The sequence below is a fragment of the Citrobacter freundii complex sp. CFNIH9 genome (genome assembly GCF_002903305.1).
Lineage (GTDB): Bacteria > Pseudomonadota > Gammaproteobacteria > Enterobacterales > Enterobacteriaceae > Citrobacter > Citrobacter portucalensis.
The window spans coordinates 4,820,954-4,936,296 of the sequence record NZ_CP026238.1; the positions used below are offsets into that span (position 1 = coordinate 4,820,954).

96 protein-coding genes, 6 tRNA genes, 3 rRNA genes, 1 pseudogene and 2 riboswitches (2 of these 108 running past the window's edge) are annotated in these 115,343 nt (G+C 52.6%); of the genes and pseudogenes, 44 read left to right on the forward strand and 62 right to left on the reverse strand.

Features of this window, described 5'->3' with window-relative positions:
- The 3 genes in view from nfi to nudC are tightly spaced (at most 50 nt apart) and all read right to left on the reverse strand, a layout consistent with a single transcriptional unit that may run on beyond the window.
- Nucleotides 1-409, reverse strand: the 5' portion of a protein-coding gene (gene nfi, locus C2U43_RS24325; protein ID WP_103285907.1) for a deoxyribonuclease V. It extends 272 nt beyond the left edge of the window; 409 of the gene's 681 nt are visible here — the first part of the coding sequence; it begins with the start codon at nt 407-409; its stop codon lies off the left edge, out of view.
- Between the two features lie 9 nt (nt 410-418).
- Nucleotides 419-1,483: a uroporphyrinogen decarboxylase gene (hemE, locus tag C2U43_RS24330; protein WP_003826889.1), complete on the reverse strand. Its 1,065-nt coding sequence runs from the start codon at nt 1,481-1,483 to the stop codon at nt 419-421.
- A 50-nt stretch (nt 1,484-1,533) separates the two neighbouring features.
- Nucleotides 1,534-2,307: an NAD(+) diphosphatase gene (gene nudC, locus C2U43_RS24335; RefSeq protein WP_103285908.1), complete on the reverse strand. Its 774-nt coding sequence runs from the start codon at nt 2,305-2,307 to the stop codon at nt 1,534-1,536.
- A gap of 96 nt (nt 2,308-2,403) precedes the next feature.
- Here nudC and C2U43_RS24340 point away from each other — a divergent pair, with 96 nt between their 5' ends.
- The 7 genes from C2U43_RS24340 to thiH all read left to right on the forward strand — a co-directional run bounded on the left by C2U43_RS24340 (nt 2,404) and on the right by thiH (nt 8,516).
- Nucleotides 2,404-2,892 (forward strand): Rsd/AlgQ family anti-sigma factor, encoded by a 489-nt coding sequence (locus C2U43_RS24340; RefSeq protein ID WP_032945654.1) that lies wholly within the window; start codon nt 2,404-2,406, stop codon nt 2,890-2,892.
- Between the two features lie 50 nt (nt 2,893-2,942).
- Nucleotides 2,943-3,065, forward strand: a riboswitch (TPP riboswitch).
- 83 nt (nt 3,066-3,148) lie between these two features.
- Nucleotides 3,149-5,047 (forward strand): phosphomethylpyrimidine synthase ThiC, encoded by a 1,899-nt coding sequence (gene thiC, locus C2U43_RS24345; RefSeq protein ID WP_103285909.1) that lies wholly within the window; start codon nt 3,149-3,151, stop codon nt 5,045-5,047.
- Entirely contained in the window at nt 5,047-5,682 is a 636-nt protein-coding gene (gene thiE / locus C2U43_RS24350; protein ID WP_103285910.1) for a thiamine phosphate synthase, read from the forward strand. Before thiC ends, thiE begins: the two co-directional genes overlap by 1 nt.
- Entirely contained in the window at nt 5,675-6,433 is a 759-nt protein-coding gene (locus C2U43_RS24355; protein ID WP_003826902.1) for a HesA/MoeB/ThiF family protein, read from the forward strand. Before thiE ends, C2U43_RS24355 begins: the two co-directional genes overlap by 8 nt.
- Complete coding sequence (gene thiS / locus C2U43_RS24360; protein ID WP_016155307.1) at nt 6,414-6,614, forward strand: sulfur carrier protein ThiS; 201 nt, start codon at nt 6,414-6,416, stop codon at nt 6,612-6,614. The genes C2U43_RS24355 and thiS overlap by 20 nt, the downstream gene beginning before the upstream one ends.
- 1 nt (nt 6,615) lies before the next feature.
- Nucleotides 6,616-7,386: a thiazole synthase gene (gene thiG / locus C2U43_RS24365; RefSeq protein WP_103285911.1), complete on the forward strand. Its 771-nt coding sequence runs from the start codon at nt 6,616-6,618 to the stop codon at nt 7,384-7,386.
- Nucleotides 7,383-8,516: a 2-iminoacetate synthase ThiH gene (thiH, locus tag C2U43_RS24370; RefSeq protein WP_103285912.1), complete on the forward strand. Its 1,134-nt coding sequence runs from the start codon at nt 7,383-7,385 to the stop codon at nt 8,514-8,516. Before thiG ends, thiH begins: the two co-directional genes overlap by 4 nt.
- Nucleotides 8,517-8,635: 119 nt before the next feature.
- On the opposite strand, the gene cspG is transcribed toward thiH, so the two are convergent.
- Entirely contained in the window at nt 8,636-8,848 is a 213-nt protein-coding gene (gene cspG, locus C2U43_RS24375; protein ID WP_003033098.1) for a cold shock protein CspG, read from the reverse strand.
- 1,093 nt (nt 8,849-9,941) lie between these two features.
- Between cspG and C2U43_RS24380 the strand changes: the two genes are divergently transcribed.
- Together C2U43_RS24380 and C2U43_RS24385 are read left to right on the forward strand one after the other, a co-directional pair.
- Nucleotides 9,942-10,247: a PTS sugar transporter subunit IIB gene (locus tag C2U43_RS24380; RefSeq protein WP_003033102.1), complete on the forward strand. Its 306-nt coding sequence runs from the start codon at nt 9,942-9,944 to the stop codon at nt 10,245-10,247.
- Nucleotides 10,248-10,251: 4 nt separating this feature from the next.
- Nucleotides 10,252-10,569 carry a PTS lactose/cellobiose transporter subunit IIA gene (locus tag C2U43_RS24385; RefSeq protein ID WP_003033104.1) on the forward strand — a complete coding sequence of 106 codons (318 nt, stop codon included), beginning with the start codon at nt 10,252-10,254 and terminating at the stop codon, nt 10,567-10,569.
- A 102-nt stretch (nt 10,570-10,671) separates the two neighbouring features.
- Here C2U43_RS24385 and rpoC read toward each other — a convergent pair whose 3' ends face one another.
- The 13 genes from rpoC to C2U43_RS24455 form a co-directional block, all read right to left on the reverse strand.
- Nucleotides 10,672-14,895, reverse strand: coding sequence for a DNA-directed RNA polymerase subunit beta' (gene rpoC / locus C2U43_RS24390; RefSeq protein WP_003826919.1), 4,224 nt, complete (start codon nt 14,893-14,895; stop codon nt 10,672-10,674).
- Between the two features lie 76 nt (nt 14,896-14,971).
- Nucleotides 14,972-19,000 (reverse strand): DNA-directed RNA polymerase subunit beta, encoded by a 4,029-nt coding sequence (rpoB, locus tag C2U43_RS24395; RefSeq protein WP_003033111.1) that lies wholly within the window; start codon nt 18,998-19,000, stop codon nt 14,972-14,974.
- A 320-nt stretch (nt 19,001-19,320) separates the two neighbouring features.
- Nucleotides 19,321-19,686, reverse strand: coding sequence for a 50S ribosomal protein L7/L12 (gene rplL / locus C2U43_RS24400; RefSeq protein ID WP_003033114.1), 366 nt, complete (start codon nt 19,684-19,686; stop codon nt 19,321-19,323).
- A gap of 66 nt (nt 19,687-19,752) precedes the next feature.
- Nucleotides 19,753-20,250, reverse strand: coding sequence for a 50S ribosomal protein L10 (gene rplJ / locus C2U43_RS24405; RefSeq protein WP_001207203.1), 498 nt, complete (start codon nt 20,248-20,250; stop codon nt 19,753-19,755).
- A gap of 414 nt (nt 20,251-20,664) precedes the next feature.
- Nucleotides 20,665-21,372 carry a 50S ribosomal protein L1 gene (gene rplA, locus C2U43_RS24415; RefSeq protein ID WP_003033119.1) on the reverse strand — a complete coding sequence of 236 codons (708 nt, stop codon included), beginning with the start codon at nt 21,370-21,372 and terminating at the stop codon, nt 20,665-20,667.
- Between the two features lie 3 nt (nt 21,373-21,375).
- Nucleotides 21,376-21,804, reverse strand: a complete 429-nt coding sequence (gene rplK / locus C2U43_RS24420) for a 50S ribosomal protein L11 (protein ID WP_003033122.1) — start codon at nt 21,802-21,804, stop codon at nt 21,376-21,378.
- Between the two features lie 154 nt (nt 21,805-21,958).
- A complete protein-coding gene (gene nusG, locus C2U43_RS24425) occupies nt 21,959-22,504 on the reverse strand; it encodes a transcription termination/antitermination protein NusG (RefSeq protein WP_003033125.1) in 546 nt (181 codons plus the stop codon).
- A gap of 1 nt (nt 22,505) precedes the next feature.
- The gene (gene secE / locus C2U43_RS24430; protein WP_003033128.1) at nt 22,506-22,889 is read right to left on the reverse strand and encodes a preprotein translocase subunit SecE; all 384 of its coding nucleotides are present in this window, start codon (nt 22,887-22,889) and stop codon (nt 22,506-22,508) included.
- Nucleotides 22,890-23,119: 230 nt separating this feature from the next.
- On the reverse strand, nt 23,120-24,304 hold the full coding sequence (tuf, locus tag C2U43_RS24435; protein ID WP_003031109.1) for an elongation factor Tu: 1,185 nt from the start codon (nt 24,302-24,304) through the stop codon (nt 23,120-23,122).
- A 118-nt stretch (nt 24,305-24,422) separates the two neighbouring features.
- Nucleotides 24,423-24,498 (reverse strand) — tRNA-Thr (locus C2U43_RS24440).
- A 5-nt stretch (nt 24,499-24,503) separates the two neighbouring features.
- Nucleotides 24,504-24,578 (reverse strand) — tRNA-Gly (locus C2U43_RS24445).
- 114 nt (nt 24,579-24,692) lie between these two features.
- Nucleotides 24,693-24,777: transfer RNA gene (locus C2U43_RS24450), tRNA-Tyr, on the reverse strand.
- A gap of 8 nt (nt 24,778-24,785) precedes the next feature.
- Nucleotides 24,786-24,861, reverse strand: a tRNA-Thr gene (locus C2U43_RS24455).
- Between the two features lie 19 nt (nt 24,862-24,880).
- On the opposite strand from C2U43_RS24455, the pseudogene C2U43_RS29880 reads away from it, so the two are divergent.
- Nucleotides 24,881-24,961, forward strand: a pseudogene (locus tag C2U43_RS29880) (hypothetical protein); the annotation flags it as partial.
- 289 nt (nt 24,962-25,250) lie between these two features.
- Nucleotides 25,251-26,201: a type I pantothenate kinase gene (gene coaA, locus C2U43_RS24460; RefSeq protein ID WP_003031107.1), complete on the forward strand. Its 951-nt coding sequence runs from the start codon at nt 25,251-25,253 to the stop codon at nt 26,199-26,201.
- Nucleotides 26,202-26,233: 32 nt separating this feature from the next.
- On the opposite strand, the gene birA is transcribed toward coaA, so the two are convergent.
- The 9 genes from birA to btuB form a co-directional block, all read right to left on the reverse strand.
- Entirely contained in the window at nt 26,234-27,196 is a 963-nt protein-coding gene (birA, locus tag C2U43_RS24465; protein ID WP_003826969.1) for a bifunctional biotin--[acetyl-CoA-carboxylase] ligase/biotin operon repressor BirA, read from the reverse strand.
- A complete protein-coding gene (gene murB / locus C2U43_RS24470; protein ID WP_071446737.1) occupies nt 27,193-28,221 on the reverse strand; it encodes a UDP-N-acetylmuramate dehydrogenase in 1,029 nt (342 codons plus the stop codon). The genes birA and murB overlap by 4 nt, the downstream gene beginning before the upstream one ends.
- A 433-nt stretch (nt 28,222-28,654) precedes the next feature.
- Nucleotides 28,655-28,770: ribosomal RNA gene (rrf, locus tag C2U43_RS24475) — 5S ribosomal RNA — on the reverse strand.
- 91 nt (nt 28,771-28,861) lie between these two features.
- Nucleotides 28,862-31,768, reverse strand: a 23S ribosomal RNA gene (locus C2U43_RS24480).
- Between the two features lie 208 nt (nt 31,769-31,976).
- Nucleotides 31,977-32,052 (reverse strand) — tRNA-Ala (locus C2U43_RS24485).
- A gap of 108 nt (nt 32,053-32,160) precedes the next feature.
- Nucleotides 32,161-32,237 (reverse strand) — tRNA-Ile (locus C2U43_RS24490).
- A gap of 71 nt (nt 32,238-32,308) precedes the next feature.
- Nucleotides 32,309-33,850, reverse strand: a 16S ribosomal RNA gene (locus C2U43_RS24495).
- Together the 16S, 23S and 5S rRNA genes with 2 tRNA genes alongside form the textbook arrangement of a ribosomal RNA operon.
- 380 nt (nt 33,851-34,230) lie before the next feature.
- On the reverse strand, nt 34,231-35,082 hold the full coding sequence (gene murI / locus C2U43_RS24500) for a glutamate racemase (protein ID WP_003847829.1): 852 nt from the start codon (nt 35,080-35,082) through the stop codon (nt 34,231-34,233).
- Nucleotides 35,027-36,883 (reverse strand): TonB-dependent vitamin B12 receptor BtuB, encoded by a 1,857-nt coding sequence (gene btuB, locus C2U43_RS24505; RefSeq protein ID WP_032945649.1) that lies wholly within the window; start codon nt 36,881-36,883, stop codon nt 35,027-35,029. Before btuB ends, murI begins: the two co-directional genes overlap by 56 nt.
- 65 nt (nt 36,884-36,948) lie before the next feature.
- A riboswitch (cobalamin riboswitch) is annotated at nt 36,949-37,135 on the reverse strand.
- 115 nt (nt 37,136-37,250) lie between these two features.
- On the opposite strand from btuB, the gene trmA reads away from it, so the two are divergent.
- Entirely contained in the window at nt 37,251-38,351 is a 1,101-nt protein-coding gene (trmA, locus tag C2U43_RS24510; RefSeq protein ID WP_103285913.1) for a tRNA (uridine(54)-C5)-methyltransferase TrmA, read from the forward strand.
- Between the two features lie 82 nt (nt 38,352-38,433).
- Here the strand turns inward: trmA and C2U43_RS24515 are convergent, their stop codons facing one another.
- Together C2U43_RS24515 and fabR are read right to left on the reverse strand one after the other, a co-directional pair.
- Nucleotides 38,434-38,793 carry a YijD family membrane protein gene (locus tag C2U43_RS24515; protein ID WP_003825114.1) on the reverse strand — a complete coding sequence of 120 codons (360 nt, stop codon included), beginning with the start codon at nt 38,791-38,793 and terminating at the stop codon, nt 38,434-38,436.
- 15 nt (nt 38,794-38,808) lie between these two features.
- Nucleotides 38,809-39,444, reverse strand: coding sequence for an HTH-type transcriptional repressor FabR (gene fabR / locus C2U43_RS24520; RefSeq protein WP_003028862.1), 636 nt, complete (start codon nt 39,442-39,444; stop codon nt 38,809-38,811).
- A 191-nt stretch (nt 39,445-39,635) separates the two neighbouring features.
- Here fabR and sthA point away from each other — a divergent pair, with 191 nt between their 5' ends.
- Nucleotides 39,636-41,036 (forward strand): Si-specific NAD(P)(+) transhydrogenase, encoded by a 1,401-nt coding sequence (sthA, locus tag C2U43_RS24525; RefSeq protein ID WP_003028860.1) that lies wholly within the window; start codon nt 39,636-39,638, stop codon nt 41,034-41,036.
- On the opposite strand, the gene oxyR is transcribed toward sthA, so the two are convergent.
- From oxyR to argC, 4 genes are all read right to left on the reverse strand, one after another.
- Nucleotides 41,019-41,936 carry a DNA-binding transcriptional regulator OxyR gene (oxyR, locus tag C2U43_RS24530; RefSeq protein ID WP_008787060.1) on the reverse strand — a complete coding sequence of 306 codons (918 nt, stop codon included), beginning with the start codon at nt 41,934-41,936 and terminating at the stop codon, nt 41,019-41,021. The genes sthA and oxyR overlap by 18 nt on opposite strands.
- A 332-nt stretch (nt 41,937-42,268) precedes the next feature.
- On the reverse strand, nt 42,269-43,639 hold the full coding sequence (gene argH / locus C2U43_RS24540; RefSeq protein WP_103285914.1) for an argininosuccinate lyase: 1,371 nt from the start codon (nt 43,637-43,639) through the stop codon (nt 42,269-42,271).
- 108 nt (nt 43,640-43,747) lie between these two features.
- Nucleotides 43,748-44,521, reverse strand: a complete 774-nt coding sequence (gene argB, locus C2U43_RS24545; RefSeq protein WP_003028854.1) for an acetylglutamate kinase — start codon at nt 44,519-44,521, stop codon at nt 43,748-43,750.
- Nucleotides 44,522-44,531: 10 nt separating this feature from the next.
- Nucleotides 44,532-45,536, reverse strand: coding sequence for an N-acetyl-gamma-glutamyl-phosphate reductase (argC, locus tag C2U43_RS24550; RefSeq protein ID WP_071444524.1), 1,005 nt, complete (start codon nt 45,534-45,536; stop codon nt 44,532-44,534).
- A gap of 155 nt (nt 45,537-45,691) precedes the next feature.
- Between argC and argE the strand changes: the two genes are divergently transcribed.
- The 4 genes from argE to C2U43_RS24570 all read left to right on the forward strand — a co-directional run bounded on the left by argE (nt 45,692) and on the right by C2U43_RS24570 (nt 52,721).
- Nucleotides 45,692-46,843, forward strand: a complete 1,152-nt coding sequence (gene argE, locus C2U43_RS24555; protein WP_003825137.1) for an acetylornithine deacetylase — start codon at nt 45,692-45,694, stop codon at nt 46,841-46,843.
- Nucleotides 46,844-47,112: 269 nt separating this feature from the next.
- Nucleotides 47,113-49,764: a phosphoenolpyruvate carboxylase gene (gene ppc / locus C2U43_RS24560; RefSeq protein WP_103285915.1), complete on the forward strand. Its 2,652-nt coding sequence runs from the start codon at nt 47,113-47,115 to the stop codon at nt 49,762-49,764.
- Nucleotides 49,765-49,975: 211 nt separating this feature from the next.
- Nucleotides 49,976-51,709, forward strand: coding sequence for a phosphoethanolamine transferase CptA (locus C2U43_RS24565; RefSeq protein ID WP_048237073.1), 1,734 nt, complete (start codon nt 49,976-49,978; stop codon nt 51,707-51,709).
- A 151-nt stretch (nt 51,710-51,860) separates the two neighbouring features.
- Complete coding sequence (locus C2U43_RS24570; RefSeq protein ID WP_103286025.1) at nt 51,861-52,721, forward strand: helix-turn-helix transcriptional regulator; 861 nt, start codon at nt 51,861-51,863, stop codon at nt 52,719-52,721.
- On the opposite strand, the gene C2U43_RS24575 is transcribed toward C2U43_RS24570, so the two are convergent.
- The 5 genes from C2U43_RS24575 to C2U43_RS24595 all read right to left on the reverse strand — a co-directional run bounded on the left by C2U43_RS24575 (nt 52,708) and on the right by C2U43_RS24595 (nt 57,723).
- Entirely contained in the window at nt 52,708-53,064 is a 357-nt protein-coding gene (locus C2U43_RS24575; RefSeq protein ID WP_008787052.1) for a PTS fructose-like transporter subunit IIB, read from the reverse strand. The two genes, C2U43_RS24570 and C2U43_RS24575, sit on opposite strands and share 14 nt — an antisense overlap.
- A 1-nt stretch (nt 53,065) precedes the next feature.
- Nucleotides 53,066-53,944 carry a [formate-C-acetyltransferase]-activating enzyme gene (locus tag C2U43_RS24580; RefSeq protein WP_103285916.1) on the reverse strand — a complete coding sequence of 293 codons (879 nt, stop codon included), beginning with the start codon at nt 53,942-53,944 and terminating at the stop codon, nt 53,066-53,068.
- Complete coding sequence (locus C2U43_RS24585; protein ID WP_103285917.1) at nt 53,910-56,207, reverse strand: formate C-acetyltransferase; 2,298 nt, start codon at nt 56,205-56,207, stop codon at nt 53,910-53,912. The genes C2U43_RS24580 and C2U43_RS24585 overlap by 35 nt, the downstream gene beginning before the upstream one ends.
- A 101-nt stretch (nt 56,208-56,308) precedes the next feature.
- Nucleotides 56,309-56,629 (reverse strand): PTS fructose-like transporter subunit IIB, encoded by a 321-nt coding sequence (locus tag C2U43_RS24590; protein ID WP_003825151.1) that lies wholly within the window; start codon nt 56,627-56,629, stop codon nt 56,309-56,311.
- A 14-nt stretch (nt 56,630-56,643) separates the two neighbouring features.
- On the reverse strand, nt 56,644-57,723 hold the full coding sequence (locus tag C2U43_RS24595) for a PTS fructose transporter subunit EIIC (RefSeq protein ID WP_103285918.1): 1,080 nt from the start codon (nt 57,721-57,723) through the stop codon (nt 56,644-56,646).
- A 308-nt stretch (nt 57,724-58,031) separates the two neighbouring features.
- On the opposite strand from C2U43_RS24595, the gene ptsP reads away from it, so the two are divergent.
- Genes ptsP through gldA form a run of 3 tightly spaced genes read left to right on the forward strand, consistent with a single transcriptional unit; the run spans nt 58,032 to nt 62,327 of the window.
- Nucleotides 58,032-60,533 (forward strand): phosphoenolpyruvate--protein phosphotransferase, encoded by a 2,502-nt coding sequence (gene ptsP / locus C2U43_RS24600; RefSeq protein WP_048227754.1) that lies wholly within the window; start codon nt 58,032-58,034, stop codon nt 60,531-60,533.
- A 15-nt stretch (nt 60,534-60,548) separates the two neighbouring features.
- Complete coding sequence (fsa, locus tag C2U43_RS24605) at nt 60,549-61,211, forward strand: fructose-6-phosphate aldolase (RefSeq protein ID WP_020996106.1); 663 nt, start codon at nt 60,549-60,551, stop codon at nt 61,209-61,211.
- Nucleotides 61,212-61,223: 12 nt separating this feature from the next.
- Complete coding sequence (gldA, locus tag C2U43_RS24610; RefSeq protein WP_103285919.1) at nt 61,224-62,327, forward strand: bifunctional L-1,2-propanediol dehydrogenase/glycerol dehydrogenase; 1,104 nt, start codon at nt 61,224-61,226, stop codon at nt 62,325-62,327.
- Between the two features lie 86 nt (nt 62,328-62,413).
- Here the strand turns inward: gldA and katG are convergent, their stop codons facing one another.
- The 4 genes from katG to metB all read right to left on the reverse strand — a co-directional run bounded on the left by katG (nt 62,414) and on the right by metB (nt 69,620).
- Complete coding sequence (gene katG, locus C2U43_RS24615) at nt 62,414-64,594, reverse strand: catalase/peroxidase HPI (RefSeq protein ID WP_103285920.1); 2,181 nt, start codon at nt 64,592-64,594, stop codon at nt 62,414-62,416.
- A 168-nt stretch (nt 64,595-64,762) separates the two neighbouring features.
- Nucleotides 64,763-65,650, reverse strand: a complete 888-nt coding sequence (gene metF / locus C2U43_RS24620; protein ID WP_003825161.1) for a methylenetetrahydrofolate reductase — start codon at nt 65,648-65,650, stop codon at nt 64,763-64,765.
- Between the two features lie 374 nt (nt 65,651-66,024).
- Nucleotides 66,025-68,457 (reverse strand): bifunctional aspartate kinase/homoserine dehydrogenase II, encoded by a 2,433-nt coding sequence (locus tag C2U43_RS24630; protein ID WP_103285922.1) that lies wholly within the window; start codon nt 68,455-68,457, stop codon nt 66,025-66,027.
- Between the two features lie 2 nt (nt 68,458-68,459).
- Entirely contained in the window at nt 68,460-69,620 is a 1,161-nt protein-coding gene (gene metB / locus C2U43_RS24635; RefSeq protein WP_103285923.1) for a cystathionine gamma-synthase, read from the reverse strand.
- 265 nt (nt 69,621-69,885) lie between these two features.
- Here metB and metJ point away from each other — a divergent pair, with 265 nt between their 5' ends.
- Nucleotides 69,886-70,203 (forward strand): met regulon transcriptional regulator MetJ, encoded by a 318-nt coding sequence (gene metJ, locus C2U43_RS24640; RefSeq protein WP_003825168.1) that lies wholly within the window; start codon nt 69,886-69,888, stop codon nt 70,201-70,203.
- A 58-nt stretch (nt 70,204-70,261) separates the two neighbouring features.
- On the opposite strand, the gene C2U43_RS24645 is transcribed toward metJ, so the two are convergent.
- The 3 genes from C2U43_RS24645 to rpmE form a co-directional block, all read right to left on the reverse strand.
- Nucleotides 70,262-71,686, reverse strand: coding sequence for an MFS transporter (locus C2U43_RS24645; RefSeq protein ID WP_032945626.1), 1,425 nt, complete (start codon nt 71,684-71,686; stop codon nt 70,262-70,264).
- A gap of 78 nt (nt 71,687-71,764) precedes the next feature.
- Nucleotides 71,765-72,445, reverse strand: coding sequence for an oligogalacturonate-specific porin KdgM family protein (locus tag C2U43_RS24650; RefSeq protein WP_003825173.1), 681 nt, complete (start codon nt 72,443-72,445; stop codon nt 71,765-71,767).
- Between the two features lie 338 nt (nt 72,446-72,783).
- Complete coding sequence (rpmE, locus tag C2U43_RS24655) at nt 72,784-72,996, reverse strand: 50S ribosomal protein L31 (protein WP_008787040.1); 213 nt, start codon at nt 72,994-72,996, stop codon at nt 72,784-72,786.
- A 257-nt stretch (nt 72,997-73,253) separates the two neighbouring features.
- Here rpmE and priA point away from each other — a divergent pair, with 257 nt between their 5' ends.
- The 7 genes from priA to rraA all read left to right on the forward strand — a co-directional run bounded on the left by priA (nt 73,254) and on the right by rraA (nt 81,240).
- Nucleotides 73,254-75,452, forward strand: coding sequence for a primosomal protein N' (priA, locus tag C2U43_RS24660; protein WP_103285924.1), 2,199 nt, complete (start codon nt 73,254-73,256; stop codon nt 75,450-75,452).
- Between the two features lie 156 nt (nt 75,453-75,608).
- Entirely contained in the window at nt 75,609-76,634 is a 1,026-nt protein-coding gene (gene cytR, locus C2U43_RS24665) for a DNA-binding transcriptional regulator CytR (protein WP_003825179.1), read from the forward strand.
- 93 nt (nt 76,635-76,727) lie between these two features.
- Entirely contained in the window at nt 76,728-77,702 is a 975-nt protein-coding gene (ftsN, locus tag C2U43_RS24675; protein WP_079935063.1) for a cell division protein FtsN, read from the forward strand.
- A gap of 91 nt (nt 77,703-77,793) precedes the next feature.
- On the forward strand, nt 77,794-78,324 hold the full coding sequence (gene hslV, locus C2U43_RS24680) for an ATP-dependent protease subunit HslV (RefSeq protein WP_003028805.1): 531 nt from the start codon (nt 77,794-77,796) through the stop codon (nt 78,322-78,324).
- A gap of 9 nt (nt 78,325-78,333) precedes the next feature.
- Nucleotides 78,334-79,665, forward strand: coding sequence for an HslU--HslV peptidase ATPase subunit (hslU, locus tag C2U43_RS24685; protein WP_003028803.1), 1,332 nt, complete (start codon nt 78,334-78,336; stop codon nt 79,663-79,665).
- Nucleotides 79,666-79,732: 67 nt separating this feature from the next.
- Nucleotides 79,733-80,662 carry a 1,4-dihydroxy-2-naphthoate polyprenyltransferase gene (gene menA / locus C2U43_RS24690; RefSeq protein WP_103285925.1) on the forward strand — a complete coding sequence of 310 codons (930 nt, stop codon included), beginning with the start codon at nt 79,733-79,735 and terminating at the stop codon, nt 80,660-80,662.
- Between the two features lie 92 nt (nt 80,663-80,754).
- Nucleotides 80,755-81,240 (forward strand): ribonuclease E activity regulator RraA, encoded by a 486-nt coding sequence (gene rraA, locus C2U43_RS24695; protein WP_008787034.1) that lies wholly within the window; start codon nt 80,755-80,757, stop codon nt 81,238-81,240.
- 216 nt (nt 81,241-81,456) lie between these two features.
- On the opposite strand, the gene zapB is transcribed toward rraA, so the two are convergent.
- The gene (zapB, locus tag C2U43_RS24700) at nt 81,457-81,702 is read right to left on the reverse strand and encodes a septal ring assembly protein ZapB (protein ID WP_103285926.1); all 246 of its coding nucleotides are present in this window, start codon (nt 81,700-81,702) and stop codon (nt 81,457-81,459) included.
- A gap of 428 nt (nt 81,703-82,130) precedes the next feature.
- Between zapB and C2U43_RS24705 the strand changes: the two genes are divergently transcribed.
- The 4 genes from C2U43_RS24705 to fpr all read left to right on the forward strand — a co-directional run bounded on the left by C2U43_RS24705 (nt 82,131) and on the right by fpr (nt 86,495).
- Nucleotides 82,131-82,976 carry an MIP/aquaporin family protein gene (locus C2U43_RS24705; RefSeq protein ID WP_003825195.1) on the forward strand — a complete coding sequence of 282 codons (846 nt, stop codon included), beginning with the start codon at nt 82,131-82,133 and terminating at the stop codon, nt 82,974-82,976.
- A 22-nt stretch (nt 82,977-82,998) separates the two neighbouring features.
- A complete protein-coding gene (glpK, locus tag C2U43_RS24710; RefSeq protein ID WP_003028792.1) occupies nt 82,999-84,507 on the forward strand; it encodes a glycerol kinase GlpK in 1,509 nt (502 codons plus the stop codon).
- A gap of 135 nt (nt 84,508-84,642) precedes the next feature.
- Nucleotides 84,643-85,653: a class II fructose-bisphosphatase gene (gene glpX, locus C2U43_RS24715; protein ID WP_103285927.1), complete on the forward strand. Its 1,011-nt coding sequence runs from the start codon at nt 84,643-84,645 to the stop codon at nt 85,651-85,653.
- A gap of 95 nt (nt 85,654-85,748) precedes the next feature.
- Nucleotides 85,749-86,495 (forward strand): ferredoxin--NADP(+) reductase, encoded by a 747-nt coding sequence (gene fpr, locus C2U43_RS24720; protein WP_008787029.1) that lies wholly within the window; start codon nt 85,749-85,751, stop codon nt 86,493-86,495.
- Between the two features lie 57 nt (nt 86,496-86,552).
- Here the strand turns inward: fpr and C2U43_RS24725 are convergent, their stop codons facing one another.
- Entirely contained in the window at nt 86,553-86,981 is a 429-nt protein-coding gene (locus C2U43_RS24725; RefSeq protein WP_008787028.1) for a DUF805 domain-containing protein, read from the reverse strand.
- Nucleotides 86,982-87,081: 100 nt separating this feature from the next.
- On the opposite strand from C2U43_RS24725, the gene C2U43_RS24730 reads away from it, so the two are divergent.
- Both C2U43_RS24730 and tpiA read left to right on the forward strand, forming a co-directional pair.
- Nucleotides 87,082-87,681, forward strand: coding sequence for a YiiQ family protein (locus C2U43_RS24730; protein ID WP_103285928.1), 600 nt, complete (start codon nt 87,082-87,084; stop codon nt 87,679-87,681).
- Between the two features lie 108 nt (nt 87,682-87,789).
- Nucleotides 87,790-88,557: a triose-phosphate isomerase gene (tpiA, locus tag C2U43_RS24735; RefSeq protein WP_003028783.1), complete on the forward strand. Its 768-nt coding sequence runs from the start codon at nt 87,790-87,792 to the stop codon at nt 88,555-88,557.
- 39 nt (nt 88,558-88,596) lie between these two features.
- Here tpiA and C2U43_RS24740 read toward each other — a convergent pair whose 3' ends face one another.
- The 7 genes from C2U43_RS24740 to cpxP form a co-directional block, all read right to left on the reverse strand.
- Nucleotides 88,597-90,069, reverse strand: a complete 1,473-nt coding sequence (locus tag C2U43_RS24740) for a DASS family sodium-coupled anion symporter (protein WP_103285929.1) — start codon at nt 90,067-90,069, stop codon at nt 88,597-88,599.
- 113 nt (nt 90,070-90,182) lie between these two features.
- The gene (locus C2U43_RS24745; protein ID WP_103285930.1) at nt 90,183-91,487 is read right to left on the reverse strand and encodes an SLC13 family permease; all 1,305 of its coding nucleotides are present in this window, start codon (nt 91,485-91,487) and stop codon (nt 90,183-90,185) included.
- A gap of 73 nt (nt 91,488-91,560) precedes the next feature.
- A complete protein-coding gene (locus C2U43_RS24750) occupies nt 91,561-92,310 on the reverse strand; it encodes a CDP-diacylglycerol diphosphatase (RefSeq protein WP_020996109.1) in 750 nt (249 codons plus the stop codon).
- Nucleotides 92,311-92,414: 104 nt separating this feature from the next.
- Nucleotides 92,415-93,404: a sulfate/thiosulfate ABC transporter substrate-binding protein Sbp gene (gene sbp / locus C2U43_RS24755; RefSeq protein ID WP_008787024.1), complete on the reverse strand. Its 990-nt coding sequence runs from the start codon at nt 93,402-93,404 to the stop codon at nt 92,415-92,417.
- Between the two features lie 200 nt (nt 93,405-93,604).
- Nucleotides 93,605-94,567 carry a 6-phosphofructokinase gene (gene pfkA, locus C2U43_RS24760; RefSeq protein WP_003825214.1) on the reverse strand — a complete coding sequence of 321 codons (963 nt, stop codon included), beginning with the start codon at nt 94,565-94,567 and terminating at the stop codon, nt 93,605-93,607.
- A gap of 185 nt (nt 94,568-94,752) precedes the next feature.
- Complete coding sequence (gene fieF, locus C2U43_RS24765) at nt 94,753-95,655, reverse strand: CDF family cation-efflux transporter FieF (protein WP_003825216.1); 903 nt, start codon at nt 95,653-95,655, stop codon at nt 94,753-94,755.
- A 147-nt stretch (nt 95,656-95,802) separates the two neighbouring features.
- Nucleotides 95,803-96,303, reverse strand: coding sequence for a cell-envelope stress modulator CpxP (cpxP, locus tag C2U43_RS24770; RefSeq protein WP_008787022.1), 501 nt, complete (start codon nt 96,301-96,303; stop codon nt 95,803-95,805).
- A gap of 150 nt (nt 96,304-96,453) precedes the next feature.
- Between cpxP and cpxR the strand changes: the two genes are divergently transcribed.
- Both cpxR and cpxA read left to right on the forward strand, forming a co-directional pair.
- Nucleotides 96,454-97,152: an envelope stress response regulator transcription factor CpxR gene (cpxR, locus tag C2U43_RS24775; protein WP_003028763.1), complete on the forward strand. Its 699-nt coding sequence runs from the start codon at nt 96,454-96,456 to the stop codon at nt 97,150-97,152.
- On the forward strand, nt 97,149-98,522 hold the full coding sequence (cpxA, locus tag C2U43_RS24780) for an envelope stress sensor histidine kinase CpxA (RefSeq protein ID WP_003028758.1): 1,374 nt from the start codon (nt 97,149-97,151) through the stop codon (nt 98,520-98,522). The genes cpxR and cpxA overlap by 4 nt, the downstream gene beginning before the upstream one ends.
- A gap of 43 nt (nt 98,523-98,565) precedes the next feature.
- Here cpxA and C2U43_RS24785 read toward each other — a convergent pair whose 3' ends face one another.
- The 4 genes from C2U43_RS24785 to yiiM form a co-directional block, all read right to left on the reverse strand.
- Nucleotides 98,566-99,816 (reverse strand): MFS transporter, encoded by a 1,251-nt coding sequence (locus C2U43_RS24785; RefSeq protein WP_095533158.1) that lies wholly within the window; start codon nt 99,814-99,816, stop codon nt 98,566-98,568.
- A 122-nt stretch (nt 99,817-99,938) separates the two neighbouring features.
- Nucleotides 99,939-100,892, reverse strand: a complete 954-nt coding sequence (locus C2U43_RS24790; RefSeq protein ID WP_020996111.1) for a sugar phosphate isomerase/epimerase family protein — start codon at nt 100,890-100,892, stop codon at nt 99,939-99,941.
- 8 nt (nt 100,893-100,900) lie between these two features.
- A complete protein-coding gene (locus C2U43_RS24795) occupies nt 100,901-101,605 on the reverse strand; it encodes a GntR family transcriptional regulator (protein ID WP_057066669.1) in 705 nt (234 codons plus the stop codon).
- A gap of 229 nt (nt 101,606-101,834) precedes the next feature.
- Nucleotides 101,835-102,509 (reverse strand): 6-hydroxyaminopurine reductase, encoded by a 675-nt coding sequence (yiiM, locus tag C2U43_RS24800; RefSeq protein WP_020996113.1) that lies wholly within the window; start codon nt 102,507-102,509, stop codon nt 101,835-101,837.
- 152 nt (nt 102,510-102,661) lie between these two features.
- On the opposite strand from yiiM, the gene C2U43_RS24805 reads away from it, so the two are divergent.
- Nucleotides 102,662-103,558 carry a dihydrodipicolinate synthase family protein gene (locus C2U43_RS24805; RefSeq protein ID WP_103285931.1) on the forward strand — a complete coding sequence of 299 codons (897 nt, stop codon included), beginning with the start codon at nt 102,662-102,664 and terminating at the stop codon, nt 103,556-103,558.
- A 41-nt stretch (nt 103,559-103,599) separates the two neighbouring features.
- Here the strand turns inward: C2U43_RS24805 and kdgT are convergent, their stop codons facing one another.
- Both kdgT and sodA read right to left on the reverse strand, forming a co-directional pair.
- Nucleotides 103,600-104,583, reverse strand: coding sequence for a 2-keto-3-deoxygluconate transporter (gene kdgT, locus C2U43_RS24810; RefSeq protein WP_003825237.1), 984 nt, complete (start codon nt 104,581-104,583; stop codon nt 103,600-103,602).
- Nucleotides 104,584-104,816: 233 nt separating this feature from the next.
- The gene (gene sodA, locus C2U43_RS24815; protein ID WP_003825239.1) at nt 104,817-105,437 is read right to left on the reverse strand and encodes a superoxide dismutase [Mn]; all 621 of its coding nucleotides are present in this window, start codon (nt 105,435-105,437) and stop codon (nt 104,817-104,819) included.
- 289 nt (nt 105,438-105,726) lie between these two features.
- Here sodA and rhaT point away from each other — a divergent pair, with 289 nt between their 5' ends.
- Nucleotides 105,727-106,761, forward strand: coding sequence for an L-rhamnose/proton symporter RhaT (gene rhaT / locus C2U43_RS24820; RefSeq protein ID WP_003825242.1), 1,035 nt, complete (start codon nt 105,727-105,729; stop codon nt 106,759-106,761).
- Here the strand turns inward: rhaT and rhaR are convergent.
- Together rhaR and rhaS are read right to left on the reverse strand one after the other, a co-directional pair.
- Nucleotides 106,758-107,606, reverse strand: a complete 849-nt coding sequence (gene rhaR, locus C2U43_RS24825) for an HTH-type transcriptional activator RhaR (RefSeq protein WP_048215191.1) — start codon at nt 107,604-107,606, stop codon at nt 106,758-106,760. The genes rhaT and rhaR overlap by 4 nt on opposite strands.
- Before the next feature lie 147 nt (nt 107,607-107,753).
- Nucleotides 107,754-108,602, reverse strand: a complete 849-nt coding sequence (rhaS, locus tag C2U43_RS24830; RefSeq protein WP_103285932.1) for an HTH-type transcriptional activator RhaS — start codon at nt 108,600-108,602, stop codon at nt 107,754-107,756.
- Between the two features lie 303 nt (nt 108,603-108,905).
- Here rhaS and rhaB point away from each other — a divergent pair, with 303 nt between their 5' ends.
- The 5 genes from rhaB to rhaM all read left to right on the forward strand — a co-directional run bounded on the left by rhaB (nt 108,906) and on the right by rhaM (nt 114,136).
- The gene (gene rhaB / locus C2U43_RS24835) at nt 108,906-110,375 is read left to right on the forward strand and encodes a rhamnulokinase (RefSeq protein WP_048237087.1); all 1,470 of its coding nucleotides are present in this window, start codon (nt 108,906-108,908) and stop codon (nt 110,373-110,375) included.
- Nucleotides 110,372-111,631, forward strand: a complete 1,260-nt coding sequence (rhaA, locus tag C2U43_RS24840) for an L-rhamnose isomerase (RefSeq protein ID WP_008787011.1) — start codon at nt 110,372-110,374, stop codon at nt 111,629-111,631. The genes rhaB and rhaA overlap by 4 nt, the downstream gene beginning before the upstream one ends.
- A gap of 143 nt (nt 111,632-111,774) precedes the next feature.
- Nucleotides 111,775-112,602 carry a rhamnulose-1-phosphate aldolase gene (gene rhaD / locus C2U43_RS24845; protein WP_103285933.1) on the forward strand — a complete coding sequence of 276 codons (828 nt, stop codon included), beginning with the start codon at nt 111,775-111,777 and terminating at the stop codon, nt 112,600-112,602.
- Nucleotides 112,603-112,676: 74 nt separating this feature from the next.
- Nucleotides 112,677-113,825, forward strand: coding sequence for a lactaldehyde reductase (gene fucO / locus C2U43_RS24850; protein WP_020996115.1), 1,149 nt, complete (start codon nt 112,677-112,679; stop codon nt 113,823-113,825).
- Nucleotides 113,822-114,136: an L-rhamnose mutarotase gene (rhaM, locus tag C2U43_RS24855; protein ID WP_003825253.1), complete on the forward strand. Its 315-nt coding sequence runs from the start codon at nt 113,822-113,824 to the stop codon at nt 114,134-114,136. Before fucO ends, rhaM begins: the two co-directional genes overlap by 4 nt.
- Nucleotides 114,137-114,193: 57 nt before the next feature.
- On the opposite strand, the gene C2U43_RS24860 is transcribed toward rhaM, so the two are convergent.
- Entirely contained in the window at nt 114,194-114,742 is a 549-nt protein-coding gene (locus C2U43_RS24860; protein WP_003825255.1) for a helix-turn-helix domain-containing protein, read from the reverse strand.
- A gap of 101 nt (nt 114,743-114,843) precedes the next feature.
- On the opposite strand from C2U43_RS24860, the gene C2U43_RS24865 reads away from it, so the two are divergent.
- A protein-coding gene (locus tag C2U43_RS24865; RefSeq protein WP_048215195.1) for an AzlC family ABC transporter permease crosses the window boundary here: on the forward strand, nt 114,844-115,343 show its 5' portion. It continues 160 nt past the right edge of the window; only the first 500 of its 660 coding nucleotides appear in the window; the start codon lies at nt 114,844-114,846; the stop codon falls past the right edge of the window.

The window sequence follows — 115,343 nt, forward strand, 5'->3', positions numbered from 1 at the left end:
CGCACAGCCGCTTTTTCGCCACGCCGATCGTCGGGACATCCACCAGCAGGCCAAAATGGCTGGCCACGCCCAGACGACGCGGGTGAGAAATGCCATGACCGTCAACGAACAGCAGATCTGGCTTGTGCGAGAGCAGTTGCCAGGCGGCCATCAGCGCGGGAGTTTCACGAAAGGAGAGAAAACCGGGAATGTAGGGCATGGTGGTGGCGATACGCGCCACCTTGTATTCGACCAGTTCAAGCGTGGGATACTTCAGTAAGACCATCGCGGCTCGCGTCACTTCGCCACCCTGCTCAAACCCAACGTCCGCCCCGCCGATCAGATCCGGCGGATCGGTCTTCAGACGATCCTCGCGGATCACTGAAGAGGCCAGTTCAAGCTGCTGCGCGCGTAATGACGCGAGATCCATGATGACTCCTTAGCGGTGGTACTGTTCGGACAACCGATGTACCGCCTCCACAAAGACACCCGCATGTTCTGGCGGGACGTCCTGATGAATGCCGTGGCCCAGGTTAAAGACATGCCCTTCACCCTGACCGAATCCGGCCAGAATTGTCGCCACCTCTTCTTCGATGCGGGCTGGCGGCGCATACAGCATGGACGGATCCATATTGCCCTGGAGCGCCACTTTATGACCTACACGACGACGCGCATCGGCAATGTCAGTGGTCCAGTCGAGACCCAACGCATCACAGCCGGTCTCCGCCATCGCTTCCAGCCACTGACCACCGCCTTTGGTAAACAGGGTCACCGGTACGCGACGACCTTCGTTCTCGCGCAGCAGGCCATCAACGATTTTGTGCATGTAGTACAAAGAAAACTGCTGATAGTCGCGACCGGTCAGCACGCCACCCCAGGTGTCGAAAATCATCACCGACTGCGCACCCGCTTTGATCTGCGCGTTCAGGTACAGCGTGACGCTCTTCGCCAGCTTATCAAGCAGCAGATGCAGCGCTTTGGGGTCGGCGTACATCATCTTTTTAATCACGGTGAAGGCTTTGCTGCTGCCGCCTTCAACCATGTAGGTCGCCAGCGTCCACGGGCTACCGGAGAAGCCGATCAGCGGCACTTCGCCTTTCAGTTCACGGCGGATAGTGCGCACCGCGTTCATCACGTACCCCAGCCCATCTTCCGGGTCCGGGATCGGCAGTTTGTCGACATCAGCCTTGCTGGTAATCGGAGAGGTGAAGCGTGGGCCTTCTCCTGCTTCAAAATACAGCCCGAGTCCCATCGCATCCGGGATCGTCAGGATATCCGAGAAGAGGATCGCGGCATCAAGTTTATAGCGACGCAGCGGCTGCAGCGTGACTTCGCAGGCCAGCTCGGCATTTTTGCACAGCGCCATAAAATCGCCCGCTTCGGCACGGGTAGCTTTGTATTCCGGTAGATAGCGGCCTGCCTGGCGCATCATCCATACCGGAGTGACATCAACGGGCTGGCGCAGCAGCGCACGCAGATAACGATCGTTCTTCAGTTCGGTCATTTTTGCAGTTCCTTATTGCGTCAGTCCATCAGTGTATCACCACTCGCTCTTTACTCGTACTCAGCCCGACACATTGCCACAGTGTCTTCAATCAATCGACGCGCGACAGTACCCGGCGGGGGTAAGAGCGGTAAGTCGTCATAGCGATACCAGTTCGCTTCCAGCAGCTCTTTCGGGTCGATGACGATTTCGCCGCTATCATACTCCGCCATAAATGCGGTCATCAAAGACTGCGGGAACGGCCATGGCTGAGAAGTGACATAGCGCAGGTTTTTCACCTTGATGCCGCTTTCTTCCATGACTTCACGCGCCACCGCCTGTTCTAAGGTCTCACCTACTTCGACAAAACCCGCCAGTACGGTATGCACGCCGTTACGATGGCGAACATGTTGGGCAAGCAGGATGGAATCATCTCGGCGAATAGCGACGATTATGCACGGGGCAATTTGCGGGTAATAACGTTCACGGCAGTGGCTACAGAGCATCGCCCACTCCGTTTTACTCGGGTGCATGGGATGGCCGCAGTAGCCGCAGAATTTATGCGAGCGATAGAACTCCGCCAGCTGTACGCCGCGTCCGGCCAGTTGAAACAGGCCAACGTCCTGGTCAATGACCTGGCGCACCGACCCCATATCGTGTCGACGCTGCTGCTGCACCAGCCAGACAGTCTCCCCTTCCCACTCGCCTATTGGCAGCGCGCGCTGACCAATCAGATCAAAACGGACTGCGTCGCCATAAGGTAGCTCGCCATGAGGTAACCATAACTTTTGCTCATGACTGACGATCCACCAGCCGCTATCTAATTTTTCAATTATACGATCCATATCTCTTGCGCAACCTTTGCTTCACAGGCATGTTGTTTACATTATTTTTACATTTACGGGTGAGCAGTTCCTAAACACCATCTTGCGGAGTCAATCATGCTAAACCAGCTGGAAAGCCTGACGGAGCACGTCGGAGGAAGTAATAAACTGGTTGATCGCTGGCTACATGTACGTAAGCACCTGCTCGTGGCTTACTACAATCTGGTTGGCATTAAGCCTGGCAAAGAATCGTACATGCGACTCAATGAAAAGGCGCTGGATGATTTTTGTCAGAGCCTGGTCGATTACCTCTCCACCGGACACTTCAGTATTTATGAACGTATTCTCCATAAATTGGAAGGGAACGGGCAGCTTTTAAAAGCCACAAAAATTTGGCCGCTGCTGGAAGCCAATACGCAGCTGATCATGGACTACTATGACTCCAGCCTGGAAACTGCGATTGATCATGATAACTTCCTTGAATTTCAACAGGTTTTATCGGATCTCGGCGAGGCACTGGAAGCCCGATTCGTGCTGGAAGATAAGCTGATCATGCTGGTATTTGACGCAATGCACGAGAGTAACACTCTCAAACGTCATGCTTGAGATTTGCGGCATTAACGCGTAGTTTACATTCATTACCTCTTTACTGAGGTTACTTCTTGTCGGAGTGCTTATTTTCCACAGCAGCATGAGTGGAAAAGGCTGAGACCGTTAATTCGGGATCCGCGGAACCTGATCAGGTTAAAACCTGCGAAGGGAACAAGAGTCAATCTACAATAGCATCGCCTCCGGGCGAGCTTCTCTCTTGCTTCATCCGTCGTCTGACAAGCCATATCCTTACTTTTATTTGGAATGAGCTATGTCTGCCACTACTAAACCATCACGCCGCGAACAGCGCGCTCAAGCCCAACACTTTATCGATACCCTGGAAGGGACCGCCTTCCCTAACTCAAAACGCATTTATATTACCGGTTCGCAGCCGGATATCCGCATTCCGATGCGCGAAATTCAGCTCAGCCCAACGCTGACTGGCGGCACAAAAGACAACCCGCAGTTCGAAGAGAACGAAGCCGTTCCGGTATACGACACCTCCGGACCGTATGGCGATCCTGACGTGGCGATTAACGTCCAGCAGGGTCTGGCAAAGCTGCGCCAACCGTGGATTGCGGCGCGTAACGATAGCGAAGAATTAGACGACCGGAGTTCCGCTTATACCAAAGAACGTCTGGCCGACGATGGCCTGGACGAGCTGCGTTTCACCGGCCTGCTGACGCCAAAGCGCGCCAAAGCGGGTAAGCGAGTCACCCAACTGCACTACGCCCGCCAGGGAATAGTGACCCCGGAGATGGAGTTCATCGCCATCCGTGAAAACATGGGCCGCGAGCGCATTCGCAGTGAAGTGCTGCGTCACCAGCATCCGGGGATGAACTTTGGTGCACGCCTGCCGGAAAACATCACGCCGGAATTCGTGCGTGATGAAGTGGCCGCGGGCCGAGCGATTATTCCTGCCAACATCAACCACCCGGAATCCGAGCCGATGATTATCGGTCGCAACTTCCAGGTGAAGGTTAACGCCAACATTGGTAACTCTGCCGTCACCTCCTCCATTGAAGAAGAGGTAGAGAAGCTGGTGTGGTCGACGCGCTGGGGCGCTGACACGGTGATGGATCTCTCCACCGGTCGCTATATCCACGAAACCCGCGAGTGGATCCTGCGTAACAGTCCGGTACCGATCGGTACTGTGCCGATCTACCAGGCGCTGGAGAAGGTCAACGGGATCGCCGAAGATCTCACCTGGGAAGCCTTCCGCGACACGCTGCTGGAGCAGGCCGAACAGGGCGTCGACTACTTCACCATTCACGCGGGCGTGCTGCTGCGCTACGTGCCGATGACTGCCAAACGCCTGACCGGTATTGTCTCACGCGGCGGTTCAATTATGGCGAAATGGTGCCTTTCTCATCACAAAGAGAACTTCCTGTACGAACATTTCCGCGAGATTTGCGAAATCTGCGCCGCCTACGACGTCTCTTTGTCGCTGGGTGACGGCCTGCGCCCGGGTTCAATTCAGGATGCAAACGACGAAGCGCAGTTCTCCGAGCTGCATACGCTGGGCGAGCTGACCAAAATCGCCTGGGAATACGACGTGCAGGTGATGATAGAAGGCCCAGGTCATGTGCCCATGCATATGATCCAGCGCAACATGACCGAAGAGCTGGAGCACTGCCATGAAGCACCGTTCTACACTTTAGGACCGTTGACCACCGATATCGCACCGGGCTACGACCACTTTACTTCCGGGATCGGTGCGGCGATGATCGGTTGGTTTGGCTGCGCGATGCTGTGCTACGTCACGCCAAAAGAGCACCTCGGCCTGCCGAACAAAGAAGATGTTAAACAAGGGTTGATTACCTACAAGATTGCCGCCCATGCAGCTGACTTAGCAAAAGGTCATCCGGGCGCGCAGATCCGCGATAACGCCATGTCGAAAGCGCGCTTCGAATTCCGCTGGGAAGACCAGTTTAACCTCGCGCTCGACCCATTCACCGCCCGTGCCTACCACGATGAAACCCTGCCACAGGAATCCGGTAAGGTCGCCCACTTCTGCTCCATGTGCGGGCCGAAGTTCTGCTCGATGAAAATCAGCCAGGAGGTTCGCGACTACGCTGCTGCACAAACGATTGAAGTCGGCATGGCAGATATGTCGGAGAACTTCCGCGCCAAAGGCGGCGAAATCTACCTCAAAAAAGAGGAGGCGTAATGTACCAGCCTGATTTCCCGACCGTGCCGTTTCGCCTCGGGCTTTACCCGGTGGTGGACAGCGTGCAATGGATTGAACGCTTGCTGCAGGCGGGCGTACGCACGATCCAACTGCGCATTAAAGATAAGCGTGATGAAGAGGTCGAAGCCGACGTTATGGCCGCCATTGGACTGGGGCGTTGCTATGACGCCCGTCTGTTTATCAACGACTACTGGCGTCTGGCAATTAAGCACCGCGCTTACGGTGTACATCTGGGCCAGGAAGACCTTGAAACCACCGACCTGAAGGCGATTCAGGCGGCGGGGCTGCGCCTGGGGGTCTCCACTCACGATGATATGGAGATCGACGTCGCGCTCGCCGCTAAGCCTTCTTATATCGCGCTGGGTCATGTTTTTCCCACGCAAACCAAACAGATGCCTTCCGCCCCGCAGGGACTCACGCAACTGGCAAACCATATTGAACGATTAGCGGATTACCCGACCGTCGCCATTGGCGGTATCAGCCTTGAGCGCGCCCCGGCGGTACTGGCGACCGGCGTCGGCAGCATTGCCGTGGTCAGCGCCATTACCCAGGCGGCTGACTGGCAGGTCGCCACGGCCCAACTACTGGATATCGCGGGAGTGGGCGATGAATGACCGCGACTTTATGCGTTACAGCCGACAGATCCTGCTCGGCGATATCGCCATTGAAGGCCAGCAAAAGCTACTCGATAGCCATGTGCTGATTGTCGGTTTAGGCGGGTTAGGTTCGCCTGCCGCGCTGTATCTGGCGGGAGCAGGCATCGGAAAACTGACGCTGGTAGACGATGACGACATTCATCTGAGCAACCTGCAGCGCCAGATCCTGTTTACCACTGATGATATCGCACGTTCAAAATCGCAGGTTGCCCAGCAGCGCCTGACGCGGCTCAACCCGGATATCGAACTGGTATCGCTCCAGCAGCGACTGAAAGGCGATGCGCTTCGGCATGCAGTAGCGCGTGCCGATGTGGTGCTCGACTGTACCGATAACATGGCCACGCGCCAGGAAATTAACGCCGCCTGCGTAACGCTCAACACCCCGCTCGTCACCGCCAGCGCCGTCGGCTTTGGCGGCCAACTGATGGTGCTGACGCCCCCATGGGAACAAGGATGTTACCGCTGCCTGTGGCCGGATGATGTAGAGCCCGAACGCAACTGCCGTACCGCAGGTATCGTCGGACCGGTTGTGGGCGTGATGGGCACCTTGCAGGCGTTGGAAGCGATTAAATTGCTCAGCGGTATTGAGACGCCCAGCGGAGAGCTACGCCTGTTTGACGGTAAAACCAGCCAGTGGCGCAGCTTCGCACTACGACGTGCCAGCGGCTGCCCGGTATGCGGAGGGCAACATGCAGATTCAGTTCAATGATGAGCCGATGCAGTGCGCCGAAGGACAAACCGTCAGTGGGCTGCTCACTGCGCTTAATCAGCTTAAACCGGGCGCGGCGCTGGCGCTCAATCAGCAGATCCTCCCGCGCGAGCAGTGGGAGCAGCAAATCGTGCAGGAAGGCGACCAGATCCTGCTTTTTCAGGTTATTGCAGGGGGTTGATATGTTACGTATTGCCGACAAAACGTTTGATTCGCATCTGTTCACCGGCACCGGAAAGTTTGCTTCATCGCAGCTGATGGTCGAGGCGATTCGCGCCTCCGGCAGCCAACTGGTAACGCTGGCCATGAAGCGCGTGGATTTGCGTCAGCACAACGATGCCATTCTGGCGCCGCTGGTAGAAGCTGGTGTGACGCTGTTGCCCAACACTTCGGGGGCAAAAACCGCTGAAGAGGCGATTTTTGCTGCCCAGTTAGCGCGTGAAGCGCTGGGCACAAACTGGCTGAAATTAGAAATCCATCCGGACGCCCGCTGGCTGTTACCCGATCCAATCGAAACATTGAAAGCCGCAGAAGTACTGGTGAAAAAGGGCTACGTGGTACTGCCTTACTGTGGCGCAGATCCGGTGCTGTGCAAACGGCTGGAAGAAGTAGGCTGTTCTGCAGTCATGCCGCTCGGCGCGCCCATCGGTTCTAATCAGGGGCTGGAAACCAAAGCGATGCTGGAGATTATTATCCAACAGGCGACCGTGCCGGTGGTGGTTGATGCAGGCATCGGCGTCCCCAGCCACGCCACGCAGGCGCTGGAAATGGGTGCCGACGCGGTGTTGGTCAATACGGCAATCGCGGTAGCCGACAGCCCGGTGATGATGGCAACCGCCTTCCGCCTGGCCGTTGAAGCTGGCTTGCTGGCACGCCAGGCGGTACCAGGAAGCAAAAGTTCGCAGGCAAGTCCCACCAGCCCGTTAACCGGATTCCTGGAGGCCTTCGCATGAAAACGTTCAGCGACCGCTGGCGGCAGCTGGACTGGGATGACATCCGCCTGCGCATCAACGGTAAAACCGCCGCTGACGTAGAGCGCGCCCTCAACGCTTCGCATCTTAGTCGCGACGATCTGATGGCATTGCTCTCTCCTGCCGCCGCCGATTATCTGGAGCCGCTGGCGCAGCGGGCGCAGAAGCTCACCCGTCAGCGTTTTGGTAACACGGTGAGCTTTTACGTGCCGTTGTATCTCTCCAACCTTTGCGCCAACGACTGCACCTACTGCGGTTTTTCGATGAGCAACCGTATCAAACGCAAAACGCTGGACGAAGATGAGATAACACGGGAGTGTGCGGCTATCCGTGAGCTGGGTTTTGAGCATCTGCTGCTGGTCACCGGTGAACATCAGGCAAAAGTGGGGATGGATTACTTTCGTCGCCATTTGCCTGCCATTCGCCGCCAGTTCGCCTCTTTACAGATGGAGGTACAGCCGTTGTCAGAGGCTGAATATGCAGAGCTGAAGACGCTGGGGCTGGATGGCGTAATGGTGTATCAGGAGAGTTATCGTGAGGCAACTTACGCTCGTCACCATTTAAAAGGGAAAAAGCAGGATTTCTTCTGGCGCCTGGAAACGCCGGACAGGCTGGGCCGCGCAGGGATCGACAAAATCGGTCTTGGCGCGTTGATTGGTTTGTCCGACAGCTGGCGGGTTGATTGCTATATGGTGGCTGAACATCTGCTATGGATGCAGCAGCATTACTGGCAGAGCCGTTACTCTATCTCCTTCCCTCGCCTGCGCCCATGCACCGGAGGCGTTGAGCCTGCATCGATCATGGATGAGCGACAGTTGGTCCAGACCATTTGCGCGTTTCGTTTACTGGCGCCAGAAATTGAGCTGTCGCTCTCCACCCGCGAATCGCCATGGTTTCGTGACCATGTGATCCCGTTGGCGATCAACAACGTCAGCGCCTTCTCAAAAACCCAGCCCGGTGGTTATGCCGATAACCACCCCGAACTGGAACAGTTCTCCCCGCACGACGATCGTCGCCCAGAAGCCGTTGCTGAAGCACTCATGGCCCAGGGTTTACAGCCCGTGTGGAAAGACTGGGACAGCTATCTGGGGCGCGCTTCACAGGTACCGTAGGTCAGGAGCAATCGCATAAACAAAAAAACCCGCTTTCGCGGGTTTTTTCTTCACTGGCACTTAACTGCTCGGGCTCTGGCCTTCATCGCTATCGTAAGCGCTCGTGAAATTATCGGCGATTACAGCGCGACAACGTTAACAGCAGACGGGCCTTTAGCGCCATTCTCCACGGAGAACTCCACCTTTTGACCTTCGTCTAACGTTTTAAAATCGTTACTCTGGATAGCGGAGAAATGCACAAACACATCCTTGCTACCGTCCTGAGGAGTGATAAAGCCGAAGCCTTTATCAGAGTTAAACCATTTTACTAAACCAGTCATTTTGTTAGACATAGATACTTCCTTTCATGTTTTTGAGCCGCTTATGCAGCGAAGATGGCCTGTTTTGCAGAAATTAACTTATGGGGCACTTAGGGAGGAGGCTCATGAAGAAGAGTATCTGAGGATAACGCTTGAACTGAGAACTGCTTTACTAAAACTGCTTGCATAAGGTCTGTGTTCCAAACCGATGCCGCTATAGTAGACCTACTTCTAATCATTAAGCAAGCATTAATTTTTTTAATACCCACTGAGTGATGCAATGTTGAACCATCGCGGCTAAGCATCCTGGATAACAGCTTGATCTACAATGAACAAAAGCCCCGACTATTGCAGTCAGGGCTTTACGTTACTACACACTTCAAATTTAACATTAATAAACTTAACGATTTAATACTGCTGATGGTACTACTTTAAAATGTACACGTTTACTACAGATAATATTGGATATTGATACTAACTAAAGCTTTCCTCTATTTACCGTTAAACACATTCCACCCGCTTGATAATAGAACTCAAGACTGGTGACCTAAACAAGTACACTTCCCCTCGCGACATATACTCTTTGATGCGTTGCCTTATTTCCCTTGTGATAACCAGAAAAGCAGAAACCACAAACATTTACTATAAAATCATGGTGTTACATCGTCGCGCTTTACTGACTTTTTGCGATTAGATATATCAACTACGTGGCCTGAAAGCATTGTCGAAGTGAAAAAATAGCGTTTTCAGCATCGACTATCCCATACAAAAAATACTTCGTGGCCTTTATCGCAAACCCCAATCAAGCTCTACTAACACTTACTACGTTAACAGCAAACTACAATTTCTCCGCTGTTAAGTATTAACATACGGGTTTAAAAAACGCTGTCAATACTGTTTTTTATAACATGTATTTATTGACAGTAATTATATATTCCAGCATGTGATAAGCGAGTCAAAAAGCCGCTGGCCCTGGTCCAGATCGCAGGGTTCTGCCTCTTTTTGTAACCGGTTTCAGAAAAAGCGGCTTTCTTTGTGATGCCTTGCACACAATCGTTGCAAAGCAGTTGTTGCTATAGCTGGCTCGCGATAATTATCAACTCACACATGTTGATCGAGACTGCTTATGAAAAACATCGTTTTATGCTGTGCCGCCGGAATGTCCACCAGCATGCTGGTGCAAAGGATGAAAGATGCCGCCCAGAAAAAAGGCGTCGACGTCACTATCAAAGCCGTCCCGGTGGCCGAGTTTGAAGAGAATATCGCTACAGCGGATATCGTTTTGCTCGGTCCACAGGTTAAGTATGAACAGGCCAAGCTACAGGCGATCGCCGACCCACTAGGCAAAAAGGTCGCCGTTATCGACATGATGGATTACGGCATGATGAAAGGCGATGCGGTACTGGATAAGGCGCTGAAACTACTGGAGTGATGGGATGGAAGAGTTAGAAACGATCATCATGGAGTTATTGGTAAATGCTGGCGCTGCACGCAGCCAGGCCCTGACGGCATTGCAACTGGCGCGTAAAGGTGATTTCTCCGGTGCAGAACAAGCGATGACGGAATCACGCGAGTACGTCAAACAAGCGCATAAAATCCAGACCCAGCTGATCGGTATTGATGAAGGAACTGGCAAACTACCGGTTAATCTCATCACCGTCCATTCGCAGGACCACCTGATGAATGCCATGGTGATTCAGGATCTGGCCGGCGATATGATTGAGCTTTATCGGCGGTTACCGCCGGTAAATTAATGACACTGCCGGATGGCTTTGTAGACCTGATAAACGCCATCAGAAATAACATAGACATAAAAAAACCCGCCGAAGCGGGTTTTTTATTATGGTCGGCAACGATTAATCGTTGTCAGAACCGCCCAGGCCTGCGTTCAGCAGTTCTGCCAGGCTGGCAGACGCATCTTCAGCAGTTACCTGCGGTGCAGCTGGCAGTTCGCCCGCTGCGCGACGGCGCATACGATCCTGGTGGTACGCATAACCAGTACCTGCCGGGATCAGACGACCCACGATGACGTTCTCTTTCAGACCGCGCAGTTCATCACGTTTACCTGCAACAGCTGCTTCGGTCAGGACACGCGTGGTTTCCTGGAACGATGCTGCAGAGATGAAGGACTCGGTTGCCAGAGACGCTTTGGTGATACCCAGCAGATCGCGGGAGAACGTTGCACCCACTTTGCCGTTCGCTTCCAGCTCGCGGTTTGCGATCTTGACGCGGGAGTATTCAACCTGCTCGCCTTCCAGGAAGTCGGAGCTACCAGCGCTTTCGATGGTGGCTTTACGCAGCATCTGACGAACGATAACTTCGATGTGTTTATCGTTAATCTTAACACCCTGCAGACGGTATACGTCCTGAACTTCGTTAACGATGTAACGAGTTACAGCATGCACACCACGCAGACGCAGGATGTCGTGCGGCGCTTCCGGACCGTCGGAAACCACGTCACCACGTTCTACACGTTCACCTTCGAACACGTTGAGCTGACGCCATTTCGGAATCATCTCTTCGTACGGTTCGCTACCGTCTACCGGGGTGATAACCAGACGACGTTTACCTTTGGTTTCTTTACCGAAGGAAATGATGCCGCTGATTTCAGCCAGGATTGCCGGCTCTTTCGGACGACGTGCTTCGAACAGGTCCGCAACGCGCGGCAGACCACCGGTGATATCCTTGGTACCGCCGGATTCCTGCGGAACACGCGCCAGGGTGTCACCAGAGCTGATCTGTACGCCATCTTCCAGCTGAACAATCGCTTTACCCGGCAGGAAGTACTGAGCAGGCATATCGGTGCCTGGGATCAGAACGTCGTTGCCCTGAGCATCAACAATTTTCAGTGCCGGACGCAGGTCTTTACCACCCGCAGTACGCTCTGCAGAATCCAGAACCACCAGAGAAGACAGACCGGTCAGCTCGTCGGTCTGACGAGTAATGGTCTGGCCGTCGATCATGTCAGTGAAGCGGACGAAACCACTCACTTCGGTGATAACCGGCATGGTGTGCGGATCCCAGTTTGCTACGGTTTCGCCGCCAGCAACCTGTTCGCCATCACCTTTCGCCATAACGGAGCCGTAAGGCACTTTATAGCTTTCTTTGGTACGGCCGAATTCGTCGATCAGTTTCAGTTCGGTGTTACGTGAAGTGATAACCAGTTTACCGCTGGAGTTCACAACCGACTTCGCGTTGCTCAGACGGATGCTACCTTTGTTTTTCACCTGGATGCTGGATTCAGCAGCCGCACGAGATGCCGCACCACCGATGTGGAACGTACGCATCGTCAGCTGTGTACCCGGCTCACCGATGGACTGTGCCGCGATAACGCCGATTGCTTCACCTTTGTTGATGATGTGGCCACGCGCCAGGTCACGACCGTAGCAGTGCGCACATACACCAAAGTCGGTGTCACAAGATACAACGGAACGGACTTTAACGGAGTCAACGGAGTTCTCTTCCAGCAGATCACACCACTGTTCGTGCAGCAGCGTGTTGCGTGGAACCAGAATATCCGCCGTACCCGGCTTCAGAACGTCTTCAGCAGTTACACGACCCAGAACGCGATCGCGCAGCGGCTCTTTAACATCACCACCCTCGATAACCGGGGTCATGGTGATGCCTTCCAGAGTGCCGCAATCGTCTTCAGTAACAACCAGGTCCTGCGCGACGTCAACCAGACGACGAGTCAGATAACCGGAGTTCGCTGTTTTCAGTGCGGTATCCGCCAGACCTTTACGAGCACCGTGAGTAGAGATGAAGTACTGGAGTACGTTCAGACCTTCACGGAAGTTCGCGGTGATTGGCGTTTCGATGATGGAGCCATCTGGCTTCGCCATCAGACCACGCATACCGGCCAGCTGACGAATCTGTGCTGCAGAACCACGCGCACCGGAGTCGGCCATCATGTAAATGCTGTTGAAGGAAACCTGCTGCTCTTCTACGCCGTCACGGTTAATAACGGTTTCGGTTTGCAGGTTATCCATCATCGCTTTGGATACACGATCGTTCGCCGCAGCCCAGATATCGATAACTTTGTTATAGCGTTCGCCTGCGGTTACCAGACCAGACTGGAACTGCTCCTGGATCTCAGCAACTTCAGCTTCCGCTTCAGAGATGATCTCGTGTTTCTTCTCTGGGATGACCATGTCATCAATACCAACAGATGCACCTGAACGCGCTGCATATGCAAAGCCGGTGTACATTGTCTGGTCAGCGAAGATAACGGTCGGCTTCAGGCCCAGAATGCGGTAACAGGTGTTCAGCATTTTGGAGATAGCTTTCTTGCCCAGCGCCTGGTTGACGATGGAGAAAGGCAGACCTTTCGGTACGATCATCCACAGAATAGCACGGCCAACGGTCGTGTCTTTCAGGCTGGTTTTCGCAACGAATTCGCCGTTTTCATCTTTTTCGTATTCGGTGATACGCACTTTAACGCGCGCATGCAGAGAGGCCAGACCTGCGCGATAGATACGCTCAGCTTCTTTCGGGCCAGTCAGCACCATGCCTTCGCCTTTGGCGTTAACACAGTCACGGGTCATGTAGTACAGACCCAATACAACGTCCTGAGACGGAACGATGATAGGTTCGCCGTTCGCTGGAGACAGGATGTTGTTGGTAGACATCATCAGCGCACGCGCTTCGAGCTGGGCTTCCAGCGTCAGCGGTACGTGAACAGCCATCTGGTCACCATCGAAGTCGGCGTTATATGCCGCACAAACCAGCGGGTGCAGCTGGATAGCTTTACCTTCGATCAGTACCGGTTCAAATGCCTGGATACCCAGACGGTGCAGTGTTGGTGCACGGTTCAGCAGTACCGGGTGTTCGCGGATAACTTCGTCCAGGATATCCCAAACGACAGCTTCTTCACGCTCAACCATTTTCTTAGCGGCTTTGATGGTGGTGGCCAGGCCACGCAGTTCCAGCTTGCCGTAGATGAACGGTTTGAACAGTTCCAGTGCCATTTTCTTCGGCAGACCGCACTGATGCAGACGCAGGTATGGACCTACGGTGATTACAGAACGACCGGAGTAGTCAACACGCTTACCGAGCAGGTTCTGACGGAAACGACCCTGCTTACCTTTGATCATGTCGGCCAAAGATTTCAGAGGACGTTTGTTAGAACCGGTGATCGCACGACCGCGACGACCGTTATCCAGCAGGGCGTCAACCGCTTCCTGCAGCATACGTTTTTCGTTGCGTACGATGATGTCCGGCGCAGCCAGATCCAGCAGACGCTTCAGACGGTTGTTACGGTTGATAACGCGACGATACAGATCGTTCAGATCCGACGTTGCGAAACGACCACCATCCAGCGGAACCAGCGGACGCAGATCTGGCGGCAGAACCGGCAGAACGGTCAGGATCATCCACTCTGGCTTGTTGCCAGACTGTACGAAGGCTTCCAGCAGTTTGATACGCTTGGTCAGCTTCTTACGCTTGGTTTCAGAGTTGGTTTCGTTCAGCTCTTCGCGCAGAGTTTCACACTCTTGCTCCAGATCCATGCTTTTCAGCAGAGCCTGGATAGCTTCCGCACCCATCTTCGCGTCGAATTCGTCACCGAATTCTTCCAGCGCGTCCAGATACTGCTCTTCAGTCAGGATCTGTTGACGTTCCAGGTTAGTCATACCGCCTTCGATAACTACATAAGATTCGAAGTACAGCACGCGCTCGATATCGCGCAGCGGCATATCAAGCAGCAGACCGATACGGGACGGCAGCGATTTCAGGAACCAGATGTGAGCGGTCGGAGACGCCAGCTCGATGTGGCCCATACGCTCACGGCGTACTTTGGTCTGGGTCACTTCAACGCCGCACTTCTCACAGATCACACCACGGTGTTTCAGGCGCTTGTACTTACCGCACAGGCACTCATAGTCTTTTACCGGCCCAAAGATACGGGCGCAGAAAAGGCCGTCACGTTCAGGTTTGAACGTACGGTAGTTAATGGTTTCCGGCTTCTTAACTTCACCGAAAGACCATGAACGGATCATGTCTGGCGAGGCCAGAGCAATTTTGATCGCATCAAACTCTTCGGTTTTAGTCTGCGCTTTCAGAAACTTTAATAAATCTTTCACGGATTTGCTCCCGTCGGAGTTAGCACAATCTGGCGCTGGCTGTTACGCCAGCACCAGTGACCTGTTTGATCGAGAGTTACTCGTCTTCCAGCTCGATGTTGATACCCAGCGAACGAATCTCTTTCAACAGTACGTTGAAGGATTCCGGCATGCCTGGTTCCATCTGATGGTTGCCGTCCACGATGTTTTTATACATCTTAGTACGACCGTTCACGTCATCAGACTTAACGGTGAGCATTTCCTGCAGGGTGTATGCTGCGCCATATGCTTCCAGCGCCCACACTTCCATCTCCCCGAAGCGCTGACCACCGAACTGCGCCTTACCACCCAGCGGCTGCTGAGTAACCAGGCTGTAAGAACCGGTAGAACGCGCATGCATCTTGTCATCAACCAAGTGGTTCAGTTTCAGCATGTACATATAGCCAACGGTAACCTGGCGCTCGAACTGCTCACCGGTACGACCGTCGAACAGTGTGATCTGACCGGAAGTCGGCAGGCCACCCAGCTGTAACAGTTCCTTGATTTCAGACTCTTTCGCACCGTCGAATACCGGCGTTGCGATCGGCATACCTTTTTTCAGGTTTTCAGCCAGACGCAGAACTTCTTCATCGCTGAAGGTATTCAGGTCAACTTTCTGACGAACATCTGAACCCAGATCGTAAGCACGCTGGATGAATTCGCGCAGTTTCGCGACTTCCTGCTGCTGTTTCAGCATGGCGTTGATCTTATCGCCGATACCTTTTGCAGCCATACCCAAGTGGGTTTCAAGGATCTGACCGATGTTCATACGCGATGGTACGCCCAGCGGGTTCAGTACGATATCTACCGGCGTACCGTTAGCATCGTGTGGCATATCTTCGATCGGGTTGATCTTAGAGATTACACCCTTGTTACCGTGACGACCTGCCATCTTATCACCAGGCTGGATCCGACGTTTAACCGCCAGATACACCTTAACAATCTTCAGCACACCCGGTGCCAGATCGTCGCCCTGAGTGATTTTACGGCGTTTCGCTTCGAGTTTTTTCTCGAATTCGTGTTTCAGTTCGTCGTACTGCTCAGCCAGTTGTTCCAGCTGATTCTGTTTCTCTTCGTCGGTCAGGCCGAGTTCTAACCAGCGGTCGCGCGGCAGTTTGTCGAGCTTCTCAGCTTCAACACCACCGGAAACCAGCACAGCGTAGATACGGCTGAACAGGCCAGCTTCGAGGATCTGCAGTTCTTCAGACAGGTCTTTTTTCGCCTGCTTCAGCTGCATCTCTTCGATTTCCAGCGCACGTTTGTCTTTTTCTACGCCATCGCGAGTAAAGACCTGAACGTCGATAATCGTACCGGAAACACCGTTTGGCACGCGCAGAGAAGAGTCTTTAACGTCAGACGCTTTCTCACCGAAGATCGCACGCAGCAGCTTCTCTTCTGGCGTCAGCTGGGTTTCACCTTTCGGTGTTACCTTACCAACCAGAATGTCGCCACCGGTCACTTCCGCACCGATATAAACGATACCGGATTCATCCAGTTTGGAGAGCGCAGCTTCACCCACGTTCGGGATGTCAGCGGTGATCTCTTCTGGCCCCAGCTTGGTGTCACGGGACACACATGCCAGTTCCTGAATATGGATGGTGGTGAAACGGTCTTCCTGGACAACACGCTCGGATACGAGGATGGAGTCTTCGAAGTTGTAACCATTCCATGGCATGAATGCCACGCGCATGTTCTGACCCAGAGCCAGTTCACCGAGGTCGGTGGACGGACCGTCTGCCAGCACATCACCACGTTCAACCGGCTCGCCCAGAGATACGCAAGGCATCTGGTTGATACAGGTGTTCTGGTTAGAACGGGTGTATTTGGTCAGGTTATAAATGTCGATACCTGCTTCGCCCGGGTACATCTCGTCTTCGTTAACTTTGATAACGATACGGGAAGCATCCACGTACTGAACAGTACCGCCACGTTTAGCAACTGCAGTAACACCGGAGTCAACGGCAACAGCACGTTCCATACCGGTACCAACCAGCGGCTTATCAGCGCGCAGAGTCGGAACCGCCTGACGTTGCATGTTCGCACCCATCAATGCACGGTTGGCGTCATCGTGTTCCAGGAACGGGATCAGGGACGCACCGACGGATACCACCTGCTGGGTGGATACGTCCATGTAGTCAACCTGGTCGCGGCTGAACAAGCTGGATTCGCCTTTGCTACGGCAGGTAACCAGATCTTCTACAAAGTGGCCTTCGTCATCCAGGTTGGAGTTCGCCTGAGCGATAACGTAGTTGCCTTCTTCGATAGCAGACAGGTAATGAATTTCGTCAGTTACAACACCGTCGGTCACTTTACGATACGGAGTCTCGAGGAAGCCGTATTCGTTAGTCTGTGCATACACGGACAGGGAGTTGATCAGACCGATGTTCGGACCTTCAGGCGTTTCGATTGGACATACGCGACCGTAGTGAGTCGGGTGTACGTCTCGAACTTCGAAGCCTGCGCGTTCACGGGTCAGACCGCCTGGGCCGAGTGCGGAGATACGACGTTTGTGCGTAATCTCAGACAGCGGGTTGTTCTGGTCCATAAACTGAGACAGCTGGCTGGAACCAAAGAACTCTTTCACTGCTGCAGAAATCGGCTTGGCGTTGATCATATCCTGAGGCATCAGGGTATCCAGATCGCCCAGAGACAGACGCTCTTTCACCGCACGCTCAACACGTACCAGGCCAACGCGGAACTGGTTTTCCGCCATTTCGCCTACGGAACGGATACGACGGTTGCCGAGGTGGTCGATATCATCGACTTCGCCTTTACCGTTACGGATATCGATGAGCTTCTTCATCACTTCGATGATGTCGTCTTTGCTCAGGATACCGGAACCTTCGATTTCGTCGCGCAGCAGAGAACGGTTGAACTTCATACGACCAACCGCAGACAGGTCATAGCGGTCTTCGGAGAAGAACAGGTTCTCGAACAGGCTTTCAGCAGCTTCACGAGTCGGCGGCTCACCAGGACGCATCATGCGGTAGATTTCTACCAGTGCGCTCAGACGATCGTTGGTTGGGTCAACACGTACAGTTTCAGAAATGTACGGACCGTGATCCAGATCGTTAGTGAACAGCGTTTCGATACGCTTGTGACCAGACTGGCTCAGCTTAGCCAGCAGATCCAGGCTCAGCTCCATGTTAGCTGCGCAGATCAGCTCGCCAGTAGATTCGTCAACGTAGTCTTTAGCCGCAACTTTACCAGCAATGTATTCAACCGGAACTTCGATATGTTTGATATCGTCTTTTTCCAGTTGGCGAATGTGGCGCGCAGTGATGCGACGGCCTTTTTCGACGTAGACTTTGCCGTTAGCTTCAATGTCAAAGGAAGCGGTTTCACCACGCAGGCGTTCCGGCACCAGTTCCATCTGCAGCTTGTTGTCGCGAATTTCGAAAACAACTTTTTCAAAGAACAGGTCAAGGATCTGCTCAGTGGTGTAGTTCAGTGCACGCAGAATAATGGTCGCAGGCAGTTTACGGCGACGGTCAATACGTACGAACAGGTTGTCCTTCGGATCGAATTCGAAGTCCAGCCAGGAACCACGGTAAGGGATGATGCGCGCGTTATACAGCACTTTACCCGAAGAGTGGGTTTTACCTTTGTCGGAGTCAAAGAAGACGCCAGGACTACGGTGCAGCTGAGAAACGATAACACGCTCAGTACCATTGATTACAAAGGTACCGTTGTCAGTCATGAGCGGAATTTCGCCCATGTAGACTTCTTGTTCTTTAATGTCTTTTACGGTGCCTTCCGGCGCTTCGCGCTCGTAGATCACCAGACGCAGTTTTACGCGCAGCGGTGCGGAATAGGTCACGCCACGGATCTGACATTCCTGAACGTCAAACACCGGTTCGCCAAGGCGGTAGCTGACGTATTGCAGCTCGGAATTACCGCTGTAGCTCTGAATCGGGAAAACGGAACGGAAAGCTGCTTCCAGACCATACTGCCCTTCAGGATCTTGCTCGATGAACTTCTGAAACGAGTCAAGCTGGATAGAAAGGAGATAAGGTATGTCCAACACTTGTGGACGTTTACCAAAATCCTTACGAATACGTTTTTTCTCGGTATAGGAGTAAACCATTAGGGTTCCTCAGCTCGCTGACAAGTCGACCCATCTGTCCGACGAAGGGACAGTTTGTGCAACACTATTTTGTTGACCGGAAAATCGAATACTTTCCGCAATGCCTGTTGCTATCACGCTTAAACCATTTCATTGCGATTTACACAGAACTGATGCTCTGTCGCAGTATATTAAGACGTCGATAGAAACAAGCATTGAAAGGCACAGCAGTAGTCAAACAGTGTGAAATGCTACTGGCGCCTTACAGCGCAAAAAGGCTGGTGACTAAAAAGTCACCAGCCACCAGCCTAATTTCTTAGGCTGCAACCAGAAAAGTTGGCTTATTTAACTTCAACTTCAGCGCCAGCTTCTTCCAGAGATTTTTTCAGTGCTTCTGCGTCGTCTTTGCTGATGCCTTCTTTCAGGGCAGCCGGAGCAGATTCTACCAGGTCTTTAGCTTCTTTCAGACCCAGGCCAGTTGCGCCACGTACTGCTTTGATTACAGCAACTTTGTTAGCGCCAGCAGCTTTCAGAATTACGTCGAATTCAGTTTTTTCTTCAGCAGCTTCAGCAGGGCCAGCAGCTACAGCTACAGCAGCAGCAGCGGAAACACCGAATTTTTCTTCCATTGCAGAGATCAGTTCTACAACGTCCATTACGGACATAGCGGATACTGCTTCAATGATTTGATCTTTAGTGATAGACATTTAAATTGTTCCTGAAAATCAGAATAAGTTTATACGTAAGCAGATGCTTGAGAAAGATAACTGCGATTAAGCAGCTTCTTTCGCATCGCGTACAGCAGCCAGAGTACGAACCAGTTTGCCAGCCGAAGCTTCTTTCATGGTTGCCATCAGGCGTGCAATTGCTTCTTCGTAGGTCGGCAGAGTTGCCAGGCGATCGATTTGCGATGCCGGGATCAATTCACCTTCAAAGGCTGCGGCTTTGACCTCAAATTTTGCATTCGCTTTCGCGAACTCTTTGAACAGACGAGCAGCAGCGCCCGGGTGTTCCATAGAGTATGCAATCAGGGTCGGACCAACAAACGTGTCTTTCAGGCACTCGAACTGAGTACCTTCAACGACGCGGCGCAGCAGGGTGTTACGAACAACACGCATGTATACGCCAGCTTCACGACCTGCTTTACGCAGTTCAGTCATTTTATCTACAGTTACGCCACGGGAATCCGCAACTACTGCAGACAGCGCGCCTTTGGCTACTTCGCTGACTTCAGCAACAATCGCTTGTTTGTCTTGAAGATTTAAAGCCATTAGCTTTGCTCCTGGATGTTTGCCGGAACTCATGTTCCGGAACTCACTTCACTCTCCCCAACGGAAAGAGCGTCTAAATACGGTGAGCAGAAACAAGCCAGAGTATCAGAAATAATCTTAGCGTTCTGTCACCGTCTACGCAGGGCATTAAGTTTCTTACGAAACACCTGCGGTCTTCGACGGAGGCCTGGATAGGCCAGGCTCCAACGAACAAATCTTGTCTATCTGTCGCTATTCAATCTGTGACGGCGTTGACTGCCTTCGTTCACACCAGTCACATAGTTAACTATGCTCCTGGCGACTCACTCAGTTGTCGCCTTGCCACAGCCTGAATATCTCGGATATACGTCTGCAATTAGCAGAAACGTGGGGGTAAGATTGTAGACAAAATCACCGCCCACGTAAAGGCGAATATTAGTTCGCCACAGTCGCAGTCAGACCGGACTGATCAACGGCAACACCAGCACCCATGGTGGTGGAGATGCTAACTTTCTTGATGTACACGCCTTTAGCCTGAGTCGGTTTCGCTTTTTTCAGCGCAACCAGCAGAGATTCCAGGTTTTCTTTCAGTTTGTCAGCGTCAAAATCTACTTTACCGATGGTGGTGTGGATGATGCCGTTTTTGTCGTTACGGTAACGAACCTGACCTGCTTTAGCGTTCTTAACTGCTTCAGCAACGTTAGGGGTTACAGTACCAACTTTCGGGTTTGGCATCAGGCCGCGCGGGCCCAGAACCTGACCCAGCTGGCCAACAACGCGCATTGCATCCGGGGAAGCAATAACAACGTCAAAGTTCATTTCGCCTTTCTTGATCTGGTCAGCCAGATCTTCCATACCTACCAGCTCAGCGCCTGCAGCTTTAGCAGCTTCAGCGTTTGCGCCCTGGGCAAATACGGCTACGCGAACGGAACGGCCAGTACCGTGCGGCAGTACAGTTGCACCACGTACGTTCTGGTCAGATTTACGAGCGTCGATGCCGAGGTTAACGGCAACGTCTACGCTTTCTACGAATTTAGCAGTGGCCAGCTCTTTCAGCAGAGCAATAGCTTCGTTGATGTCGTACTGTTTAGTTGCATCAACTTTGTCACGGATCACGCGCATACGCTTGGTCAGTTTAGCCATTTCTTAGTCCTCCACTACCAGGCCCATGGAACGTGCAGTACCTTCAATGGAGCGAGTCATCGCTTCAATGTCGGAACCAGTCATGTCGGCAGCTTTGGTCTGCGCGATTTCCTGCAGCTGAGCGCGGGAAATTTTACCCACTTTGTCTTTGTTCGGCTTGCCGGAACCAGACTTGATACCAGCCGCTTTCTTCAGCAGAACTGCTGCCGGAGGCGTTTTGGTAACGAAAGTGAAAGAACGGTCAGCGTAAACGGTGATAACAACCGGGATCGGCAGACCTTTTTCCATGGAATCAGTTTTTGCGTTGAACGCTTTGCAGAATTCCATGATGTTCACGCCTTGTTGACCCAGTGCTGGACCTACCGGCGGACTCGGGTTAGCCATACCAGCTGCAACCTGCAGCTTGACGTAGGCCTGGACTTTCTTAGCCATTCTAAATTCCTCTAGTTGGGTTATAGCGCCTCAAGGAGGCTCCCCGTGATTAAATTCGTTTTACGGACAGGGCCCATAAAAACAAAAGGCGCGAAATTGTATTCCAATCTCGCGCCTTGTGCAACGATTAAATCGCCGCTTTTTTGATCGCTGTTTAGGCTTTTTCTACCTGGGCAAAGTCCAGTTCTACCGGGGTCGCACGACCGAAGATAGAAACAGAGACTTTCAGGCGGGACTTCTCGTAGTCCACTTCTTCAACCACGCCGTTAAAGTCAGCAAATGGACCGTCACTAACGCGAACCATTTCACCTGGCTCAAACATCGTTTTCGGACGCGGTTTATCGCCAACCTGCTGCAGACGGTTCATGATCGCATCAACTTCTTTGTCGCTGATCGGCGCCGGACGGTCAGATGTACCGCCGATAAAGCCCATCACACGCGGCACGCTGCGCACCAGGTGCCAGCTTGCGTCATTCATCACCATCTGGACCAGTACATAGCCCGGGAAGAATTTACGTTCGCTCTTGCGACGCTGGCCACCACGGATTTCGACCACTTCTTCGGTCGGCACCATGACTTCGCCAAACAGCTCTTCCATATTTTGTAACTTGATATATTCGCGCAGCGACGTGGCTACGCGGCCTTCAAAACCGGAAAACGCCTGAACGACGTACCAGCGCTTTTTAGGGGCTTCAGACATCTTAGAACCTCAGGCCAGTGATAAAGGATACCAGGCGAACCAGAATACCATCCAGTCCCCACAGGATCAGTGACATTACTGCGGTAACCGCAGCCACAATTAATGTGGTGTGCAATGTTTCCTGGCGAGTTGGCCAAATGACCTTACGGACTTCGGTTCTCGCTTCACGGGCAAAAGCAACGGTCGCTTTACCTTTTGTTGTCAACAGCGCGACACCACCCGCTGCGGCAATCAGAATCACTACGGCCAGCGCACGCAGCGGCAGCATCATGTCACGATAGAGGTAGTTGCCAACGATAGCTACAAGCAGCAATACAGCGACAACAACCCACTTCATCGCTTCCAGGCCGCGCCCGCTTCCTTGAGCTTCGGTATTCGCACTCATAAACCAACCTGTCAGAAGTATTCTACAAACATTTTCACCCCGCGTAAGCGAGGCGATCCAAACCGAAATGCTCTGGTGCGTTTCGGACTAAACGCCCTCTTCAGAGCCTGTCTCAGCAATGATTATGACAAAAAAAATCACTGATGAGCCAGGTTCTGGTGTGAAAGCGTGCAAAAAGGGCATCAAATGATGCCCTTTTATTGCGCATTGCGTCAAATGTTATTCGGCAATTAGCTCATTACTTTGGCAACAACGCCCGCACCAACAGTACGGCCGCCTTCACGGATTGCGAAACGCAGACCGTCGTCCATCGCGATTGGGTGGATCAGGGTAACAACCATTTTGATGTTGTCGCCCGGCATTACCATCTCTACGCCTTCTGGCAGTTCGATGGTACCAGTCACGTCAGTAGTACGGAAGTAGAACTGCGGACGGTAGCCTTTGAAGAACGGAGTATGACGGCCGCCTTCGTCTTTGGACAGAATGTACACTTCAGATTCGAACTTGGTGTGCGGCTTGATAGAGCCCGGCTTAGCCAGTACCTGACCACGTTCGATTTCTTCACGTTTGATACCACGCAGCAGAACACCAACGTTCTCACCAGCACGGCCTTCGTCCAGCAGTTTGCGGAACATTTCAACGCCAGTACAGGTAGACTTAGCAGTCTCTTTGATACCAACGATTTCAACTTCTTCACCAACTTTGATGATACCGCGCTCTACACGACCGGTAACAACGGTACCACGACCGGAGATGGAGAATACGTCTTCGATAGGCAGCAGGAACGGCTTGTCAATCGCACGCTCTGGTTCTGGGATGTAAGAATCCAGGAAGCCAGCCAGTTCGATGATTTTCGCTTCCCACTCTGCTTCGCCTTCCAGCGCTTTCAGAGCAGAACCACGAACGATCGGAGTGTCGTCACCCGGGAAATCGTACTGAGACAGAAGTTCACGAACTTCCATTTCTACCAGTTCCAGCAGCTCTTCGTCATCAACCATGTCGCATTTGTTCAGGAACACGATGATGTACGGAACGCCTACCTGACGACCCAGCAGGATGTGCTCACGAGTCTGCGGCATCGGGCCGTCAGTCGCAGCAACAACCAGGATCGCGCCGTCCATCTGCGCAGCACCGGTGATCATGTTTTTAACATAGTCGGCGTGGCCCGGGCAGTCTACGTGTGCGTAGTGGCGAGTCGGGGTGTCATATTCAACGTGAGAAGTGTTGATGGTGATACCACGAGCTTTTTCTTCCGGCGCGTTATCGATCTGGTCGAATGCGCGAGCAGCACCGCCGTAGGTTTTAGCCAGAACGGTAGTGATTGCAGCGGTCAGCGTTGTTTTACCATGGTCAACGTGGCCGATAGTACCGACGTTAACGTGCGGTTTAGTACGTTCAAATTTTTCTTTAGACATCGATTGTCCCTCTAAGACACGGATAAATCGGTGATATCACCACATCAACCAGGCAATATACCTGAGCTGTTGAATGCTTTTAAAAGTAAACAGAGAGAAACGGGAAGGAGAAGTGAAGTGGTGCTGATACCCAGAGTCGAACTGGGGACCTCACCCTTACCAAGGGTGCGCTCTACCAACTGAGCCATATCAGCACGTCTGGAGCGGGCAGCGGGAATCGAACCCGCATCATCAGCTTGGAAGGCTGAGGTAATAGCCATTATACGATGCCCGCATCCTGAAACTCGGCTACCCAGTTCTTTCTGCAACAAAAAAGAGATTTCTCTCTTTTCTGTTCGAGCTGATTAATTTTTTAATCAACTCAGGCGGCGATAACGCTGCCAGAAAGTGGTGGTGGGGGAAGGATTCGAACCTTCGAAGTCTGTGACGGCAGATTTACAGTCTGCTCCCTTTGGCCGCTCGGGAACCCCACCGGACTTGATGGTGCCGACTACCGGAATCGAACTGGTGACCTACTGATTACAAGTCAGTTGCTCTACCTACTGAGCTAAGTCGGCATCAAGTAGCGCGCATTTTATGGAGACATGCGCACTCATGCAACTAAAAAATTGCATAAAATGTTCTATCGCTCACATTTTGCACTATACGACCGATAAATAATCTATTTCCTCTTTGGATTGGACAAATTTCCAACGTCAGGTGCCTCCTCTGGGAGGAATTTTGCTCCGGCAGGTACGCTTTGATAGAGAGAAAGCACATCTTTATACATCTGGAATACCCGTCACATTGCATTTCAGAGGATGATTTTTTCTTATTATTCCCCCCCATCTGGTGTTACCCTCCTGCCCATTGTCCAAATTAACTGAAATGTGCGTGCCATTGCGTACCGGGATGATTTCGTTTTTTACCGCAGACCTGATATAGCAATGACAGCCAGACCATGCGTATGAGTATAAAAGAGCAAGCGTTAACGTCGCCTTACCTACAGTTTGATCGCAACCAGTGGGCTGCGCTTCGTGATTCCGTGCCGATGACCCTGACCGAGGAAGAGATTGCTCGTCTTAAAGGCATTAACGAAGACTTATCGCTGGAAGAAGTTGCCGAGATTTATTTGCCTCTCTCGCGTTTGCTAAACTTTTACATCAGTTCGAACCTGCGACGTCAGGCCGTGCTGGAGCAATTTTTAGGCACGAATGGCGAGCGTATTCCTTATATTATTAGCATTGCTGGCAGCGTCGCCGTCGGTAAAAGTACGACTGCGCGTGTTTTGCAGGCTTTGCTCAGTCGCTGGCCCGAGCATCGCAAGGTTGAGTTGATTACTACCGATGGCTTTCTCCACCCTAACCAGGTATTGAAAGATCGTGGACTGATGAAGAAGAAAGGCTTCCCCCAGTCCTATGATATGCATCGCTTGGTTAAATTCGTTTCCGATCTGAAATCAGGCGTACCTAACGTCACGGCGCCGGTCTATTCCCATCTCATCTATGATGTGATCCCTGATGGCGACAAAACCGTTGCCCAGCCCGACATATTAATACTCGAAGGGCTAAATGTATTACAGAGCGGGATGGACTATCCTCACGATCCGCATCATGTATTTGTTTCTGACTTTGTCGACTTTTCTATTTATGTTGATGCGCCAGAAGAATTACTCCAGACGTGGTATATCAACCGTTTCCTGAAATTCCGTGAAGGGGCGTTTACCAACCCGGACTCTTATTTCCATAACTATGCAAAATTATCAGAAGATGAGGCTATCAACACCGCCACATCGTTATGGAAAGAGATTAACTGGCTGAATTTAAAACAAAATATATTACCAACGCGTGAGCGAGCAAGCTTAATCATGACGAAAAGTGCCAATCATGCCGTTGAGCAAGTCAGGTTGAGAAAATAAATAAAAAAGGGGAGCAACACCTCCCCTTCTTATTACTCAGCGCTTCTTAGCGATATTTCTCCACCCATCCAGGGTTTGATCTCGCCATTTTGTTCAAGCAATAATGCACCTTGCGCGTCTATTCCACGAGAGATGCCAAATATTTCTTTATCGCCAATAATAAGTTTGACCGGGCGGTCGATAAAGTTATCCAGTCTCTTCCAGCGAGACAGATACGGCGCTAAACCTTCGTGCTCAAAGAGCACTAACGCAGCACGCAACTCACGTATCAGTCGGGCGGCAAGGGTATTGCGATCAATGTTAATGCCCGCTTCCTGCAAGTTAATCCAGCCTTGATTCACCACATTTTCTTCAACCCGGCGCATGGACATATTAATACCCGCACCGATAACAATCTGCGCGGCATCCCCTGTCTTACCGGTCAGTTCAACCAGGATCCCTGCCAGCTTACGGTCGAGCAAATAGAGGTCGTTGGGCCATTTTACACGTACCTTCTCTGCGCCCAGATCGCGTAAAACCTCAGCCATGACGATACCAATAACCAGACTCAGGCCAATCGCGGCAGCCGGTCCTTGTTCCAGCCGCCAGAACATTGAAAGGTACAGGTTGGCACCAAACGGTGAAAACCATTTGCGACCACGGCGGCCGCGCCCGGCTTGCTGATATTCAGCGACACAGGCATCCCCTGACTCCAGTTGACCTATTCGGTCCATCAGGTACTGATTGGTTGAGTCGATAACCGGCAGGACTGTGATATTTCCACCATCCAGTTGAGAATGAATAAGTGAGGCATCTAATAGTTGGATAGGCTCCGGTAAGCTGTATCCTTTACCTGGAACAGTAAAGACATCAACCCCCCAGTCGCGTAACGTCTGGACATGCTTATTGATTGCAGCACGGCTCATTCCCAACTTTTCACCGAGCTGCTCACCGGAATGAAATTCGCCATCAGCGAGTAATGAAATAAGCGTCAGAGGGACGGTATTATCCTTCATGCAATGATCTCCACAGCATTCATTTCACCCTGCGGGCCAATAAACCGGACCTCTGGTTCGAGCCAGACATTAAATTTCTCACCGACTTTTTGACGTACATGATGTGCAAGTTGCACCACATCCTGACTCGTCGCATTGTCTGCATTGATCAGCACCAGTGCCTGCTGTTGATGTACCGCTGCGCCACCAATGCGCTTACCTTTTAGCTGACACTGGTCGATAAGCCAGCCGGCTGCCAGTTTCACAGAACCATCAGCCTGCGGGTAATGAGGTGCTGTTGGGAATTTTGCCAGGAGCTCCTGCGCAATCTCTGCGCTGACAACCGGGTTTTTAAAGAAGCTTCCTGCATTACCGTTTACTTTCGGATCGGGCAGTTTTGTCGTGCGCATATGGCAGACAGAATCAAAAACCTGCTGAGGCGTCACCGTTGTAGGATCCAGGCGCGTCAGATCGCCATAGGTCAGTACCGGATGCCACTGTTTAGACAAGCGTAAACCAACAGCAATAATTGCGAAGCGATCCTGGTATTCATGTTTGAAGATGCTGTCACGATAACCAAAACGACATTCTGCTGCACCAACGCGCAGATGTTTGCCAGTCGACAGCTCAACGCAGTCTACGTATTCGCAGACGCGCTGTAGCTCTACGCCATAGGCACCAATATTCTGGATTGGCGATGAACCCACGCAGCCAGGGATAAGCGCCAGATTTTCCAGCCCAGGCATACCAAGCTGCAACGTATGCTGGACCAGATGATGCCAGTTTTCACCCGCACCTACGTGCAAATGCCACGCATCAGGTTGTTCTGTAATCTCAATACCCTTAATACGGTTGACGATCACCGTACCCTGGAAAGTATCAAGAAACAGGACGTTACTCCCTTCGCCCAGGATCAGTACTGGATGATGCGATGCATTGGCTGATTGCCAGGCATTCAGTAATTGTTGTTCATTTTCGGCGCAGACAAGTTCATTCGTTTGCTGATCGATACCGAAGGTGTTCCAGGCTTTAAGGGAGTGATTCATAGACGCTTTCCTGATGCAAAATCGCGCCTAGTTTACCGCATATACCTCAGGATGGCTTGTGTTATGGAGGTTTTGGATATTGCTTTGCACCCGATGGTGCGGTGTTGTGATGTGCCTGATGCGCTGCGCTTATCAGGCCTACAAAATACATTCAGCCCTGCCTCTGTAGGCCGGATAAGGCGGCACGCCGCATCCGGCGGTTTTTGCCCCGCACAGACGCAAAAAAGCCCATCCGTCAGGATGGGCTTCTTCACTTTAATTAATGCCTGGCAGTTTATGGCGGGCGTCCTGCCCGCCACCCTCCGGGCCGTTGCTGCGCAACGTTCAAATCCGCTCCCGGCGGATTTGTCCTCCTCAGGAGAGCGCTCACCGACAGACAACAGATAAAACAAAAGGCCCAGTCTTTCGACTGAGCCTTTCGCTTTTATTTGATGCCTGGCAGTTCCCTACTCTCGCATGGGGAGACCCCACACTACCATCGGCGCTACGGCGTTTCACTTCTGAGTTCGGCATGGGGTCAGGTGGGACCACCGCGCTACAGCCGCCAGGCAAATTCTGTTTATCAACACGCTTTTGCATGTCGATGTTATCTGTATCAGGCTGAAAATCTGTCTCTTCGCCAAAACATCTTCGGCGTTGTAAGGTTAAGCCTCACGGTTCATTAGTATCGGTTAGCTCAATGTATCGCTACACTTACACACCCGACCTATCAACGTCATCGTCTTTAACGTTCCTTCAGGACCCTTAAAGGGTCAGGGAGAACTCATCTCGGGGCAAGTTTCGTGCTTAGATGCTTTCAGCACTTATCTCTTCCGCATTTAGCTACCGGGCAATGCCATTGGCATGACAACCCGAACACCAGTGATGCGTCCACTCCGGTCCTCTCGTACTAGGAGCAGCCCCCCTCAATTCTCCAGCGCCCACGGCAGATAGGGACCGAACTGTCTCACGACGTTCTAAACCCAGCTCGCGTACCACTTTAAATGGCGAACAGCCATACCCTTGGGACCTACTTCAGCCCCAGGATGTGATGAGCCGACATCGAGGTGCCAAACACCGCCGTCGATATGAACTCTTGGGCGGTATCAGCCTGTTATCCCCGGAGTACCTTTTATCCGTTGAGCGATGGCCCTTCCATTCAGAACCACCGGATCACTAAGACCTGCTTTCGCACCTGCTCGAGCCGTCACTCTCGCAGTCAAGCTAGCTTATGCCTTTGCACTAACCTCCTGATGTCCGACCAGGATTAGCTAACCTTCGTGCTCCTCCGTTACTCTTTAGGAGGAGACCGCCCCAGTCAAACTACCCACCAGACACTGTCCGCAACCCGGATTACGGGTCTACGTTAGAACACCAGCCATTAAAGGGTGGTATTTCAAGGATGGCTCCATGCAGACTGGCGTCCACACTTCAAAGCCTCCCACCTATCCTACACATCAAGGACCAGTGTTCAGTGTCAAGCTATAGTAAAGGTTCACGGGGTCTTTCCGTCTTGCCGCGGGTACACTGCATCTTCACAGCGAGTTCAATTTCACTGAGTCTCGGGTGGAGACAGCCTGGCCATCATTACGCCATTCGTGCAGGTCGGAACTTACCCGACAAGGAATTTCGCTACCTTAGGACCGTTATAGTTACGGCCGCCGTTTACCGGGGCTTCGATCAAGAGCTTCTCCTTACGGATAACCCCATCAATTAACCTTCCGGCACCGGGCAGGCGTCACACCGTATACGTCCACTTTCGTGTTTGCACAGTGCTGTGTTTTTAATAAACAGTTGCAGCCAGCTGGTATCTTCGACTGATTTCAGCTCCATGGGTAAACCACTTCACCTACATATCAGCGTGCCTTCTCCCGAAGTTACGGCACCATTTTGCCTAGTTCCTTCACCCGAGTTCTCTCAAGCGCCTTGGTATTCTCTACCTGACCACCTGTGTCGGTTTGGGGTACGATTTCGTGTTACCTGATGCTTAGAGGCTTTTCCTGGAAGCAGGGCATTTGTTACTTCAGCACCGTAGTGCCTCGTCATCACACCTCAGCGTTAAAAGGTACCGGATTTACCTGGAACCTCCGCCTACATGCTTAAACCGGGACAACCGTCGCCCGGCTAACATAGCCTTCTCCGTCCCCCCTTCGCAGTAACACCAAGTACAGGAATATTAACCTGTTTCCCATCGACTACGCCTTTCGGCCTCGCCTTAGGGGTCGACTCACCCTGCCCCGATTAACGTTGGACAGGAACCCTTGGTCTTCCGGCGTGCGGGTTTTTCACCCGCATTATCGTTACTTATGTCAGCATTCGCACTTCTGATACCTCCAGCATACCTCACAGTACACCTTCAACGGCTTACAGAACGCTCCCCTACCCAACAACACATAGTGTCGCTGCCGCAGCTTCGGTGCATGGTTTAGCCCCGTTACATCTTCCGCGCAGGCCGACTCGACCAGTGAGCTATTACGCTTTCTTTAAATGATGGCTGCTTCTAAGCCAACATCCTGGCTGTCTGTGCCTTCCCACATCGTTTCCCACTTAACCATGACTTTGGGACCTTAGCTGGCGGTCTGGGTTGTTTCCCTCTTCACGACGGACGTTAGCACCCGCCGTGTGTCTCCCGTGATAACATTCTTCGGTATTCGCAGTTTGCATCGGGTTGGTAAGTCGGGATGACCCCCTAGCCGAAACAGTGCTCTACCCCCGAAGATGAATTCACGAGGCGCTACCTAAATAGCTTTCGGGGAGAACCAGCTATCTCCCGGTTTGATTGGCCTTTCACCCCCAGCCACAAGTCATCCGCTAATTTTTCAACATTAGTCGGTTCGGTCCTCCAGTTAGTGTTACCCAACCTTCAACCTGCCCATGGCTAGATCACCGGGTTTCGGGTCTATACCCTGCAACTTAACGCCCAGTTAAGACTCGGTTTCCCTTCGGCTCCCCTATTCGGTTAACCTTGCTACAGAATATAAGTCGCTGACCCATTATACAAAAGGTACGCAGTCACACCTCAAAGGGTGCTCCCACTGCTTGTACGTACACGGTTTCAGGTTCTTTTTCACTCCCCTCGCCGGGGTTCTTTTCGCCTTTCCCTCACGGTACTGGTTCACTATCGGTCAGTCAGGAGTATTTAGCCTTGGAGGATGGTCCCCCCATATTCAGACAGGATACCACGTGTCCCGCCCTACTCTTCGAGTTCACAACACATGCACTTTTGTGTACGGGACTTTCACCCTGTATCGTGCGACTTTCCAGACGCTTCCACTAACACACATGCTGATTCAGACTCTGGGCTGCTCCCCGTTCGCTCGCCGCTACTGGGGGAATCTCGGTTGATTTCTTTTCCTCGGGGTACTTAGATGTTTCAGTTCCCCCGGTTCGCTTCATTACGCTATGTATTCACGTAATGATAGTGTGACGAATCACACTGGGTTTCCCCATTCGGAAATCGCCGGTTATAACGGTTCATATCACCTTACCGACGCTTATCGCAGATTAGCACGTCCTTCATCGCCTCTGACTGCCAGGGCATCCACCGTGTACGCTTAGTCGCTTAACCTCACAACCCGAAGATGTTTCTTTCGATTCACCATCGACTTGCAAAAATTTGAGAGACTCGAACACACCGCTTTTCATTTCTTATTACGGAGAAATGAAACAGTGTGTCGTTTCAATTTTCAGCTTGATCCAGATTTTTAAAGAGCAAAACTTCGCAGTGAACCTTTTCAGGTACACTCTGAAGTTTTCTTGTGTTTTTGCAGTAAGGATGGTGGAGCTATGCGGGATCGAACCGCAGACCTCCTGCGTGCAAGGCAGGCGCTCTCCCAGCTGAGCTATAACCCCATCGTAAATGCTAATCTCTGTACCCTAATTCGTTTCCGGGCAAGGCGCGGTGGTGCGAAGCATACTGAAGTATGCGAGCATCGCCGTAACACAGCACGGAGGCGAATTTGGTAGGCCTGAGTGGACTTGAACCACCGACCTCACCCTTATCAGGGGTGCGCTCTAACCACCTGAGCTACAAGCCTGCAGAGATTTTCTTACTGCTAATTTTCATCAGACAATCTGTGTGAGCACTACAAAGGCAGGTTCTTTAAGGTAAGGAGGTGATCCAACCGCAGGTTCCCCTACGGTTACCTTGTTACGACTTCACCCCAGTCATGAATCACAAAGTGGTAAGCGCCCTCCCGAAGGTTAAGCTACCTACTTCTTTTGCAACCCACTCCCATGGTGTGACGGGCGGTGTGTACAAGGCCCGGGAACGTATTCACCGTGGCATTCTGATCCACGATTACTAGCGATTCCGACTTCATGGAGTCGAGTTGCAGACTCCAATCCGGACTACGACATACTTTATGAGGTCCGCTTGCTCTCGCGAGGTCGCTTCTCTTTGTATATGCCATTGTAGCACGTGTGTAGCCCTACTCGTAAGGGCCATGATGACTTGACGTCATCCCCACCTTCCTCCAGTTTATCACTGGCAGTCTCCTTTGAGTTCCCGGCCTAACCGCTGGCAACAAAGGATAAGGGTTGCGCTCGTTGCGGGACTTAACCCAACATTTCACAACACGAGCTGACGACAGCCATGCAGCACCTGTCTCAGAGTTCCCGAAGGCACCAAAGCATCTCTGCTAAGTTCTCTGGATGTCAAGAGTAGGTAAGGTTCTTCGCGTTGCATCGAATTAAACCACATGCTCCACCGCTTGTGCGGGCCCCCGTCAATTCATTTGAGTTTTAACCTTGCGGCCGTACTCCCCAGGCGGTCGACTTAACGCGTTAGCTCCGGAAGCCACGCCTCAAGGGCACAACCTCCAAGTCGACATCGTTTACGGCGTGGACTACCAGGGTATCTAATCCTGTTTGCTCCCCACGCTTTCGCACCTGAGCGTCAGTCTTTGTCCAGGGGGCCGCCTTCGCCACCGGTATTCCTCCAGATCTCTACGCATTTCACCGCTACACCTGGAATTCTACCCCCCTCTACAAGACTCTAGCCTGCCAGTTTCGGATGCAGTTCCCAGGTTGAGCCCGGGGATTTCACATCCGACTTGACAGACCGCCTGCGTGCGCTTTACGCCCAGTAATTCCGATTAACGCTTGCACCCTCCGTATTACCGCGGCTGCTGGCACGGAGTTAGCCGGTGCTTCTTCTGCGAGTAACGTCAATCGCTGCGGTTATTAACCACAACGCCTTCCTCCTCGCTGAAAGTACTTTACAACCCGAAGGCCTTCTTCATACACGCGGCATGGCTGCATCAGGCTTGCGCCCATTGTGCAATATTCCCCACTGCTGCCTCCCGTAGGAGTCTGGACCGTGTCTCAGTTCCAGTGTGGCTGGTCATCCTCTCAGACCAGCTAGGGATCGTCGCCTAGGTGAGCCGTTACCCCACCTACTAGCTAATCCCATCTGGGCACATCCGATGGCAAGAGGCCCGAAGGTCCCCCTCTTTGGTCTTGCGACGTTATGCGGTATTAGCTACCGTTTCCAGTAGTTATCCCCCTCCATCGGGCAGTTTCCCAGACATTACTCACCCGTCCGCCACTCGTCACCCAAGGAGCAAGCTCCTCTGTGCTACCGTTCGACTTGCATGTGTTAGGCCTGCCGCCAGCGTTCAATCTGAGCCATGATCAAACTCTTCAATTTAAAAGTTTGATGCTCAATGAATTAAACTTCGTAATGAATTACGTGTTCACTCGTTGAGACTTGGTATTCATTTTTCGTCTTGCGACGTTAAGAATCTGTATCTTCGAGTGCCCACACAGATTGTCTGATAAATTGTTAAAGAGCAGTTGCGACGCGCTTTAGCGCTCTGTCGCGAGGTCCCGTATATTACGTTTTCCTCATTCAGAGTCAAGCATTTATTTTTGCTTTTCTCTACGAGATTCTCAGGAGAACCCCGCTGACCCGGCGGCTTGTAATCCGTTGTTCCGTGTCAGTGGAGGCGCATTATAGGGAGTTATTTCAGGCTGACAAGGGGAAATTTAAAATAATCTTCCGAGTGCGTATTTTTTCATCAAAACCACTTAAACTGACAGTTTTTCGAGCGTTTTAAAGCCATAGCGCTGTAGCACAGGCAATAATTGTTCAGCTTCTGTCGTCATTGCCATACAAAATGCAACGTTCTCATCGGTTGATTTCGCATCTGGTGCTTCATGCTCTAACAACCAGGCCGTGCGGCGCGCTATCGCGGCACCAGAATCCACCAGTCTCGTCCCCTCGGGAAGGACCTGTAAAAGTTCTTCCTGTAATAGAGGGAAATGAGTGCAACCGAGCACTACTGTGTCAGGTGGTTCAGACATCCGCAGCCACGGACGCAGAATACGCCGCAGCTCTTCCAGAGAAACTGTTTCACCGTGCAGCTTCGCTTCCGCAAGTTCCACCAGCTCAGCAGAACCCAACATTGCAATTTGGCATTCGTTAGCGAATCGCGCAATCAGCTCATGGGTATACGACCGCTTCACCGTTGCACGTGTAGCCAGTAGCCCCACAACACCGTTCGCCGTGAGTCGCGCTGCCGGTTTAATCGCAGGCACCACGCCCACAACCGGGAATGCAAATTTCTCACGTAACGCAGGGAGCGACACCGTGCTTGCTGTATTACACGCGATGACCGCAAGAGAGAGGGGATAGCGCTGCTGGACCGCAGTCACAATCTCAACAACACGCTCGACGATAAACTCCTCGCTCTTCTCTCCATAAGGAAAAGCGACGTTGTCGAAAGCGTAGATATAGTGGAGATCCGGCAGAAGACGCCGGATCTCGTCATAGACCGACAACCCACCGACGCCGGAATCAAACACCAGCACGGTGGGACGGGGATCAGAAGGTGTAGCTGCCAGACAAGGTGTATTCCCGTCCTGCAGTTGCGTAGCCATAAACTGTCTCGTAATCTTTATCGAACAGGTTGGCGATTTTACCACGAACTGTCAGCTGTGAGGTGATTGGATATGACACTCCGATATCCCACAAGCTGACGCCGCCCAATTTAACATCACGATTATTGTCATAATCATTATCGTAACGTTCACCTATATATTGATAAGCAACGTTCCACCCCAAGTCCTGAACCTGCCCAGTTAACTCATACTTAACCTGCTGTTTTGCTCGGCGATAGAGTACCTTATTCGTATCATCATCCCGCGGGTCAACATACTGTAGCGTCAGGTGATGATCTACCGGGCCAGTCGTAACATTCCCAGTCCATTCCAGCCCTTTAATCGTGGCTGATTTAACGTTGACGTACTGGTTATTCTTGTAATCGATCAGGTTTTGAATTTCATAATGATATGCCGAAAGACGCCAATCAAGCGGCCCTGTCAATCCATCAATCCCTGCTTCCCACTGTTTAGATTCTTCCGGTTTCAAATTCGGGTTGGCTGCAATACCCGGCCCATAGGAAGAGGCAAAACGCGTAGCCCCGTATTGCTGACCAAGTGAAGGAGCCAGGAAACCTGTGCCATAAGAGAGCGTTGCACGGTAGCCATCAACAAACTCCCAGCCTGCAGCAGTCTGCCAGGTGCCATGCCAGCCGAATTGTTCATCATGATCTTCACGGCCTGAGGCTTCCAGCGTGACGCTATCAATTTGTTGTTGCCCAGTTAGATAAAGTCCGGTCGTATCACGTTTATAAGCGTCCGATTTCGTGGTACTACTGGAAGTCAGCTTTTCTTGTTTCCAGTCGACACCACCGCTAATCGCTCCATGCCCAACCTCAACGTTATTTCCCCACTGAATATAGCGCTGTTCCATATTATCCAGCGTAGCATCCCCCGCATAACGACCGAGTTGATTGCTATAGTTGTAATCTTTGAGATGCTGGTAGTTAGCAATCAGTTGGGCGGAATAGATACCTGAGCTGTAACGAAGGCCGGAATCCCAGGACTGAGTGTAATTCTGAGCTTCATCATTACCGCCAGCATAGCCATAAGAGCCCTGATCGTAATCGCTATTCGCCGTGTAGCCGTAACCACGGAAGAAACCGGAGAAGTTATCGTTAAATTTGTGCTGCAAGCCGCCCCAGAACAGTTTGTTGCGATAACCATCGCGATCGCTGTCACCGCTGTAAGGGGAATCAGGTTGAATGTTAAAACCTTTGGTCGTCTGGTAAGCGCCAGCCGCCGTCACCATCGTGTCACCAAATCGTTTATTTATCGTGCCGTCGTAGGTCTGATAACCATCAGTCCCCATACCTGCGTTGATCTGTGATTTCTCTTCATTACTCATCGTAATGATGTTCATCACACCACCGATCGCACCAGATCCGTACACAGCTGAACGCGGCCCGCGAATATATTCAACACGTTGCACCAACGATACCGGAATCTGACCAATATCAATCGCATTACCGATGCCCGCACGCGCCATCGGCACTCCATCAATCAATACCAGCACATGCCGGGACTCAGTACCGCGAACATACAGCGAGGAGCTTTTCCCCATACCGCCGCTTTGCGAAATATCTACGCCCGGCAATCGGCGCATGACATCATTGAGATCTTTTGACTGCCAGCGCTGAATATCTTCACGCGTCACCACATCAGTGGGGGCAAGGACAGTATTAACAGGCTGCTGAAAACGGTTGGCAGTAACGACGAGAGTATCTGGGCTAGTATCCTGTGCCCAACCAGAAAATGCCGTGACGGAAAGTGCCGTGCACAGCAACGATTTTTTAATCATTGTAAAGCATCCACAATATAAGAAGGATGCCGCAGGTCCCACCGATAGTACGCGATGATGAAAGCCAGATGCGACGTTAGCCGGCAGGTCTTCGGGCTTGGAGGCAACTTAAAGAGACGATGACTTCCCACGGCATGCCGCAGTGTCTGCACCAGGTGCGCTCATCCCCTACCTTCCTTACCGCTGCGCGTCAGCTCCAGATTCACACTGGATTCCCTTTTAACTCACAGGACCGGAAAACGGATGCTACAGTTTGTTACAACCCACTGTCCAGACTGCGTATCACAATATCGGAAATCATCAATGACTGGACATCTGATGAGCAATCCCTACAATCCCCGCGTACTTTTATTTTTCAGGACGCATCATGACCCCCGAACACCTTCCGACAGAACAGTACGACGCACAGTTAGCTGAAAAAATGGTGCGTCTGCAGAGCTTAATGACGCCATTTTATGCACAGGCTCCGGAAGTGTTTCGCTCACCGGTCAGCCACTACCGTATGCGCGCGGAATTCCGTTTGTGGCATGACGGTGATGATCTGTACCACATCATGTTCGACAGCCAGACCAAAAACCGTATCCGTGTCGACAGCTTCCCGGCAGCCAGTGAGCTTATCAACACGCTGATGACGGCAATGATCGAAGGCGTTCGCAGCAACCACGTCCTGCGTCACAAACTGTTTCAGATTGATTACCTCACAACTCTGAGCGGTCAGGCGGTGGTATCGATGCTGTACCATAAAAAGCTGGATGATGAATGGCGTCAGGAAGCTGAAACGCTGCGGGATGCGCTACGGGCGAAAAACCTGAATGTGCATCTGATTGGCCGGGCAACCAAAACCAAAATCGAGCTGGATCAGGACTACATTGACGAACGCTTGCCGGTTGCGGGTAAAGAGATTATCTATCGCCAGGTTGAGAACAGCTTCACCCAGCCGAACGCCGCCATGAATATTCAGATGTTGGAGTGGGCGATTGATGTCACCAGGGGCTCAAAAGGCGACCTGCTGGAGCTGTATTGCGGCAATGGCAATTTCTCGTTAGCCCTGGCACAAAACTTCAACCGCGTACTGGCGACGGAAATCGCCAAGCCATCCGTTGCTGCTGCACAGTACAACATTGCGGCTAACCAGATTGAAAACGTACAAATAATCCGCATGGCGGCCGAAGAGTTTACTCAGGCGATGAACGGCGTTCGCGAGTTCAACCGTTTGCAGGGAATCGATCTAAAGAGTTACCAGTGTGAAACTATCTTCGTTGACCCACCGCGCAGCGGTCTGGACAGCGAAACGGAGAAAATGGTGCAGGCGTATCCGCGCATTCTGTACATCTCCTGCAATCCGGAGACGCTGTGTAAAAACCTGGAAACGTTAAGCCAGACGCACAATGTTTCACGTCTGGCGCTATTCGATCAGTTCCCGTATACGCACCATATGGAGTGCGGCGTACTGTTAACCAAGAAGTAAGACAGAACGTAGGCTGGATAAGCACTACCTGTTCAGATTGCCGGATAGCGGCTTTGCCTTATCCGGCCTACCGCTACAACTGTTACTCCGCAATTTCCTGTTTACGGTTACGGACTTTAAAGCCGATCCAGAACACCAGAATCACAGACAGTACCGCCGGGAAGAAGTTAGAGCCGATATCCGGATATTCAGCGCGTACCACGGTGCTGTACAGCAAAACGCCGAGGATAAAGCAGGCGGCAGCCAGGCCCGGCAATCCCACAGGCATGGTGCGGTTCTGATAGCGTTGATGCAGACAATACACCGTCAGCACCAGCGAAATGATCGGGAATACTGAGAATGGCACAATGGAGCTAAACAGCGCCGCAAATGTACCATTGATCGATAAGCCAGCAACCAGCGCCAGCAGCAGCGTACCTTTATCTTGACCTGACTGTTTCATTGCTTGTCCTTCTCGTTACTCGGAGTGGTGCGTCATCTTCTCTTGTTCACGGCGGTACCAATAAAATGCGCCTTTCGCGATCATGCGTAGTTGCAATACCAGCCGCTCTTCCAGCTGTCGGCGCTGTTCAGCGCCAACATCCAGTGCTTCTGCCCCGGCGCTGAACACAATGGTTACCATGGCTTCGGCTTGCGCTTCAGTAAACGCACGAGGCATATGGTTTTCGAGTTCCAGATAGTCCGCAAGTTCCGCGATGAAGTGCTGAATTTCACGAGCGACCGCTGCACGAAACGCTGCGGATGTCCCCGAACGCTCGCGCAATAATAAACGGAAGGCGTTGGGATTGTTGCCGATGAACTCCATAAATGTTGAGACCGAGGTGCGGATCACACTCCCGCCCTTCGCGATACGCTGGCGCGCCTGGCGCATCAACTGACGCAGCATCAGACCGCTCTCGTCCACCATCGTCAGGCCGAGTTCATCCACATCGCGGAAATGGCGATAAAACGAGGTTGGCGCAATGCCCGCTTCACGAGCAACTTCGCGTAAACTGAGGCTGGCAAAACTACGCTCAGCGCTCAGTTGACTAAATGCGGCTTCTACCAGCGAACGCCGGGTTTTCTCTTTTTGTTGCGCTCTAACGCCCATCACGATGTCTGAATCCTTCCACATACCTTGCTGGCACTATACCAGAGATTAGGCGGTTGGCATGGCTTTGTGAATGATTGTTTACGCGCAGTTTGTGCTTCGACTTCGCAAAAAAGCACAACGATAATTGGGTTATCTCAACAACGATGTTACTATTCTGTTGCTTTTATGTATAAGAACAGGTAAGCCTGACCATGTCACATTCTTACGATTACGATGCAATAGTAATAGGTTCCGGTCCCGGCGGCGAAGGCGCGGCAATGGGTCTGGTTAAGCAAGGAGCGCGCGTCGCGGTAATTGAGCGCTATCATAACGTCGGCGGAGGTTGTACCCACTGGGGCACCATCCCGTCGAAAGCTCTCCGCCACGCCGTCAGCCGCATTATTGAATTCAATCAGAACCCACTGTACAGCGACCACTCCCGACTCCTTCGTTCTTCTTTCGCCGATATTCTCAACCACGCTGATAACGTTATTAATCAGCAAACGCGTATGCGGCAAGGATTTTACGAGCGCAACCACTGCGAAATTTTGCAGGGAAATGCTCGTTTTGTTGATGAACACACGATCGCCCTGGAATGTCACGACGGTACGGTGGAAACGCTGACTGCGGATAAGTTTGTTATTGCCTGCGGTTCGCGTCCTTATCGCCCTGTTGATGTCGACTTTTCGCATCCCCGGGTTTACGACAGTGACTCTATCCTGAGCCTGCACCACGAACCCCGTCATGTGCTGATTTATGGCGCAGGGGTCATTGGCTGTGAATATGCGTCGATCTTCCGTGGAATGGACGTCAAAGTTGATTTAATCAACACCCGCGATCGTCTGCTGGCATTCCTCGATCAGGAGATGTCCGACTCGCTCTCTTACCACTTCTGGAACAGCGGTGTGGTCATTCGCCACAACGAAGAGTATGAGAAGATTGAAGGTTGCGATGACGGCGTCATCATGCACCTGAAGTCCGGTAAGAAACTGAAGGCCGACTGCCTGCTGTACGCCAATGGCCGTACCGGTAATACCGATTCGCTGGCGCTGGAAAACATTGGTCTGAAAACCGACAGCCGCGGGCAGCTCAAAGTGAATAGCATGTACCAGACGGCGCTGCCGCATGTGTACGCCGTAGGGGATGTGATTGGTTATCCGAGCTTGGCATCGGCGGCCTACGACCAGGGACGCATTGCCGCCCAGGCATTGGTAAAAGGCGAAGCCACCGCGCATCTGATCGAAGATATCCCAACCGGGATTTATACCATTCCGGAAATCAGCTCCGTTGGTAAAACAGAACAGCAGCTCACGGCAATGAAAGTTCCATACGAGGTTGGCCGCGCCCAGTTTAAGCATCTGGCACGTGCACAAATCGTGGGTATGAGTGTCGGAACGCTGAAGATCCTGTTCCATCGCGAAACCAAAGAGATTTTGGGGATCCACTGCTTTGGGGAGCGCGCGGCCGAAATTATTCACATCGGACAAGCGATAATGGAGCAAAAAGGTGGTGGTAACACTATCGAGTACTTCGTTAACACCACCTTTAACTACCCAACCATGGCAGAAGCCTATCGGGTAGCGGCGCTAAATGGCTTAAACCGCCTGTTTTAACGCACTGTCGAAATGGCCATCCATTGATCCACGGATGGCCTCTGCCAGCTGTTCATAACGGCTGCGCAGCGGCGAACCAGGACGGTACACCAGACCAATCGTACGACGCGGTTCGGGTTTAATGCATGGCAGATAAACGACACCATCACGCTTACGCTCCGGCGGAACGGCCAGCGCAGGCAGTAAGGTAATACCACTGCCTGCCGCCACCATGTTACGCAGCGTTTCCAGACTGGTTGCCCGAAAATGGGTATCTTCATCAGCACCCGCTTCAAAGCAGAAACCCATTGCCTGATCGCGCAGACAGTGGCCATCTTCCAGCATCAGCAGTTTTTCACCCGCCAGATCGGACATCGGTACACAGTCACGGTTTGCCCATGGGTGATCTTCATAGATCGCCAGCATCATAGGCTCATCAAATAACGGTACTTCGATGAACGCCTCACTCTCTTTGACCAGCGCCAGAATGACGCAGTCGAGCTTGCCGCTATCCAGTTGCGCCAACAGCTGATGTGTCTGCGCTTCATGGAGATACATCTCCAGTTTTGGGAAGGTCTGGTGCAACATCGGAATAATATGCGGCAGCAGGTATGGCCCCACCGTTGGGATCAAACCAATATGCAGCGGGCCAGACATTGTCTCGCCTTGTTGGCTTGCCATCTCCTTGAGCACTTTGACCTCGCGCAGCACGGTGCGCGCCTGATCCACCAGCAGCAAACCGGCCTGGGTGAACAGCACCTTGCGACTCGTACGCTCCAGCAACATGACGCCAAGCTCATCTTCCAGCTTGCGGATCTGCCCGCTCAGCGTTGGTTGGCTAACGTGACAGGAGTCTGCCGCTCGTCGGAAGTGACGATGTTCGGCTAGTGCCACCAGGTATTCAAGATCACGAATATTCATTATTCATCCTCCATCGCCACGATAGTTCGTAGCGATAGGTAGCATAGCAACGAACGATTATCCCTATCAAGCTTTCTGTTTAATAATGCACCACAGAAACGGAACGGTACCCCTTTAACCCTTGAAGCTACTGTCCGTTTGAGAGTTTCTCTCATACTCGAAATAACTAAAGCCAACGTGAACTTTTGCGGACCTTGCGTCCGCATTTTTTTTGCATAAAAAAGCCCGGCGTCGCAAAGCTCGGCCGGGTTATGGTTTGGTAGGCCTGATAAGCGTAGCGCCATCAGGCAGAACGGCGCACAGTGCCGGATGGCGGCTTCGCCTTATCCGACCTACAGGCGTGCCTTCGCGTAGTCGATCGCCTGCGCAACCTGCTGCGGCGACACGCCACCTTTCGCTGCACGTTTATCCAGACACGATTGCAACGAGAGGATCGGGTAAACGTCATCGCCAATCACCTGGCTGAACTTTTGTAACTCGGCAAGCGACAGCGCTTCCAGCGGTTTGCCCTGACGAATCGCCTCGACCACCGTTTCCCCCACAATATGGTGCGCTTCGCGGAACGGGACGCCTTTCGCCACCAGATAATCCGCCAGCTCAGTGGCGTTAGCATAACCCTGCTGCGCCGCGTCCTGGCAACGCGGACGTTTCACCTGGATTCCATCCAGCACCAGCGCGGCCATATGCAGACAGTCCAGCCAGGTGTCGAGCGCGTCGAACAGCCCTTCTTTGTCTTCCTGCATATCTTTGTTGTATGCCAGTGGAAGGCCTTTTAAAGTCATCATCATGCCGGTCAGCGCACCCTGCACGCGACCGCATTTACCACGGATCAGCTCCAGCGCATCCGGGTTTTTCTTCTGCGGCATCAGAGATGAACCGGAAGTCACACGGTCGGAGAGTTCAACAAAGCCCGCTTCGCCGGTGTTAAAGAAAATCAGATCTTCAGCAAAACGCGACAGGTGTACCATGCCGATAGAGGCGTCGGAGAGTAACTCCAGCACGTGGTCACGGTCAGAAACGCTGTCCAGGCTGTTGCGCGTTGCCGAGGCAAAGCCCAACCAACCCGCCAACTGCTCGCGATCGATTTCATACGCCGTACCCGCCAGCGCGCCGCAGCCTAACGGACTGACGTCCAGGCGTTTGAGCGCATCCTGCAAACGGCTCTCGTCACGCGCCAACATTTCAACATAGGCCAGACACCAGTGAGCAAACGTCACCGGCTGCGCACGTTGCAGGTGGGTGTAACCCGGCATGACGGCGTCCTGGTTATTCTCCGCCGTCACCACCAGCGCAGTTTGCAACTGACGATTGGCCGACAGTAATTCGATAACCGTATCTTTGCACCACAGCTTGAGATCGGTCGCGACCTGGTCATTACGGCTACGCCCGGTATGCAGTTTTTTACCAAGCTGGCCGACTTTATCAATCAGCTTACCTTCCACCCAACTGTGAATATCTTCGGCATCGCTTTGCAAAATCTGCTGAGGATTCGCGCGAACCTCTTCCAGCAGGTTATTCAGCGCCTCTTCCAACTGCAGCTGTTCATCGGCAGTCAGTACACCTACCGTTACCAACGCTTTGGACCAGGCCACAGAGCCAACAATATCCTGTTCTGCCAGGCGGTAGTCAAAACGCAACGAGTCGTTGAACTGTTTGAACCGCTGATCTGCTGCCTGTGTAAAACGCCCACCCCAAAGTGCCATAACGAATTTCCTTAATATGATATTTTTGCCCGGTGGCGCTGCGCTTACCGAGCCTACAAAACCCACGTAGACCGGATAAGGCGAAGCCGCCATCCGGCACATTAATAGTTAAGCCAGAATACGCGTACCAATTGGCGTGCCGTTAAACAGCGCCGGAAGTTGCTCTGCATGACGCCAGGAGGCGATATCCACCGGACGGCCCAGCGTACGCGCGGCATCCAGCGCTGCATTCACCTTCACGATCATGCCATCGGTAATAATGCCCTGTTCAATCAGCTGTTCCGCTTTCGCCGCGGTCATTTCGGCAATGCGCTGGCCTTTGCCATCCAGAATACCGCTCACATCAGAGAGCAGGATCAGATCCGCACCCAGCGTTGCCGCCAGCGCCGTTGCAGCCTGATCGGCATTCACGTTCATCAGCAGACCATCATCAGTGACACCAATAGAGCTCACTACCGGCAGAAAACCGCTTTCCAGCAGCGTGTTAATCAGCTTAGGCGAACCCGGCTGCGCCAGTCCAACATGACCCAGTTCTTTATCGAGCGGCGTCACTTTTACGCTGTCGCCATCGCCAAGATACAGACCAACAGACGCGATGTGATGCTTTTTCGCCCAGGCCAGCAAGGTTTTATTCGCCGTTCCCGCCAGGGCACCGGTAATAATGTCAATTTGATCGGCTGGCGTGACGCGCAGACCATTTTTCTTTTTCACCGGCAGATTCAGCTGCTTCATCAGCTCGTCGACCACGCAGCCGCCACCGTGCACAATGACCAGCGGACGCTGGTGGGACTCACGATAATTCACCAGTGCGGTAAACAAGCGCTCCAGCGCCTCTTCGCTATCCAGTAAAACGCCGCCCAGCTTGATAATTAATGGATTCATTGTTGCACCCTTAAATAAGAGACTGCGTTTGGGCAAAGCCAAAACGAATATTTGCGCACTGCATCGCCTGTGCCGCCGCGCCTTTCAATAAGTTGTCTTCCGTCGCCACAACGATCAGATGCTCACCCTGCACAGCAAACCCGATATCACAGAATGGTAATCCAACCACATTCTTCAACGCTGGAACCCCTTTGTCATACAGACGCACCAGCGGTTTATCGCCATACGCCTGTTGCAGCGTCTGCGCTACCTGAGCATGCGTTACACCCGCTTTAAGGCGGCAAGTGATAGTTTCCAGAATTCCGCGCGGGAAGTTGCCCAGATGCGGGGTGAAAATCACTTCAGCCCCCAGATGAGTAGCGATTTCCGGCTGATGACGATGGGTAAACACGCCATACGGTTGCAGGCTTACTTCGCAAAAACTGTTAGAGATAGCCGCTTTACGGCCCGCGCCGCTCACGCCGCTGGTCGCATTAATTACCGGCCACTGGCTGAGATCCAACAGCCCGGCGTCAATCAGTGGTTTCAGCGAAAGCTGCGCCGCCGTCGGGTAACAACCCGGCACAGCAATCAGATTCGCTTCTTTCAGCTGGTCTTCGTTCCATTCCGCCAGCCCGTAAACTGCCTGCTCCAGCAGGTCGGGATGCTGATGGGTAAAACCATAATATTTTTCATAGAACGCGCCGTCATTTACGCGAAACGCGCCAGAGAGGTCAAACACCACGCAACCGGCCTGCAAAAACTGCGGAGCCAGGTCATGACTTACCTCATGAGCCGTTGCGAGGAACACAACATCCACCCCTGCGCTAAACTCGCTGATATCTGACATTGGCTGCAACGGTAAATCGACAATGCCTTTCAACTGCGGATGCAAATCGGAGATTAATTTTCCTGCATCATTGCTTTGCGCTGAGACGGTCAAAGCGGTTATGGTCATATCAGGATGGCGATTTACATAGGTCACAAGCTCTGCGCCGGCATAGCCACTGGCGCCCACAATCAGCGTATTCAACATCGGGGCTGCTCACCTTCTTAGATTCTGTTGCCAGGTATAAGCCTTTATCACCTCACCTTACACTTGGTGGGTTTTATTACGCTCAACGTTAATGTATTTTTATTCACAAATACTGCATGAATATTGATACTATCATGACCCGAGGTGTGTCAACAATGAAAAACAATTTACCGCCATTTATCGAGATTTACCGCGCTCTGATTGCCACACCATCGATTAGCGCTACCGAAGAAGCGCTCGATCAAAGCAATGCAGGTTTAATCACTCTGTTGGCGGGCTGGTTTAAAGATTTAGGCTTCAATGTGGAGGTCCAGCCGGTTCCCGATACGCGAAATAAATTCAATATGCTGGCGAGCATTGGACAGGGCGCTGGTGGTCTGTTGTTGGCGGGCCATACCGATACCGTACCCTTTGACGACGGACGCTGGACGCGCGATCCGTTCACCCTGACCGAGCATGACAATAAGCTCTATGGTTTGGGTACGGCGGACATGAAAGGCTTCTTCGCCTTTATCCTCGACGCGTTGCGTGATGTCGACGTCACGAAGCTGAAAAAGCCCCTCTACATTCTGGCCACTGCTGACGAAGAGACCAGCATGGCGGGAGCTCGCTACTTTTCTGAAACCACTGCTCTGCGCCCAGACTGCGCGATTATTGGCGAACCCACTTCACTGCAACCGGTTCGCGCACACAAAGGTCATATCTCTAATGCGATACGCATTCTGGGACAATCGGGTCATTCAAGCGATCCGGCACGTGGCGTTAATGCGATTGAACTGATGCATGATGCCATCGGCCATATCATGCATCTGCGCGATGACCTGAAAGCGCGCTATCACCATGATGCCTTTACCGTTCCGTATCCAACGTTAAATTTGGGCCACATCCACGGCGGCGACGCCGCCAACCGAATCTGCGCCTGCTGCGAACTGCATATGGATATTCGCCCGCTACCGGGTATGACGCTAAACGATCTCAATGGGTTACTTAACGAAGCGCTGGCCCCTGTCAGCGAACGCTGGCCGGGTCGCCTGACCATATCGGAACTGCATCCACCGATTCCAGGCTATGAGTGTCCACCTGACCATCAACTGGTAGAGGTGGTTGAGAAACTGCTGGGCGCACAGACTGAAGTGGTGAACTACTGCACCGAAGCGCCATTTATCCAGACGCTTTGCCCGACGCTGGTATTGGGTCCAGGTTCTATTAATCAGGCGCATCAGCCGGATGAATATCTGGAAACACGCTTTATTAAGCCAACTCGCGAATTAATCACCCAGGTTGTGCATCATTTCTGCTGGCATTAACTGCTTATCACCCCGCTAATCCTTTAGTGGTAAGCGGGGTGATTTTTTAACATTTCCATAAGCAACGCTTATTTGATTGGATGTGAATTAAATAACGTAAATTCACGGCATTTATTCGTTTGCTGAACCGATTTCGCAGCAATTGACGTCACGTGTTTTACGTGGCTTTATAAAAGACGGCTAAAAAGTTAAGTCCGCAAGATTTCGCGTGATAGTCAGGCGTGAAAGATACAGGACATATTCAAAATAGATGGGGTGTCTGGGTTAATATGAACGAACAATATTCCGCGTTGCGTAGTAATGTCAGTATGCTCGGCAAAGTGCTGGGAGAGACCATCAAGGATGCGCTGGGAGAGAACATTCTTGATCGCGTAGAAACAATTCGTAAGCTGTCCAAATCATCTCGCGCTGGCAATGAAGTTAATCGCCAGGAATTGCTCACCACACTGCAAAATCTGTCTAACGACGAGCTGCTGCCGGTTGCCCGCGCATTTAGCCAGTTCCTGAACCTGGCCAACACCGCCGAGCAATACCACAGCATTTCGCCAAAAGGCGAAGCAGCCAGCAACCCGGAAGTGATTGCTCGCACTCTGCGTAAACTGAAAGAGCAGCCCAACCTCAATGACGCCACCATCAAGAAAGCCGTAGAATCACTCTCTCTGGAGCTGGTACTCACCGCCCACCCGACCGAGATCACTCGTCGTACGCTGATCCATAAAATGGGTGAAGTGAATGCCTGCCTCAAGCAGCTTGATAACAAAGACCTCGTCGATTATGAACGCAACCAACTGATGCGCCGTCTGCGTCAGCTCATTGCCCAGTCCTGGCATACGGATGAGATCCGCAAGCTGCGCCCAAGCCCGGTTGATGAAGCCAAATGGGGTTTCGCGGTAGTTGAAAACAGCCTGTGGGAAGGTGTACCGAACTACCTGCGCGAGCTGAATGAACAACTGGAAGAGCATCTGGGTTATAAGCTGCCGGTTGATTTTGTCCCGGTTCGATTTACTTCCTGGATGGGCGGTGACCGTGATGGTAACCCGAACGTAACGGCAGATATCACCCGTCACGTGCTGCTGCTCAGCCGCTGGAAAGCAACAGATCTGTTCCTGAAAGACATCCAGTTTCTGATTTCTGAGCTTTCAATGGTGGATGCCACGCCGGAGCTGATGGCGCTGGTAGGCGAAGAAGGCGCAGCTGAACCTTATCGCTATCTGATGAAAACCTTGCGTTCTCGTCTGATGGCAACTCAGGCCTGGCTTGAAGCCCGTCTGAAAGGCGAGAAATTGCCGAAACCTGCGGGACTGCTCACCCAAAACGAACAGCTTTGGGACCCGCTATACGCGTGCTACCAGTCTCTGCAGGCCTGTGGCATGGGTATTATCGCCAATGGCGAATTGCTCGACACCCTTAGGCGCGTGAAGTGTTTCGGTGTGCCGCTGGTGCGTATTGATATTCGTCAGGAAAGCACCCGTCATACTGAAGCCCTGGGCGAACTGACCCGTTATCTGGGCATTGGCGACTACGAAAACTGGTCGGAAGCGGATAAACAGGCTTTCCTGATCCGCGAACTGAATTCCAAGCGTCCGCTCCTGCCGCGTAACTGGGAACCGAGCAACGACACCCGTGAAGTGCTCGACACCTGTCGGGTCATTGCCGAAGCCCCATATGGCTCCATTGCCGCCTATGTTATCTCGATGGCGAAAACTCCGTCGGATGTGCTGGCCGTGCATCTGCTGCTGAAAGAAGCCGGAATTGGTTTTGCTATGCCGGTCGCTCCGCTATTTGAAACGCTGGACGACCTCAACAATGCCGATGACGTCATGTCTCAACTTTTAAATATCGACTGGTACCGCGGCTTTATTCAGGGCAAACAGATGGTCATGATTGGCTATTCTGATTCCGCAAAAGACGCGGGCGTGATGGCGGCCTCCTGGGCGCAATACCAGGCTCAGGACGCGCTAATCAAAACCTGCGAAAAAGCCGGTATCGAACTGACGCTGTTCCACGGTCGCGGTGGTTCCATTGGTCGCGGCGGCGCGCCTGCACATGCGGCGCTACTCTCTCAACCGCCGGGCAGCCTGAAAGGCGGTCTGCGCGTAACAGAACAAGGGGAGATGATCCGCTTTAAGTACGGCCTGCCGGAAGTGACCATCAGCAGCCTGTCGCTGTATACCGGAGCAATTCTGGAGGCCAACCTGTTACCACCGCCAGAACCGAAAGATAGCTGGCGTCATATCATGGATGAGCTTTCCGATATTTCCTGCGAGCTCTATCGTGGATATGTGCGTGAAAACAAAGACTTCGTCCCTTATTTCCGCTCAGCGACACCGGAGCAGGAACTGGGTAAACTCCCGCTCGGTTCACGTCCGGCAAAACGCCGTCCGACCGGCGGGGTAGAGTCTCTGCGCGCCATTCCGTGGATCTTCGCCTGGACGCAGAACCGCCTGATGCTCCCGGCCTGGTTGGGTGCAGGTACCGCGCTGCAAAAAGTGGTTGAAGACGGCAAGCAAAGCGAACTGGAAGCCATGTGCCGCGACTGGCCATTCTTCTCCACACGCCTTGGCATGCTGGAAATGGTTTTCGCGAAAGCAGACCTGTGGCTGGCAGAGTATTACGATCAGCGCCTGGTCAAAAAAGATCTGTGGCCGCTGGGTGCAGAGCTACGCCAACGCCTGGCAGCAGATATCGATGTCGTACTGGCGATTGCCAACGACTCGCATTTGATGGCCGACCTGCCGTGGATTGCCGAGTCCATTCAGTTAAGGAATGTTTATACTGACCCACTGAACGTCTTACAGGTAGAGCTGTTACACCGCTCACGCCAGGCAGAAGAACAGGGCAATGCACCGGACCCACGCGTGGAACAAGCATTGATGGTCACAATCGCTGGTGTCGCCGCTGGTATGCGTAATACTGGCTAACGTCCCTCCCCCCGTCGCCTTCGTGCTATTGTACGAAGGCGACAGCAAAAACCACTGTTACAACCACTTCATTTTCAATATATTTCCCCTCGAACATATTCACCACGTGAATATAACAACGGCAAAACACGATCCTAAGATCGTGATGCTTCAGTTCCTCTTAATGTTTAGGTGCTAATCTTGGCGCTACAATTAAAGACAGGCTCATACTATGCAATCCTTACAACTCCAGTCTAAACCCGTATTTAGCTGGAAAGCCCTGGGTTGGGCGCTCCTCTATTTTTGGTTCTTTTCTTCGTTACTGCAGGCCGTTATCTATTTTAGCGGCTACAGCGGATCTACCGGTTTACGCGACTCCTTGCTGTTTAGCTCGCTGTGGTTGATTCCGGTATTCTTATTTCCAAACCGTATCCGCATTATTGCTGCCGTGATAGGCGTGGTGTTATGGGCGGCCTCGCTGGCTGCTCTGAGCTATTACGTCATCTACGGGCAAGAGTTCTCGCAAAGCGTTCTGTACGTAATGTTTGAAACCAATGCGAACGAAGCCAGCGAATATCTGAGCCAATATTTCAGCCTGAAGATTGTCTTAATTGCGCTGGCCTATACAGCTGTGGCAATTCTGCTATGGACACGTCTGCGTCCTGTGCATATTCCATCACCCTGGCGCTATCTGGTGTCGTTTGCACTGTTATACGGATTGATTCTGCATCCGATGACAGTGAACACGTTTATCAAACATAAGCCGTTTGAAAAAACGTTGGATGGTCTCGCCTCACGCATGGAGCCTGCCGCACCGTGGCAGTTCATCTCCGGGTATTATCAGTATCGTCAGCAGTTAACCGCGCTGAACAGCCTGCTGAATGAGAACAATGCCCTGCCGCCATTGGCCAACTTTAAAGACAGCTCAGGTGATGCGCCGCGTACGCTGGTACTGGTGATTGGCGAGTCAACGCAACGTGGCCGCATGAGCCTGTACGGTTACCCACGCGAAACAACGCCTGAACTGGATGCGCTGCATAAATCCGATCCTAACTTCACCGTGTTCAATAATGTCGTGACCTCACGTCCGTACACCATTGAAATCCTGCAGCAGGCGCTGACCTTTGCCAACGAGAAGAACCCAGATCTGTATCTGACTCAGCCGTCCCTGATGAACATGATGAAACAGGCAGGTTATAAAACCTTCTGGATCACCAATCAGCAGACGATGACCGCCCGCAACACCATGCTGACGGTGTTCTCTAAGCAGACGGATAAACAGTTCTATATGAACCAGCAGCGTACCCAAAGTGCGCGCGAATATGACAGCAACGTGCTGGCGCCATTTAAAGAAGTACTGGCTGACCCTGCACCGAAAAAGTTCATCATCGTTCACCTGCTGGGTACGCATATTAAGTACAAATTCCGTTACCCGGATGGTCAGGGTAAGTTCGACAATAATATCGACAATGTGCCCGCTGGCCTGAGTAACGATGAGCTGGAAGCTTACAACGATTACGACAGCGCGAATGTCTACAATGACCATATCATTGCCAGTCTGATCAAAGACTATAAAGCGACCGATCCGAACGGCTTCCTGCTGTACTTCTCCGATCATGGGGAAGAGGTATACGATACGCCGCCGCATAAAACGCAGGGTCGTAATGAAGACAACCCAACGCGTCATATGTATACGGTGCCGTTCCTGCTGTGGACCTCGGAAAAATGGCAGGCTGCACACCCGCGTGACTTCTCACAGGATGTGAATCGTAAATACAGCAGCTCAGAGCTTATCCACACCTGGTCTGATTTAGCGGGCTTCACCTATGATGGTTTCGATCCAACTCGTGCCATTACCAGCCCGCAGTTCAAAGAGACAACCCGCTGGATTGGCAACCCGTACAAAAAGAATGCCCTGATTGATTACGATACCCTTCCTTACGGCGATCAAATCGGTAATCAGTAACAGTCTGCCGGATGCGCTACGCTTATCCGGCCTACAGCTCGCAAAGACTTGTAGGCCGGATAAGGCATTAGCCGCCATCCGGCAATAATCACTTGAGGGCGATTGTTTTCAACGTTACTGTTTCCCTGTCTGCTGCCTGCAAGGGATTAACATGTATCACGACATCAGCCACCTGCTCTCTCGCCTGATCAACGGCCCCACACCGCTGCGGCAGATTTACTTTGCCAGCACCAGTAGCTCAACGCCGGAACTGGCGTATCAGGTCGATTTTCCCCGACTGGAGATTGTGCTGGAAGGTGAATTCACCGATAACGGTGTTGCTGGCGCATCCGCGACATTACAGCCTTGCGATGCCTTGTTCGTTCCGGCTGGTGGCTGGAACTTTCCACAGTGGCTCACACCGGTGACCACACTCAGTATCTTATTTGGCAAACAGCAACTGGGTTTTAGCATCGTTCAGTGGGACGGTAAGCAATATCAAAACCTTACCCGCCAGCACGTCGCGCGGCGTGGACCGCGTATTGGCTCATTCCTGCTGCAAACGCTCAATGAAATGCAGATGCAGCCGCAGGAGCAGCAAACCGCCAGGCTAATCGTTGCAAGCTTACTGAGCCACTGCCGCGATCTGCTCGGCAGCCAGATCCAAACCGCATCACGCAGCCAGGCGCTTTTCGAAGCCATTCGCAACTATATTGACGAACGCTACGCTTCACCGCTCACCCGAGAATCCGTCGCGCAGGCGTTCTACATCTCACCCAATTATCTTTCCCACCTTTTTCAAAAAACGGGCGCTATCGGTTTTAACGAATACCTGAACCACACGCGACTGGAACACGCAAAAACGCTGTTGAAGGGTTACGAATTGAAGATTAAAGAGGTGGCGCACATTTGTGGGTTTGTTGACAGCAACTACTTCTGCCGCCTGTTTCGCAAAAATACCGAACGTTCACCATCAGAATACCGTCGGCAGTACCACAGCCAATTGACGGAGAAAGAAACTAATCCAGAGTAAGATGTGTGTGCTGTGGCGCTGAAAGCAGCTTTCGCACGGCGCTCATCACCCGCTGCGGCTCACGCAGAAATGCGCTAATGCCCGACTGAACGTATCGGCTCTGCGTAAAACGCTCTGCTCCTGCCAGTTCAATATCAGTAATGAGCAACACCACATCAGCGCGGTTAATATCCTCTTCCGTCAGGCGATTTTCAGTTCCCAATGCCCCTTGAGTTTCGATCTTGATGCTCCATTTTTCCTGCTGGCAGAGTTTCTCCAGCCGCTCAGCTGCCATATAGGTATGGGCTACGCCGCTTACGCACGCGGTGACAGCAACCAGATATCGTACAGGTGCGATGGTCATACTATCCTCCTACTGTTACCTGAAATCCAGCGCATTCTGCCATCTTACGTATAATATCCACCTCTTGCGCAGTCGGTACGGGCACTTCTTTCATCAACCAGGGCAAACCGAGCAGGCTGTATTTGGGCTCGCCATATTGATGAAACGGTAGCAGGTGTACCTGTTTTATGCCTAGCGATGACAACATCGTCAACACATGCTGCGTGTTATCTGAATTCATCGTAAAGCCCGGGATCAGCGGCAGGCGAGGTATGACATTAACCCCTTCCTCCACCAATAGCCGTAAATTCGCCAGTACACGCGGTAGGTTCATGTTGATGACCTCACGAGCCAGATCTCCATCCATTATTTTGAGATCGAACAACACCTCATCACACTCTTTTGCCAGCGATAACAAGCGACCGGCCGGCGCATCGCCAGCCGTTTCAATTGCACAGCGCACATCCCAGCGCCGCAGACGTTGCAGGAACCGTGTGGCAAAGGGCGCTTGCATCAGCACTTCACCGCCAGAAAGCGTTACCCCCCCACCAGAAGAGCGAAAGAAAATATCATCTTTCATCACTTCACGTTCCAGCTCGTCCAACGTGATATCACGACCAATACGTTCAAACGCCCCAGAGGGACACTCGTCAGCATCACGCAGACAAGGTGTACAGTGCAGACATTTACTCTCCCGCCGTACCGTTTCAATACGTGGTGAGAGTGATTCCGGGTTAGCACACCAAGGGCAGGTATGCGGACAGCCTTTAAAAAAGACGACCGTACGAATACCCTGCCCATCATTCAGTGAGTAACGCTGAATGTTGAATATACGCGCGACGTCCTCGCCTCGTGGGTCAATTACCTCACAGTTGATGCGCGGTGCGGCGAATGATGTCATCCTGGATCTCCTTCGACAACTCGACAAAGAAGGCGCTGTAACCCGCCACACGCACCACCAGCCCGGTGAAATCCTGCGGGCGCTGCTGCGCTTCGCGCAATGTGTCGGCATTCACCACGTTAAACTGGATATGCTGGAGTTTGAGCTGGGTAAATGCCCGCAGAAAATCCGCCAGCTTGCGTAAACCGGCCTCACCTTCCAGTGTGGCTGGCGTAAACTTCACGTTCAGCAACGTCCCATTGGAAAGCAGTGTGTTATCCAGCTTGCTGACCGACTTCAATACCGCCGTCGGTCCTTGCATATCCTGTCCCAGCATCGGCGACAGCCCCCCATCTGCCAGTTGCTCCCCGGCGAAGCGGCCATCCGGTGTTGCCCCAACGACCGAACCCAGCGGCACGTGCGCAGAGACGGTATACGAACCCGGCGTAAATTGCCCGCCGCGCGGATTCTGGTATTTTTCTACCTCTTTGCAGTAATGACGTAGCAGTTCGGCGCTGATGTTATCTACATCATCGATATCGTTGCCGTATTTTTCGAAGCGATTGATCAGCCTGGCGCGAACTTTCTCGCCTTCCGGGGTAGCAAAGTTATCTTTTAGCACCGACAAAAGTTCATCAAAAGATAAGCGCTGTTGTTCGAATACCAGCCCATTGAGTGCATGCAGCGAATCGCTCAGGTTTGCAATACCGATCCCCTGTACGCCGGAGAAGTTATAACGCGCGCCGCCGTCGGTAATATCGCACCCTTTATCCAGACAGTCGCTAATAAACGAGGAGAGCAGCGGCACCGGTGCCCAGTCGCGGTGACCGATATCGCAGATATTACTGCCCTCCACCATCAACGTGATGTAGTGGCTGATTTTGGCACGAATATGCGCCAGGAGATCGTCGTACGTCAGAGTGCGGTTGCCTTCGTTCTCATGCAGACAAATTTCCATCACTTTCAGCAGATTAAACATAGCGATATCGTGCAAACCGTATGTTCTGCCTGGAATAGACAGCTCGACACAGCCTACTACCGCGTAATCCCGCGCATCTTCCAGCGAAACACCGCGATTCAGAAACGCGGGCACCACCACTTCATCGTTAAAGATTTGCGGGATGCCGGTACCAAGACGGATAGTCTGTGCTGTTTTCATCAGGAACGGTGTATCGATCAACGCATTCGTGCGCACACCGAGGTTTGGTTGTGGTAGCTGTACGTTCTGATACGCATCAAGACAGAGGAAAGACAATACATTTACCGCACTACGACCATTCTCCGTCAATCCCCCCAGTAGCGCGGTGTAGCCTGTTGGGAAGCCAGCGAAATAGCGCGCGCTGCTGGTGGATCGCAGCAGTACGATGTCATTACATTTCACCCACAGGGATTCGAGGATCTCTTGTAAGAATGCCGGGTCTTCCCCCTGCGTCAGCGAGGCCTGATAAAACGGCAGCATATACTGGTCGAAGCGTCCAAGTGAAAGAGAACTGGCGTTGGATTCATATTGCAAAATAATGTTCATGTACCAGAACAGCTGACATGCCTGCCAGAAGGTTTGCGGCTTGCTTTGGGCGTTATGCCGAGAGTTTTCAGCAATCGTCAGTAATTCCTGGCGTCGCTGCGCATCCGGGCAGCTTTCCGCCATCTTCTCTACCAGCATAGCGTAACGCAGAATATGGTTTTGCGAAGCCTCAAGCAGCAGCAGCGCAGCCTGATAAAAGTGATTCTCCGGCTGCTGCAGACAATGCGCTCGCATCTGCGCTACCAGTTCGCCAAGCCCATGATTCAACAGGCGTGGATAATCAATAATGATATGTCCCTGACCTTTGTCAGTCTGGTTAATGCTAAAAATCTGGGTACTGACGGCAGCTTTAACCTCATCGGTCATCTGACCGTTGATGAAATCTTTCATCGACCGCTTTTCCCAGTACGGATACAGCACATCGCGATAGAGATGTTTATCCTCTTCGCTGATGTCAAAACGGTCCTGCGGACGGGTTGGAAACTGCTCCAGCTCTTTAAGCAGCCAGTAAGGATCCATTTCCGGTGACATAATGCCCGCACGCGGTTTAACAGTACGGTTTCCGGCAATCAGTTCCTCATCACGAATCGAAATCTCAACGTGCTCAAGAATATATGCGGTGGCTTTCGCCCGACGCAGAATAACCGGCTCTCCCTCCGTCTGCTGGTGGCTGGCGGTATATAACAGCGCACGCTCAAGCGAAATTTCACGGTTGTTCTGAAACAGAGCGGTTTTTAAACGTTGGATACGGTTCGTCATGAGGAACTCCTGCGGGAATAGTTGCCTGATGGCGCTACGCTTATCAGGCCTACGCATCTGTAGGCCGGATAAGGCGAAGCCGCCATCCGGCAAACAAACGGTTAAGCGGTTTGCGCCAGATGCGCGCCAATCTTGTTCATGATGGCGTCGGCACGTTTCACTGCATCGCTGATGTTGACGCGAACGATAGTTTTGCCCGCAAAACGTTCTTCAAATTTAATACCAATGTCCTTGGTCAGAATGACCATGTCGGCTTCCGCCACATCCGCCGCGGTCAGTTCGTTTTCCAGACCGATCGAACCCTGAGTCTCAACCTTTACTTGCCAACCTTTAGCTTTAGCGGCGCTTTCCAGCGCTTCGGCTGCCATATAGGTGTGGGCAACGCCAGAAGGACATGCGGTTACTGCGATAATCTTGGTCATGACTCATTCCTCACTTAATTCATTTCAAAATCTAAATCCAGGTCATCTTCTTTCGGATCGACCTGAGACACTTTTTTCCGCGCCAGACTTTTCAGTACGTTAACGCACACGGCGGTCACTACAGCACCAACGGCAACCGCCGCGATATAACCCAGTTTTCCTTCCACTACAGGCAGAACAATCAGCCCGCCCCAGCCGGCATAACACTGCGCACCAAACAGGGCGGCAGTTACCGTGCCACAGGCGGAACCCACCATAATCGATGGAATGACACGCAGCGGATCGGCTGCAGCAAACGGAATCGCGCCTTCCGTTACGCCAACGCAGCCCATTACCAGCGCAGCTTTACCGGCTTCGCGTTCTTCAGAAGAGAAATTCTTACGACCAATCAGCGTCGCTAAACCTAAACCCAGCGGCGGCACGCAGATCCCTACTGCGGCGATTGCCACGACGGTATAAACCCCCTGCGCCACGCAAATCAGCATGAAGGCGTAGGCAACTTTGTTAATTGGCCCTCCCATATCGAAGGCCAACATCAGTCCCATAATTACCGCCAGCAGTACAATGCTGCCCTGCTGCATACCCTGCAGCCACTCGGTCAGGCTAGTGGTTAACGCGCCAACAGGCTCCCCCAGCCCCCACATCATGATGCCTGCGGTGATAAAAGTGCCGATGATGGGAATAACGAAGATAGGCATTACCGAACGCAACACCTTATGTACGGGGATCTTCTTCAGATAATGGACAACGATACCGCCAATAATCCCAGCAATTAATGCGCCAAAGAAACCTGCACCGAAGCTGTTTCCCACCCATGCGCCAATCGCACAAGGGGCCAGAGCAGAACGTTCAGCGATGGAATAGCCGATATAAGCGGCAAGAAATGGCACCATCAAAGTCAACCCGGCGACGCCAATATCAAACAGCTTTTTAAGATTAGGATCGGTCGCAGCATCCGGTACCGCGCCTTTGCCATACAGCATGACGGAGACAGCCAGCAAAATACCGCCCGCTACTACGAAGGGGATCATATGCGAAACACCGGTCATCAGGTGCTGACGAGTATTTTTCAGGATTTGTACCAACTCTTTCATAAGTCGCTCCCGGGCTGCCTAAAGCCCATATCCATAAACTTGTTGCGGAAAACAATAGGCAATCTGACGCGACGCAAACAGTGGATAAAAAGGCCATTTGCTGGACTTTTGTAATGTCAGTACAAAAATGCGATCCGCCTCATAACTTGCAGTTTCTCGGAATTTATAGTGGATACGCTGACTTGTGAGGGATGTCTCACTTTGATAGTTACATTACATTTATCCAGTTTTTGGCAGATTTGTCACATGGCAGGCTCAGGCGTTGCCCTTTTATCCTGTAGCGAGAAATCGTTATGGGAGATGAGGCTATGGCCCTGATTGTGGAATTTACCTGTGAGCTACCCAATGGCGTACATGCACGCCCGGCAAGCCACATAGAAACGCAGTGCAACACCTTTACCTCACACATTGAGTGGCACAACCTGCGTACCGAACGTAAGGGCAACGCTAAGAGCGCACTATCGCTGATTGGCACCGATACTCTGGCGGGTGATAGCTGTCAGTTGCTGATTTCCGGTACAGATGAACAGGCAGCCCACCAGCATCTGAGCCAATGGTTACGAAATGAATTTCCGCACTGCGATGCACCGCTAGCGGAAGCCAAAAACAACGAGCTGGAGCCACTTCCGGCATCGCTCACCCATTTAAATCCACAGCTTTTCCGCGCTCGCACCGTCTGCAGCGGCAGCGCAGGAGGCGTTCTGAGTCTGCTTTCTTCGCTGGATCTTAACGCGCTCAGTAACCTTCCATCCGCTCAAGATATTGAAACCGAGCAAGCGGCACTGGATAACGGTTTAACGCTGTTGATGAAAAATATTGAGTTTCGATTACTCGACAGCGACGGCGCTACCAGTGCGATTCTGGAAGCACACCGCTCGCTGGCAAGCGACCTCTCACTCCGTCAGCACCTGCTCGCCGGCGTATCACGCGGGTTAAGCTGCGCCCAGGCGGTTGTCGAAAGTGCCGGACATTTTTGTGATGAATTCGCCCGTTCAAGCAGCAGTTATTTACAGGAGCGTGCACTGGATGTACGCGATGTTTGCTTCCAGCTTCTGCAGCAAATTTATGGGGAACAGCGCTTCCCTGCACCGGGAAAACTGACCCAGCCTACGGTTTGCATGGCGGATGAGCTAACACCGAGCCAGTTCCTCGAACTGGACAAAACATTGCTGAAAGGCTTGCTGTTAAAAAGCGGTGGTACTACGTCACACACGGTGATTCTCGCCCGGTCATTCAACATCCCTACGCTGGTTGGCGTAGATATTGAATCTTTGATGCCATGGCTACAGCAAACGGTTTATATCGATGGTAACGCAGGAGCAGTCGTCGTTGCCCCTGATGAATCCATCGTACGTTATTATCAGCAAGAAGCCCGTATCCAGGATGCCATTCGGGAACAGCAACGTATCTGGCTGACCCAGGAGGCACGCACGGCTGATGGCATCCGTATGGAAGTCGCCGCCAACATCGCCCACTCCGTGGAAGCACAAGCAGCCTTTAGTAACGGTGCGGAAGCGGTTGGCCTGTTCCGTACGGAAATGCTGTATATGGACCGTACCTGCGCCCCGGATGAGAACGAACTATACAACATTTTCTGCCAGGCGCTGGAACCCGCAAAGGGACGCAGCATTATTGTACGCACCATGGATATCGGCGGTGATAAACCCGTTGATTATCTGAATATTCCTGCTGAGACCAACCCATTTCTCGGTTATCGCGCGGTGCGTATTTATGAAGAATATGCCACGTTGTTTACTACGCAACTGCGATCGATCCTGCGCGCCTCAGCGCACGGTAGCCTGAAAATCATGATCCCAATGATCTCCTCGATGGAAGAGATCCTGTGGGTCAAAGAGAAACTGGCAGAAGCCAAGCAGCAACTGCGAAGTGAACACATTCCGTTTGATGAGAAGATCCAGCTCGGTATTATGCTGGAGGTTCCGTCTGTGATGTTCATCATTGACCAATGCTGTGAAGAGATTGATTTCTTTAGTATTGGCAGCAATGACCTGACGCAATACCTGCTGGCGGTCGACCGTGACAACGCCAAAGTTACCCGCCACTACAACAGCCTGAATCCGGCCTTCCTGCGCGCGCTGGATTACGCCGTGCAGGCAGTACATCGGCAGGGGAAATGGATTGGCCTGTGTGGCGAACTGGGTGCCAAAGGTTCGGTGCTGCCATTGCTGGTGGGACTGGGTCTGGACGAAATCAGTATGAGCGCTCCCTCCATTCCCGCCGCCAAAGCGCGGATGGCGCAACTCGACAGCCGTGCCTGCCGTCAATTGCTGAATCAAGCGATGGCTTGTCGAACCTCGCTGGAGGTCGAACATCTGTTGGCCCAGTTCCGCATGACCCAACAGGATACGCCTCTGGTTACCGCCGAATGCATCACACTGGACAGCGACTGGCGCAGTAAAGAAGAGGTCATCAAAGGGATGACCGACAACCTCCTGCTGGCAGGCCGTTGTCGCTATCCACGTAAGCTGGAAGCAGACCTGTGGGCACGCGAAGCCGTCTTCTCTACCGGATTAGGTTTTAGCTTCGCCATTCCACACAGCAAATCCGAACATATTGAGCAGTCCACCATCAGCGTAGCGCGCCTGCAAGCGCCGGTACGTTGGGGTGATGATGATGCACAGTTCATTATTATGCTGACGCTCAACAAACATGCCGCTGGCGATCAGCATATGCGTATTTTCTCGCGTCTGGCGCGCCGCATTATGCATGAAGAATTCCGTAACGCGCTGGTTAGCGCCGCCTCAGCCGACGCTATCGCCAGCCTGTTGCAACATGAACTTGAACTTTAAAGAGGATGTTTTTGTATGGAACTTTACCTTGATACCGCCAACGTCGCGGAAGTTGAACGTCTGGCACGCATCTTCCCTATCGCGGGAGTCACCACCAACCCAAGCATTGTGGCGGCAAGCAAAGAATCCATCTGGGATGTACTGCCACGCCTGCAAAACGCCATCGGCGAAGAGGGTATTTTGTTTGCCCAAACCATGAGCCGCGAGGCGCAGGGCATGGTGGAAGAAGCCAAACGCCTGAGCAACGCGGTGCCTGGTCTGGTAGTGAAAATCCCGGTGACATCCGAAGGTCTGGCCGCGATTAAGATGCTGAAAAAAGAGGGTATCACCACGCTGGGAACCGCCGTTTACAGTGCTTCTCAGGGGCTACTGGCTGCGCTGGCAGGAGCTAAATATATCGCGCCTTACGTTAACCGTATCGACGCACAGGGCGGCGACGGGATTCGCACAGTACAGGAACTGCAAACGTTACTGGAGCTGCATGCGCCAAACAGCATGGTACTGGCAGCCAGCTTTAAAACCCCGCGTCAGGCGCTGGATTGCTTACTGGCAGGATGTGAAGCTATCACCCTGCCATTAGACGTAGCGCAACAAATGCTCAATACCCCTGCGGTAGAGTCAGCAATAGAGAAGTTTGAGCAGGACTGGAACAACGCATTTGGTCACATCAACCTGTGAGGGAAATACAGTATGGATCGCATTATTCAATCACCTGGTAAGTACATCCAGGGTGCCGATGTTATTACCCGTCTTGGTAGCTACCTCAAACCACTGGCAGAACGCTGGCTGGTCGTTGGGGACAAGTTTGTCTTAGGCTTTGCCCAGGGCGCACTGGAAAAAAGCTTCCAGGATGCCGGACTGGCGCTGGAAATTGCACCGTTTGGCGGCGAATGTTCACAAAACGAAATCGACCGTCTGCGCGGCGTAGCGGAAAAAGCGCAGTGTGGCGCAGTACTTGGTATTGGCGGCGGTAAAACGCTGGATACCGCCAAAGCGCTGGCGCACTTTATGGGCGTGCCTGTCGCCATTGCCCCAACCATCGCCTCTACCGATGCGCCGTGCAGCGCGCTGTCCGTCATTTACACCGATGCCGGTGAATTCGATCGCTATCTGCTGCTGCCCAACAACCCGGACAGGGTCATTGTGGATACCAAAATTGTCGCGGGCGCACCGGCGCGTCTGTTAGCTGCGGGTATTGGCGATGCGCTGGCAACCTGGTTCGAAGCACGTGCCTGTTCACGCAGCGGCGCAACCACCATGGCGGGCGGTCAGTGTACTCAGGCGGCGCTGGCGCTGGCAGAGCTGTGCTTTAATGCGCTAATCGAAGAAGGTGAAAAAGCGATGCTGGCAGCAGAGCAGCACGTGGTTACACCAGCACTGGAACGTGTTATTGAAGCCAACACCTATCTGAGTGGCGTCGGTTTTGAAAGCGGTGGTCTGGCAGCGGCTCACGCCATTCATAACGGTCTGACCGCAATCCCGGATGCGCATCACTACTATCACGGCGAGAAAGTGGCTTTCGGTACGCTGACGCAGCTGGTGCTGGAAAACGCGCCAGTTGATGAAATTGAAACCGTTGCCGCGTTGTGCCATTCCGTTGGCCTGCCGATTACCCTGGCGCAACTGGACATCAAACAGGATATCCCGGCGAAAATGCGCATTGTGGCTGAGGCAGCCTGTGCAGAAGGCGAAACCATCCACAACATGCCTGGCGGCGCAACGCCGGACCAGGTGTATGCCGCCCTGCTGGTGGCTGACCAGTACGGTCAACGTTACCTGCAAGAGTGGGAATAACCTGCAAATAGAAAATCCCCGCACTCGCGGGGATTTTTTTATTCATACTATGCCGGATACGCACAAGCGACATCCGGCATTATCTGTTACAGCAGATCGAAACGATCCAGGTTCATCACTTTCACCCATGCGGCAACGAAATCTCTCACGAACTTCTCGTGAGCATCGCTGCAGGCATAAACTTCAGCCACTGCGCGCAGTACGGAGTTAGAACCGAACACCAGATCGGCGCGGGTTGCCGTGTATTTTACTTCGCCGCTCAGACGGTCACGACCTTCAAACAGCTCTTTTGACTCATCAACCGCCTTCCACTCATGGCGCATATCCAGCAGATTGACGAAGAAGTCAGTGCTGAGCACGCCAGGACGATCGGTAAAGACGCCATGCTGGCTGCCGTCGAAGTTGGTGCCCAGTACGCGCATACCGCCCACCAGCACGGTCATTTCCGGTGCGGTCAGCGTCAGCTGCTGTGCTTTATCAATCAGCAGCGACTCGGTGGTCGATACGTCAGGACGGGCGCGGTAGTTACGGAAACCATCGGCAATCGGCTCAAGCAGTTCAAACATCTCAATATCCGTTTGGTCCTGACGCGCATCCACGCGGCCCGGCGCAAAAGGTACTTTAATGCTGACACCCGCAGCGCTAGCCGCCTGCTCTATACCGACAACACCGGCCAGCACGATAATATCGGCTAACGAAGCGGTATGGGCTGACTTATAAATGCCTTCCAGCACAGGCAGTACGCGTGCCGTGGTAGCATTCACATCCCAGCCACGCTGTGGGTCCAGCGCCAGACGCGCACCGTTAGCGCCGCCACGTTTATCCCCACCGCGGAACGTTGATGCCGAAGCCCACGCTACCGATACCAGTTCGCCCACGGACAACCCGGAAGCAGCAATGGTCGCCTTCAGTTTCAGGATATCTTCTTCGCTTGGGTTAAAGAACGCATGCGGCAGCGGGTCTTGCCAAATCAGATCTTCTTTTGGCACTTCCGGTCCGATGTAACGTGCTTTTGGCCCCATATCACGGTGCGTCAGCTTAAACCATGCGCGGGCAAATGCTTCGTTGAAGGCCTGCGGATCGTTCAGGAAACGACGGGAGATCTTCTCGAACTCCGGATCGAAACGCAGCGTCAGGTCGGTAACCAACATTGTTGGCTTACGTTTTTTCGACGGATCGAACGGATCGGGGATAATTTCCGGTGCGTCAACCGCTTCAAATTGAATCGCACCTGCCGGACTGCGGGTTTGTACCCATTCATATTTGAACAGGTTCTCGAAGAAATAGTTGCTCCATTGGGTCGGCGTCTGCGTCCAGACCACTTCCAGACCGGAAGTAATTGCGTCTGCACCCGCGCCGCTGCCGTAGCTGCTGGCCCAGCCCAAGCCCTGCGCTTCAATTGGTGCGGATTCTGGATCGGCGCCTACGTGCGAAGCCGGTGCTGCACCATGGGTTTTACCCAACGTATGACCGCCGCCAATCAGCGCTACGGTTTCTTCGTCGTTCATACCCATGTTACCGAAGGTCGCGCGAATAGCCGCGGCCGCAGAGAGCGGTTCGCCGCTATGGTCCGGCCCTTCCGGGTTCACATAGATAAGGCCCATTTCGGTTGCGCCCAGCGGCGCTTTTGCCAGTTCTTCCGGATGACGGTGGGTCAGCCAAGCTTTTTCATCACCCCAGTTTACGTCGAGATCCGGTTCCCAGACGTCTTCACGACCGGCACCAAAGCCGAAGGTACGGAAGCCTGAGTTTTCCAGCGCCACGTTACCCGCAAGGATAAACAGGTCGGCCCAGGAAATTTTCTGGCCATATTTCTGCTTGATTGGCCACAGCAGACGACGCGCTTTATCCAGGCTGACGTTGTCCGGCCAGGAGTTCAGTGGTGCAAAACGCTGCTGTCCGCGACCCGCGCCACCGCGTCCATCGACGGAGCGATAGGTCCCTGCACCGTGCCATGCCATGCGGATAAATAATCCGGCATAGGTTCCCCAGTCAGCGGGCCACCACGGTTGAGATTCGGACAGAAGGGCTCTGAGATCCCCTTTCAGGGCTGAATAGTCGAGTTTGCTAAACTCTTTTCGGTAGTCGAAGTCCTCACCCAGCGGGTTAGAACGGTTGGAATGTTGGTTTAAAAGATCTACACGGAGTTGATTGGGCCACCAGTCGCGGTTGTTCGTTCCTGCTCCCGCACTCTGATCGTGACCGCCCTGATGAAAAGGACACTTACCGGCAGTTGATGCGTTCTGGCTATCGTCGGACATGCTCATCTATATGCTCCCTTTACAGTGTTCTGACTACGATATACACCACCAGAGATAAGATATAGTCGAAAAAACCCACAGATTCGATAGCTAATTCCTTTTATATTTAAAGTTACAGAGATGTAGATCAAAATGATCAATAAAAAGCCCTCCGTAGAGGGCTGGGGCATCTGTTTAATTCGGTCTTACACCCAGTGTGTGACAAATAGCGTAGCTCATCTCGGCACGGTTAAGGGTATAGAAGTGAAAATCTTTCACCCCTTCGCGACTGAGGATTTTCACCATGTCCATAGCGATGTTTGCACCTACCAGCTTGCGGGTTTCCGCATCATCATCCAGACCATCAAACATGGTCGACATCCAGGAAGGGATACGAACATTGGTCATATCGGCAAATTTTTTCGCCTGTTTAAAGTTGGAGACTGGCAGGATACCCGGAATAATTTCCACATCGATTCCCGCAGACACGCAGCGATCGCGAAAGCGCAGATAGCTTTCCACATCGAAGAAAAACTGAGTAATGGCGCGGTTTGCACCGGCATCAACCTTACGCTTCAGGTTCAGCAAATCGGCCTGAGCGCTCTTCGCTTCTGGGTGTACTTCCGGGTAAGCCGCAACGGAGATATCAAAGTCCGCAACGTCTTTCAGCAGAGTCACCAGGTCAGAGGCATACATATCCGGTTTACCGCTTCCCGGCGGCAAGTCACCGCGCAGAGCAACAATATGACGAATACCGTTATTCCAGTAGTCCTGAGCAATGGTGCGCAACTCATCGCGGGTAGCATCAATACAGGTCAGGTGCGGAGCCGCTTCAAGGCCAGTGCGATCCTTAATGCCTTTAATAATGCTGTGAGTGCGGTCGCGCTCACCAGAGTTTGCACCATAGGTGACTGAAACAAACTTCGGCTTCAGGCTGCTCAGGCGATCGATGGAGTTCCATAGGGTTTGCTCCATTTCACTGGTGCGCGGCGGGAAAAACTCAAACGAAACGTTAATCTGACCCTGTACTTCCGCCAGGCTCTGATTCAGGGCTTCCCGCTGGTTGGCGTGAAAAAAGCTCATACCTTACCTCATCAATCTTTTGTCGTTATATGTCGTGTTGTGAACTGCTATACGTTTAGACGTCTAGATGTAAAAATGACGGAAAAGCACGCTGGCGTCAACACAAAAATCATCGTTAAAGGTGAGGAATACTCAGCCAACGTGAAAAAAATTCACATCAGCCTGAAATGATGGGGAATTGTGGCATGACCGTCTGCAAGCCGTTAACGAGAGCGGTGACAGACTCGCCTCTGGCCAGAGCGCGGGTAAGACGCAATACGGGTAGGTTTAACGCAGGATGAGAGCGTTGAAGTGATTATGCAGATGGCTGTTGACGTATTTTATCCGGCCTGGGTCACAAACGAACCGTCGGCCGGATCATCCGGCAACAAAAACTACAGCAGCTGCGCCAAACGGTTGATGTCTGACTGAATAGCGCCGGCGGTGACGTCACGACCTGCGCCCGGTCCACGGATTACCAGCGGGTTATCGCGATACCAGCGGCTTTCAATGGCGAATACGTTATCGCACGGCAACAGCGCCGCCAGCGGGTGTTCAGGACGAACCGCCTCAACACCAACGCGCGCTTTACCGTTAGCATCAAAACGCGCCACATAGCGTAGCACCAGCCCCATTTCACGCGCCGCTTCCAGACGCTGCACCATCTGCTCGTTCAGCTCATCACCATTCTCAAAGAAATGGTCAATAGAGCCTTCTTCACAATGCGCAGGCACCAGCGATTCCACGCGAACCTGGTCCGGTTCGATGTCGTAACCTGCTTCACGCGCCAGAATCACCAGCTTACGCATCACATCTTTGCCGGAAAGATCTACGCGCGGATCGGGTTCAGTCAGCCCCTGTTGCCACGCCTGATCCACCAGATCGGTGAACGGGACCGTGCCATCAAATTGCAGGAACAACCACGACAACGTACCGGAGAAGATCCCGCTGATCGACAGAATGGTATCTCCGCTATCAATCAGATCGCGCACGGTATGATTGATCGGCAAACCTGCTCCCACGGTGGCGTTATACAGCCAGTGGCGGCCGGTTTTTTCGAAAGCGTCATGAATTTGGCGATAATTATGACTGCTGCTCGCCCCCGCCAGTTTGTTGGCGCTGATAACGTGGAAACCATGGCTGGCAAAATCCAGATACTGATCCGCAAGTTGCTCGCTGGCAGTAACGTCCAGCACCACTAAATCATCATACGGGTGAGCACGCATCCACAGGAATAGAGACTCTTCATCCTGCTCTACCGCCTCGTCATCAAAGAAAGCTAACGCGCGGCTGGCATCCAGCCCTTCGTAATTCAGCAGGCTACGACGGCTATCAACCACACCCGCCAGCACAAACTCTAATCCGGTGCGCGCCGAGAGCGTGCTCTGCTCGCGAGCGAACAGCTCCAGCCAGCGCGAACCAATGTTGCCTTTGCCGAACAACACCAGACCAATGCGTTTTTCCGCGCGGAAAATTGACTGATGCAGGCCCTGAATCAGGCTCTCTGTTGGCCCAGTACGCAGTACCGCGACCAGGCTGATACCCTCTTCCGATTGCCAGGTGAATTCAACCGGCTGACCTTTCAACTGTTGCCAGAAACGGTGGCAGTGCAGCGGATTACGGGTGACGCCCGCCCCGACCATCGCTACCAGCGCCAGCCCCTGGCGCAAACGCAGCTCGCCCGGCAGACCAGCTTCATCCAGAATTTTCAGTGCGCCGTCAGCGACTTCGGAGGTATAGCAAAATTGCAGCAGTTGGCGGTCAGGATGCACACCCACTGCCAGCGGACGCACCTGGGTACGTTTTAAAACCTGATCAATCTCTTTATAAGCCAGCTTAAAGTCCTGGCCAGTCGGAACCAAAAACTCAATCAGGCAGACGTCATCATGACTGGTCACAATACGCGCCCCGGTACCGGAGGCCAGTACGCGTTCAATGCGCGTTGAACCCTGCTCCGGCGTATAGCTACAACGCAGTTGGAGATCGATATCGCTACCGGAAACCGGCTGTAAGGTACGGGCATGGAGAACCGGTGCCGCCAGACGCGCCAGCTCGCTGGCTTCATCCAGACGCAGCAGCGGCAGCAAACAGGCGTCTTTTACTTTACGCGGATCCGCGCTGTAAACCCCGGCGACATCGCTCCAGATAGTTACGCGAGAAACGCCCGCCAGCGCGCCAACCTGCGTCGCCGAGTAGTCGGAGCCGTTACGCCCCAGCAGGACCGTTTCACCGCAATTGCTGCGGCTAATAAAGCCGGTAACCACCAGCCATTTACCCGGATGCTGCGCCAGCAGTTGCTGTAGCAGCGGGTAAGAAAGACCTTCATCTACCTGCGGCTGGGCACCGCGTTCAGCACGTAAAAAATCGCGCGCATCCAGCCAGGCTGACTCCAGCCCCTGTTGGTTAAGGACCGCAGACATCAAACGCGCGGACCATACCTCACCATGCCCAACAACCTCAGCATAGACGGCATCGTTCACGCCGCTGTCGAGTAATCCAGCCAGACGCTCCAGATCGTGAATAAACGCACCAATTAGTCCATCCGCTATATCAGGCGGTAACAAACCGCTGATAAGCTCGCTCTGATAGCGACGTAACGCCTGTTGAACCTGATGCGCAGAAAGGCGATCGGTCTGGCTTAATTTCAGCCAGCTAATCAACTGGTTAGTGGTACTGCCTGCGGCTGAAACAACCATCATGTCATCAGGCTGCGAGTACTCCGCCATAATGCCTGCGACACGCAGATAACATTTCACATCAGCCAGACTACTACCACCAAATTTGTGCAGTTGACGACCCTTCGCCCCTGCCTGCGCAATCACACTCATGTTTACCCCTTGTTTGCAGCCCGGAAGCCATTTTCCAGGTCGGCAATTAAATCTTCGCCATCTTCAATACCGGTGGAGATACGCAGCAGCGTTTCGGAAATTCCGGCAGCAGCACGCGCTTCTGGCGCCATGCCCGCGTGTGTCATGGTTGCGGCGTGGGAGATCAGACTTTCAACGCCCCCTAACGATTCCGCCAGCGTAAACAATGACAACCCGCCAAGGAAGCGGCGCAGCGTTTGCTCATCACCATCCAGTTCAAAACTTAACATCGCGCCAAAGCCTTTTTGCTGACGCGCGGCAATCTCATGGCCCTGATTATCCGGCAATGACGGGTGATACAATTTTTTCACCAGCGGCTGAGTTTGCAGATAATCGACTATCGCCTGAGCATTACGTTGCGCCACCTCCATTCGAGGAGACAGAGTACGCAGGCCGCGCAACAGCAGATAACTATCAAACGCGCCGCCGGTCACACCAATATTATTCGCCCACCATGCCAGTTCAGTGACCGTTTCCGGATCTTTCGCTATCACAACACCAGCCACCACATCTGAGTGACCGTTTAAATATTTCGTGCATGAATGCAACACCAGATCGGCGCCCAATGCCAGTGGATTTTGCAGTGCCGGGCTTAAAAAAGTGTTGTCGACCACGCTGACCGCGCCAGCTTCACGCGCCAGCTGGCAGATTTTCGCAATATCCACCACGCGCAGCAGCGGGTTGCTTGGGCTTTCTACCAGCACCAGCTTCGGTTTTTCCGCCAATGCGGCCTGTAATGCCTGCTCATCTCCTTGATCGACAAACAGGACCCGGTAACAGCCACGCTTTGCCAGACTGTCAAACAGTCGGTAGCTCCCGCCGTAGCAGTCATGCGGTGCGACCAGCAGATCGCCTAGCTTGAGGAAGACCGTGGTCACCAAATGAATCGCCGACATGCCAGTATTGGTCAGCACAGCACCTGCACCGCCTTCCAGTTCCGCCAGCGCACGCTGAACAACATCGCGCGTTGGGTTGCCGCGACGCGAATAGTCATGGGTGCGAGGTTCATTAAATCCGGTAAAGTTATAGGTGCTGGAGAGGTGAATCGGCGGGACAACGCAACCGTACTGTTCGTCGTCATTTAACCCGCTACGCACTGCGATGGTGGCCTGTTTACGCGTCATATTGAGGAGATCCTGGCTGAGTCGGTGAAAAGTCAGACACCAGAGTAATCATAGTTACGATAGCCGTCAATACATCTGGACATCTAAACTTCTTTGCGTATAGATTGAGCAAACTGGAAATAGCCGTTAAAATTATATGCATTAGCGTACATCTGCGTCGGCTTACTTCGTGTCAGGGCCACGCCACTACGATAAACTACGCGCAATTATGGTCCGGGCTCAGGTTCTGGCCTCAATATTAATGACGAAGAGGATTAGGTATCTCATGGCTGAATGGAGCGGCGAATATATCAGCCCATACGCTGAGCACGGTAAGAAGAGTGAGCAAGTCAAAAAAATTACGGTTTCCATTCCTCTGAAGGTGTTAAAAATCCTTACCGATGAACGCACGCGTCGTCAGGTGAACAACCTGCGCCACGCCACCAACAGCGAACTGCTGTGTGAAGCGTTTCTGCATGCTTTTACTGGGCAACCCTTACCCAACGATGACGACCTGCGTAAAGAACGCAGTGATGAAATCCCGGAAGAAGCAAAGGTAATCATGCGTGAACTGGGTATCAACCCGGAAACGTGGGAATACTGATAGTTAGAACAGCAATGGGCGTGTAGAGGCGGGAATGCTCCCGCCTTTTCTCACAGTGTTACTTACTAATACCATTGAGTTTATTCAATGTTTCTTCCATTTTGAGCGTTTCCGTACGGTTCAATGGATAGAAATAAATCAGAATGACCGCCGCCAAAAACAGGCATAGCGCCGGCAAGAGATTCGCCATCGTATAAATATTTTCCTGCACAATGCTGGTTTGCACTGCACCACCTGTTGACGATGATTGATAGCCAATGATAGCCAACATAAAGCCACCAATCGCCCCTGCGCATGCCTGACCAACCTTGCGCGCAAAGAAGTTCACACCATAAACCGTGCCATCCTCGCGATCGCCAGTGACATACTGATGGTAGTCACAAACATCAGTCATAAACGCCCAAATCATCAGGTTGAATAACCCTGCACCCAGCGTCGCCAGGAACAAGAAAACCAGATAGACCTTTGCATCCGTAATGTGGACAAAGTACATAATCACATACATGACCACGGCAAAAAGCAACGCGCCTACGCTGGCTTCTTTTTTACCAAACCGCTTCGTGAGCCAGGATGCCGATGGCGCCAGCAAAACCAGGGAACCAAAGGTAAACAGCAACGCGACTGACATCGCCTCTTTATTGTGGAAATAGTCATTAAACAGGTAAGTCATGTTGGTACCGGACAACCCCTGATTAATTACAATCAGCAAATCCACAACCACTAAAACAATCAGCGCCTTATTGCGTGCCAGTCCCTTCAGCAACACCGAAACGGGCATGCTCTCTTTTCTCTCCACGCGCACGCGCTCCGTCGTTAAATGACAGGTCAAGGATAAAAAGATCAAGCCCAGCACTGCGCAACCAATGGAAATCCAGAAGAAGTGTTGCCCGGAAATCACCTGGCTTCCATCCACCAGGGTGGTGTACATCAGGATTGGAATGAAAAAGCCAGTTGCCCCACCGCCAATTGCTGACCCAACGCTACGCCAGGTTGAAAGCGATACACGATCTTCAGGATTCGAGCTAATCGCCGCAGACATAGCACCGTACGGAATACTCACGGTCGATAACAGCGAACCGTAAATGAAATAGGAGCAGCAGATGTAGATGATTTTCGCCGTATAAGAAAAATCATTCACAAACGGCAGGAACAGGACAACCGCAATGATGCAAAATGGATACTTCATACGACGCACCCACGGGTTGAAACGTCCATGTACCGTCAGTTTAGAGGTATCGCATAAGCGCCCTACACCAACATCAACGAACGCATCAAAGAGTTTGGTCACAAAATAGAGTGAGCCAACAATAACGCCGGAAATACCGAGGACGTTAGTGTAATAAATCATTAAAAAACTATTAACTAAGCCAAGAATAAAACAGGTTCCGAGGTCACCACATAAATAACCAATTTTATCTCTAATTCCGAAAGGCCTGACGGCAGTGGTTTCATTATTTCCGATAATAGTTCCATCATTAGACATGATGTCAACTCCTTAGACATATTATTCACACAAACTATGCTTATCGACGTAATCAGCCGATACGAAAACTATTACCGATTAAAAGTTATAACCAAGACCGACACGATAACGGGTCTGACGATCGTCTGTCGTTGTTGTGTTATAACCCGAGGAAACGTTGCCAACCTCAACAAATGGAACCCAGGAGCCTAATTTGTACGCCACGCGGAAGTTATATTCATAATCATCTTTCCGGTTGTTATATAAATCTTCGCTATCGGCAATTTTATAAATACCATTTAGCTCAAACATCCAGTCATTGACGTTATAACCAAGCCAGGCTTCCGGACGATAGACCATGCGGTCATCTTTGCCGTCAGTGTTTCTGCGCATGTACTCCTGACGATAGCGGAACGCGGTCCACCAGTTGTCGTTGATGTTGTACTGCACGCGGATATAAGGCTTATAAATCGCGATATTATCGCCCGTTTCGATCGCAATGCCGGGCTGCCAGACAAGACCCTGCCAGGTGAACTGATAGCTTGCGGTATACTCGTTGCCGTTACTTTCCATATTATTCCACGCATCATTTGACTGCGTGTTTTCGGAACGAGAAATGGCTTCTACTGCCACACCAAAACCCGTGGCAAAACGGTGAGACATATACACACGATCGTAATTACGTCCATCGTCATAATATTCATGTCGGTAATCAACATAACCCGCCTGTGCGGCCGCAGAGAATAATGGAATCAGTAATAACGCAGATTTAAATTTCATGACAATCCCTCTTCACACTCAACAACGGAAATAATCCATCTCGTTTGTCCATAAAATGGGAAAACAAAAAGGCTTTTAGATTAATTTTATATTTCCACGAAAGTGTATTTTAGAAAGAAAGCAGAAACCTTTGGTATTTTGCCAGGAGCTGGTAAAAGTGGCAAAAGACAGAAGATAAAAAGGACGCAGATCACCAGTTGCAATATTTTATCGAAAAAATAAAACACCGTTTTATTTATTGAATAAAATAGATTATTCAATACATCAATATATATTTCAGTTCTGAAGCGCAGAAACAAAAAAAGCGCCGTAAGGCGCTTTTTTCTGACAGCTGAAACTTACTTGCTGCCTGGGATGCTGAAACGCTTGTTGAAGCGATCAACACGGCCACCGGTAGCAACATCACGCTGCTTGCCAGTATAGAACGGGTGGCACTGACCGCACACGTCCAGGTTCAGATCGTGACCGACGGTAGAGCGGATTTTCATGACGTTACCGCAAGAGCAGTTTGCAGTAATTTCTTCGTATTTCGGGTGAATATCTTTTTTCATGGGAAAACCTCGGTTTAAGGCCGCGTCGCTCTTCCAGCCCTAACGCCAGACACCACGCGATGTTAATTATTCCCCGTCACCTTTCACGCTGCATCAACAGCCTGAAACTCTCGGGTAATGGTCATTGTTTGAAGCAATCAATTTGCATCAAAGGCGGCGAATCATACAGAAATTAACCTGCTCATGCAAACTGATCCGCATTCTACCCTCCACTAATGTGTATACTAACCCGCCAGATTTCAAGTCAGGATGATTCAATGCCCGTTGCGCACGTTGCCTTACCTGTTCCGCTACCTCGCACCTTTGACTACCTCCTGCCGGAAGGCTTGAGTGCCAAAGCCGGGTGTCGTGTACGCGTGCCCTTTGGCAAGCAGCAGGAGCGCGTGGGTATCGTCCTTTCCGTCAGCGAGCACAGTGAACTGCCGCGGAGCGAATTGAAAGCCGTTCTCGAAGTGCTGGACAGCGAACCTGTCTACTCGACCTCTGTCTGGCGTCTGCTGTTGTGGGCGGCTGATTATTATCATCATCCCATCGGTGACGTACTGTTTCACGCTCTGCCAATTTTACTGCGCCAGGGACGCCCGGCGACAAACGCGCCCATGTGGTACTGGTTTGCCACTGAAGAAGGCCAGGTAATTGACCTCAACAGCCTGAAGCGTTCTCCCAAGCAGCAACAGGCGCTGGCTGCGCTACGCCAGGGGAAAATCTGGCGCGACCAGGTGGCTGAACTGGAATTTAATGATGCCGCATTACAGGCACTGCGGAAAAAAGGGCTGTGCGATCTGGCGAACGAAACACCAGGCTTTAGCGACTGGCGTACGCACTACGCGGTTTCCGGTGAGCGTCTGCGGCTGAACACCGAGCAGGCCACCGCCGTCGGGGCGATTCACAGCGCCTCAGACAGTTTTAGCGCCTGGCTATTAGCGGGCGTAACGGGATCAGGCAAAACAGAGGTCTATCTTAGCGTTCTGGAAAACGTCCTTGCCCAGGGCAAGCAGGCTCTGGTGATGGTGCCGGAGATTGGCCTGACGCCGCAAACTATTGCCCGTTTTCGCGAACGTTTTAATGCGCCGGTCGAAGTCCTGCACTCCGGTTTAAACGACAGTGAACGTCTTTCAGCCTGGCTGAAAGCAAAAAATGGCGAGGCGGCGATTGTTATCGGCACGCGTTCTTCGCTGTTTACGCCGTTTAAAAATCTCGGCGTGATTGTCATCGACGAAGAACACGACAGCTCTTATAAACAGCAGGAAGGCTGGCGCTATCATGCGCGCGACCTCGCGGTTTACCGCGCCCATAGTGAGCAGATCCCGATTATTCTCGGCTCAGCCACTCCGGCACTGGAAACGCTGTGTAACGTGCGGCAGAACAAATACCGCATGCTGCGCCTGACGCGCCGCGCCGGAAATGCGCGCCCAGCCACTCAGCACGTGCTGGATCTCAAAGGTCAGCAGGTGCAGGCCGGACTCGCCCCTGCGCTAATCGCCCGTATGCGTCAGCACCTGCAGGCGGATAACCAGGTGATCCTGTTTTTGAACCGTCGTGGTTTTGCGCCTGCGCTGCTGTGCCACGACTGTGGTTGGATTGCCGAATGTCCGCGTTGCGATCATTACTACACGCTACATCAGGCGCAGCACCACCTGCGTTGCCACCACTGCGACAGCCAGCGCCCAATACCGCGTCAGTGCCCTTCCTGTGGTTCAACGCATATGGTTCCGGTAGGACTCGGCACCGAACAGCTTGAGCAGGCTCTGGCACCTTTTTTCCCCGGTGTGCCAATTTCACGTATAGACCGCGACACCACCAGCCGTAAAGGGTCGCTGGAGCAGCATCTGGCGGAAGTGCATCGCGGCGGCGCACGAATTCTTATAGGCACGCAAATGCTGGCCAAAGGCCACCACTTCCCGGACGTCACTCTGGTGGCGCTGCTGGACGTTGACGGCGCGCTATTCTCCGCAGATTTCCGGTCAGCAGAACGCTTCGCCCAGCTCTATACGCAGGTCTCTGGCCGTGCCGGACGCGCCGGGAAGCAAGGCGAAGTGGTGCTGCAAACGCACCATCCTGAACATCCGCTGCTGCAAACCTTGCTGTATAAAGGCTATGACGCGTTTGCCGAACAGGCGCTGGCCGAGCGACAAACGCTCCAGCTTCCACCGTGGACCAGCCATGTGATCGTGCGGGCAGAAGATCATAACAACCAGCATGCACCAATGTTCTTGCAGCAACTACGGAATCTCATTCAAGCCAGCCCGTTGGCTGATGACAAACTCTGGGTGCTCGGCCCGGTTCCCGCACTGGCGCCCAAACGCGGTGGTCGTTATCGTTGGCAAATATTGTTGCAACATCCATCACGAATTCGTCTGCAACATATCGTCAGCGGCACGCTGGCACTGATCAATACGCTACCCGATGCACGCAAGGTTAAATGGGTGCTGGATGTCGATCCCATCGAGGGATAACCCCTCACGATGCGAGGCGGATCGTAAAATTAAAGATCCATCACACTTTTTATGAAAATTCTGTAACCGCTTCCATTCACTATCTGATAAAAATGTTTCAGATGAAGGTTATCCAGGGACGAGTCTGTGCCAGCAGCTCTCTGGCGAGGAGAAAGAGTGAAACCGAATAAGCAGGTTGCCGCCGCTACGATGAAAGATGTTGCTCTGAAGGCGAAAGTCTCAACGGCAACCGTATCCCGCGCATTAATGAACCCGGACAAAGTCTCGCAGTCAACCCGTAACAAGGTTGAGCAGGCAGCGCTGGAAGTGGGATATCTACCCCAATCAATGGGACGTAACGTTAAGCGTAATGAGTCACGTACCATTCTGGTGATTGTGCCGGATATCTGCGATCCGTTTTTTAGCGAAGTGATTCGTGGCATCGAAGTGACTGCCGCAGAACAGGGATACCTGGTGCTTATTGGCGACTGCGCGCACCAGAATCAGCAGGAAAAGACGTTTCTTAACCTCATTATCACCAAGCAGATCGATGGCATGGTACTGCTCAGCTCGCGCCTGCCGTTTGATGCCAGCGTGGAAGAACAGCGCAATTTACCGCCGATGGTCATGTCGAACGAGTTCGCGCCAGAGCTGGAACTCCCTACCGTGCACATTGATAACCTCACCGCCGCCTTTAACGCGATGAATTATCTGCTGGAACTGGGGCATAAACGCATTGGCTGTATCGCCGGACCCGAAGATATGCCGCTGTGCCATTACCGTCTGCAAGGCTACGTTCAGGCATTACGCCGCAGCGGAATTACGGTCGATCCGCATTTCATCGCGCGCGGTGACTTTACCTATGAAGCGGGAGCCAATGCGTTGAAGCAGCTCCTTGAACTACCGCAGCCGCCTACCGCTGTCTTTTGTCACAGCGACGTCATGGCGCTGGGTGCACTCTCTTACGCCAAACGTCAGGGTCTGAAAGTCCCTGATGATTTATCCATTATTGGCTTTGATAACATTTCGCTCACGGAATTTTGTGATCCACCCCTGACAACCGTCGCACAGCCGCGTTTCGATATCGGACGTGAAGCTATGCTGTTACTGCTCGATCAATTACAAGGGCAGAGCGTCAGCAGTGGCTCACGTTTACTGGACTGCGAGCTTATTATTCGGGGTACTACCCGGGCACTGACGTAAAGTAAAGTGCTTTCGGACTCCCCTGTCTGGTCAAAGGCCCGTCGCTTAAGTAACATGGCGGGCTGACGAACGAATAAATACAGCGAAACGATAGTGGCACAACGAGATTATGTACGTCGCGGCCAACCGGCACCTTCGCGGCGCAAGAAGAGCACATCACGGAAAAAACAACGCAATACGCCTGCGGTATCGCCCGCAATGGTTGCTATTGCTGCAGCCGTACTCGTGACCTTTATCGGTGGTCTGTACTTCATTACGCATCACAAGAAAGAAGAGTCCGAAACGCTGCAAAACCAGAAAGTCACCGGTAATGGCATTCCGCCAAAACCGGAAGAGCGCTGGCGATACATCAAAGAGCTGGAAAGCCGTCAGCCTGGCGTACGTGCGCCTACCGAACCGTCTGCGGGCGGCGAGGTGCTGAATGCCGATCAGCTAACCAATGAGCAGCGCCAGCTATTGGCGCAAATGCAGGCTGATATGCGTCAACAGCCGACACAGCTCAACGAAGTACCGTGGAACGAGCAAACGCCTGAACAGCGCCAACAAACGCTGCAGCGTCAGCGTCAGGTGCAACAGCAGCAGTGGAATAACGCACAGCAGCAGGCTCAGCAGCCGCGTCCACGGGCAACAGAACAGCCGTATCAGCAGCAGCAAACGCGTACAGCACAAGCCGCGCCGGTACAGCAGCCGAAAGCGCAGCCAAAACCGGCGGCGCAACAGCCGTATCAGGATCTGCTGCAAACGCCTGCGCATACCACCGCCGCTCAGCCGAAAACGCAACCGGCCGCGCCAATAACGAATGAAACGCAACCGCCAAAACAGACGGCGGAGAAAAAAGATGAACGCCGCTGGATGGTTCAGTGCGGGTCATTTAAAGGCGCTGAGCAGGCAGAAACCGTGCGCGCGCAGTTGGCCTTTGAAGGCTTTAACTCCCGTATAACCACCAATAACGGCTGGAATCGTGTGGTCATTGGTCCGGTCAAAGGCAAAGAGAATGCCGACAACACCATCAGCCGCCTGAAGGTTGCTGGTCACACAAACTGCATTCGACTCTCCACTGGGGGTTGAAACCCCCAAAATCCCCCCCATCTATACTTGCATTACGCCCCGTACACTGTGCGGGGCCTGTACATTGCATTTGTAACCAAGGGGTCTGCTCGTGACAACAATAGTAAGCGTACGCCGTAACGGCCATGTGGTAATCGCCGGTGATGGTCAGGCCACACTGGGTAACACCGTAATGAAAGGCAACGTGAAGAAAGTCCGCCGTCTGTATAACGACAAAGTCATTGCGGGCTTTGCGGGCGGTACTGCGGATGCATTCACGCTGTTCGAACTGTTCGAACGCAAGCTGGAAATGCACCAGGGTCACCTGGTGAAAGCGGCCGTTGAACTGGCAAAAGACTGGCGTACCGACCGTATGCTGCGCAAACTCGAAGCGCTGCTGGCCGTCGCAGATGAAACGGCATCACTCATCATCACCGGTAACGGCGACGTCATCCAGCCAGAAAACGATCTGATTGCTATCGGCTCCGGCGGTCCCTACGCCCAGGCTGCTGCACGCGCTCTGCTTGAAAATACCGAGCTTGGCGCACGCGAGATTGCTGAGAAAGCGTTGGATATTGCAGGGGATATCTGCATTTATACCAACCACTTCCATACCATCGAAGAATTGAACTCCAAAGCGTAAGGATCCCCCATGTCTGAAATGACCCCACGCGAAATTGTCAGCGAACTGAACAAACACATCATCGGCCAGGATAACGCTAAGCGTTCCGTGGCGATCGCCCTGCGTAACCGCTGGCGTCGTATGCAGCTCAACGAAGAGTTGCGTCATGAAGTCACGCCGAAAAACATTCTGATGATTGGCCCGACCGGCGTCGGTAAAACCGAAATCGCCCGTCGTCTGGCAAAACTAGCCAACGCGCCATTCATCAAAGTTGAAGCAACAAAATTCACCGAAGTCGGCTATGTTGGTAAAGAAGTAGATTCCATCATCCGCGATCTGACCGATGCTGCCATCAAAATGGTCCGCGTGCAGGCAATCGAGAAAAACCGCTTCCGTGCCGAAGAGATGGCGGAAGAGCGCATTCTCGACGTGCTGATCCCACCAGCTAAAAATAACTGGGGGCAGTCAGAGCAGCCGCAGGAACCTTCTGCAGCGCGTCAGGCATTCCGTAAAAAACTGCGTGAAGGCCAGCTGGATGATAAAGAGATCGAAATCGATCTCGCGGCCGCACCGATGGGCGTTGAAATTATGGCGCCTCCAGGAATGGAAGAGATGACCAGCCAGCTGCAGTCCATGTTCCAGAACCTGGGCGGTCAGAAGCAAAAACCGCGTAAGCTGAAAATCAAAGACGCGATGAAGCTGCTGATTGAAGAAGAAGCTGCCAAACTGGTGAACCCGGAAGAGCTGAAACAAGAAGCTATCGACGCCGTTGAGCAGCACGGGATCGTGTTTATCGACGAAATCGACAAAATCTGTAAGCGCGGTGAATCCTCCGGCCCGGACGTGTCCCGTGAAGGCGTACAGCGCGACCTGCTGCCGCTGGTTGAAGGCTGCACTGTCTCCACCAAGCACGGCATGGTGAAAACAGATCACATTCTGTTTATCGCTTCTGGTGCATTCCAGGTAGCCAAACCGTCCGACCTGATCCCAGAACTGCAGGGTCGTCTGCCGATTCGTGTCGAGCTGCAGGCGCTGACCACCAGCGATTTTGAGCGTATCCTTACCGAACCGAATGCCTCCATCACCGTCCAGTACAAAGCGCTGATGGCGACTGAAGGTGTGGACATCAACTTCACTGAATCCGGTATTAAACGCATTGCCGAAGCGGCCTGGCAGGTTAACGAAACCACCGAAAACATCGGTGCACGTCGTCTGCATACCGTTCTGGAACGTCTGATGGAAGATATTTCCTATGATGCGAGCGATTTGAACGGCCAAAGCATCACAATTGATGCCGAATATGTGAGCAAACATCTGGATGCGCTGGTCGCAGATGAAGATCTGAGCCGTTTTATCCTATAATCGCGTTCAATGCATTTTCATCACTGTTGATGGGGCTGATAAAGCCCCATTTTTATTGGCGCTAAATATGACTGAACAACAACAAATTAGCCGCTCACAAGCCTGGCTGGAAAGTTTACGACCTAAGACCTTACCGCTCGCCTTCGCGGCGATCATCGTCGGTACGGCATTAGCATGGTGGCAAGGATACTTCGATCCGCTGGTTGCTCTGCTGGCATTGATTACGGCAGGACTGCTGCAAATTCTGTCCAATCTCGCTAACGACTATGGCGATGCCGTCAAAGGCAGCGACAAGCCCGACCGTATTGGACCGCTGCGCGGTATGCAAAAAGGGGTCATCACCCAACAGCAGATGAAGCGCGCGCTGATCGTCACCGTAGTGCTGATCTGTCTGTCCGGGCTGGCCCTGGTAGCTGTAGCCTGTCACACGCTGGCGGATTTTGTCGGTTTCCTGGTGCTCGGCGGTCTGTCGATTATCGCCGCGATCACCTACACCGTGGGTAATCGCCCTTACGGATATATCGGCCTGGGCGATATTTCTGTGCTGGTATTCTTCGGCTGGCTCAGCGTAATGGGAAGTTGGTATCTGCAGGCGCATACGTTGATTCCAGCGCTGATTCTGCCTGCCACCGCCTGCGGCCTGCTGGCAACCGCCGTGCTCAACGTCAACAACCTGCGCGATATCAACAGCGACAGAGAGAACGGCAAGAACACGCTGGTCGTACGTTTAGGTGCTGTCAATGCCCGCCGCTACCACGCCTGTCTGCTGATGGGCACGCTGGTCTGTCTGGCACTGTTCAACCTGTTCTCACTGCAAAGCCTGTGGGGATGGCTGTTTATCCTCGCCGCTCCGCTGCTGATCAAACAGGCTCACTATGTAATGCGCGAGATGGACCCGGCAGCAATGCGTCCGATGCTGGAACGCACCGTAAAAGCGGCATTGTTAACTAACCTGCTGTTTGTCGTTGGAATTTTCTTAAGTCAGTGGTCTCTTTAACTGACAAATATCAATTAACAATTGATGATTTTGCCAACAGTACACATAGCGCGATATACTAAAAATTCTCGCAGCAACTGAACGTTAAGCCTATGAAATACGATACATCCGAGCTTTGTGACATCTATCAGGAAGATGTCAACGTCGTGGAACCGCTGTTCTCTAACTTTGGAGGACGGTCGTCGTTTGGCGGACAAATCATCACGGTAAAATGTTTCGAGGACAACGGGTTGCTGTACGATCTGCTCGAACAAAACGGCCGTGGTCGCATTCTGCTGGTCGATGGCGGCGGTTCTGTTCGTCGTGCGCTGGTCGATGCCGAACTGGCACGGCTGGCCGTACAGAATGAATGGGAAGGTCTGGTCATCTACGGCTCAGTACGCCAGGTAGACGATCTGGAAGAACTGGATATCGGCATTCAGGCGATTGCCGCTATTCCGGTAGGTGCCTCAGGTGAAGGCATTGGAGAAAGCGATGTACGCGTCAACTTTGGCGGCGTGACGTTCTTCTCCGGCGACCACCTGTACGCCGATAACACCGGGATAATCCTCTCCGAAGACCCGCTCGATATCGAGTAAGCGAAAAAGGCACCGCAAGGTGCCTTTTTTATGCGTGTCACTGATTGCCGGATGGCGGCTTACGCCTTATCCGGCCTACAATCAGGGGCGGTTACGCGAAAGATTTCGTGTTGTAGCAAGGCGGCAAACGAAGGTATCCCCAGGAGCGTAGTAAACTACGTGACTGGGGTAACTGAGCGCGGCCAACGCAGCTACGGCGCGAAAGATAAAGCGTAATTAGACTTCTTCCATACGACCCAGCAGGGCATGCAGACGATCCTGCCAGCCGTTCTGCTGTTCTTTCAGGCTGTTGTTCTCACGCTCCAGTTCTTCACGCTGCTGCTGTGCAGTCTGAACTTCCTGCGACAGTGAGTTGTTCTTTTCTTTCAGCTCTTCGATTTCCATCTGCAACAGCGTGATGGTATCAATCGCCTGCTGTACTTTTGCTTCCAGTTTCTCAAACACTTCTAATGACATCGTCATACCTCTCCTGAATTGCAAGGCGTTGATGGATAAAAATCCTCGTCCCGATAACCGGCGACGCCTTAATAAAAACGAGCGCACTCTACTTAACACCGATTGTATGAAGCCGCGTCATCCCTGTCCAGCGGCATCCCGCGCAGATTGCGGTTTGCAACACTTTTAGTCTTTCTCCTGGTGACATTACTGTCATAACTCTTAAGTGTTAACAGATTGATCAGTGAAATGATTCAGCTCACACTATTTTTGTATAACAAATACCTCACAATGGCGCGAAAACGCTCATTTTGTTGATGCAGTACACACATTTTAATTTCGATATTTCTCGTTTTTGCGCGTTAACGATAAATTAACAGTGTGCCTACCGGCTCCGGGGATGTCAGTGACCTTCTCGCACACAATAAACATTAAACTCTCTTCAGGATCCGATTATGAGTCAAACATCAACCTTAAAAGGCCAGTGCATTGCTGAATTCCTCGGTACCGGGTTGTTGATTTTCTTCGGTGTGGGCTGTGTCGCTGCACTTAAAGTGGCTGGGGCTACTTTTGGTCAGTGGGAAATCAGTATCATCTGGGGTCTGGGGGTAGCGATGGCTATCTATCTGACCGCAGGCGTTTCTGGTGCACACCTGAATCCCGCGGTAACCATCGCACTCTGGCTGTTCGCCTGTTTTGATAAACGCAAAGTTGTTCCTTTTATTATTTCGCAAATTGCCGGCGCCTTTTGCGCAGCGGCACTGGTTTACGGGCTTTATTACAATCTTTTCCTCGATTTCGAACAAACTAACCATATCGTACGCGGCAGTACCGAGAGCCTGGGTCTGGCAGGTACTTTCTCCACCTATCCGAACCCGCATATCAATTTTGTGCAGGCCTTCGCGGTTGAAATGGTCATTACCGCTATTCTAATGGGGCTGATTCTGGCTCTGACCGACGATGGTAACGGTGTACCTCGTGGTCCGCTGGCACCACTGCTGATCGGCTTGTTGATTGCCGTTATTGGTGCTTCCATGGGTCCGCTGACAGGTTTTGCGATGAACCCGGCACGTGACTTCGGACCGAAACTCTTCGCCTGGATGGCCGGATGGGGTGAGATTGCCTTCACGGGTGGTCGCGATATCCCTTACTTCCTGGTTCCGGTGTTTGGCCCGATTACCGGCGCGATTTTGGGCGCATGGGCATATCGCAAACTGATTGGTCGTCATTTACCGTGCGATGTCTGCGCGATTGAAGAAAAAGACGTTGCGGCCAACACTCAACAAAAAGCTTCGCAGTAATGTGACTACGGGACAAAAAATTATGACTGAAAAAAAATATATCGTTGCGCTCGACCAGGGCACCACCAGCTCCCGCGCGGTCGTAATGGACCACGATGCGAATATCGTTGCCGTTTCACAGCGCGAATTCGAACAAATCTACCCGAAAGCAGGTTGGGTAGAACATGACCCGATGGAAATTTGGGCGACCCAAAGCTCCACGCTGGTAGAAGTTCTGGCGAAAGCCGATATCAGTTCCGATGAAATTGCAGCGATCGGTATTACCAACCAGCGTGAAACCACCATCGTCTGGGAACGCGAAACCGGTAAACCTATCTATAACGCGATTGTGTGGCAGTGTCGTCGTACCGCGGATATCTGCGAAAAGCTCAAGCGCGACGGTATGGAAGAGTACATCCGTAATAATACAGGTCTGGTCATTGACCCGTACTTCTCCGGCACCAAAGTGAAGTGGATCCTCGACCACGTAGAAGGCTCGCGTGAGCGCGCTCGTCGCGGCGAACTGCTGTTCGGTACCGTAGATACCTGGCTTATCTGGAAAATGACGCAGGGACGTGTACACGTCACGGATTACACCAACGCCTCACGTACCATGCTGTTCAACATCCACTCCCTGGACTGGGATGACACGATGCTGGATGCGCTGGATATTCCGCGTGCAATGCTGCCTGAAGTTCGTCGCTCTTCTGAAGTGTACGGCCAGACCAACATCGGTGGTAAAGGCGGTATTCGTATTCCTATCTCCGGTATCGCCGGTGACCAGCAGGCAGCGCTGTTTGGCCAGCTGTGCGTGAAGGAAGGGATGGCGAAAAACACTTACGGTACCGGCTGCTTCATGCTGATGAACACCGGCGAGAAAGCCGTCAAGTCCGAAAACGGACTGCTGACCACCATCGCTTGCGGACCGACCGGGGAAGTGAACTACGCGCTGGAAGGTGCGGTATTTATGGCTGGCGCATCTATCCAGTGGCTGCGTGATGAAATGAAACTCATCAGCGATGCGTTCGACTCCGAATATTTCGCCACCAAAGTGAAAGACACCAACGGCGTGTACGTCGTTCCGGCATTTACTGGCCTGGGCGCACCGTACTGGGACCCGTATGCTCGCGGCGCCATCTTTGGTCTGACCCGTGGGGTAAACTCCAACCACATCATCCGTGCCACGCTTGAGTCTATTGCATACCAGACTCGTGATGTTCTGGAAGCAATGCAGGCTGACTCCGGTATTCGCCTGCACGCCCTGCGCGTCGATGGCGGTGCGGTCGCCAATAACTTCCTGATGCAGTTCCAGTCCGATATTCTCGGCACGCGCGTTGAGCGCCCGGAAGTCCGCGAAGTCACCGCATTGGGTGCGGCATACCTGGCTGGTCTGGCAGTAGGCTTCTGGCAGAATCTGGATGAGCTGCAGGAAAAAGCGGTCATCGAGCGCGAATTCCGCCCAGGCATCGAAACCACCGAACGTAACTTCCGTTACAGCGGCTGGAAAAAAGCGGTCAAACGCGCCATGGCGTGGGAAGATCACGACGAGTAATACGTCATAGCCGGATGGCAACTGTGCCTTATCCGGCAATATCTTCGTGCGGGGGTAACCCCGCACACACATCAATAATCTCGCCCCCTCCCCTGTGCTACACTTCGCGCCATTCCTTTCAGCTACGAGTTTGCAATGAGACGAGAACTTGCCATTGAATTTTCACGCGTGACCGAAGCGGCCGCGCTGGCTGGCTATAAATGGCTGGGCCGCGGCGACAAAAATACCGCTGACGGCGCGGCGGTAAACGCCATGCGTATTATGCTCAACCAGGTCAATATCGACGGCACCATCGTGATTGGCGAGGGTGAGATCGATGAAGCACCGATGCTGTTTATCGGTGAGAAAGTCGGGACCGGTCTTGGTGATGCGGTCGACATCGCCGTCGATCCTATCGAAGGCACACGCATGACGGCAATGGGTCAGGCAAACGCGCTGGCCGTACTGGCTGTTGGCGATAAAGGCTGCTTCCTGAACGCGCCAGACATGTACATGGAAAAGCTGATTGTCGGCCCAGGCGCAAAAGGGTCTATCGACCTGGACCTGTCGCTGGAAGCCAACCTACATAACGTTGCCGCTGCACTCAATAAGCCGCTGAATGAACTGACCGTCACCATTCTGGCCAAACCACGCCATGATGAAACGATCGCCGAAATGCAAAAACTGGGCGTGCGTGTCTTTGCTATTCCAGATGGTGACGTTGCTGCCTCCATTCTGACCTGCATGCCAGACAGTGAAGTTGACGTGCTGTACGGCATTGGCGGCGCACCGGAAGGTGTCGTTTCTGCCGCCGTTATCCGCGCGCTGGACGGCGACATGCAGGGTCGTTTGCTGGCGCGTCATGACGTCAAAGGCGACAGCGAAGAGAACCGTCGCATTGGCGAACAGGAACTCGCTCGTTGCGCCGCCATGGGTATTGAAGCGGGCAAAGCGCTGCGTCTCGATGAAATGGCGCGTAGCGACAACGTCATTTTCTCTGCCACCGGCATCACCAAAGGCGATTTGCTGGAAGGGATTAGCCGCAAAGGTAATATCGCGACCACCGAAACGCTGCTGATCCGCGGTAAATCACGTACGATCCGTCGCATTCAGTCGATTCACTACCTCGATCGCAAAGATCCCGATGTGCAGGCGCACATCCTGTAATTGATTTGATCAATAGAGCCTTCCAGCCCATATGGGCTGGAAATCTTTCGTCCAACGAACGAAGATAAGGCAATCAAAGCAGACAGGAGAAAACCATGGCAGATTGGGTAACAGGCAAAGTCACGAAGGTACAGAACTGGACCGATGCCCTGTTTAGTTTGACCGTGCGAGCTCCGGTTCTTCCTTTCACTGCAGGTCAATTCACCAAGCTTGGCCTTGAGATCGACGGCGAGCGCGTCCAGCGTGCCTATTCTTACGTCAATGCCCCTGATAACCCCGATTTAGAGTTTTATCTAGTGACGGTTCCCGACGGCAAACTCAGCCCTCGTCTGGCAGCACTGAAGCCTGGCGATGAAGTCCAGGTGGTGAGTGAAGCTGCTGGTTTCTTCGTGCTGGATGAAGTCCCCGATTGCGACACGCTGTGGATGCTGGCAACCGGCACGGCTATCGGCCCATATTTGTCGATTCTGCAATTAGGCAAAGACCTGGATCGCTTCAAAAATCTGGTGCTGGTCCACGCCGCGCGCTATGCCGCCGATTTGAGCTATCTACCGTTGATGCAGGCCCTGGAAAAGCGCTACGAAGGTAAATTACGCATCCAGACGGTGGTCAGTCGTGAAACCGTGGCAGATTCGCTGACCGGGCGTGTACCGGCACTAATTGAAAGCGGTGAACTGGAAAAAGCGGTCGGGCTGCCAATGGATAAAGAAACCTGTCATGTGATGCTGTGCGGAAACCCGCAGATGGTGCGCGATACCCAGCAGTTGCTGAAGGACACCCGGCAGATGACCAAACACCTGCGCCGCCGACCGGGCCATATGACCGCAGAGCACTACTGGTAAGAACGTTTCAATGCCCGGTTAACACCCGGGCATTTTGCCGGATGGCGCTTATCCGGCCTACGAGTCAGCTCTGTACTTTACGTCCTGCGTATCCTTACCATATTTATTTGCGTCCTGGGTGCCGATGAACGCACCCAGATCGATAAGCATGCCGACCAGAATCAACGTTGGAACAAAGCGGCCTACCGCCCATTGCCAGACGCCGGGTAACATCGCCCAATTTCCGGCCAGCAGCATCCACGCCAGAATCATCAACAGCGCCCACGCTCCAGAACGCCCACGGTCATGCAGACGTTTTACCGTCACTGCCGCCGTTGGCCATAGCAGACACACCAGACAAAAAGCCGCGGTCTGAATATCGAGTAATTGTTTGCTCGCCAGCGAAAACAAAACCAGCATGCCGACGATCCATAGGCCAATCCAAATCCAGAAATCACGGCGCCCGATGCGCCCTTTAAATGAGAATAACCACTGCTGTATGGTCATGTAAGTTCCTTTATTATTACCTTCCAGAACAGTTTACCCTTTTGACAAGCTCGACGGTTACCGTTTTAATCGTGAGCAGTGAGAATGAAAGGTACGATTGATGAAGCACGGATTTACACTGTTTTTATTATTGTTTTCAGCCTTAACAGCCAGCCCTGCGGCATTGGCGGAAGAGCCATCGACGGCAACCACAGCCCCCTATTTACTGGCGGGCGCGCCGACCTTTGACCTGTCGATTAGCCAGTTTCGCGAAAACTTTAATACACAGAATCCGAAGCTGATCCTGAATGAGTTCCGCGCCATCGACAGCAGTCGCGATCGGGCAAATCTCACCCGCGCGGCCAGTAAAATCAATGAAAACCTGTATGCGTCTTCCGCCCTTGAGCGCGGCACCCTGAAAATCAAAAGCATGCAGATAACCTGGTTACCAATTCAGGGACCAGAGCAAAAGGCAGCTAAAGCGAAAGCGCTGGAATACATGACCGCCGTCATCCGCACCGTCGCACCGCTACTGACGAAGGAACAGAGCCAGAAAAAACTGCAAAAACTGCTCGCCGCAGGCAAAGGTAAGCACTATTACGCCGAAACAGAAGGCGCAATTCGCTATGTCGTGGCAGATAACGGTGAAAAGGGGCTGACCTTCGCTGTTGAACCGATTAAGCTGGCACTATCTGAAAACCTCGAAGGGTCGAATAAGTGACAAAAAGCAAAGCCTTTCGGGGGATGAATCTCTATACTGTTTCACAGACCATGCTGCCCTGACGGGCGGCCATATTCCTTAATTCGCTGACAAGCGTGGAGAAATGAAATGCGACATCCTTTAGTGATGGGTAACTGGAAACTGAACGGCAGCCGCCACATGGTAAACGAACTGGTTGCTAATCTGCGTAAAGAACTGGCTGGCGTTGCTGGCTGTGCAGTAGCGATTGCTCCGCCGGAAATGTATATCGACCTGGCGAAACACGCCGCTGCCGGTAGCCACATCATTCTGGGCGCGCAGAACGTTGACCTGAACCTGTCTGGCGCATTCACTGGTGAAACAAGTGCTGAAATGCTGAAAGACATCGGCGCACAGTACATCATTATCGGTCACTCTGAGCGTCGTACTTACCACAAAGAATCTGACGAGCTGATCGCTAAAAAATTCGCCGTGCTGAAAGAGCAGGGTCTGACTCCAGTTCTGTGCATCGGTGAAACCGAAGCAGAAAACGAAGCGGGCAAAACTGAAGAAGTTTGTGCACGTCAGATCGACGCGGTTCTGAAAACTCAGGGCGCGGCAGCATTCGAAGGCGTCGTTATCGCTTACGAACCAGTATGGGCTATCGGTACCGGTAAATCTGCAACTCCTGCTCAGGCTCAGGCTGTTCACAAATTTATTCGTGACCACATTGCTAAAGCTGACGCGAAAATCGCTGAGCAAGTAATCATCCAGTACGGCGGTTCTGTAAACGCAGCTAACGCGGCAGAACTGTTTGCTCAGCCGGACATCGACGGTGCGCTGGTAGGTGGTGCTTCTCTGAAAGCAGACGCCTTCGCAGTCATCGTTAAAGCAGCAGAAGCCGCTAAACAGGCTTAAGTTGTTAAGGCGGGAGGAGCACTCCTCCCGCTGTATTAACTACCAGTATCCCAACCAGTGCCACCAGAAGGCGCCGGTCCCCCCCCAAATGGTCAGGTTGACCACACTCATCACCAGCCCCGTTTTCCACCACTCTGCCAGCGTGACATAGCCCGAACCAAAGATGATCGGCGCAGTACCCGTGCCATAGTGCGTGAGCGACATCATCAGGGAGGAGGAGAAACCGAGCATTAAACCAAGCAATGCTGGTGGCGCGCCGAGGCCTAATCCTGCGGCGAAAAACGCAGCGAACATAGCCGTAATATGCGCAGTAGTGCTGGCGAAAAAGTAGTGCGAGTAGACATAAAGCAGAATCAACAGCAGCGTTGCAACACTCCAGTGCACGCCAAGATGGTCGATTGCGCTACCAACGCTGGTTGCCAGCCATCCCACCAACCCCAGTTTGCTGAGAAAATCCGCCATCATCACCAGCGCGGCAAACCAGACTATCGTATCCCATGCCCCGCGGCATTTAAGAATGTCATCCCAGCTCAATACGCCCGCCATCAATAGAATCGACAAACCAATTAACGCGGCGCTAGTGGGGTTTACGCTCCAGGCACTACCCATCAGCATCGCTGGAACACCCGCCCACAGGCAGAGCAGCAAAATGAACACTGCCAGGGTGATTTTTTCTGCCAGTGATAGTGGACCCAGCGCATCCAGTTTTTGCCGCGCGAACTGCGGCGCATTTGGCGTGCGCGTGATAGCTGGCGGATAGAGCCACCAGATTACAATCGGCATGACAACCAGTGATACCAGAGCAGGAAGAAGCGCCGCAATAGCCCACATTCCCCAGGTCATGTTCAGCACTCCATCCGTCCCCTTCGTCAAAAAGCTGACGATTAACGGGTTAGGTGCGGTCGCGGTGATGAACATTGCCGAGCTGATCGGGTTAATGTTGTAGTTCACCAGCGCGAGATAACGGCCCGTTGAGCCATTCTCGGCATGGCCTGGCTGCGAGCCGAGGCTCTCCGCAATCGCCCGCATTACCGGGTGGATAATGCCGCCGCCACGCGCGGTATTGCTTGGCGTTACGGGTGCAATTAGCGTTTCCGCAAGGGTTAATGCCCACGCAATACCCAGCGTTCTTTTACCAAATAGCGCAATAAACCCGTAGCCAATACGCGCCCCCAGGCCGGTCTTTAACAGACTTTGCGACAGCATAATGGATAAACCAATCAGCCAGATTAACTGGTTCGAAAAGCCACTCAACGCATCGTTCAACGCCGCGGAGGGTTTGCCGGGGTTAGTAACGCCAGTCATCGCCACCAGCATAATCGCCACAATCGCAATTGCGCCAATGGGCATAGCCTTACCGATAATCGCAGCGATCGTACCAATAAACAGTGCCAGCAGGTGCCACGCTTGCGGGGTTACGTCAGGAGGACACGGGATAACAAACCAGATGGTCAGCGTAATCACGAGCGAGATGATGGCAGGCCAACAGCGGATAGGGGTCAAACTGTCCATGAATCAATCCTTGAGTTTCCAGTGCGCAAATCTGCGCCCCGGTATTAACCGCCATCAGCCCAAATAAAACAATTCATCATCTCACAAAACAAAAAATTAACATTTAGATACAGTTATAATTTCCCCAGTATACTGAACCAGAGGTAATCCAGCGGCAGAAGAATCAAATACGTTGCCGCCGCCAGTGCGATACACAGCAGCATCCCCGCCCTTGCAGGTACTTTCCCGAGCGCCATCGCCACTACGATCGGTGAAGCCTGATACGGCAACAGTGGCGTGGAATAACCCAGCACCTGGATCATAATCACCGACAACAGCGGGAATCCCGTCGCATCGGCAAAACTTTGCGCCAACGTGGTATACAGCGCCGGAACACCGTTCGCCGTCATAATAAAATTAAGCGCTGTGGTAATACCGGTCAGCGCGAGGAAACTGGTAAACGGCTTTTCCGCATCCAGCGGCATCACCTGTAACAGCGCTTCGCCAACAGCGCTACCAATACCGGTTTGCGTGACGGTGATCGCCAGCCCCAGAATACCCGCCACATAAATACAGGTACGAATGTTGACCCCAGTGGAAAACTCGTCGCCATTGATAAAGCCAACCCGTGGTAGCAATGTGATAACTGCCGCAGCCAGTCCGGTCCACGCAGGGCCAATGCCGTGCCAGCTTTCGCTTACCCACAAGAACAGCACCACCGCTAACATCCAGGCCAGACGTTTTTCATCCCGGCTCATCGGCTCCGGCGGCGTGAGATCGCGCGGCTCATGCGGCTTGCCAGGGAACAACCAGCAGATAAGCACAATGAGCACCGCGCCTTTAAGCCAACCCAGAACCGGCGTATGCAGCAGCAAATAGGGAAGATAATTGAGGTGGATGCCGTAAGAGCCTTCCGCCGCGCCGCTCATCACCAGATTCGGTACGTTAGCGGGTAAAATCGTCGCAGAAAGCTGGAACGTCCCAAACCCGACGGCCAGTGCCAGACCATACCAGGCGCGCGTGCCGTCGTTAATTCCAGCCCGTTTCGCCATCGCCGCGACGATCGGCATCAGCAGCGCAATGCGGCCCATGTTGGATGGCATTACAAATGCCAGCGCGTAACTCAGCAGCACTACGCTCGCCACCATTAACGGCCAGGAATCAGTCAACCTCGATGACAGCGCCCTCGCCGCCCTGTCCGCCAGCCCCGTTTTACGAATCGCGATACCCAGTACAAAGCCGCTAAACACCAGCCAGAATGCGGAGGACGCAAAGCCGCCAAAAATCACATCCGGTGGCGCGATTTTGGCCACCATCGCCACGGCAAAGAACAGCAGCGCCGTTATAAACTCCGGCAGCAGCGACGTAGCCCAGAGCAGAATGGTGATACCAACCACCAGAGAGGGGATAAACAGAGGGTGTGTAAGCCAGAGCGACATGCCTGTCTCCTGTTGTTTTTTTCAACAAGAATACGGGGACAGGCATGCGGAGTAAACGCCAGATTAGGTGGGGTTAACGCAGAATATCACATTGATGATCCTGAATTTCCTCAGCGGAGGCGAGATTCAGTGCCAGCAGATTGCGCTGAGTAGCCAGCAGGACAAAGGATTCGTCGCTCTGGCGCACCATCGCCAACGCATAGCTGCCCATATGCTCACGCGCATCCGGCACCTCTTCCGCCAGCATCATAAACGGGCTGCGTTGTGCCAGTTCATTTTCCGTGACGCGACGTGCCAGATATTCATGACCGCGCAGCCCACCCGGTAATGGTAGCCAGCGGGTGCTGATTTTCGCCAGGTTGTCATCCAGCTGCTTCCTGACATCGGTTCGCAGGCAGGAGATATGAATATGCAGGTGATTTTGCGTACGCCCGCTACGAGAGTTAATGGTCAGAGAGACTGCTTTGTCAGGGATTTCCTGGCCGTATTTTTGGCTCATAAAGCTACGCGCCTGCCAGGCCAGCCAGAAAAAGTTCGGTGTGCCTGATTTCAACAACAGCGGACTTTCCGTACCGTTGATCCGCCAGGTAGGCATCAACAGATATTGCAGTGGGCCGTTACGGTCTTTGAACACCACATATCCGGCATCCGGCTTTACTTCAGCGCATGGTGCGGGGTCCTGCTGCTGCAACTGGTGCGGCAGGCATTGCTGAAGAACGATCTGGCGTAATGCGTCCGGGTTGCCGGTGAATTTCCAGTACCCGATACCTGCAGCGGCGGCGACCACAATCACCGCCAGTAAAAGATAGCCTGCTTTTTTCATTACGCGTTTCCTGTATCCCATTGAAGGGCAAGAGTAACGCAAAACCATGACAAATAAAAAACCCGGTCGCGCTAGGCCACCGGGTCGGTAAATCACAGACTTATTTATCGTTTACTGATTTGGTCGAACGTACCGCCGTTAGAGAAGTGCTCTTTCTGCGCTTTCGTCCAGCCGCCAAATTCTTCGTCGATAGTGAACAGCTTCAGCTTCGGAAATGCGTTTTCGTATTTCTTCGCGACTTCTGCATCACGTGGACGATAATAGTTTTTCGCCGCAATTTCCTGGCCTTCCGGAGAGTAGAGATACTTCAGGTAAGCTTCCGCCACCGCTTTGGTGTCTTTCTTTTCCACCACTTTATCAACCACGGACACGGTCGGCTCCGCGAGGATGGATTCACTCGGGGTCACTATCTCGAATTTATCTTTGCCCAGCTCGTTCGTTGCCAACAGCGCTTCGTTTTCCCAGGCAATCAGCACATCACCGATACCACGTTCAACGAAGGTATTGGTTGAGCCACGTGCGCCAGAATCGAGTACCTCAACGTTTTTATACAGGGCCTTCACAAAGTCTTGTGCCTTGGCCTGATCGTTGTTGTTGTGGTGCAGGGCATAGCCCCATGCCGCCAGATAGTTCCAGCGAGCTCCGCCGGAGCTTTTCGGGTTCGGCGTAATGACCGACACGCCCGGTTTGATTAAATCATTCCAGTCATGAATTTGTTTGGGATTGCCTTTGCGGACAAGGAACACGATGGTGGAGGTGTAAGGCGCGGAGTTATCAGGCAGGCGTTTAATCCAGTTTTTATCGATACGGCCACGTTCAGCAATGGCATCCACGTCGTAAGCAAGTGCCAGCGTCACAACATCGGCTTCAATACCGTTGATGACGGAAGTCGCCTGTTTACCCGAACCGCCATGCGACTGGCGGATCACAACGTTGTCGCCCGTTTCCTGCTTCCAGTGCGCGCTGAAGGCCTTATTGTACTGCTCGTACAATTCACGCGTTGGATCGTACGATACGTTAAGTAACTGAATATCCTTTGCCAGAACGCTGGTCGATGCCAGCAATAATGTTAACCCTACGCCCCATTTGTTCATCGCCCAGCTCTCTTAGGTAGTGTTGTGATGAGCAAAGCGTGCCAGAAAGGAATCCAAACATTAAAGAATAAAAAAAGATTTGCTATAACTTGGGGGAATATATGGAGTCGAGTTTTTGCCTGATGGCGCTACGCTTATCAGGCCTACGATTTGCATCATGTAGGCCGGATAAGGCGCAAGCCGCCATCCGGCAATTGCAATTAGTACAGTTTTTTCGCGCAGTCCAGCCAGTCACCTTTGAACGGACGCTTCATGTTTTCGATAGCGTCGATGATGTCGTGGTGAACCAGCTGCTCGTTCTGAATACCTACGCAGCGACCGCCGTGACCTTCCAGCAGAAGTTCAATGGCATAGGCGCCCATACGGGATGCCAGGATACGGTCGTAAGGAACCGGGGAACCACCACGCTGAATGTGACCCAGTACGGTTGCACGCGTTTCACGACCCGTTTCTTTCTCAATGTAATGCGCCAGTTCGTCAACGTCACACATGTGTTCAGTGATCGCTACGATTGCGTGTTTTTTACCTTTCGCGATGCCCGCTTTGATTTCAGTAACCAAATCGTCACGGCTGAATTCCACTTCCGGAACCACCACGAACTCACAACCACCGGCAATTGCAGCCGCCAGGGTCAGGTCACCACAGTAGCGGCCCATCACTTCGACGATGGAAATGCGCTGGTGAGAAGAAGAGGTATCACGTAGACGGTCAATCGCTTCAACGACAGTGCCCAGAGCGGTGAAGTAGCCGATGGTGTAGTCGGTACCTTTGATATCGTTATCGATAGTGCCCGGCAGACCGATGCATGGGAAGCCCATTTCAGTCAGGCGTTTTGCACCCATGTAAGAACCGTCACCCCCGATAACAACCAGGGCGTCGATGCCACGCTTCTTCAGGTTTTCGATCGCCACCGCACGTACGTTTTCATCACGGAATTCCGGGAAGCGAGCAGAACCGAGGAAAGTACCGCCACGGTTGATCATGTCGGACACGCTGTAGCGGTCAAGCTGGACCATACGGTCTTCATACAAACCCAGGTAGCCATCATGGATCCCCATGACTTCCAGCCCTTCCGTCAACGCTGCACGTACAACACCACGGATTGCTGCGTTCATGCCCGGCGCATCACCGCCGCTTGTCAACACACCGATTTTCTTAATCATGACTACCTCTGAACTTTGGAATGCAAAATGAAATCTGCTGCCGGAAGTCGATTCCGCATATCGAAACGATCCAACGAATATGCAGATAGTATAACAATCACTTCCTGCTGAATTGATTCAGGTCAGGCCAAATGGTGGTAATTTATACACAAAATGCTGGCCCGGTTCACTTTTTTTACAACGAATTATGAAAGCTCAAACATCTTGCCTTCCTTGGGTACGACTGAACAGGGATCCTGATGAATGATGACATCCGATCCCGGGAAACGCCGTAAAATTGCCTGCTCAACCTGTTCAGCCACTAAATGCGCCTGAACGAGCGGCAGATTATCTTCCATTTCCAAATGAATCTGAATAAAGCGGGTCGGCCCTGACTGCCGCGTGCGAAGATCGTGAGCGCCGCTGACTCCAGGCCATGACGTCACTATATCAATAATTTCCTGACGTTCCTCATCGGGTAAAGCGCGATCCAGCAAAGATTGCACTGCCTCATACCCCATGCGTAATGCGCTATATAAAATATAGATGCCAATCCCCAGCGCAAACAAGGCATCTGCACGATGCCAGCCATACCATGCCAGCCCGAGCGCAATGAGAATCGCACCGTTCATCATAACATCAGACTGATAATGAAGCATATCTGCCCGAACGGCCTGACTTTGCGTACGCTTCACTACCCAGCGCTGAAACGAGACCAGAATGATTGTACACACTAACGCAATGATGGTGACAACCACCCCAACGCCCGGATCTTTCATCGGCGTGGGTTGGATGAGATGCTGAATCCCGGTCAGGAATAAAAACAGCGCCGAACCAGAAATAAACATGCTTTGCGCCAGCGCCGCCAGCGATTCCGCTTTTCCGTGTCCGAACGTATGTTCATCATCTGCGGGCTGCAGCGAATAGCGCACCACCAACAGGTTGGTTAACGACGCCGCGATGTCCACCAGAGAATCCACCAGTGCAGCCAGAATACTGACCGATCCGGTGTACCACCACGCAAAAATTTTGATCAAAAGTAACAGCGATGCCATCACGGTTGCCGCGATTGCCGCCCGGCTCACTAGCCGCCCATAGGTTTGATTCATAAACACTCCTGCCAGGATATGCCGCTAGTATAACGGATGAAGTAAAACAGTCAGGCAATAACCGAGGGACAAATTTTGGGCAAAAAAAACCCCCACATCATGTGGGGGAAGACAGGGATGGTGTCTATGGCAAGGAAAACAGGGTTACTACTGGGAACGTGAGTTGCTACTACTCAATAAATTCAACGATGAGCTTTTTTTCCAGTGCGCTACATCGCGCAGTTGCTCCATTCGTTGTTCATGTTTCTCATTTAAAACCGCTTGCTGCTCTGGCGTTAACAGGCGATACATCTGGTTGCGGATCCTGGCTATTTCAACCTGGCGGGCAACCTGTTCTTGCGCCATTCTTTCTGCCTGAGCGCGCACTGCGCTTTCATCAAATTTCTCTGCGGTGACAAGGCGATGCATTGTCTCCATTTCGCTAACATTAACAGGAGGCTGTTCGTGTCTTGCCTGCTGCATTAAATCTCGCATCTGTTGACGTTGATGTTCGGTTAAACTGATACCGTCAAACATGTGGCTCTGAACGCTGCGTTGCGATGAGCCTTCACCCAGGTGCCAGTGATCGCCTGTGACGACTTCAGCTGCATGGCTAAATGTACTGAGTGCCAGCGTTGAGGCCATGACGGCAGCGGTAACTTTGCCCATCACTTGCTCCCAAAATCTTTTCTGTCGCGATTCAACGAGAGACAGTTTACGATTCGGGCTGCAAACATGCGTCAGGGGGTGTAAAACAACGTAAAGTCATAGATTAGCGACGCCTGATGACGTAATTTCTGCCTCGGAGGTACGTAAACAATGAATAAAATCCTGTTAGTTGATGATGACCGAGAGCTGACTTCCCTGTTAAAGGAGTTGCTCGAAATGGAAGGTTTCGATGTGCTGGTTGCCTATGATGGGGAACAGGCGCTTGAGCTTCTGGATGACAGCATCGATTTACTTTTGCTCGACGTCATGATGCCGAAGAAAAACGGCATTGATACGCTGAAAGCACTTCGTCAGACACACCAGACACCCGTAATCATGCTGACCGCTCGCGGCAGCGAATTGGATCGCGTACTTGGCCTTGAGCTGGGCGCGGACGACTATTTACCTAAACCGTTTAACGACCGTGAACTGGTCGCGCGCATCCGCGCTATTCTGCGTCGCTCACACTGGAGCGAACAGCAGCAGAACAGCGATAACGGCTCGCCGACGCTGGAAGTTGATGCGTTAAGCCTTAATCCGGGTCGCCAGGAAGCCAGCTTTGACGGGCAAATTCTGGAGTTAACCGGCACCGAATTCACCCTGCTCTATTTGCTGGCTCAGCATCTCGGTCAGGTGGTTTCGCGTGAGCACCTGAGCCAGGAAGTGCTGGGCAAACGCCTGACGCCTTTCGATCGCGCGATCGACATGCATATCTCGAACCTGCGTCGTAAGCTGCCAGAGCGTAAAGACGGACACCCGTGGTTTAAAACCCTGCGTGGTCGCGGCTACCTGATGGTCTCCGCTTCATGATAGGGAGCTTAACCGCACGCATCTTTGCCATCTTCTGGTTGACGCTGGCACTGGTGTTGATGTTGGTACTGATGTTACCCAAGCTCGACTCACGCCAGATGACCGAGCTACTGGACAGCGAGCAGCGCCAGGGGTTAATGATTGAGCAACACGTTGAAGCTGAACTGGCGAACGATCCACCCAATGATTTGATGTGGTGGCGTCGCTTGTTTCGGGCGATAGACAAGTGGGCGCCGCCAGGACAGCGGTTATTACTTGTTACGACGGAAGGACGCGTGATCGGCGCAGAACGCAACGAAATGCAGATCATTCGTAACTTTATTGGTCAGGCCGATAACGCCGACCATCCGCAAAAGAAAAAATACGGTCGCGTTGAGATGGTCGGGCCTTTCTCCGTCAGAGACGGTGAAGATAACTACCAGCTGTATCTCATACGACCTGCCAGCAGCTCACAATCTGACTTTATCAACCTGCTGTTCGACCGACCGCTGTTGTTGCTGATCGTCACCATGTTAGTCAGCTCACCGCTATTGCTCTGGCTTGCCTGGAGTCTGGCGAAACCGGCGCGTAAGTTGAAAAACGCGGCGGATGAAGTAGCTCAGGGTAACCTACGTCAACATCCTGAGCTGGAAGCCGGTCCGCAGGAGTTCCTGGCGGCAGGCGCAAGCTTTAACCAGATGGTGACGGCATTGGAACGGATGATGACCACACAGCAACGCCTGCTGTCGGACATCTCTCACGAGCTGAGAACACCGCTAACGCGTCTGCAACTGGGCACCGCTCTGCTGCGCCGTCGTAGCGGTGAGAGCAAAGAGCTGGAGCGCATTGAAACAGAAGCTCACCGACTGGACAGCATGATCAACGACCTGCTGGTGATGTCACGTAATCAGCAGAAAAACGCGCTGGTCAGTGAAACAGTGAAAGCTAATCAGCTTTGGGGCGAAGTGCTGGATAACGCCGCCTTTGAAGCTGAGCAGATGGGTAAATCGCTCACGGTGAATTTCCCGCCGGGTCCGTGGCCGCTGTACGGTAACCCAAATGCATTGGAAAGTGCGCTGGAAAACATTGTGCGCAATGCCCTGCGCTATTCACATACGAAGATTGAAGTTGGCTTCGCGGTGGATATCGACGGGATTACCATCACCGTGGACGACGATGGCCCAGGCGTTAGCCCTGAAGACAGAGAACAGATTTTCCGTCCGTTCTATCGTACCGATGAGGCGCGCGATCGCGAGTCTGGCGGAACAGGTCTGGGTCTGGCGATTGTGGAAACCGCGATCCAGCAGCATCGTGGCTGGGTGAAGGCCGAAGACAGCCCGCTGGGTGGTTTACGGCTGGTGATTTGGTTACCGCTGTATAAACGCGCTTAACAGGCTTCCCCGGTACGACATGATTACCGGGGAAGCATTCACGTTATGCCGCCGCAGCCGCCGCCGCTAGCTTTTGCTTTTTAATTCGCTTCACCAGAATGGTCGAGCAGATAAAGCCCATTAAGCTGAACGCAATCATCACGCTAAAGACATAGTTGTAGCCAGTGATGCCGCTATTGGTATCCAGCAAATAGCCGTACAACGTGTACGCAAACATCGCTGGCATATAACCGATGATGCAACCAAATGCCATTGCCGAGCCCGCATACTCACGTGGGGTACCGATCTCATCCATCGGCGCGAAGAAAATGGCGCGCTGTGAGAAGATAATCGCTCCGAACCCTAATGTCGCCGCCATACCGATATACACGTTCATTGTTTGATGTGGTAACTGCATGAACACAAGCATCGCCACAGCAGAGATCAGGAACGTCCACTTCAGATACACTGTCGGTGATTTAGCAACTTTATCTGCCAACATTCCACCAATCGGCCCACCTACCATTTTTAACGCATACTGGTTGATGATGCCGTACGCACCGACGAGAGCTACCGGCAGCATATAGATATCTTTTAAGAACGGAATAAAGTAAGTCAGTCCACAGTACGCGGCATAAACGAAGAAAATACCTAAAGAAGCCAGCCAAACATTAGGGCAGGACAAAACATGTTTGATACCCTTTAACACTTCCATGTTGGCACTGGTTTTCTCGCCACCTTTCACTTTGTCATCATCGACAATAAAGTACGTCACAATACCTGCCACAAGCGTAATTACCGTATAGAACAACAGGCCCGCCTGCATCCCCGCTTTACCTTCACCAAACTGGACGAAGACAAACAGAGCGCCAGATGCAACGATAACATCCACCACGCCACGTCCGGCTTCTAAAAAGCCGAACATGCGTCCTTGTTCTTCTTTCGTTCCCAGCAAACGAACGGCTTTCAGCAATACCGGCCAATAAACCACATCGGCAAAGAAAGCCATCGCGGCAAAGCAAATGAGATAACCAGTAAATGACGGTAGCGTTGCCAGATATAAGCCACATAACCCAACACCAATCAGACCGAACGGTAATAATATTTTCTTGGAGTAACGATCTGCGATATAGAGAGAAAGAAAAAGTCCGGTTGTCTGAACAATCGTATAAACCGTAAAGCTCAACCCAATTTGCGTATTAGTTAAACCCCAGTCATTCTGCATTGGCACATAGAAAACATCTTTCATACTTGAAAGCTTGAATATCGTGCCGCCGCCTAAAATCAAAAAACAGAGCCTTGCCCATTTATTCATGAACATGATTAAACCCTCATTGCTTGTTGAGAGAAATATCTAAATTAAATTGTATAATTAATAAAGCCAGGGGATTATTTTCATAATCCTTTCCGCATTTAATAATATTTTAAGAAAACTAATTAATTGCCTATAAACTTGTCACATATATCACGAATGTATTTTATTTGGGCAAGAGCATGTTCTTTTTCCTGCGCCAGTCGCGCATCAATCATGTTGCTGTCAGGCAGCGGCGTATAACTTGCATCGCGCCATGGGATCCATGGATTATCACCCTCATCGTCGAAGCGAAATGCAGGGGCATAATATTCAACTTCTTCTTCCAGGCCAAAAGCATGTACTTGCGGTTTATCTTCACCTAAAAGTAATAATGCCTTAAGCATCTCTTCCATGGGTAAATCGCCGTGTCCTGAACGACAAGCCTCATGCCCCCAGCCTTTACCTTCTTTAATAATTTTTGCGTCTTTGATATGCACCTGAGTGATCAGAGGAGACATAACCTCTAACGCAGAAAGCGGCTGTTCATTAGCATTAATCATGTTGCCAAAATCAAACAGAATAGAGAGATTTTTCATCCCGCTATTGTTAACCAGCGTCACCAGCTCATGGCCTTGCAGATCTTCATGCTGTTCGATAGTAAAGCTTAGTCCGCAATCGTCATACTGAGACAGCCATGCAATATCATTGGCAATCTTCGCCATAACATCGTTGAGATGCCCTTCATAACGCGGGTAGAAACGCACTGAAGTTGCACCAGTAGCAACAGCAATACGGATGGCATCCGTCAATGTCGCCTTATCCGATGCGCTCGTTTCGATATGCACATCCAGATTATATTTTTTGGCCTTCTCTTTAAAATCGTGTAGCTGCTGATCGTTCAGTTTCTGCAGTGATTGGGATTCACCATCCTCAACATGTATTTTTACACCCTTCAATTTTTGCTGATGCGCAATATCCAGAAGATCCCCCGGCAGGACTCTCTCGTAACGCATATTCAGATGAAAAGCATAAGCATGTAGGTACAGCGGTATATTTCTCGCGCGTTCCGCAAGAAGTTCTTGGTTACATTTTCCCATTATTTTTCTCATTCATCGCGAATAACAAGTTCCACTGATTCAAGTCGCCAGTATTCGAAATCAACCTGAACCACTTTTTTATCTCGGGTAGCCCGATGTTTTTCTACTAAAATTCCATACGTATTAGGCGCAACACCCAGTTCTTTGCAGGCCACTTCTGGCATATTGACCGGTTTAAAAACCATTTCTTTGATATTTAAAACATGGCCAAATGCATCTTCCCAGACGCTGGCAAAAGACTGATTGCCCAATTTATTAATGAATCCTGGCGCAACATCGGCATCAATATAGGATTCATGGTAAAACACTTTATGTGAATCAAGACCGCACCAGCCGGTAACTAAATAGCGGTCACCGGAGGAGAGAAAAACATCATCAACATGATGCGGAACTGTATCAATGGTTTCTTTGGTTAAATAATCCCAAAAAGGCTTACGTCCCTGAGCACAGGCTTCAGCATTGAAGCTGGAAAGTGATTTAGGGTTATAAATAAATCGCTTCGACGAAATAAACCAACCACTGCGGTTCTTGCGGAAAATACGCGCATCGATCTCAAGCTCAATCAGAACCTGACGTAAGGTCATACGCTTTGCATCCAGCAGCTCACATAACTCCCTTTCCGAAGGCAATTTGGATCCCGCTGGTAAATTCTTCTCGTTTAACCAGCTTTCAAAGCGCTCCCTGAGCACATCAACATTGTTTTTCTTTTTCATTTCGCTCATCTGGTTTAAACCAATTTGAAGCTAAGATATTTGAGTGCAGGAAATACTCAAGTTTTTTTTCAACGCAGAGTTTCTTTTTGTGGGCCAGGTATCAAGAATGGCTTTGAAGCAAACCGAGACCGTCAGGTTTTTGCCCGGTTTTGTACACAGGGGGGATGAAGCACGGGGGAGAGGTAAATCAGGTGTCTCCACCTGATTTAACTGCCAGATGAAGGTAGGTTTATTTTCCCCACAAACGGCGGGAATTGTCTTCGATCTTGCCGCTTAAACGGCGCTTTTGCATCGTTCTGGTCCAGCTTTTTGATAACCCAGCAGCCGACAGTAAACGGTGATATTGCGAATCATCAAACGGCATATGCCAGGCGATAGCAATGGCCTCCCGCACGCTGACGTCGCTCACGCGTGACGCCAGGATCAATGGCGCGTCTGCTGACACCTGACCAGGCGCGATGACGCTACACAGCCAGCCCGTCTTGCCCGCATCCTGCATCTGGCTGGCCATATCGCTGATGCCAAAATGGAAATTCAGCTTAAAGCACGGCGAGCGCGGCTGCGTGACCTGAATCAGCGCCTCTCCCCACTGGAAAATGTCGCCAATATACACATTATCTTCAGTCAGCCCCTCAGTAGAGAGGTTCTCACCAAACGCGGGGGCGACAAATAGCTCCGCCTGCTCCGGAAACGCTTGTCTCCAGTGCTGATAGTGTTCACGCGGATAGTGACACAGCGCGCGATCCGGCCCGCCGTGAATTTTCGTTTCCGCTTGTTCATCCCCCGTCAGCCCCAGTTCGGTCAGCATCAACTCACCGTCAATCTGGACTTTAGCAATCGCGCTGGGACGGCTTCCCGTGTAGTCCCGAACTTTGCCTGTAAAAACATCGACCGGATATCGCATCTGTTCCCTCTCCCGATAAATTTCCCCCATTACACCACATTTATTTTACCCCAGTCGCTCAAAATGAGAGCACGGTTCACATGAAACTTAGGGACACATGCTATCAATGTAATCTGGTTTTGAAACATCATTTCAAATAAGGAGTCGACAACGTGACTGGTCAATCGCAATTTGCTGGCGTCTGGTGTCCTTCCATTACGCCAATGGACAATGATGGCAAGATCGATCTCAACGGTCTAAGCCAACATCTCAAACGCCTTACCGAGGCCAAAATCGACGTGATTTTGCTGATGGGCAGCATCGGGGAATTTGCCTCCTTCACGCTTGAAGAAAGGCTGCTGCTGATCCGCGAGGCCCGCGCCATGAGCTCGCTGAAGATGGTCGCCAACGTCTCATCCACCTGCCAGAATGATGTTTTATTGATGGCGCAGGAAGCGTATCGCTCAGGTTACGATGCCGTGATGATCCTGCCGCCCTACTACTACGGACAAACGGCGAAACAGCTGCTGAGCTACTTCCGTCAGTTGGGGCAGACACTCAGCGGCAAATGGTTTGCTTATAACTTCCCGGCACGCACCGGCTGCGATTTAACCCCCGAACTGGTAGCCACCCTCGCCGCCGAGTTCCCGAATTTCGCTGGCATTAAAGACACCGTCGACTGCCAGTCCCATACCCGCAGTATGATTCAGACCACCCGCGCCGTGCGGGAGGATTTTGCCGTGCTGTCCGGCTATGACGAATACTACATTCCCAACCTGTTAGCAGGTGGCGCGGGGATAATTTCAGGGTTGAACAACGTCATGCCGGAACTGTTTGTCAGCGCGCGGGAAGCGTTTAAACAGGGCGACCTGGCAGCACTTCGCGATATTCAGGACCAGATTGGCACCTGCATGTCCATCTATGCCATCGGCGAAGATTTTGTCACCACCATCAAAACCGTGGTATCGCGTAAGTTTGGCTATTGTACCGGCGTGTCACGTAATGCCGGTGGAGAGTTGAACGAGAGTGAGTGTCGAACAATCGATGAGGTGTTTGTCGTCAAAGGGTAAATAATTAAGCCGGATGGTGCAGACCATCCGGCTTAAGAGACTTACTTCACGGTACCACGAATATCAATTTCCGCCGCCCTTGCTTTGACCTTTTTCGACCAGATAGACGTGATAATCGGCACCAGAATGGAGGTCACAATCACCGACGTGGCGACCAGGGAAGTTGCTGCCGGTGCCATCGGTTTAAATGCCGGAACCATTTCAGCAATCAGCACCGGCGTAGCAACCGCCGCGCCCGCAGAACTGGAAGCGGCAATCCCCGCCGTACCATCGCCACCACCAATCAGTTTATCGGCGATAATCAATGGAATACCAGTGATGATAATCACCGCCACGCCCAGCAGAATACCCAGTACGCCGGTCTGCGCAATCACGCTCAAATCAATGGTGTTACCTAATGCGAAGGCAAAGAACGGGATCAGCGTCTGCACCGCTTTGCTGAAGAACTCCCGCAGTTCAGGGTCCAGATTCCCCAGCGCAAAGCCAATCAGGAACGGCAATACTGCACCAACAAATACGTGTGGTTCAAACGACGCGATCCCGGCGGTTCCCAGAATCACCATGGTCATCAGCGGGCCAGACTCCAGCGACATCAGGACAAACGCCCCGGCCTCTTCTTTGGTGCCGTACTGCTGCATAATCGAGGCATAAAGCCCGCCGTTGGTCATATCCATCGCGGCCACCAGCGCCAGCGTAGACAACCCAGCGAAGAATCCGACCTCTACACCATGTTCCGGCAGAATGCGTGAAGCTATCGCTGCAACCACCCACGCCACCAGAATCTTGGTTATGACTAACGTACCTGATTTACGCAGCACGGTGCCGGTGGCGCTTAGCTTGATCGACGCCCCCATGCAAAAGAACCAGACTGCCAGGATAGGCACCGTACCGGTGATCATACCGTTGGTAAAAGAGCCGAAATATTTCCCGGCGCCGGGGGAAAAGGTGTGACACAACGCGCCCAGGAAAAGCGGCACCAGCATCATACCACCTGGGATTTTCTCTATCGTACGTTTGATCTGCATTTCCATCACCTGTAGACATAAAAATGGGGCAATTTTTATGGGCGATTGCATCTTGCTTTGAGATGCGCCCGTCTTGATGAAAAGAAGATAGACATTCATAGAGACTATAAAAGTGATCCCACTCGCATAATAAAACCTTGTTTCAATTTAAGTGGATCATTGTTTTTATATTGAGTTTGATCACAAAAAAACCCCACAAGCATCGCTTGCAGGGCTTTGTTAAAGCGTAGAACTTATTTTTTTGCTGCGAAACGCGCGGCAGCTTCGTCCCAGTTCACGACGTTCCAGAACTCTTTGATGTAGTCCGGGCGACGGTTCTGGAATTTCAGGTAGTAAGCGTGTTCCCAAACGTCCAGGCCCACGATTGGGAAACCGGAAGCGCCAGAGATAGCTTCACCCATCAGCGGGGAATCCTGGTTGGCGGTGGAAACAACAGCCAGTTTGTCACCTTTCAGAACCAGCCACGCCCAGCCGGAGCCAAAGCGGGTTGCCGCTGCTTTTTCAAATTCAGCTTTGAAGTTGTCAACGGAGCCGAAGTCACGTTCGATAGCCGCTTTCAGGTCGCCCTGCAGCGTAGTACCGGTTTTCAGGCCTTTCCAGAACAGGCTGTGGTTAGCGTGACCGCCCGCGTTGTTACGCAGTACGGTTTTCTTGTCTGCTGGCAGTTGATCCAGTTTGGTGATCAACTCTTCAACGGACAGGCTGGCGAATTCAGGCAGGCTTTCCAGCGCAGCGTTGGCGTTATTTACGTAAGCCTGGTGGTGTTTGGTGTGGTGGATTTCCATCGTCTGCTTATCGAAGTGCGGTTCAAGGGCATCATAAGCGTACGGCAGGGATGGCAGTGTATAACTCATAATCATCTCCAGTATTGTCGGGCGGCCAGTGTTAACGCCGCGTAAGCAGTTGGGTCATTATAGTTAATTAAATGATATTGAAAATGATTATCAATGCCGTACTTTTTACAGGGTCTTAATGAATCAAACCCATTGTTAAAGATGTGAGCCGAATCACCCACTTAACGTGATAATTGCCAACATGCGCAAAAGGGCGGCAATCGTCAAAAGGTTAACCACCTGCGTAATTTTTAAACTCGTTAGGTCGGAGGGGTCATTACCGACGATAAAAAATAACGAGGATTAAGTCATGAGTAACGCGATTACGATGGGTATCTTTTGGCATTTGATAGGGGCAGCCAGTGCCGCCTGTTTCTATGCCCCGTTCAAGCAAGTCAAACATTGGTCATGGGAAACGATGTGGTCGGTTGGCGGGATCGTCTCCTGGATAATCCTGCCGTGGACCATCAGCGCCATGTTACTTCCCGATTTCTGGGCCTACTTCAGCTCCTTCAGCCTCTCCACGCTGGCGCCGGTATTTCTGTTTGGTGCAATGTGGGGGATTGGCAATATCAACTATGGCCTGACCATGCGCTATCTCGGTATGTCGATGGGTATCGGGATTGCGATAGGTATTACGCTGATTGTCGGCACGCTGATGACCCCGATTATCAACGGCAATTTTGATGTACTGATCAATACCTCTGGCGGCCGCATGACGCTGCTTGGCGTACTGGTCGCGCTGATTGGCGTGGGCATTGTTACCCGTGCCGGTCAGTTAAAAGAACGAAAAATGGGCATCAAAGCGGAAGATTTCAACCTGAAAAAAGGTCTGGTTCTGGCCGTCATGTGCGGTATTTTCTCCGCCGGGATGTCCTTTGCGATGAACGCGGCGAAACCGATGCACGATGCCGCCGCCGCGTTGGGCGTCGATCCGCTGTATGTCGCCCTGCCTAGCTATGTGGTCATTATGGGCGGTGGCGCGCTTGTTAACCTGGGCTTCTGCTTCATTCGTCTGGCAAAAGTGAAGAACTTGTCGATAAAAGCCGACTTCTCGTTAGCCAAACCGCTGATTATCACCAACGTGCTGCTCTCTGCGCTTGGTGGCTTGATGTGGTATCTGCAATTCTTCTTCTACGCCTGGGGCCACGCACGTATTCCGGCGCAGTATGACTATGTAAGCTGGATGCTGCACATGAGCTTCTATGTTCTGTGCGGCGGGATTGTCGGTCTGGTATTGAAAGAGTGGAAAAACGCGGGTCGTCGTCCGGTCAGCGTGTTAAGCCTCGGCTGCGTAGTGATCATTGTCGCGGCAAACATTGTCGGTCTGGGAATGGCCAGCTAAGCATGCTGAGTACTGAGATGACGCCACTGGCTCGGCGTCATCCCGGTTTCCCGCGTAAATACCACCGAAAAGTAGTTACTGTCCTCAAAGCCGCAGCGCATGGAAATCTCGCTAATCATCAACCGACTATGTTTGAGCAGATACTGCGCATGGCAAACCCGCACCTGGCGGAGATACTGGTTGATGGTCATCCCGGTCTGGCTGCGAAACTGCTGGCGCAAAACGCGCTCGCTGCATTGTTCGCGCTCGCAAAACGTATCCAGTTCAAACGCATGCTCATGGCTACCGGCTAACGCGGTGATCAGTTTATCCAGCAGCGTTTCACTGGAGGTCGCCGGGAGCGTATCCGTGGCATAACGATGCCGCTTAAGGTGTGTCACCAGCTGCCCGAACAGCAGCTCAGCCATGGTAAAAGCCTGTGCATCACGTTGATTACTTTCATGTTCAAGCTGGCTTATCACCTGTCGGACCTGGCTCATGCCAACGCTGCCGAGTCGCCAATGCGGCTGCCTCGGCGTACCGTCAAATCCGGGGATTGCCCCTTGCCAGTCAACATTCAGCGTCAACCGCTCCGGGCAGTAGATGATATTTTGCAACACCAGGTCGTTCACGGAGGTGTAGGAGTGTTTATCTTCGGCGCGAATGTAAAACAGATCGCCACGGGTTATCCGGTACGGGCGATCGTTAAGGACATGCAGACCATTACCGCGCCAGACCATGACCAGCTCGCAAAACTCGTGGGTATGCTCAGCAAAGACATCCTGCGGATAACGGTCAGCCACGGCCACAGCCTGCTGCTCATGCGCAAAGAAGTCTGATTTCAGAAGGACCAGATGATTCGCCATCACAATATTCCCTGTCGGATGGCGGCTACGCCTTATCCGACCTACAGATTACGTGACACGTAGGCCGGATAAGGCGTAGCCACCATCCGGCGTTAAGGGACATGATTATCTGAGATTCGGCGGTAAAAAACGTTGATAGCTTTCGCGTTACTGGAGGCGGCTTGCCACAACGAGATCGCGCCCCTGACGAATATCGCGTGGTGACCACTTGAACTCACGACGAAAAAGCGTCGAAAAGTGGTTACTGTCGCCGAATCCGCAGAGATAAGCGATGTCTGTCACACTGTCATCACTGTGGCGAAGCAGATGCCGGGCCTTGATCAGCCGCAAGCGGTTAAGGTAGCGCTGCGGCGTCAATCCGGTTTGCTGTTTGAGCTGGCGATGCAGAGTGCGCAAAGAGAGGGAAAACTTCTCGGCCAGCGCCTCCCAACACACCTCGTCGGCAAAGTTATCTTCCAGCCACGCCATCAGGAGGTTAAGCCGCGCGTCGTTATCGGTCGCTGCTTCCATCAGGCTGCTTTTACGCAGCAGCACCAGCAGTTGCATAAACAGGATCTCGCGATTTGCCGCCGTTGGTGTATCCATCCCCTCACCGAGCGCTTCCATCTGCAGCACCAGTTGTCGAACCTGCTGCAACACCCCCTGATTCACCCGCCAGTGGGAGGGATACTGCCCGTTCTGTTCCTGAGGTAAAAGCTGATTCAGCCCAGCCAGAAATTGAAACGCATCCGGGGAGCGATACAACACATTGGTCAGGCACAGATTGTCAGTATGTTCATATAAATGCCGGTCATGATCGCGAACGAAACACACTGTACCGCCGCTGATGGTGTAAGGCTGCCCATTGAACACATGGATCCCCGTTCCATGTTCGACCACCACAATTTCATGAAAATCATGATGATGCTCTGGAAACGCAGGTTGAGGAAGCCGCGGTTCAATAGCCACTGGCGCTTTACCTGTCGGAAAAAAATCCACGCAATGCAATACCGTCATGATGACATCCTTCCCGATCAAATGAACATGGCTGAATAGTAATTAAGGGTTATCACCCTCACCTTAAATTTTTGACGCCAAAGTGCGTAAACACGGTCAATTCTTCAAGAAATGGCGGGAAAGATCGGGAATTGCGGAAGGCGTCACATCCGCTAAAACAGGTCCTATTAATAGAAATTGTGAACAGCGTCACGTTCACCTTTGCCATGTTGCCAGCCGCTAATTGTGGCTGTCACTGTCAAGAAGGTACGCTTTATCTGGGGTTCTTAGACTGATTGCAATAAAACTCAGAAGGACCTCGCTATGACTTTTCGCCATTGTGTCGCAGTCGATCTCGGCGCATCCAGTGGGCGCGTAATGCTGGCGCGTTACGACAGTGAACACCGCTCCCTGACGCTACGTGAAATCCACCGCTTCATGAACTGCCTGCAAAAAACAGACGGTTTTGACACCTGGGACATCGACAGCCTGGAAAACGATATTCGTCTTGGCCTGAAAAAAGTCTGCGATGAAGGCATTCGGATAGACAGCATCGGCATTGATACCTGGGGCGTGGATTACGTTCTGATCGATAACATCGGTCAACGTGTCGGTCTGCCGGTCTCTTACCGTGACAGCCGCACGACCGGCATTATGGCGCAGGCGATGGAGCAGCCGGGTAAAGGTGAAATTTACCGCCGTAGCGGCATTCAGTTTCTGCCCTTTAACACCCTGTATCAACTGCGTGCGCTGGTTGAACAGCAGCCAGAACTGCTCCCGCAGGTGGCCCATGCCCTGCTGATCCCCGACTACTTCAGCTTTCGCCTGACCGGCAAAATGAACTGGGAATACACCAACGCCACCACCACCCAGCTCGTCAATATCAATACCGACGACTGGGATGACACACTGCTGGCGTGGACCGGGGCAGACAAAGCCTGGTTTGGTCGCCCGACGCATCCAGGGAACGTGATCGGCCACTGGATTTGCCCACAGAAAAACCAAATTCCGGTTGTCGCCGTCGCCAGTCACGACACGGCCAGCGCGGTCATTGCTTCTCCGCTGGCCGACAAAAACAGCGCCTATCTCTCTTCCGGGACCTGGTCGCTGATGGGCTTTGAGAGCAGAACACCGTATACCAACGATGCGGCGCTGGCGGCGAATATCACCAATGAAGGCGGCGCGGAAGGACGCTACCGTGTCCTGAAAAATATTATGGGGCTGTGGCTGCTCCAGCGCGTATTAAAAGAGCGCCAGATTACCGACCTGCCAACGCTTATCAGCCAAACGCAAGCGCTGCCGGCCTGCCAGTTCCTGATAAACCCGAACGACGATCGCTTTATCAACCCCGACGATATGAGTGCAGAAATTCAGGCAGCATGCCGTGAATCAGGCCAACCCGTTCCCCTGCAAAACGCCGAACTGGCGCGCTGTATCTTCGACAGCCTGGCGTTGCTGTACGCCGACATCCTGCAAGAACTGGCACAACTGCGTGGTGCAGCATTTAGCCAACTGCACATTGTCGGTGGCGGCTGCCAGAACACCTTACTGAACCAGCTATGTGCGGATGCCTGCGGTATTCGCGTGATGTCCGGGCCGATTGAGGCTTCCACGCTCGGCAATATTGGCATCCAGCTGATGACGCTGGACGAGCTGAACAACGTCGATGATTTCCGTCAGGTGGTGCGCGCCAACTACGAACTGACCACCTTCATTCCCAATCCTGAAAGTGAAATTGCCCGCTACCAGGCGCAGTTTCAATCACTACGACAGACAAAGGAGCTTTGCGCATGACCACTCAACTTGAACAAGCCTGGGAACTGGCAAAACTGCGTTTCGCCGCGGTAGGCATTGATGTCGAGGCGGCCTTACGCCAGCTCGATCGTCTGCCGGTCTCCATGCACTGCTGGCAGGGCGATGATGTCGCCGGTTTCGAAAACCCGGAAGGCTCGCTCACTGGCGGTATTCAGGCTACCGGTAACTATCCGGGTAAAGCGCGTAACGCCACCGAACTGCGGGCCGATCTGGAGCAGGCGCTGAGCCTGATTCCTGGTCCAAAACGTCTGAATTTGCACGCGATCTATCTGGAATCTGATACGCCGGTTGCCCGCGACCAAATCAAACCTGAGCACTTTAAAAACTGGGTGGAGTGGGCGAAAGCGAACCAGTTAGGGCTGGATTTCAACCCATCCTGCTTCTCACACCCGCTGAGCGCCGACGGTTTCACGCTGGCGCACGCCGACGACACCATTCGCCAGTTCTGGATCGATCACTGCAAAGCCAGCCGTCGCGTCTCGGCGTATTTTGGCGAGCAGTTGGGTACACCATCGGTGATGAACATCTGGATCCCGGATGGCATGAAAGACATCACCGTTGACCGTTTAGCGCCGCGCCAGCGTCTGCTGGACGCACTGGACGAAGTGATCAGCGAGAAACTCGACCCGGCGCACCATATCGATGCCGTCGAAAGCAAGCTGTTTGGCATCGGTGCGGAAAGCTACACCGTGGGCTCTAACGAGTTCTACATGGGTTACGCCACCAGCCGCCAGACCGCACTGTGTCTGGATGCGGGCCACTTCCATCCGACTGAAGTGATCTCCGACAAAATTTCCGCCGCCATGCTGTATGTACCGCGCCTGCTGCTGCACGTCAGCCGTCCGGTGCGCTGGGACAGCGATCACGTGGTGCTGCTGGATGATGAAACTCAGGCGATTGCCAGCGAGATCGTTCGCCACAACCTGTTCGACCGCGTACACATTGGCCTCGACTTCTTCGACGCCTCCATTAACCGCATCGCCGCGTGGGTGATCGGCACCCGCAATATGAAAAAAGCCCTGCTGCGCGCGCTGTTAGAACCCACCGAGCAACTGCGTCAGCTCGAAGCCAGCGGCGACTACACCGCACGTCTGGCCCTGCTGGAAGAGCAAAAATCGCTGCCGTGGCAGGCCGTCTGGGAGATGTATTGTCAGCGCCACGACACGCCTGCGGGCAGCCAGTGGCTGGACAGCGTGCGCGCTTATGAAAAAGAGATTTTGAGCAAACGTAGCTAACCGTGACGCCAGGCTTGTAGGCCGGATAAGACGCCCCGCGTCGCCATCCGGCAATAAATGAAACACGATTGCCGGATGGCGCTTCGCTTATCCGGCCTACGTAAGACCCGATAACGTTCGGGCAATAAACAGGAACACCGAACATGCAAAAAATTACGACTTCCTGGTTCGTCCAGGGGATGATCAAAGCCACTTCTGATGCGTGGCTGAAAGGCTGGGACGAGCGTAATGGCGGCAACCTGACGCTGCGTCTTGATGAAGCAGATATCGCGCCGTTTAGCGCCGATTTCCACGAAAAACCACGCTATATTGCGCTAAGTCAGCCGATGCCGCTGCTGGCAAACACACCGTTTATCGTCACCGGTTCCGGTAAGTTTTTCCGTAACGTCCAGCTCGATCCCGCGGCAAACTTGGGCGTGGTACAAGTAGACAGCGACGGTGCGGGCTACCACATCCTCTGGGGCCTGACCCACGAGGCCGTGCCGACCTCTGAACTGCCGGCTCACTTTCTCTCTCACTGCGAACGCATTAAAGCGACGAACGGTAAAGACCGCGTGATCATGCACTGCCATGCCACCAACCTGATCGCTCTGACCTACGTACTGGAAAACAACACAGCGCTGATTACCCGCAAGCTGTGGGAAGGCAGCACCGAGTGCCTGGTGGTGTTCCCGGATGGCGTTGGCATTCTGCCGTGGATGGTGCCGGGTACAGATGAAATTGGTCAGGCTACCGCCGAGGAAATGCAGAAACACTCGCTGGTACTTTGGCCGTTCCACGGCGTGTTCGGAAGCGGACCTACCCTCGACGAAGCGTTCGGTTTGATAGATACCGCAGAGAAATCCGCCGAAGTTCTGGTCAAAATCTTTTCGATGGGCGGTATGAAGCAGACCATCTCACGTGAAGAGCTGGTCGCACTTGGCAAACGCTTTGGTGTTACGCCGCTGGCAAGCGCCATAAAGCTGTACTGATACCTCCCAACTCAACGCCGGATGCGGCTTCGCCTTATCCGGCCTACAGGATTTTATTATTAAGGAGAATAGTGATGAGCTTTATGTTGGCACTGCCAAAAATTAGCCTGCATGGCGCCGGCGCGATTGCCGATATGGTGAATCTCGTGGCGAATAAACAATGGGGCAAAGCGCTGATCGTCACCGATGGTCAACTGGTAAAACTGGGCCTGCTGGATAGCCTGTTTGCCGCGCTGGATAAACATCAAATGTCTTACCACCTGTTTGATGAAGTATTCCCGAACCCGACAGAAGAGCTGGTACAGAAAGGTTTTGCAGCCTATCAGAACGCAGAATGTGACTACATCATCGCCTTCGGTGGCGGCAGCCCGATCGATACCGCCAAAGCGGTGAAAATCCTGACAGCCAACCCTGGCCCTTCTACCGCTTACTCCGGCGTGGGCAAAGTGAAAAATGCTGGCGTCCCGCTGGTCGCCATCAACACTACCGCCGGTACGGCAGCAGAGATGACCAGCAACGCGGTCATTATCGACTCTGCCCGTAAGGTTAAAGAGGTGATCATCGACCCGAATATCATCCCGGACATCGCTGTGGATGATGCCAGCGTCATGCTGGAAATCCCGGCCTCCGTCACCGCCGCAACCGGTATGGACGCCCTGACCCACGCGGTGGAAGCCTATGTTTCCGTTGGTGCTCATCCGCTCACCGACGCTAACGCACTGGAAGCGATTCGCCTGATCAACCTGTGGCTACCAAAAGCGGTCGACGACGGTCATAACCTCGAAGCTCGTGAGCAAATGGCGTTTGGTCAGTATCTGGCGGGGATGGCATTTAACAGCGCTGGTCTGGGTCTGGTGCATGCGCTGGCGCACCAGCCGGGCGCAACCCATAATCTGCCACACGGCGTCTGCAACGCCATCCTGCTGCCGGTAATCGAAAACTTTAACCGTCCGAACGCCGTAGCGCGCTTTGCCCGCGTGGCGCAGGCAATGGGCGTCGATACCCGTGACATGAGCGATGAAGCGGCAAGTATGGAGGCCATCAACGCGATTCGTGCACTCAGCAAGCGTGTCGGTATTCCTGCGGGCTTTAGTTCCCTTGGCGTGACGAAAGAGGATATTGAAGGCTGGCTGGATAAAGCGTTGGCCGATCCGTGTGCGCCATGCAACCCGCGCACCGCCAGCCGCGACGAGGTCCGCGAGCTGTATCTGGAGGCGTTATGATCCGCAAGGCCTTTGTGATGCAGGTGAATGCCGACGCGCACGTTGAATATCAACGTCGGCACAATCCCATCTGGCCAGAGCTGGAAGCTGTGCTGAAAGAGCACGGCGCCCATCACTACGCGATTTATCTCGATCAGGCGCGCAATCTGCTGTTCGCCACCGTTGAGATTGAGTCCGAAGAACGCTGGAATGCCGTTGCCAGCACCGACGTTTGCCAACGTTGGTGGAAGCATATGCGTGACGTAATGCCAGCAAACCCGGACAACAGCCCGGTTAGCGCAGAGCTAAAAGAAGTGTTTTATTTGCAATAGACTTGTAGGCCGGATAAGGCGCTAACGCGCCGCATCCGGCACAACGCAACAGAACAGTTAGTTCTGCTCAGAAACCAGAATCGCCTGGGTGTCAGGCTCCAGCGCTTTAAAAATATGCGCCCGATCGGCGGGGTAACAAATATAGTCCCCCTCACCTAACTCCTCCGGCGCTTCCGTCAATCCTACCATCGCCTTACCCTGCGTCACGATTATGTGTTCAACCGATCCCGGTGGATGCGGCTGTGAAATACGATCCGCGCCCGGCTGCGTCAGCAGCAGATAGATATCCCGCCGCGCCCCCGGCGGGCAGGCGGCCAGTAAAATGGCCTGATAGTGGGCCTGCTCAGCCACCACCTTTGTTCCTTCGCCGCGGCGAATCACCTGCGTTTTTTGTTCCTGCGGCTCCAGCAGGCGAGCAAAGGGAATATCTAACGCCACACACAGCGACCAGAGCGTTTCCAGGCTAGGATTGCCATTACCCGCTTCCAATTGCGAGAGTGTCGATTTTGCAATCCCTGCGCGACGGGCAATCTCTGCCAATGACAAACCGGTGCGCTGACGTTCACGCACAAGGCTTTTCGCGATCATACTGATGGGCTGGGTCATTCACGACTCCACGTTCTTTATATCGAACGATTCGTTCGACTTGTAATATTGACTGGTCGCGTTCATTATAATGGAAATTCGTTCGATATGGCTAAAACGGTATGAAACATTATTTTTCCAGTCTCAAAGGCGACACGATAAAAGCAATATTTTTGGTCTGTCTGGCCGTCGGCGTAGTCGGCATGTCATACGGCTCGCTGGCGATGGCCTACGGCTTCCCGCTGTGGGTACCGTTTGTGCTTTCGATTACGGTACTGGCGGGTGCGTCCGAGTTTATGTTTATCGGTATCGTCGCCAGCGGCGGTAACCCACTGGCGGCGGCGGCTGCCGGTTTACTGGTCAACGCCCGACACGTGCCGTTTGGCGTCACGGTGCGCGATCTGGTGGGCTCGCGGGCTGCGAGTTTCCTCGGCTGTCATATCATGAACGACGAAAGCGTAGTCTTTGGCCTGTCGCAAAAAACGCCCGAACAACGTAAAGCCGCCTTCTGGCTGTGCGGTCTGGGCGTCGCGCTTTTCTGGCCTGTTGGCACACTGATCGGCGCGGGCGTCGGCAAACTGCTCCCCGCCCCGGAAACCATCGGTCTGGATGCCGTCTTCCC

Excerpts from the sequence above, each read along its gene's own strand:
- C2U43_RS24745 (WP_103285930.1), bottom strand. The coding sequence starts at position 91,487 with ATGTCGCTCTGGCTTACACACCCTCTGTTTATCCCCTCTCTGGTGGTT.
- gldA (WP_103285919.1), top strand. The coding sequence starts at position 61,224 with ATGGATCGCATTATTCAATCACCTGGTAAGTACATCCAGGGTGCCGAT.
- C2U43_RS24340 (WP_032945654.1), top strand. The coding sequence starts at position 2,404 with ATGCTAAACCAGCTGGAAAGCCTGACGGAGCACGTCGGAGGAAGTAAT.
- C2U43_RS24645 (WP_032945626.1), bottom strand. The coding sequence starts at position 71,686 with ATGTCTAATGATGGAACTATTATCGGAAATAATGAAACCACTGCCGTC.
- murB (WP_071446737.1), bottom strand. The coding sequence starts at position 28,221 with ATGAATCACTCCCTTAAAGCCTGGAACACCTTCGGTATCGATCAGCAA.
- C2U43_RS24730 (WP_103285928.1), top strand. The coding sequence starts at position 87,082 with ATGAAGCACGGATTTACACTGTTTTTATTATTGTTTTCAGCCTTAACA.
- rplA (WP_003033119.1), bottom strand. The coding sequence starts at position 21,372 with ATGGCTAAACTGACCAAGCGTATGCGCGTGATCCGTGACAAAGTTGAT.
- thiS (WP_016155307.1), top strand. The coding sequence starts at position 6,414 with ATGCAGATTCAGTTCAATGATGAGCCGATGCAGTGCGCCGAAGGACAA.
- C2U43_RS24740 (WP_103285929.1), bottom strand. The coding sequence starts at position 90,069 with ATGGACAGTTTGACCCCTATCCGCTGTTGGCCTGCCATCATCTCGCTC.
- C2U43_RS24750 (WP_020996109.1), bottom strand. The coding sequence starts at position 92,310 with ATGAAAAAAGCAGGCTATCTTTTACTGGCGGTGATTGTGGTCGCCGCC.
- rhaS (WP_103285932.1), bottom strand. The coding sequence starts at position 108,602 with ATGACGGTATTGCATTGCGTGGATTTTTTTCCGACAGGTAAAGCGCCA.
- C2U43_RS24630 (WP_103285922.1), bottom strand. The coding sequence starts at position 68,457 with ATGAGTGTGATTGCGCAGGCAGGGGCGAAGGGTCGTCAACTGCACAAA.
- rhaT (WP_003825242.1), top strand. The coding sequence starts at position 105,727 with ATGAGTAACGCGATTACGATGGGTATCTTTTGGCATTTGATAGGGGCA.
- murI (WP_003847829.1), bottom strand. The coding sequence starts at position 35,082 with ATGGCTACGCAACTGCAGGACGGGAATACACCTTGTCTGGCAGCTACA.
- nusG (WP_003033125.1), bottom strand. The coding sequence starts at position 22,504 with ATGTCTGAAGCCCCTAAAAAGCGCTGGTACGTCGTTCAGGCGTTTTCC.
- thiC (WP_103285909.1), top strand. The coding sequence starts at position 3,149 with ATGTCTGCCACTACTAAACCATCACGCCGCGAACAGCGCGCTCAAGCC.
- rhaD (WP_103285933.1), top strand. The coding sequence starts at position 111,775 with ATGCAAAAAATTACGACTTCCTGGTTCGTCCAGGGGATGATCAAAGCC.
- ptsP (WP_048227754.1), top strand. The coding sequence starts at position 58,032 with ATGGCCCTGATTGTGGAATTTACCTGTGAGCTACCCAATGGCGTACAT.
- rhaA (WP_008787011.1), top strand. The coding sequence starts at position 110,372 with ATGACCACTCAACTTGAACAAGCCTGGGAACTGGCAAAACTGCGTTTC.
- katG (WP_103285920.1), bottom strand. The coding sequence starts at position 64,594 with ATGAGCATGTCCGACGATAGCCAGAACGCATCAACTGCCGGTAAGTGT.
- hslU (WP_003028803.1), top strand. The coding sequence starts at position 78,334 with ATGTCTGAAATGACCCCACGCGAAATTGTCAGCGAACTGAACAAACAC.
- metF (WP_003825161.1), bottom strand. The coding sequence starts at position 65,650 with ATGAGCTTTTTTCACGCCAACCAGCGGGAAGCCCTGAATCAGAGCCTG.
- oxyR (WP_008787060.1), bottom strand. The coding sequence starts at position 41,936 with ATGAATATTCGTGATCTTGAATACCTGGTGGCACTAGCCGAACATCGT.
- ppc (WP_103285915.1), top strand. The coding sequence starts at position 47,113 with ATGAACGAACAATATTCCGCGTTGCGTAGTAATGTCAGTATGCTCGGC.
- C2U43_RS24725 (WP_008787028.1), bottom strand. The coding sequence starts at position 86,981 with ATGACCATACAGCAGTGGTTATTCTCATTTAAAGGGCGCATCGGGCGC.
- C2U43_RS24565 (WP_048237073.1), top strand. The coding sequence starts at position 49,976 with ATGCAATCCTTACAACTCCAGTCTAAACCCGTATTTAGCTGGAAAGCC.
- btuB (WP_032945649.1), bottom strand. The coding sequence starts at position 36,883 with ATGATTAAAAAATCGTTGCTGTGCACGGCACTTTCCGTCACGGCATTT.
- C2U43_RS24575 (WP_008787052.1), bottom strand. The coding sequence starts at position 53,064 with ATGACCATCGCACCTGTACGATATCTGGTTGCTGTCACCGCGTGCGTA.
- C2U43_RS24590 (WP_003825151.1), bottom strand. The coding sequence starts at position 56,629 with ATGACCAAGATTATCGCAGTAACCGCATGTCCTTCTGGCGTTGCCCAC.
- rpmE (WP_008787040.1), bottom strand. The coding sequence starts at position 72,996 with ATGAAAAAAGATATTCACCCGAAATACGAAGAAATTACTGCAAACTGC.
- argH (WP_103285914.1), bottom strand. The coding sequence starts at position 43,639 with ATGGCACTTTGGGGTGGGCGTTTTACACAGGCAGCAGATCAGCGGTTC.
- C2U43_RS24595 (WP_103285918.1), bottom strand. The coding sequence starts at position 57,723 with ATGAAAGAGTTGGTACAAATCCTGAAAAATACTCGTCAGCACCTGATG.
- zapB (WP_103285926.1), bottom strand. The coding sequence starts at position 81,702 with ATGACGATGTCATTAGAAGTGTTTGAGAAACTGGAAGCAAAAGTACAG.
- rplJ (WP_001207203.1), bottom strand. The coding sequence starts at position 20,250 with ATGGCTTTAAATCTTCAAGACAAACAAGCGATTGTTGCTGAAGTCAGC.
- secE (WP_003033128.1), bottom strand. The coding sequence starts at position 22,889 with ATGAGTGCGAATACCGAAGCTCAAGGAAGCGGGCGCGGCCTGGAAGCG.
- C2U43_RS24585 (WP_103285917.1), bottom strand. The coding sequence starts at position 56,207 with ATGACGAACCGTATCCAACGTTTAAAAACCGCTCTGTTTCAGAACAAC.
- fucO (WP_020996115.1), top strand. The coding sequence starts at position 112,677 with ATGAGCTTTATGTTGGCACTGCCAAAAATTAGCCTGCATGGCGCCGGC.
- kdgT (WP_003825237.1), bottom strand. The coding sequence starts at position 104,583 with ATGCAGATCAAACGTACGATAGAGAAAATCCCAGGTGGTATGATGCTG.
- C2U43_RS24385 (WP_003033104.1), top strand. The coding sequence starts at position 10,252 with ATGGAAGAGTTAGAAACGATCATCATGGAGTTATTGGTAAATGCTGGC.
- cpxA (WP_003028758.1), top strand. The coding sequence starts at position 97,149 with ATGATAGGGAGCTTAACCGCACGCATCTTTGCCATCTTCTGGTTGACG.
- glpK (WP_003028792.1), top strand. The coding sequence starts at position 82,999 with ATGACTGAAAAAAAATATATCGTTGCGCTCGACCAGGGCACCACCAGC.
- C2U43_RS24355 (WP_003826902.1), top strand. The coding sequence starts at position 5,675 with ATGAATGACCGCGACTTTATGCGTTACAGCCGACAGATCCTGCTCGGC.
- sthA (WP_003028860.1), top strand. The coding sequence starts at position 39,636 with ATGTCACATTCTTACGATTACGATGCAATAGTAATAGGTTCCGGTCCC.
- metB (WP_103285923.1), bottom strand. The coding sequence starts at position 69,620 with ATGACGCGTAAACAGGCCACCATCGCAGTGCGTAGCGGGTTAAATGAC.
- thiE (WP_103285910.1), top strand. The coding sequence starts at position 5,047 with ATGTACCAGCCTGATTTCCCGACCGTGCCGTTTCGCCTCGGGCTTTAC.
- fsa (WP_020996106.1), top strand. The coding sequence starts at position 60,549 with ATGGAACTTTACCTTGATACCGCCAACGTCGCGGAAGTTGAACGTCTG.
- rhaM (WP_003825253.1), top strand. The coding sequence starts at position 113,822 with ATGATCCGCAAGGCCTTTGTGATGCAGGTGAATGCCGACGCGCACGTT.
- priA (WP_103285924.1), top strand. The coding sequence starts at position 73,254 with ATGCCCGTTGCGCACGTTGCCTTACCTGTTCCGCTACCTCGCACCTTT.
- rhaR (WP_048215191.1), bottom strand. The coding sequence starts at position 107,606 with ATGGCGAATCATCTGGTCCTTCTGAAATCAGACTTCTTTGCGCATGAG.
- thiG (WP_103285911.1), top strand. The coding sequence starts at position 6,616 with ATGTTACGTATTGCCGACAAAACGTTTGATTCGCATCTGTTCACCGGC.
- C2U43_RS24515 (WP_003825114.1), bottom strand. The coding sequence starts at position 38,793 with ATGAAACAGTCAGGTCAAGATAAAGGTACGCTGCTGCTGGCGCTGGTT.
- rhaB (WP_048237087.1), top strand. The coding sequence starts at position 108,906 with ATGACTTTTCGCCATTGTGTCGCAGTCGATCTCGGCGCATCCAGTGGG.
- birA (WP_003826969.1), bottom strand. The coding sequence starts at position 27,196 with ATGAAGGATAATACCGTCCCTCTGACGCTTATTTCATTACTCGCTGAT.
- glpX (WP_103285927.1), top strand. The coding sequence starts at position 84,643 with ATGAGACGAGAACTTGCCATTGAATTTTCACGCGTGACCGAAGCGGCC.
- tpiA (WP_003028783.1), top strand. The coding sequence starts at position 87,790 with ATGCGACATCCTTTAGTGATGGGTAACTGGAAACTGAACGGCAGCCGC.
- pfkA (WP_003825214.1), bottom strand. The coding sequence starts at position 94,567 with ATGATTAAGAAAATCGGTGTGTTGACAAGCGGCGGTGATGCGCCGGGC.
- hemE (WP_003826889.1), bottom strand. The coding sequence starts at position 1,483 with ATGACCGAACTGAAGAACGATCGTTATCTGCGTGCGCTGCTGCGCCAG.
- sbp (WP_008787024.1), bottom strand. The coding sequence starts at position 93,404 with ATGAACAAATGGGGCGTAGGGTTAACATTATTGCTGGCATCGACCAGC.
- trmA (WP_103285913.1), top strand. The coding sequence starts at position 37,251 with ATGACCCCCGAACACCTTCCGACAGAACAGTACGACGCACAGTTAGCT.
- C2U43_RS24795 (WP_057066669.1), bottom strand. The coding sequence starts at position 101,605 with ATGAAAAAGAAAAACAATGTTGATGTGCTCAGGGAGCGCTTTGAAAGC.
- nudC (WP_103285908.1), bottom strand. The coding sequence starts at position 2,307 with ATGGATCGTATAATTGAAAAATTAGATAGCGGCTGGTGGATCGTCAGT.
- fpr (WP_008787029.1), top strand. The coding sequence starts at position 85,749 with ATGGCAGATTGGGTAACAGGCAAAGTCACGAAGGTACAGAACTGGACC.
- C2U43_RS24705 (WP_003825195.1), top strand. The coding sequence starts at position 82,131 with ATGAGTCAAACATCAACCTTAAAAGGCCAGTGCATTGCTGAATTCCTC.
- sodA (WP_003825239.1), bottom strand. The coding sequence starts at position 105,437 with ATGAGTTATACACTGCCATCCCTGCCGTACGCTTATGATGCCCTTGAA.
- C2U43_RS24580 (WP_103285916.1), bottom strand. The coding sequence starts at position 53,944 with ATGACATCATTCGCCGCACCGCGCATCAACTGTGAGGTAATTGACCCA.
- C2U43_RS24785 (WP_095533158.1), bottom strand. The coding sequence starts at position 99,816 with ATGAATAAATGGGCAAGGCTCTGTTTTTTGATTTTAGGCGGCGGCACG.
- cspG (WP_003033098.1), bottom strand. The coding sequence starts at position 8,848 with ATGTCTAACAAAATGACTGGTTTAGTAAAATGGTTTAACTCTGATAAA.
- C2U43_RS24570 (WP_103286025.1), top strand. The coding sequence starts at position 51,861 with ATGTATCACGACATCAGCCACCTGCTCTCTCGCCTGATCAACGGCCCC.
- menA (WP_103285925.1), top strand. The coding sequence starts at position 79,733 with ATGACTGAACAACAACAAATTAGCCGCTCACAAGCCTGGCTGGAAAGT.
- tuf (WP_003031109.1), bottom strand. The coding sequence starts at position 24,304 with ATGTCTAAAGAAAAATTTGAACGTACTAAACCGCACGTTAACGTCGGT.
- rpoB (WP_003033111.1), bottom strand. The coding sequence starts at position 19,000 with ATGGTTTACTCCTATACCGAGAAAAAACGTATTCGTAAGGATTTTGGT.
- metJ (WP_003825168.1), top strand. The coding sequence starts at position 69,886 with ATGGCTGAATGGAGCGGCGAATATATCAGCCCATACGCTGAGCACGGT.
- C2U43_RS24380 (WP_003033102.1), top strand. The coding sequence starts at position 9,942 with ATGAAAAACATCGTTTTATGCTGTGCCGCCGGAATGTCCACCAGCATG.
- C2U43_RS24790 (WP_020996111.1), bottom strand. The coding sequence starts at position 100,892 with ATGGGAAAATGTAACCAAGAACTTCTTGCGGAACGCGCGAGAAATATA.
- argB (WP_003028854.1), bottom strand. The coding sequence starts at position 44,521 with ATGAATCCATTAATTATCAAGCTGGGCGGCGTTTTACTGGATAGCGAA.
- thiH (WP_103285912.1), top strand. The coding sequence starts at position 7,383 with ATGAAAACGTTCAGCGACCGCTGGCGGCAGCTGGACTGGGATGACATC.
- C2U43_RS24860 (WP_003825255.1), bottom strand. The coding sequence starts at position 114,742 with ATGACCCAGCCCATCAGTATGATCGCGAAAAGCCTTGTGCGTGAACGT.
- rraA (WP_008787034.1), top strand. The coding sequence starts at position 80,755 with ATGAAATACGATACATCCGAGCTTTGTGACATCTATCAGGAAGATGTC.
- coaA (WP_003031107.1), top strand. The coding sequence starts at position 25,251 with ATGAGTATAAAAGAGCAAGCGTTAACGTCGCCTTACCTACAGTTTGAT.
- cpxR (WP_003028763.1), top strand. The coding sequence starts at position 96,454 with ATGAATAAAATCCTGTTAGTTGATGATGACCGAGAGCTGACTTCCCTG.
- rplL (WP_003033114.1), bottom strand. The coding sequence starts at position 19,686 with ATGTCTATCACTAAAGATCAAATCATTGAAGCAGTATCCGCTATGTCC.
- cpxP (WP_008787022.1), bottom strand. The coding sequence starts at position 96,303 with ATGGGCAAAGTTACCGCTGCCGTCATGGCCTCAACGCTGGCACTCAGT.
- C2U43_RS24650 (WP_003825173.1), bottom strand. The coding sequence starts at position 72,445 with ATGAAATTTAAATCTGCGTTATTACTGATTCCATTATTCTCTGCGGCC.
- argE (WP_003825137.1), top strand. The coding sequence starts at position 45,692 with ATGAAAAACAATTTACCGCCATTTATCGAGATTTACCGCGCTCTGATT.
- yiiM (WP_020996113.1), bottom strand. The coding sequence starts at position 102,509 with ATGCGATATCCGGTCGATGTTTTTACAGGCAAAGTTCGGGACTACACG.
- rplK (WP_003033122.1), bottom strand. The coding sequence starts at position 21,804 with ATGGCTAAGAAAGTCCAGGCCTACGTCAAGCTGCAGGTTGCAGCTGGT.
- fieF (WP_003825216.1), bottom strand. The coding sequence starts at position 95,655 with ATGAATCAAACCTATGGGCGGCTAGTGAGCCGGGCGGCAATCGCGGCA.
- argC (WP_071444524.1), bottom strand. The coding sequence starts at position 45,536 with ATGTTGAATACGCTGATTGTGGGCGCCAGTGGCTATGCCGGCGCAGAG.